108 protein-coding genes, 2 riboswitches and 1 other annotated feature are annotated in these 106,615 nt (G+C 42.9%); of the genes, 35 read left to right on the forward strand and 73 right to left on the reverse strand.

The features are described 5' to 3' along the window. Window positions 1-158: 158 nt before the first annotated feature. From J2Z20_RS13650 to J2Z20_RS13670, 5 genes are all read right to left on the reverse strand, one after another. The gene (locus tag J2Z20_RS13650) at window positions 159-737 is read right to left on the reverse strand and encodes a ferric reductase (RefSeq protein WP_209851281.1); all 579 of its coding nucleotides are present in this window, start codon (window positions 735-737) and stop codon (window positions 159-161) included. Beyond that, on the reverse strand, window positions 730-1,767 hold the full coding sequence (locus tag J2Z20_RS13655) for an FAD:protein FMN transferase (protein WP_209851284.1): 1,038 nt from the start codon (window positions 1,765-1,767) through the stop codon (window positions 730-732). The genes J2Z20_RS13650 and J2Z20_RS13655 overlap by 8 nt, the downstream gene beginning before the upstream one ends. Next, the gene (locus tag J2Z20_RS13660; RefSeq protein WP_209851287.1) at window positions 1,764-2,009 is read right to left on the reverse strand and encodes a hypothetical protein; all 246 of its coding nucleotides are present in this window, start codon (window positions 2,007-2,009) and stop codon (window positions 1,764-1,766) included. Before J2Z20_RS13660 ends, J2Z20_RS13655 begins: the two co-directional genes overlap by 4 nt. Window positions 2,010-2,249: 240 nt before the next feature. Beyond that, complete coding sequence (locus J2Z20_RS13665; protein ID WP_342454314.1) at window positions 2,250-3,233, reverse strand: MBL fold metallo-hydrolase; 984 nt, start codon at window positions 3,231-3,233, stop codon at window positions 2,250-2,252. Between the two features lie 15 nt (window positions 3,234-3,248). Beyond that, window positions 3,249-4,355 carry a Gfo/Idh/MocA family protein gene (locus J2Z20_RS13670; protein WP_209851289.1) on the reverse strand — a complete coding sequence of 369 codons (1,107 nt, stop codon included), beginning with the start codon at window positions 4,353-4,355 and terminating at the stop codon, window positions 3,249-3,251. Between the two features lie 159 nt (window positions 4,356-4,514). On the opposite strand from J2Z20_RS13670, the gene cysK reads away from it, so the two are divergent. Then, window positions 4,515-5,438, forward strand: coding sequence for a cysteine synthase A (cysK, locus tag J2Z20_RS13675; RefSeq protein WP_209851292.1), 924 nt, complete (start codon window positions 4,515-4,517; stop codon window positions 5,436-5,438). Window positions 5,439-5,590: 152 nt separating this feature from the next. On the opposite strand, the gene J2Z20_RS13680 is transcribed toward cysK, so the two are convergent. From J2Z20_RS13680 to J2Z20_RS13720, 10 genes are all read right to left on the reverse strand, one after another. Further along, the gene (locus J2Z20_RS13680; RefSeq protein WP_209851295.1) at window positions 5,591-5,698 is read right to left on the reverse strand and encodes a YjcZ family sporulation protein; all 108 of its coding nucleotides are present in this window, start codon (window positions 5,696-5,698) and stop codon (window positions 5,591-5,593) included. Window positions 5,699-5,918: 220 nt separating this feature from the next. Then, window positions 5,919-6,143: a helix-turn-helix domain-containing protein gene (locus tag J2Z20_RS13685; protein ID WP_209851298.1), complete on the reverse strand. Its 225-nt coding sequence runs from the start codon at window positions 6,141-6,143 to the stop codon at window positions 5,919-5,921. Window positions 6,144-6,480: 337 nt separating this feature from the next. Then, the gene (locus J2Z20_RS13690) at window positions 6,481-7,278 is read right to left on the reverse strand and encodes a YhcN/YlaJ family sporulation lipoprotein (protein WP_209851301.1); all 798 of its coding nucleotides are present in this window, start codon (window positions 7,276-7,278) and stop codon (window positions 6,481-6,483) included. A 116-nt stretch (window positions 7,279-7,394) separates the two neighbouring features. Further along, window positions 7,395-8,351, reverse strand: coding sequence for an NAD-dependent epimerase/dehydratase family protein (locus J2Z20_RS13695; RefSeq protein ID WP_209851304.1), 957 nt, complete (start codon window positions 8,349-8,351; stop codon window positions 7,395-7,397). Between the two features lie 17 nt (window positions 8,352-8,368). Beyond that, window positions 8,369-8,668 (reverse strand): UDP binding domain-containing protein, encoded by a 300-nt coding sequence (locus tag J2Z20_RS18260; protein WP_342454317.1) that lies wholly within the window; start codon window positions 8,666-8,668, stop codon window positions 8,369-8,371. A 34-nt stretch (window positions 8,669-8,702) separates the two neighbouring features. Next, window positions 8,703-9,032 (reverse strand): 3-hydroxyacyl-CoA dehydrogenase NAD-binding domain-containing protein, encoded by a 330-nt coding sequence (locus J2Z20_RS18265; protein WP_342454315.1) that lies wholly within the window; start codon window positions 9,030-9,032, stop codon window positions 8,703-8,705. Then, a complete protein-coding gene (locus tag J2Z20_RS13705; RefSeq protein ID WP_209851307.1) occupies window positions 9,029-10,024 on the reverse strand; it encodes a glucose-1-phosphate thymidylyltransferase in 996 nt (331 codons plus the stop codon). The genes J2Z20_RS18265 and J2Z20_RS13705 overlap by 4 nt, the downstream gene beginning before the upstream one ends. 157 nt (window positions 10,025-10,181) lie before the next feature. Continuing rightward, on the reverse strand, window positions 10,182-11,318 hold the full coding sequence (locus J2Z20_RS13710; RefSeq protein ID WP_209851310.1) for a glycosyltransferase family 4 protein: 1,137 nt from the start codon (window positions 11,316-11,318) through the stop codon (window positions 10,182-10,184). Window positions 11,319-11,367: 49 nt separating this feature from the next. Continuing rightward, window positions 11,368-13,065 (reverse strand): CotS family spore coat protein, encoded by a 1,698-nt coding sequence (locus J2Z20_RS13715; RefSeq protein ID WP_209851313.1) that lies wholly within the window; start codon window positions 13,063-13,065, stop codon window positions 11,368-11,370. Window positions 13,066-13,257: 192 nt separating this feature from the next. Next, a complete protein-coding gene (locus J2Z20_RS13720; RefSeq protein ID WP_209851316.1) occupies window positions 13,258-14,529 on the reverse strand; it encodes a glycosyltransferase in 1,272 nt (423 codons plus the stop codon). A 296-nt stretch (window positions 14,530-14,825) separates the two neighbouring features. Here J2Z20_RS13720 and J2Z20_RS13725 point away from each other — a divergent pair, with 296 nt between their 5' ends. Beyond that, window positions 14,826-15,683, forward strand: a complete 858-nt coding sequence (locus tag J2Z20_RS13725; RefSeq protein ID WP_209851319.1) for a phosphotransferase — start codon at window positions 14,826-14,828, stop codon at window positions 15,681-15,683. Window positions 15,684-15,708: 25 nt separating this feature from the next. Here J2Z20_RS13725 and J2Z20_RS13730 read toward each other — a convergent pair whose 3' ends face one another. The 5 genes from J2Z20_RS13730 to J2Z20_RS13750 all read right to left on the reverse strand — a co-directional run bounded on the left by J2Z20_RS13730 (window position 15,709) and on the right by J2Z20_RS13750 (window position 21,951). Beyond that, on the reverse strand, window positions 15,709-16,050 hold the full coding sequence (locus tag J2Z20_RS13730; protein ID WP_209851600.1) for a hypothetical protein: 342 nt from the start codon (window positions 16,048-16,050) through the stop codon (window positions 15,709-15,711). Window positions 16,051-16,196: 146 nt separating this feature from the next. After that, window positions 16,197-16,937 (reverse strand): glycosyltransferase family 2 protein, encoded by a 741-nt coding sequence (locus J2Z20_RS13735; protein ID WP_209851322.1) that lies wholly within the window; start codon window positions 16,935-16,937, stop codon window positions 16,197-16,199. After that, window positions 16,934-17,758 (reverse strand): glycosyltransferase family 2 protein, encoded by an 825-nt coding sequence (locus J2Z20_RS13740; RefSeq protein ID WP_209851325.1) that lies wholly within the window; start codon window positions 17,756-17,758, stop codon window positions 16,934-16,936. The genes J2Z20_RS13735 and J2Z20_RS13740 overlap by 4 nt, the downstream gene beginning before the upstream one ends. A gap of 5 nt (window positions 17,759-17,763) precedes the next feature. After that, complete coding sequence (locus tag J2Z20_RS13745; protein ID WP_245252367.1) at window positions 17,764-18,510, reverse strand: glycosyltransferase family 2 protein; 747 nt, start codon at window positions 18,508-18,510, stop codon at window positions 17,764-17,766. 30 nt (window positions 18,511-18,540) lie between these two features. Then, the gene (locus J2Z20_RS13750) at window positions 18,541-21,951 is read right to left on the reverse strand and encodes a WIAG-tail domain (protein WP_209851331.1); all 3,411 of its coding nucleotides are present in this window, start codon (window positions 21,949-21,951) and stop codon (window positions 18,541-18,543) included. A gap of 183 nt (window positions 21,952-22,134) precedes the next feature. Here J2Z20_RS13750 and J2Z20_RS13755 point away from each other — a divergent pair, with 183 nt between their 5' ends. After that, window positions 22,135-23,238, forward strand: a complete 1,104-nt coding sequence (locus tag J2Z20_RS13755) for a YheC/YheD family endospore coat-associated protein (protein WP_209851334.1) — start codon at window positions 22,135-22,137, stop codon at window positions 23,236-23,238. A gap of 88 nt (window positions 23,239-23,326) precedes the next feature. Then, entirely contained in the window at window positions 23,327-24,112 is a 786-nt protein-coding gene (asd, locus tag J2Z20_RS13760; RefSeq protein WP_209851337.1) for an archaetidylserine decarboxylase, read from the forward strand. 96 nt (window positions 24,113-24,208) lie between these two features. Here asd and J2Z20_RS18150 read toward each other — a convergent pair whose 3' ends face one another. The 3 genes from J2Z20_RS18150 to pdxR all read right to left on the reverse strand — a co-directional run bounded on the left by J2Z20_RS18150 (window position 24,209) and on the right by pdxR (window position 26,823). Then, entirely contained in the window at window positions 24,209-24,331 is a 123-nt protein-coding gene (locus J2Z20_RS18150) for a hypothetical protein (protein WP_280921766.1), read from the reverse strand. Window positions 24,332-24,374: 43 nt separating this feature from the next. Then, window positions 24,375-25,160, reverse strand: a complete 786-nt coding sequence (locus tag J2Z20_RS13765; protein WP_209851340.1) for a helix-turn-helix domain-containing protein — start codon at window positions 25,158-25,160, stop codon at window positions 24,375-24,377. Between the two features lie 196 nt (window positions 25,161-25,356). Next, window positions 25,357-26,823: a MocR-like pyridoxine biosynthesis transcription factor PdxR gene (gene pdxR / locus J2Z20_RS13770; protein WP_209851344.1), complete on the reverse strand. Its 1,467-nt coding sequence runs from the start codon at window positions 26,821-26,823 to the stop codon at window positions 25,357-25,359. A 151-nt stretch (window positions 26,824-26,974) separates the two neighbouring features. Here pdxR and J2Z20_RS13775 point away from each other — a divergent pair, with 151 nt between their 5' ends. From J2Z20_RS13775 to J2Z20_RS18045, 3 genes are all read left to right on the forward strand, one after another. Continuing rightward, entirely contained in the window at window positions 26,975-27,592 is a 618-nt protein-coding gene (locus J2Z20_RS13775) for a pyridoxamine 5'-phosphate oxidase family protein (RefSeq protein WP_209851347.1), read from the forward strand. A gap of 107 nt (window positions 27,593-27,699) precedes the next feature. After that, window positions 27,700-28,998, forward strand: a complete 1,299-nt coding sequence (locus J2Z20_RS13780) for an aminotransferase class I/II-fold pyridoxal phosphate-dependent enzyme (RefSeq protein ID WP_209851351.1) — start codon at window positions 27,700-27,702, stop codon at window positions 28,996-28,998. 151 nt (window positions 28,999-29,149) lie between these two features. Continuing rightward, on the forward strand, window positions 29,150-29,398 hold the full coding sequence (locus J2Z20_RS18045) for a hypothetical protein (protein WP_245252369.1): 249 nt from the start codon (window positions 29,150-29,152) through the stop codon (window positions 29,396-29,398). 38 nt (window positions 29,399-29,436) lie between these two features. Here the strand turns inward: J2Z20_RS18045 and J2Z20_RS13790 are convergent, their stop codons facing one another. The 5 genes from J2Z20_RS13790 to J2Z20_RS13810 form a co-directional block, all read right to left on the reverse strand. Further along, the gene (locus J2Z20_RS13790) at window positions 29,437-30,672 is read right to left on the reverse strand and encodes an ABC transporter permease (RefSeq protein ID WP_209851354.1); all 1,236 of its coding nucleotides are present in this window, start codon (window positions 30,670-30,672) and stop codon (window positions 29,437-29,439) included. Window position 30,673: 1 nt separating this feature from the next. Then, window positions 30,674-31,420: an ABC transporter ATP-binding protein gene (locus tag J2Z20_RS13795; protein WP_209851357.1), complete on the reverse strand. Its 747-nt coding sequence runs from the start codon at window positions 31,418-31,420 to the stop codon at window positions 30,674-30,676. Between the two features lie 20 nt (window positions 31,421-31,440). Next, complete coding sequence (locus J2Z20_RS13800) at window positions 31,441-32,736, reverse strand: DEAD/DEAH box helicase (RefSeq protein WP_209851360.1); 1,296 nt, start codon at window positions 32,734-32,736, stop codon at window positions 31,441-31,443. 128 nt (window positions 32,737-32,864) lie between these two features. Beyond that, a complete protein-coding gene (locus tag J2Z20_RS13805; protein ID WP_209851363.1) occupies window positions 32,865-33,638 on the reverse strand; it encodes an SDR family NAD(P)-dependent oxidoreductase in 774 nt (257 codons plus the stop codon). Between the two features lie 25 nt (window positions 33,639-33,663). Further along, window positions 33,664-34,122, reverse strand: coding sequence for a chemotaxis protein CheX (locus J2Z20_RS13810; RefSeq protein WP_209851366.1), 459 nt, complete (start codon window positions 34,120-34,122; stop codon window positions 33,664-33,666). A gap of 177 nt (window positions 34,123-34,299) precedes the next feature. Here J2Z20_RS13810 and J2Z20_RS13815 point away from each other — a divergent pair, with 177 nt between their 5' ends. Further along, complete coding sequence (locus J2Z20_RS13815) at window positions 34,300-35,298, forward strand: zinc dependent phospholipase C family protein (RefSeq protein ID WP_209851369.1); 999 nt, start codon at window positions 34,300-34,302, stop codon at window positions 35,296-35,298. A 40-nt stretch (window positions 35,299-35,338) separates the two neighbouring features. On the opposite strand, the gene J2Z20_RS13820 is transcribed toward J2Z20_RS13815, so the two are convergent. Beyond that, window positions 35,339-36,652: an MFS transporter gene (locus J2Z20_RS13820; protein WP_209851372.1), complete on the reverse strand. Its 1,314-nt coding sequence runs from the start codon at window positions 36,650-36,652 to the stop codon at window positions 35,339-35,341. Window positions 36,653-36,866: 214 nt separating this feature from the next. On the opposite strand from J2Z20_RS13820, the gene J2Z20_RS13825 reads away from it, so the two are divergent. Beyond that, a complete protein-coding gene (locus tag J2Z20_RS13825; protein ID WP_209851375.1) occupies window positions 36,867-37,769 on the forward strand; it encodes a LysR family transcriptional regulator in 903 nt (300 codons plus the stop codon). Window positions 37,770-37,806: 37 nt separating this feature from the next. After that, the gene (locus tag J2Z20_RS13830; protein WP_209851378.1) at window positions 37,807-38,616 is read left to right on the forward strand and encodes a histidinol-phosphatase; all 810 of its coding nucleotides are present in this window, start codon (window positions 37,807-37,809) and stop codon (window positions 38,614-38,616) included. 153 nt (window positions 38,617-38,769) lie between these two features. On the opposite strand, the gene J2Z20_RS13835 is transcribed toward J2Z20_RS13830, so the two are convergent. Then, window positions 38,770-39,672, reverse strand: a complete 903-nt coding sequence (locus tag J2Z20_RS13835; protein ID WP_209851381.1) for a metallophosphoesterase — start codon at window positions 39,670-39,672, stop codon at window positions 38,770-38,772. 66 nt (window positions 39,673-39,738) lie between these two features. Between J2Z20_RS13835 and J2Z20_RS13840 the strand changes: the two genes are divergently transcribed. Beyond that, window positions 39,739-41,106 (forward strand): aldehyde dehydrogenase, encoded by a 1,368-nt coding sequence (locus tag J2Z20_RS13840; RefSeq protein ID WP_209851384.1) that lies wholly within the window; start codon window positions 39,739-39,741, stop codon window positions 41,104-41,106. A 79-nt stretch (window positions 41,107-41,185) separates the two neighbouring features. Here the strand turns inward: J2Z20_RS13840 and J2Z20_RS13845 are convergent, their stop codons facing one another. The 4 genes from J2Z20_RS13845 to J2Z20_RS13860 form a co-directional block, all read right to left on the reverse strand. Beyond that, window positions 41,186-42,016, reverse strand: coding sequence for an AAC(3) family N-acetyltransferase (locus J2Z20_RS13845; protein ID WP_209851386.1), 831 nt, complete (start codon window positions 42,014-42,016; stop codon window positions 41,186-41,188). A gap of 130 nt (window positions 42,017-42,146) precedes the next feature. After that, window positions 42,147-42,911 carry a succinate dehydrogenase iron-sulfur subunit gene (gene sdhB / locus J2Z20_RS13850; protein WP_209851388.1) on the reverse strand — a complete coding sequence of 255 codons (765 nt, stop codon included), beginning with the start codon at window positions 42,909-42,911 and terminating at the stop codon, window positions 42,147-42,149. Between the two features lie 15 nt (window positions 42,912-42,926). Continuing rightward, the gene (gene sdhA, locus J2Z20_RS13855) at window positions 42,927-44,672 is read right to left on the reverse strand and encodes a succinate dehydrogenase flavoprotein subunit (protein WP_209851391.1); all 1,746 of its coding nucleotides are present in this window, start codon (window positions 44,670-44,672) and stop codon (window positions 42,927-42,929) included. 13 nt (window positions 44,673-44,685) lie between these two features. Then, window positions 44,686-45,354: a succinate dehydrogenase cytochrome b558 subunit gene (locus J2Z20_RS13860; protein ID WP_209851395.1), complete on the reverse strand. Its 669-nt coding sequence runs from the start codon at window positions 45,352-45,354 to the stop codon at window positions 44,686-44,688. Window positions 45,355-45,576: 222 nt separating this feature from the next. On the opposite strand from J2Z20_RS13860, the gene J2Z20_RS13865 reads away from it, so the two are divergent. Next, window positions 45,577-46,470, forward strand: a complete 894-nt coding sequence (locus J2Z20_RS13865) for a LysR family transcriptional regulator (protein ID WP_209851399.1) — start codon at window positions 45,577-45,579, stop codon at window positions 46,468-46,470. A gap of 55 nt (window positions 46,471-46,525) precedes the next feature. On the opposite strand, the gene J2Z20_RS13870 is transcribed toward J2Z20_RS13865, so the two are convergent. From J2Z20_RS13870 to J2Z20_RS13880, 3 genes are read right to left on the reverse strand one after another with little or no spacing between them, the layout of a single operon-like run. Further along, window positions 46,526-47,749: a cation:proton antiporter gene (locus J2Z20_RS13870; RefSeq protein WP_209851402.1), complete on the reverse strand. Its 1,224-nt coding sequence runs from the start codon at window positions 47,747-47,749 to the stop codon at window positions 46,526-46,528. A 24-nt stretch (window positions 47,750-47,773) separates the two neighbouring features. Beyond that, complete coding sequence (locus J2Z20_RS13875; RefSeq protein ID WP_209851405.1) at window positions 47,774-48,442, reverse strand: potassium channel family protein; 669 nt, start codon at window positions 48,440-48,442, stop codon at window positions 47,774-47,776. 17 nt (window positions 48,443-48,459) lie between these two features. Then, window positions 48,460-49,794, reverse strand: coding sequence for a TrkH family potassium uptake protein (locus J2Z20_RS13880; RefSeq protein ID WP_209851408.1), 1,335 nt, complete (start codon window positions 49,792-49,794; stop codon window positions 48,460-48,462). Window positions 49,795-49,864: 70 nt separating this feature from the next. Beyond that, a riboswitch (cyclic di-AMP (ydaO/yuaA leader) is annotated at window positions 49,865-50,012 on the reverse strand. Window positions 50,013-50,238: 226 nt separating this feature from the next. On the opposite strand from J2Z20_RS13880, the gene J2Z20_RS13885 reads away from it, so the two are divergent. Further along, entirely contained in the window at window positions 50,239-51,939 is a 1,701-nt protein-coding gene (locus J2Z20_RS13885; protein WP_209851421.1) for a type II CAAX endopeptidase family protein, read from the forward strand. On the opposite strand, the gene uvrC is transcribed toward J2Z20_RS13885, so the two are convergent. Together uvrC and trxA are read right to left on the reverse strand one after the other, a co-directional pair. Further along, window positions 51,908-53,752 carry an excinuclease ABC subunit UvrC gene (uvrC, locus tag J2Z20_RS13890; RefSeq protein WP_415640032.1) on the reverse strand — a complete coding sequence of 615 codons (1,845 nt, stop codon included), beginning with the start codon at window positions 53,750-53,752 and terminating at the stop codon, window positions 51,908-51,910. The genes J2Z20_RS13885 and uvrC overlap by 32 nt on opposite strands. 131 nt (window positions 53,753-53,883) lie before the next feature. After that, a complete protein-coding gene (gene trxA, locus J2Z20_RS13895; protein ID WP_209851424.1) occupies window positions 53,884-54,201 on the reverse strand; it encodes a thioredoxin in 318 nt (105 codons plus the stop codon). A gap of 214 nt (window positions 54,202-54,415) precedes the next feature. Between trxA and J2Z20_RS13900 the strand changes: the two genes are divergently transcribed. Continuing rightward, window positions 54,416-54,571 carry a YqzM family protein gene (locus tag J2Z20_RS13900; RefSeq protein ID WP_209851426.1) on the forward strand — a complete coding sequence of 52 codons (156 nt, stop codon included), beginning with the start codon at window positions 54,416-54,418 and terminating at the stop codon, window positions 54,569-54,571. Window positions 54,572-54,657: 86 nt separating this feature from the next. On the opposite strand, the gene dnaI is transcribed toward J2Z20_RS13900, so the two are convergent. The 4 genes from dnaI to J2Z20_RS13920 all read right to left on the reverse strand — a co-directional run bounded on the left by dnaI (window position 54,658) and on the right by J2Z20_RS13920 (window position 59,419). Next, window positions 54,658-55,611 carry a primosomal protein DnaI gene (gene dnaI / locus J2Z20_RS13905; RefSeq protein WP_209851428.1) on the reverse strand — a complete coding sequence of 318 codons (954 nt, stop codon included), beginning with the start codon at window positions 55,609-55,611 and terminating at the stop codon, window positions 54,658-54,660. An 18-nt stretch (window positions 55,612-55,629) separates the two neighbouring features. Beyond that, window positions 55,630-57,147, reverse strand: coding sequence for a replication initiation and membrane attachment family protein (locus J2Z20_RS13910; protein WP_209851431.1), 1,518 nt, complete (start codon window positions 57,145-57,147; stop codon window positions 55,630-55,632). 181 nt (window positions 57,148-57,328) lie between these two features. After that, entirely contained in the window at window positions 57,329-58,960 is a 1,632-nt protein-coding gene (locus J2Z20_RS13915) for an alpha/beta hydrolase family protein (protein ID WP_209851434.1), read from the reverse strand. Window positions 58,961-59,125: 165 nt separating this feature from the next. Beyond that, complete coding sequence (locus J2Z20_RS13920) at window positions 59,126-59,419, reverse strand: YuiB family protein (RefSeq protein ID WP_209851437.1); 294 nt, start codon at window positions 59,417-59,419, stop codon at window positions 59,126-59,128. 215 nt (window positions 59,420-59,634) lie between these two features. On the opposite strand from J2Z20_RS13920, the gene hemQ reads away from it, so the two are divergent. Continuing rightward, the gene (gene hemQ / locus J2Z20_RS13925; RefSeq protein WP_209851440.1) at window positions 59,635-60,384 is read left to right on the forward strand and encodes a hydrogen peroxide-dependent heme synthase; all 750 of its coding nucleotides are present in this window, start codon (window positions 59,635-59,637) and stop codon (window positions 60,382-60,384) included. Between the two features lie 68 nt (window positions 60,385-60,452). Here the strand turns inward: hemQ and J2Z20_RS13930 are convergent, their stop codons facing one another. Continuing rightward, entirely contained in the window at window positions 60,453-60,698 is a 246-nt protein-coding gene (locus J2Z20_RS13930) for a hypothetical protein (RefSeq protein ID WP_209851443.1), read from the reverse strand. A 1-nt stretch (window position 60,699) separates the two neighbouring features. Continuing rightward, window positions 60,700-61,893 (reverse strand): NAD(P)/FAD-dependent oxidoreductase, encoded by a 1,194-nt coding sequence (locus J2Z20_RS13935; RefSeq protein WP_209851445.1) that lies wholly within the window; start codon window positions 61,891-61,893, stop codon window positions 60,700-60,702. 261 nt (window positions 61,894-62,154) lie between these two features. On the opposite strand from J2Z20_RS13935, the gene J2Z20_RS13940 reads away from it, so the two are divergent. Continuing rightward, window positions 62,155-63,129, forward strand: a complete 975-nt coding sequence (locus tag J2Z20_RS13940) for an NAD(P)/FAD-dependent oxidoreductase (protein WP_209851584.1) — start codon at window positions 62,155-62,157, stop codon at window positions 63,127-63,129. A 376-nt stretch (window positions 63,130-63,505) separates the two neighbouring features. Here the strand turns inward: J2Z20_RS13940 and sda are convergent, their stop codons facing one another. Together sda and J2Z20_RS13950 are read right to left on the reverse strand one after the other, a co-directional pair. Beyond that, entirely contained in the window at window positions 63,506-63,649 is a 144-nt protein-coding gene (gene sda / locus J2Z20_RS13945; RefSeq protein WP_209851448.1) for a sporulation histidine kinase inhibitor Sda, read from the reverse strand. A 335-nt stretch (window positions 63,650-63,984) separates the two neighbouring features. Next, the gene (locus tag J2Z20_RS13950) at window positions 63,985-64,344 is read right to left on the reverse strand and encodes a HesB/IscA family protein (RefSeq protein ID WP_209851451.1); all 360 of its coding nucleotides are present in this window, start codon (window positions 64,342-64,344) and stop codon (window positions 63,985-63,987) included. A 299-nt stretch (window positions 64,345-64,643) separates the two neighbouring features. Between J2Z20_RS13950 and mqnE the strand changes: the two genes are divergently transcribed. Together mqnE and J2Z20_RS13960 are read left to right on the forward strand one after the other, a co-directional pair. Beyond that, window positions 64,644-65,750 (forward strand): aminofutalosine synthase MqnE, encoded by a 1,107-nt coding sequence (mqnE, locus tag J2Z20_RS13955; protein ID WP_209851454.1) that lies wholly within the window; start codon window positions 64,644-64,646, stop codon window positions 65,748-65,750. A 55-nt stretch (window positions 65,751-65,805) separates the two neighbouring features. After that, window positions 65,806-66,867, forward strand: coding sequence for an NAD(P)/FAD-dependent oxidoreductase (locus J2Z20_RS13960; RefSeq protein ID WP_209851457.1), 1,062 nt, complete (start codon window positions 65,806-65,808; stop codon window positions 66,865-66,867). On the opposite strand, the gene J2Z20_RS13965 is transcribed toward J2Z20_RS13960, so the two are convergent. After that, entirely contained in the window at window positions 66,864-67,118 is a 255-nt protein-coding gene (locus J2Z20_RS13965) for a YuzB family protein (RefSeq protein ID WP_209851459.1), read from the reverse strand. The two genes, J2Z20_RS13960 and J2Z20_RS13965, sit on opposite strands and share 4 nt — an antisense overlap. An 80-nt stretch (window positions 67,119-67,198) precedes the next feature. Here J2Z20_RS13965 and J2Z20_RS13970 point away from each other — a divergent pair, with 80 nt between their 5' ends. The 3 genes from J2Z20_RS13970 to J2Z20_RS13980 all read left to right on the forward strand — a co-directional run bounded on the left by J2Z20_RS13970 (window position 67,199) and on the right by J2Z20_RS13980 (window position 68,704). Continuing rightward, window positions 67,199-67,441 carry a NifU family protein gene (locus J2Z20_RS13970; protein ID WP_209851462.1) on the forward strand — a complete coding sequence of 81 codons (243 nt, stop codon included), beginning with the start codon at window positions 67,199-67,201 and terminating at the stop codon, window positions 67,439-67,441. Between the two features lie 239 nt (window positions 67,442-67,680). Next, a complete protein-coding gene (locus J2Z20_RS13975) occupies window positions 67,681-67,857 on the forward strand; it encodes a hypothetical protein (RefSeq protein ID WP_209851465.1) in 177 nt (58 codons plus the stop codon). 76 nt (window positions 67,858-67,933) lie between these two features. After that, a complete protein-coding gene (locus J2Z20_RS13980) occupies window positions 67,934-68,704 on the forward strand; it encodes an alpha/beta fold hydrolase (protein WP_209851467.1) in 771 nt (256 codons plus the stop codon). Window positions 68,705-68,760: 56 nt separating this feature from the next. Here J2Z20_RS13980 and J2Z20_RS13985 read toward each other — a convergent pair whose 3' ends face one another. From J2Z20_RS13985 to J2Z20_RS14015, 7 genes are all read right to left on the reverse strand, one after another. Continuing rightward, window positions 68,761-69,618 (reverse strand): MetQ/NlpA family ABC transporter substrate-binding protein, encoded by an 858-nt coding sequence (locus J2Z20_RS13985; RefSeq protein ID WP_209851470.1) that lies wholly within the window; start codon window positions 69,616-69,618, stop codon window positions 68,761-68,763. Between the two features lie 54 nt (window positions 69,619-69,672). Next, on the reverse strand, window positions 69,673-70,341 hold the full coding sequence (locus J2Z20_RS13990; protein ID WP_209851588.1) for a methionine ABC transporter permease: 669 nt from the start codon (window positions 70,339-70,341) through the stop codon (window positions 69,673-69,675). Between the two features lie 2 nt (window positions 70,342-70,343). Next, entirely contained in the window at window positions 70,344-71,360 is a 1,017-nt protein-coding gene (locus J2Z20_RS13995) for a methionine ABC transporter ATP-binding protein (RefSeq protein WP_209851472.1), read from the reverse strand. 87 nt (window positions 71,361-71,447) lie between these two features. Then, window positions 71,448-71,595, reverse strand: a riboswitch (SAM riboswitch). Between the two features lie 93 nt (window positions 71,596-71,688). Beyond that, on the reverse strand, window positions 71,689-72,393 hold the full coding sequence (locus tag J2Z20_RS14000; RefSeq protein ID WP_209851476.1) for a Cthe_2314 family HEPN domain-containing protein: 705 nt from the start codon (window positions 72,391-72,393) through the stop codon (window positions 71,689-71,691). A gap of 31 nt (window positions 72,394-72,424) precedes the next feature. Beyond that, on the reverse strand, window positions 72,425-74,194 hold the full coding sequence (locus tag J2Z20_RS14005) for a UbiD family decarboxylase (protein WP_209851479.1): 1,770 nt from the start codon (window positions 74,192-74,194) through the stop codon (window positions 72,425-72,427). A 109-nt stretch (window positions 74,195-74,303) separates the two neighbouring features. Beyond that, complete coding sequence (locus J2Z20_RS14010) at window positions 74,304-75,224, reverse strand: COX15/CtaA family protein (protein WP_209851482.1); 921 nt, start codon at window positions 75,222-75,224, stop codon at window positions 74,304-74,306. Between the two features lie 153 nt (window positions 75,225-75,377). Then, entirely contained in the window at window positions 75,378-75,719 is a 342-nt protein-coding gene (locus J2Z20_RS14015; protein ID WP_209851485.1) for a thioredoxin family protein, read from the reverse strand. 115 nt (window positions 75,720-75,834) lie between these two features. On the opposite strand from J2Z20_RS14015, the gene J2Z20_RS14020 reads away from it, so the two are divergent. Next, window positions 75,835-77,136, forward strand: coding sequence for a DUF2515 family protein (locus J2Z20_RS14020; RefSeq protein WP_209851488.1), 1,302 nt, complete (start codon window positions 75,835-75,837; stop codon window positions 77,134-77,136). Window positions 77,137-77,152: 16 nt separating this feature from the next. Here J2Z20_RS14020 and J2Z20_RS14025 read toward each other — a convergent pair whose 3' ends face one another. The 7 genes from J2Z20_RS14025 to J2Z20_RS14055 form a co-directional block, all read right to left on the reverse strand. After that, window positions 77,153-78,787, reverse strand: coding sequence for a putative polysaccharide biosynthesis protein (locus J2Z20_RS14025; protein WP_209851492.1), 1,635 nt, complete (start codon window positions 78,785-78,787; stop codon window positions 77,153-77,155). A gap of 21 nt (window positions 78,788-78,808) precedes the next feature. Continuing rightward, window positions 78,809-79,294: a DUF456 domain-containing protein gene (locus J2Z20_RS14030; RefSeq protein ID WP_209851591.1), complete on the reverse strand. Its 486-nt coding sequence runs from the start codon at window positions 79,292-79,294 to the stop codon at window positions 78,809-78,811. 26 nt (window positions 79,295-79,320) lie between these two features. Then, window positions 79,321-80,061, reverse strand: a complete 741-nt coding sequence (locus J2Z20_RS14035) for a Cof-type HAD-IIB family hydrolase (RefSeq protein ID WP_209851496.1) — start codon at window positions 80,059-80,061, stop codon at window positions 79,321-79,323. A 146-nt stretch (window positions 80,062-80,207) separates the two neighbouring features. Then, the gene (locus J2Z20_RS14040) at window positions 80,208-82,202 is read right to left on the reverse strand and encodes a peptidoglycan D,D-transpeptidase FtsI family protein (protein ID WP_209851499.1); all 1,995 of its coding nucleotides are present in this window, start codon (window positions 82,200-82,202) and stop codon (window positions 80,208-80,210) included. Between the two features lie 130 nt (window positions 82,203-82,332). Further along, window positions 82,333-84,429 (reverse strand): peptidoglycan D,D-transpeptidase FtsI family protein, encoded by a 2,097-nt coding sequence (locus J2Z20_RS14045; RefSeq protein WP_209851504.1) that lies wholly within the window; start codon window positions 84,427-84,429, stop codon window positions 82,333-82,335. 60 nt (window positions 84,430-84,489) lie between these two features. Then, entirely contained in the window at window positions 84,490-85,641 is a 1,152-nt protein-coding gene (locus tag J2Z20_RS14050; protein WP_209851507.1) for a transglutaminase domain-containing protein, read from the reverse strand. 38 nt (window positions 85,642-85,679) lie between these two features. Continuing rightward, window positions 85,680-86,111, reverse strand: a complete 432-nt coding sequence (locus J2Z20_RS14055; protein WP_209851510.1) for a hypothetical protein — start codon at window positions 86,109-86,111, stop codon at window positions 85,680-85,682. Between the two features lie 178 nt (window positions 86,112-86,289). On the opposite strand from J2Z20_RS14055, the gene J2Z20_RS14060 reads away from it, so the two are divergent. The 3 genes from J2Z20_RS14060 to J2Z20_RS14065 all read left to right on the forward strand — a co-directional run bounded on the left by J2Z20_RS14060 (window position 86,290) and on the right by J2Z20_RS14065 (window position 88,223). After that, entirely contained in the window at window positions 86,290-87,456 is a 1,167-nt protein-coding gene (locus tag J2Z20_RS14060; RefSeq protein ID WP_209851513.1) for an MFS transporter, read from the forward strand. A gap of 118 nt (window positions 87,457-87,574) precedes the next feature. Continuing rightward, window positions 87,575-87,709 carry a sporulation protein YjcZ gene (locus J2Z20_RS18050; RefSeq protein ID WP_245252374.1) on the forward strand — a complete coding sequence of 45 codons (135 nt, stop codon included), beginning with the start codon at window positions 87,575-87,577 and terminating at the stop codon, window positions 87,707-87,709. A gap of 151 nt (window positions 87,710-87,860) precedes the next feature. Further along, complete coding sequence (locus J2Z20_RS14065) at window positions 87,861-88,223, forward strand: DNA primase (RefSeq protein ID WP_209851516.1); 363 nt, start codon at window positions 87,861-87,863, stop codon at window positions 88,221-88,223. A gap of 51 nt (window positions 88,224-88,274) precedes the next feature. Here the strand turns inward: J2Z20_RS14065 and J2Z20_RS14070 are convergent, their stop codons facing one another. Both J2Z20_RS14070 and cyoE read right to left on the reverse strand, forming a co-directional pair. Beyond that, window positions 88,275-88,886 (reverse strand): SCO family protein, encoded by a 612-nt coding sequence (locus J2Z20_RS14070; RefSeq protein ID WP_209851519.1) that lies wholly within the window; start codon window positions 88,884-88,886, stop codon window positions 88,275-88,277. 39 nt (window positions 88,887-88,925) lie between these two features. Beyond that, complete coding sequence (gene cyoE / locus J2Z20_RS14075; protein WP_209851522.1) at window positions 88,926-89,864, reverse strand: heme o synthase; 939 nt, start codon at window positions 89,862-89,864, stop codon at window positions 88,926-88,928. 217 nt (window positions 89,865-90,081) lie between these two features. Here cyoE and J2Z20_RS14080 point away from each other — a divergent pair, with 217 nt between their 5' ends. Continuing rightward, window positions 90,082-91,071: a metal-dependent hydrolase gene (locus J2Z20_RS14080; protein WP_209851525.1), complete on the forward strand. Its 990-nt coding sequence runs from the start codon at window positions 90,082-90,084 to the stop codon at window positions 91,069-91,071. Window positions 91,072-91,142: 71 nt separating this feature from the next. On the opposite strand, the gene J2Z20_RS14085 is transcribed toward J2Z20_RS14080, so the two are convergent. Beyond that, on the reverse strand, window positions 91,143-91,367 hold the full coding sequence (locus tag J2Z20_RS14085) for an alpha/beta-type small acid-soluble spore protein (RefSeq protein WP_209851528.1): 225 nt from the start codon (window positions 91,365-91,367) through the stop codon (window positions 91,143-91,145). Window positions 91,368-91,476: 109 nt separating this feature from the next. On the opposite strand from J2Z20_RS14085, the gene J2Z20_RS14090 reads away from it, so the two are divergent. Continuing rightward, window positions 91,477-91,677, forward strand: coding sequence for a hypothetical protein (locus J2Z20_RS14090; protein WP_209851531.1), 201 nt, complete (start codon window positions 91,477-91,479; stop codon window positions 91,675-91,677). On the opposite strand, the gene trpS is transcribed toward J2Z20_RS14090, so the two are convergent. Then, entirely contained in the window at window positions 91,674-92,663 is a 990-nt protein-coding gene (trpS, locus tag J2Z20_RS14095) for a tryptophan--tRNA ligase (RefSeq protein WP_209851535.1), read from the reverse strand. The two genes, J2Z20_RS14090 and trpS, sit on opposite strands and share 4 nt — an antisense overlap. Window positions 92,664-92,750: 87 nt before the next feature. Beyond that, window positions 92,751-92,994 (reverse strand) — a binding site (T-box leader). 133 nt (window positions 92,995-93,127) lie between these two features. On the opposite strand from trpS, the gene J2Z20_RS14100 reads away from it, so the two are divergent. Next, a complete protein-coding gene (locus J2Z20_RS14100; protein WP_209851537.1) occupies window positions 93,128-94,099 on the forward strand; it encodes an aldose 1-epimerase in 972 nt (323 codons plus the stop codon). A 119-nt stretch (window positions 94,100-94,218) separates the two neighbouring features. Then, entirely contained in the window at window positions 94,219-94,446 is a 228-nt protein-coding gene (locus J2Z20_RS14105; RefSeq protein WP_209851539.1) for an alpha/beta-type small acid-soluble spore protein, read from the forward strand. 94 nt (window positions 94,447-94,540) lie between these two features. On the opposite strand, the gene J2Z20_RS14110 is transcribed toward J2Z20_RS14105, so the two are convergent. Together J2Z20_RS14110 and J2Z20_RS14115 are read right to left on the reverse strand one after the other, a co-directional pair. Further along, a complete protein-coding gene (locus J2Z20_RS14110; RefSeq protein WP_209851542.1) occupies window positions 94,541-94,948 on the reverse strand; it encodes an O-methyltransferase in 408 nt (135 codons plus the stop codon). A 232-nt stretch (window positions 94,949-95,180) separates the two neighbouring features. After that, a complete protein-coding gene (locus J2Z20_RS14115) occupies window positions 95,181-96,980 on the reverse strand; it encodes a M3 family oligoendopeptidase (RefSeq protein WP_209851545.1) in 1,800 nt (599 codons plus the stop codon). Between the two features lie 92 nt (window positions 96,981-97,072). On the opposite strand from J2Z20_RS14115, the gene J2Z20_RS14120 reads away from it, so the two are divergent. Together J2Z20_RS14120 and J2Z20_RS14125 are read left to right on the forward strand one after the other, a co-directional pair. Further along, entirely contained in the window at window positions 97,073-97,240 is a 168-nt protein-coding gene (locus tag J2Z20_RS14120) for a YycC family protein (RefSeq protein WP_209851548.1), read from the forward strand. Beyond that, window positions 97,240-97,470, forward strand: coding sequence for a hypothetical protein (locus tag J2Z20_RS14125; RefSeq protein WP_209851551.1), 231 nt, complete (start codon window positions 97,240-97,242; stop codon window positions 97,468-97,470). Before J2Z20_RS14120 ends, J2Z20_RS14125 begins: the two co-directional genes overlap by 1 nt. Window positions 97,471-97,542: 72 nt before the next feature. Here the strand turns inward: J2Z20_RS14125 and J2Z20_RS14130 are convergent, their stop codons facing one another. Beyond that, complete coding sequence (locus tag J2Z20_RS14130; RefSeq protein ID WP_209851554.1) at window positions 97,543-98,256, reverse strand: DUF2225 domain-containing protein; 714 nt, start codon at window positions 98,254-98,256, stop codon at window positions 97,543-97,545. A 49-nt stretch (window positions 98,257-98,305) separates the two neighbouring features. Beyond that, window positions 98,306-98,683: a globin domain-containing protein gene (locus J2Z20_RS14135; protein ID WP_209851557.1), complete on the reverse strand. Its 378-nt coding sequence runs from the start codon at window positions 98,681-98,683 to the stop codon at window positions 98,306-98,308. A 400-nt stretch (window positions 98,684-99,083) separates the two neighbouring features. On the opposite strand from J2Z20_RS14135, the gene ylbJ reads away from it, so the two are divergent. Together ylbJ and J2Z20_RS14145 are read left to right on the forward strand one after the other, a co-directional pair. After that, window positions 99,084-100,328: a sporulation integral membrane protein YlbJ gene (gene ylbJ, locus J2Z20_RS14140; RefSeq protein ID WP_209851560.1), complete on the forward strand. Its 1,245-nt coding sequence runs from the start codon at window positions 99,084-99,086 to the stop codon at window positions 100,326-100,328. Window positions 100,329-100,395: 67 nt separating this feature from the next. Further along, window positions 100,396-101,199 (forward strand): NAD kinase, encoded by an 804-nt coding sequence (locus tag J2Z20_RS14145; RefSeq protein ID WP_209851563.1) that lies wholly within the window; start codon window positions 100,396-100,398, stop codon window positions 101,197-101,199. A 26-nt stretch (window positions 101,200-101,225) separates the two neighbouring features. Here J2Z20_RS14145 and J2Z20_RS14150 read toward each other — a convergent pair whose 3' ends face one another. Both J2Z20_RS14150 and lipA read right to left on the reverse strand, forming a co-directional pair. Further along, window positions 101,226-101,549: a YutD family protein gene (locus J2Z20_RS14150; RefSeq protein ID WP_245252388.1), complete on the reverse strand. Its 324-nt coding sequence runs from the start codon at window positions 101,547-101,549 to the stop codon at window positions 101,226-101,228. A gap of 37 nt (window positions 101,550-101,586) precedes the next feature. Continuing rightward, on the reverse strand, window positions 101,587-102,486 hold the full coding sequence (lipA, locus tag J2Z20_RS14155) for a lipoyl synthase (RefSeq protein ID WP_209851569.1): 900 nt from the start codon (window positions 102,484-102,486) through the stop codon (window positions 101,587-101,589). Between the two features lie 202 nt (window positions 102,487-102,688). Between lipA and J2Z20_RS14160 the strand changes: the two genes are divergently transcribed. Continuing rightward, window positions 102,689-103,768 carry a M23 family metallopeptidase gene (locus J2Z20_RS14160; protein WP_245252376.1) on the forward strand — a complete coding sequence of 360 codons (1,080 nt, stop codon included), beginning with the start codon at window positions 102,689-102,691 and terminating at the stop codon, window positions 103,766-103,768. A 14-nt stretch (window positions 103,769-103,782) separates the two neighbouring features. Here the strand turns inward: J2Z20_RS14160 and yunB are convergent, their stop codons facing one another. Then, the gene (gene yunB, locus J2Z20_RS14165) at window positions 103,783-104,616 is read right to left on the reverse strand and encodes a sporulation protein YunB (protein WP_245252378.1); all 834 of its coding nucleotides are present in this window, start codon (window positions 104,614-104,616) and stop codon (window positions 103,783-103,785) included. Between the two features lie 178 nt (window positions 104,617-104,794). On the opposite strand from yunB, the gene J2Z20_RS14170 reads away from it, so the two are divergent. Further along, the gene (locus J2Z20_RS14170) at window positions 104,795-106,147 is read left to right on the forward strand and encodes an Ig-like domain-containing protein (protein WP_209851571.1); all 1,353 of its coding nucleotides are present in this window, start codon (window positions 104,795-104,797) and stop codon (window positions 106,145-106,147) included. Window positions 106,148-106,615: the final 468 nt, after the last annotated feature.

Below are 106,615 nucleotides of genomic sequence, written 5' to 3' on the forward strand. Positions count from 1 at the left end.
CATAATAACTTCTCCCGATTTACTTCATACATTTTAGTATAACGGGGTTTTGAGCTAGAAAAAACAAAAAACCCCGAATAGATCCACTTTTTTTTAAAGTGTCTACTATTGGGGGTTCAGTTCACTTCTTCCTTCCAGTACTTTTTTCTATAATGTTATTATACCTGTTGCCTTGCTCTTGCAGGTTGCATTTTCGACCTCGTATTCCCTCGGCTGATGAATCTAGCTAGTGTTATCAAGATCACTGCACTGCCTGTTCCTAAGTATATCATTTTAACGACACCTAACCTGGTATCCGAGCCAAGAAATATACCATGAATGATTGTCATTACGAATATAGGATATGAAAGCAAATGAATAACAAGCCAGATTTTTCTGCTAATGATGCCCCGCAGATCCGTTGTAAACAATACAATAAGCATGCCATAAAGTGAAAGTGTCCCGAGACCGCTTAAAATGGGATGATGGTGTGCGGCAAAAGGGATCATAATCTCTTTCCAATGAAATGGACTGTACAGATCAATAATCAGAATAAGTCCGTGAAGCATTCCTGCAATAAAACCGCTCCATGTCATTCGCATATGCCATTTATACATCGAACCTTTAGATTTCCCTTTGATAAAAGGCATTCCATAAAGGATGCCCAGTACAATTCCAAGAAACAAGAGGCAATAGCTCATTAACCCCAATCCTCGAATGATAATCCACGTAGGCAGATGCAGCAGTATTTCAGTCATCACTAATAACCTCCAATAAATCTCCGTCTCCCGTATGAATGACATCTGGACAAAATGACTTCCACCGTGAAGATAAAAGCCGATGTGAACCATAATAATGAATCGCCCCGCTCTCCGTAACCCATACCAGCTCGGATGTGGGATAATGACGTTTCACCCAATGCAGTCCTTCAGTCATCCCTAGGATACAAAAGGTTTTGGCAATCATTTCACATTCTGTCGTCTGCCTGCCGATTGCAGTACATTGAATAACCTCGCTGTTTGCAGGCATCATCGTTCGAGGATCAATAATATGATGAAGCTCCTCCCCTCGTACATTCGTCCATCTTCTTTTCATCGTGCTTGAAGTTGCAATCGCACCATTCTCCAATGCAAAATGACCAATATCTCGCGATGAATCAGCCGGATCACTGATACTAATGTTCCAATACTTACCGGGTTCTCCTCTAGAATTCCAAACTGCAATATCGCCGCCAGCATTAATACAGCCGCGCTCCACTCGATGCCGCAGCCAGTCTGCAATCCGCTGAACGGACCAACCTTTGACGATCCCGCCTAGATCGAGCCGTGTCTCCGGTTCCCTAGAAACGAAACGTGTTCGTGAATGCAATATATATCCTGTACTCACGGCATCATAGGTTCTCTCTTGATTATGCTGTGAGCGTAACTTTTTGCCTTGCAAGTTTTCAAAGGAAACATCATAACCGCTTTGTTCTAATGATTGTAATATTGCAGGATTAAATATTCCGCCGGTGATAACATAAAATCGCTGCGCTAATTCAAGCACTTCAGCCATCGCAGCTGAAACTTGCATCCAGCCAATCGTACCGTTTAGTTGACTTAACTCGCTGCTCGGCAGAAAGCGGCTAAACCGACGTTCATTGTTTTCAAACCAACGTCTAACAACGTGCTGAAGCGGTTTTCCATCATACAAATAGACATCCTTCCCAAACGTGAATTGAACCTCTACTTCCGTATTCATTGTTCGAAAACAATCTGTAACATGAGTCTCCGCCGTCTTGCTGTTCATGATGCACCTGTTCTCGTATGACTGCTGCTTCTCCCATGATGTCGTTCACTATCATATCCGTTCACATCACTGTCGTATCCGCTAGGATTATCGTTACTAAAAAACTCATCTATAACCTCATCATCTGCATTTGTCTGACTAGAACTCGGTGTATCTGCGTGGTTCCCTAACTTTTGCTCTACAGCAATCGCATACGAATCACTCATTTTGATCGATTGAAGCAATAGAGCAAAGGCAGCCACACTTCCAGTGCCAACTATCCATTTCCGCCATTTCGATGTCTTATTTATGGGTATCGCCTCCCTACAACACATCTTCATATATTGCAGCTATTGTATACGGCCTAAATTAAATTATTATGAAATGAAACTTAAGATCTACTGAAATCATGGAAAATATTTCATAACAAATAACCCCTTACATGAAATGGACCGAAAATATTCCATACCATATAAGGGGTTACGCGCTTATGCTATGATGCTTTAATTAGAGACAAATCGTATCAAATCACTTGCATCTCGTTCTTCTCGAATCCGTCCTTGACGTTCAAGCTCCGCAAGATGGGCAAGTGCTTCTGACATGGCAAAACGCATTTGGTGAGTCGACAAATTAGTACCAAATAAAGATGTGCATACTTCGAATCCTGTTTGCGGGCTTTGTTCGATTATCTTATAAATCGAATTTAACCGCTCCTGGTGATGAATCAGCAGAGACTCTATACGTTCGTGATAATGAGTGAATGGCCCCCGGTGACCCGGATACGCCTGCTCTACAGCATATTGATTCAGCTTGTGTAATCCTTCCATATACGACTTCAACGGCTGAGGATCACTGTTTGGAAGCAGACTTACATTCGGCGAAATTTGCGGAAGAACTGCATCCCCGCAAATGATTTCGCCGCTGTACTCATCATAGAACGATATATGACCTGGTGCGTGACCTGAAGTTGAAATCGGAATCCACGAACGATCTCCCATGACAAAAGGTACATCGGGTACAATATAGGAGACTTCAGGCTGCGGTGTGACCTGTGTGAAGAAGCTTTGCAAATGAACAGGAATTGGGGACAGCAAATCATCTGTCATTCCGTGCTGACGAAACAGCGAAACAATTTGCTCGCTCATCGTATTACCCTGCCCCCACATCAGCTTCGCTTCCTTGTGCGCCCGCTCAGACATAAAGACTGGAGCATTGGACATTTGCTGAAACCATCCTGACAGACCATAATGATCTGGATGATGGTGAGTCAGCACAATAGCCGCAATATCACTAGCGCTTAATCGCAAATGCTTCAGCGACTTCTCCCATTCTTCTTCCGCCCCATCAATATGCGGACCAGGATCGATGATTGTTACCCCATTACTTCCGCGTAATATATAACTATTAACCCAGCGCAGAGGGGGATGCATCGTTATTTTGATTTGGATTATCTTATCGTTCCAATTTGTTATTTCTGGAATACTCACCTATTCTTCCTCTTTCTATTCACCTAAATGGAAACTTTCTTCACGTTCTGGCATAGGAAGAGATCGGCTGCAAGTGCTCTTCATCACATAAGCAGCATCTGCGTTCGCCGCGTCATGCAATCCATGCATCGCTTCGAGCACATGATACGCGGTCTCCCCATTTGCTCGGTGATTACGATCCTTTTGAATCGCCCAAGCTAAATCCGCGACACCAATGCCGCGATTGTTATTCGTAAAGCCGCGAGTTAATGGAATGGACTTCCACTCCCATTCGCCAGCCTTGCGCAGCAGCACCTCACCGCCAAAATTGTTCGGATCAGGGACGCGGAGCGTTCCTTCACTTCCGTATATTTCAATGTTAGGCAGGTCCGATCCCGCTTTCGTATCAAAGCTAGTCACCAGCGTTCCAATAACACCGCTCTCGAATTGAAGCAATCCCGCAATATGTGTTGGTATCTCTACAGGAACTCGTGTACCCGCCTTAGGCTCGCTCGTAATGAGCCGTTCTGGATATGAAATTTTCGTCATCCCCGATACTTTACGAATAGGTCCGAGCAGTGTAACAAGAGCAGTTATATAATAAGGCCCCATGTCAAACATCGGTCCGCCGCCGACTTGGTAAAAGAAAGCTGGATCCGGATGCCATCCTTCAGGACCTCCAGACAGCATAAAGCCTGATGCTGCAATCGGTGTACCAATGACCCCTTCCTCAATTAAATTGAGGCATGTCTGTATACCGCCTCCCATAAAAGTCTCAGGTGCTCCAGCTACACGTAAGCCTTTAGCTTGTGCGAGCTGCAAGACTGCAAGACCGTCTTCACGAGTAACGGCAAGCGGCTTCTCCACATACACATGTTTACCAGCCTCTAGAGCTTTCAGACTGATCTCAGCATGCGCCTTCGGTATAGTTAAATTGATAACGATTTCAATTTCCGGATCTGCAAGCAGTTCCTCAACTGTATATGCTTTATCTACATTAAACTCTGCTGCTCTCGCCTGCGCTCTGCTCAAATCGATGTCAGCACACGCCGCAAGCTCAAGAACCGGATATGATTTAATATTTTGAAAATAAATTGCACTAATGTTACCGCAGCCAATGATTCCCACTTTCACTTTTCTCATCGTCACATGCCTCCTTGTATTCAATATGATTATTGTATTCGCCGATCACACCGTTTTTCCTTGAATATTTCCTTAATATTATATACCTTAGTAAATTTCAGTGAAGATTTGATATAATATAGGGTAAATCGTTGACATACTAGGAAGGAGCCATTAATAATGGGACGAGCTAAAGTTGTTCAAAATATAACCGAATTAATTGGCGATACACCAGCAGTAAGGCTTGGCAAATTAACAGGGGAACAAGATGCTGATGTATATGTAAAATTAGAATATTTTAATCCAAGCGGAAGCGTAAAGGACCGTGCAGCATTCAATCTTATTGAGCAAGCGGAAAAAGACGGGCTCTTAAAACCCGGTTCAACCATTATTGAGCCAACTAGCGGCAATACAGGCATCGGACTTGCCATGAATGCAGCAGCTAAAGGATATAAAGCGATTTTGGTTATGCCAGACAATATGACGAAAGAGCGAATTAATATATTAAAAGCATACGGCGCCGAAGTGGTACTCACACCCGCTGCGGAAAGAATGCCTGGGGCGATTAGAAAAGCGTTCGAACTGCATGAGCAAATTCCGAACAGCTTCATCCCTCAGCAGTTTGAGAACAAAGCAAATCCCGATATTCACCGTGTTACTACAGCGCTTGAAATTATTGATCAAATGGAAGGCAAGCTCGACGCTTTCGTCGCAACAGCAGGCACAGGCGGAACCATTACCGGTACTGGGGAAGTTCTGCGCGAGAAAATACCGGGAATTCAAATTTACGTGGCTGAGCCAAAAGGATCACCCGTTCTATCCGGCGGTCAGCCAGGCCCGCATAAACTAGTGGGTACAAGCCCTGGATTTATTCCGCCAATTCTAAATACAAATGTGTATGATGAAATTATTCAAGTGTCTGATGAAGATGCAATTATGACGACGCGGAAGTTGGCAAGCGAGGAAGGACTTTTACTTGGACCATCATCCGGCGCTTCTGTATGGGCAGCCCTCCAAGTGGCTCGTAAGCTCGGCAAAGGCAAACGAGTCCTTTGCATTGCACCTGATACTGGTGAACGTTATTTGAGTATGGGAATTTTCTAATAAAGCAATAAAAAAAGGCCTTGCACCGAAATCGGTGAAGGCCTTTTTGGAGTTTACCGCACATTCTTATCATCCGCTGTTAAAAAGCCCCCGCTAGCATGAGCGAGCAGGGATAAAGGGGGATAATGGGAGATTAGAAGTGTACTAGGATGTTACCACACGAAAGAACGTGTAATGATAACGAGCAAGATGAAAAGAACCAAGATTGCACCAGTAGATGTGAAAAAAGGATGATGATGATAATAACCTTTACCGTCCATTTAGTACCCTCCTTTTAAATCAAAGTACACAATAGAGTATGTTGAAGGTACATCAATTGCTTTAGGCAATAGACATGAAGTTTCAAAGCTTGAGAAAAGCCTGCAGATGGATAAGTGGTTAAAAGATAGATTGTCCCCCATAAAAAATCTCTTTAGCATGTTCTCTTTCAAGAAACAGTCTAAAGAGGCACGGATGGAGGAAAGTGGAGCGGAATATGGGTCAAATCTTTAACTCCCCAAGCTTAATTAGCTCGACAACCGCTTGTGAACGACCTTTGACGTTGAGTTTCTGCATAACATTCGAGATATGATTTCGGACCGTTTTCTCGCTGATAAACAACTGCCCAGCGATATCACGCGTTGTTTTATCTTGAACAAGCAATTCAAAGACTTCGCGTTCACGATGGGTCAATAAAAACTTGCTGTTCTGGTCGCTACCCTTCAATGTGTCACCCCTCCTTGCTCAGGTTTGTGTGGTATGACAAGGTTAAGGGATACAGTCAAATCATACTATGAAATGTGAACAGAAATGGTGCGATATAATGGGGAAAATGGGCATAAAAAGTTCCATTGACGATCATGCACTTAACCGTTTATGATAGGTTCATATATTTTACTGAGGATCATTATCAGAGTATATATTACACGTCGGCAGCGCCATTTTTGCTTGTTTCCCTGGAGTAAAAGCAGGCGGTTATATTGGAGATCATTTCTCTAATTGTCTAGATGGAACAAAAGAGCAAAGTCCTATAGAAATGACTTTGCTCTTTTGTTTCTGATTATTACCGACCCATGTCACGTGTTGGGGTACTTTTATTCATATTCGGACCAGGTGCATTCCGAGCATTTGTAGGGAAAATTCGCTCTATCATGATCCGGAATTGATTAATAAATCCAGAAATCGGTTTGCCGTGCTGTATGTCTGTTACATAGCTATTCACTCGATGGATGAAATCGGGATTTGCTGACACGTATACACTCTTGATCTGAGGCGCAAAATGTTGAATGGTTTTTGCAATTTTATCTTTTGTAGCTTCAGTTAAATCATCGTTTGCTACAGTATTTGTCCGATAAGATCCCGGTGTTCTGTTGTTCGCAGTCATTCCTCGCAGTACACCGTAGCTTCCCGTTCTGCTTGATCCGTACAAGCCTCGATCAACGTTACGGTCCATCGTAGGACCTTGTCCTATACTTCTTGTGTTATAGCGGTTCTTATTCGTATCTGGCCGCAGGGATACAGCCACATAAGCAGTATGATCCGATACAAATACATTGGCAGTTCGTACTTCTTTCAAAGCTGCAACTTTGTTGGACAAGCTTTGACTAAAGCGAAGATTTTTTAAATTGTTATCGTGACTGCGTATATTTAGTCTGTCTCCATCACGAATCGATCTTACCCCGTAATCGCGATCAGAATTATTCAAATAATTACCCATAGAATTCGGATAAATATTGTTCGCGGATTTTGGACGAACAGTATTTGTTCGCATATTTTTATTTGTTGTACAGCCTGAAATACCGACTGCGCCAATTAGCAGTGCCGCGGACAAGGACAAACTAATGATTATAGCTCCTCGCATGGATTCATCCTCCATCAACTTATAATGTATTTTATCAATCTGCTACGATGTTAGGATGTACTGCATTAATCAGAGCTATGCTAAAATGTTCTGGATATTAAAAAAGCCTTTACTATTTAGTTAAAGCTGTCGTTATACAATTGACGCAAGTCATTCATTTCCTTCGCTATTCCGCTGCGCAGATTTACGATAGGTTCATAATGCAGCAGCTTTTGTGCTTTGCTAATATCTGCCCAAGTATGTTTCGGCTCGCCTCTCGCAGGGCCTGCAAATTCGAAAGCGATTTTTCGTTCAAATAACTCCTCCAAAATATGCATAATATCAATAATTGAAGCCCGTTCTTTACCACCAATATTCATAGTTTCACCAATAACGTTTTCTGCATATAGTACATTAGCCGCAGCTTTGACACAATCATCGATATATGTGAAATCACGCGTCTGCTTCCCGTCTCCATATATAGGAATCGGTTTATGATGAAGTATATGATGTATAAAACGATGAAACGCCATATCTGGTCTTTGCCTTGGACCGTACACTGTGAAAAAACGCAAAATAATGATCGGTATTCCATCGTTCTCATAATATACTCTGCATAAATGTTCACCGGTTAATTTGCTGACTCCATATGGCGATAACGGAGCTGGTACAGCACTTTCAGACACTTGACCTGTCCTCTCACCGTATACGGATGATGTTGATGCATAAATGAATTTGTGCACCGAATGCTTCCTGCAGCCTTCAAGCATCTGCTGAGTCACTACAATATTATTCGTCACATAAGAAGAAAAGTCAGGTCCCCAGCTAGACCTTACGCCTGGTATTCCAGCAAGATGATACACAGCATCTACCTTCGGCAATATTTCGTCCCAGTTCACTTCGAGTAGATGTTGCTCTTTAAATTCAAAACGAGGATGATGTAATAGAGCCCGAAGATTCCTCTCTCTAATCCATTTAGGTGTTGTATTGACAAAGGCATCCATTCCAATTACCTCATTGTCTTCGTCCGATAAAAGTTTCTCACTAAGATGTGAACCTATAAACCCGGCTGCACCGGTTACCAGAATTCTCATTCATCTTGACTCCTTATTTACCGATTTCCAACTCCATAATAGTCATATCCCATAGAGATCATTTGTTTGGCATCCAGCATATTTCTACCGTCAAATATATAAGGCTTATTCATGAGTTCTTTCATATACAACCAATCAATCTTTTGGTATAACGGCCATTCTGTGCAAATGATAACAGCATCAACCTTTTGAACCGCTTGTTCGGGAGAGTGGCACTGCGTTAATCTTTGTGAAATCAGATAAGCCGGAACTTTGGCCAGCGGGTCGTGTACTCTTACCAAAGCTTGTTCATCCAGCAAACGATTAATAATATATATGGAAGATGCATCACGCGTTTGGTCTGTATCGGGTTTAAACGATAATCCGAATACAGCTTACCTCTTTCATATTTTGCAGATCTGCGCTTCCATCTAATCCTGAAGGAGTTTCTGTGCAAATAAAAATAATATCTGCTTCCTTAATCGCACTTTCTGAATCGGTAGTGAATTTTATATTTCCTTCCTGTAAATGCTTCACTAATATCGATTCCAAGCCAGGTTCATAGAAATAGAGAGTGCCTTCACCCAGCAAATCAATATTGTTACGATCAGCATCTAAACCAGTAACCTTATAGCCCATTTCAGCAAACACCAGCGCTGTTGTTGTTCCCACGTAACCCGTGCCAATCACTAAAATTTTCAATGTTCGATCACCTTCTTGCTGCTGCGAGGCAACCCTGCCATGACGGAATGATGACCCATAATACTGTTCTTGATCTGATAAGGAATATGCTTTAATCGAACGCTGTCCAAAATAATGCTATTCTCAATGTGACAGCCTTCTAACCATACATCAGAACCGATTGAGACGTAAGGACCAATGACGCAGTCTTTTATCTCACAATCTCTCTCAATAATCACTGGGGGAATAATTTGAGTGTTCTCGAATGTACAACCCGCCAGATAAATACGACGCCCCTTCATATTTCTCAGCATGCTTCGATTTGCTTCCAGCCATCGCTCGATAGTGCCGACGTCAACATTATGTTTGTCGGTATAGGTACTGGATACAGAATATTTATGATCTATGATCCATTGGAGGGCATCTGTTATTTCGTACTCTCCTCTTGCAGAAGGGGATATAGAGTCAATTGCTTTGAAAATGGTTGAGTCAAAAGCATACGATCCCAGAACAGCGAGGTTCGATTTCGGATTTATCGGCTTCTCCTCGATCCCGATGATCTTTCCATCTACTACTTCCGCAATTCCGTAGTCCTGAGGATTTTTAACGGAAGCGAGCATGACAGCTGCATTGCTCTCCTGTCGCTCAATACTACTTTTGAGGCCGGCAAGCGATTCTGTAATCAGGTTGTCCCCGAGCAAAAGTATAAATGGATCTGCACCAATAAAATCTTTTGCATGTCTAACGGCATCAGCGATGCCTTTCGGTTCGTTCTGATAAATATAAGTGATTCTTATCCCCCATTGTTTGTCGTAATCTAATTTTTCTTTAATCATTTTCTTTTGAGACTTATTGATCACGATTCCGATGTCTAGGATGTCAAGTTCAACTAATTTTTCGATGCAATAATACAAAATAGGTTTATTAGCGACGGGAAGGATCGTTTTGGGATAAGAGAGAGTTAGCGGGTGAAGTCTGCTACCTTTTCCAGCACATAGAATTAGTCCCTTCATACACGACTCTCCTTTACTTTTGTAAAACGATTGTAAATTAACGTATGTTTTAATTAATTATTAGGGTACGGCTAGTATAAGTGTTTAGTAAAATATGCTATTGTATCGTATTCATCACAAAAAAATGACCCCCATGATGATCATAGAGGCCCGAACATTATTTACGTTTCCACACCGCTAATATTTCACTGGCAACACGATTCCATCTGAAATGCTGTTCGGCAACGTGACGACCATTCTTCCCCATACGCTGCCCTAGTTCTCTGTCAGATAGAAGCTGGTTCAGTTTCTGTACATACTCGCCGGGCTCTTCTGGATTTTCAATAAGAAGACCGTTATTATTCATAACAATCTCTGAATTGCCGCCTCGGTTCGTTGTAATAAAAGGCAATCCGGCTGCCATCGCTTCGTAATGAACCCTGGCTAGCGGCTCTTGCCAGAGGGATGTACATGCGAAGATATCAGAAGCCCAGTACCAATGGTGAATTTGATCTGCAGGAACATATCCTGTCGTCAATACGGGGATTGGTGAACGTGCAGCGATCGCCCTTACGTAAGCGACATAATCGCTTACTCTGTTTTCGCTGTACCACGAACCTCCTACCACGACGAGCACAGCATCTGAGCGACGAAGCACTGACATCGCACGAATTAATACATGAGGGCCTTTCTTTGGAGAAAGCCGGCCAACGAACAGGATGACTTTTTTGGAATTGATATTATGATTGGACCTTAACTGTTCTCTGATTTGACGGGCATTATTGGATTGATAATATGGAACAAAGCGGTCTAAATCGACACCTGAATAGATGGTTCTTATTTTGGAAACCGCCTGAGGGAAATATTCACAAATAGTTCTGCCTATATAGTTGCTGATCGTAATAATGCGCTCCGTTTGCTCAACTGCAATCCTTCCTTCTTCATTGCTAATTTTAGAAGGCTGAAACATATCATTATGCATACTTAAAATGATGCGTGCATTAGGGGCTGCTTCACGTATTAGGCTCACCAGCCGTGGGCGATTAAAAATATGAATCACATCATAATGATTCTGTCTTACAAATTCGATAACCCCCCTGGCATACAATTCGAATATGCCCTCTGAATCAACACGAACATATCTGATCCCGTTTACGACCTCCTCACGAGGTAAGTCAACATCCGTTCTACCGAGTAATGTAATTTTGTGCTGTTTACTTAACAAACCTACTACTCCATTAATATAAGTTTGAATCGCTCCTCCGCGGATCGGTGGAACAGGCAGCTTTTCCGTACAAATCATTAACACATTCAATTTTCATTCCCCTTTCATGTTCAAGAGACGGTGAAGTTGTTGTTACTTCTTAAGCTAACTTTTTATTAGTTGTCTTTTTCGTTGGATTTGTCGTTTTCGTTCGATTTGTCGTTTTCACTGAAGATACTTTCTTCAAGGCTGATAGCTCTTTTGGAATCCATGGAGAAGTTTTTGGGGTACTGATGCTTTGCTTTTTCCTCGTCACTATTTTCTTCGTATTTGTTTTTGTTGTCTTCTTTATCGTTTGCTTTTCAACGACCTTACTCTTCGCAGCGTTTTTACTTATCACTTTCTTGCTCGTTATTTTCTTACTCGTTATTTTCTGACTGTCAACTTTCTTACTGACGACTTTGGTAGCAGCCACGTTCTTTACAAGTTTCTTTTTCGAACCACTTCTCTTAGAAGTTTGTTTCTTCCGTTTGGGCTTCAGATTGAATTGAATGACTTTTCTTTGAGCCCTTTGGACTGGAGCGATTTCAGGTGAAATGGATACTGCAAATTCAGGCACCCTTACTTCTGGTGTAATATCACGATCATAAGTTTCGCCTCTACTAGCGCCGAGCGGCGTGCCCTTAAATACATGTTCAGAAGGAATACGCGTAACCGCGTAGTTTTCAGGAGCCTTCGAGTAGTCACCTTGAGCGTATTTGGATTTATCTGCCGCAAGTTCGGCTAATGCAGCCCGCTTACTATCTTCGGTCGCCATCAATCTCTGAAGAAGAACTTCCAGTTCACTGTTCAAAGTCAACGTTGGCTCAAACACAACTTCTTTTACATGTTTATAAAATTCATTAGGTAACGACATATCGTTCAGCAGTACTTCAAATGTCTCCGCATCGATCGGATTGCCCTCATGATATGCCTCAATCATTCCTCTCATCCAAGTCACGTCCCAAACGCCCATATCATCCATTGTACTTGTAATGAGTTTGCGTAAATCACGAATCGGCAGGTCATAAGCGACGCCGTCCAGATCAATGACCCAAATGCCGCCTGGTCCCATTTGACCGTTGGACCATCCGTAATCTTGGTGAACAAGACCCCAGTATGGTTCTCCCATAGCAATCATTTTGTAATAAGAGGACGCTTCAAGACGCACTAACGCTTCACGAGCCTGTTTATCAAACATATCAACGACAGATAGTAATTGTTTGCTGGCAGGCATTTCTGAATAGGCATTTGCGATATCCCGAAACCATCCGATTTTCGTAATAATCTTCTCATAGTATTTGGGCCATTTGTACAGTCTGGAAGAATTCGCAGCGAGTTCTGGCGGAACATATCCTTTCGTATGTCGATGGAACTCTCCTAGTCCTTTGCAAAGCTGCATTGCACCTTCTAGATCTATTTTGGAAGCGGGCTGCAAAGTGATCCAGTCTGTTACGATCCAAAGTTTACCGCCGGCCTCAACATAAAGCTGCCCGTCTCTGGCTGGTATTAGCGAAGGAACTCTACCTCCTTGCCGAACAACATATTCTTGTGCCCCCACACTAAAAAGGCTTCGATATGGCGTGCGATGCAGCACTTTAAGGCTTCGAGGTCCCTTATTTGTGTCAATTCTCCAAATAGCTCCGCCTTTGTCTGGTTTTGCTGTAATGAGACTCATACCAGAAACCTTCATATCATAAAGTCCGACGACTTCCCAGGCCATGGCTTCCACCTCAGGCGGGACGTACTGCTCGAGATTTAGCACAGCTGATCCTGCAGCATTCAATTCGTCCCAAGGTTGAATAATATATTCCTGCATTGTATCCCCTCCGTGATTATCTGTACTAATAAACCACTAACAATTGAACCAGTATATTTACCACTACACTTACATTATTCTGACGTCCAACTATTGTAACGGACATTTATCTCTCTTTCCGAAATATCACAATGCCCAAAAATCATGGAAGAAAACTAAAAAAAAACACCTGCCTAGGTGTCTAAAATCGAGTCAATAAGTGTTAAAGCGATCCAGCATATCATTTTTCTCTAAAATCGGTTTATACACATCAATCAATTTCGTTGTCGTATTTACAATGTTGAATTTCATCTCTACATATCGCCTTCCGTTCCAGACGTAGTTGTTTGTTTGATCGCTGCTTAAGCTCATCACAAGTTTCAAATCTTTCATAATCGTTTCTTGTGAACTTATCTCAGCTTCTCCATGATCTCCAAACCAAGAATCCCATGTCCTATCGAAATGCTCTGGCTTCACTAAGCCAATAAAGCCTTTACTGCCGACCGAAATAAGCGGGCGCCGACAAGCTAATGCCTCCATACCTACCCGGCCGGTTCCAATAACGCAATTACTTATCGAATAGAAACTTCTCATATTAACAACTTCCCCAATAAAATGCACAAACGGCTTTTTTACATAACGTTGAATCCGGTCTATATCTGCTTCAACTTTATTCCTGTGAATGCCTCCGCCTACAATAAGCAGCCGTAAATCAGAAGACATAGCAAGTTCTGAACAAGCTTTAATAACGTCTTTGCATATGTCAGCCTTCTCCCATGCTAACCTGGCTGCATAAGTAACAACGAATGATTGATCTGATATGCCTAAGCTAGCACGAATATCATTTTGAAAGAACGAAGGATAAGCATCATATGCCATTAAATCTATCCCGTTAGGGATAACTGTCGACTCTATTCCGTTAAGAAGAAGCATTCTTTGTACTGCTGGACTTACACTTATGACACTCGAAATATTTTTTAACATATTTAAAAATTGATCTTCGTAATACATGCCATGCACCGTAAATACAAATGGAATGTCCATTTGCTCAGCAGCTACCTTCGCTATTCTCCCAGATGGTGTCTGATGTCCATGCACAATGTTAATTTTTTCAGATTGAATGATATGAATAAGTTTATTTACATGATCGATATATTGGTCCCAATTCGGTTCATAATTATCAAGTACAAAATCTATTTCATAAACCGAGCAACCGAGTCCTAGAAAAGGCTCAAGCAATTTTCCTCGTTTGGCGGCGACAACTACCTTTGCTCTTCTTTTCAAGAGTTCACGTGCCGTCGAAAGGACATGAGTCTCTGTCCCCCCTACATTGAACTGGTCAATGACCATTAATATTCGTAACTGCTCAGTGGAATCTCTATTGATGCTTAGACGCAGAAGATCCTTTTTCGGATTTTTTGTTTCTTTCTTGGAAAGTTTGCTTCTGCTTAGTTTATCCATCATCTTCCGCTTCTTGTTTAACAACAGAAACACTCTCCCTTGCCTCATGATCGAGATACACTACTAAAATATATGTGTGTACATTACACATTGATAGGTATATACGTGTAGTTTTATGGCAACTTACCCAATTTCCATCTTAGCCCTGAAACTTACCTATGCTACTCAGAATATATTGAAATAATTGAATGAGATTTCATCAGAAGAGAGGAGAGAAACTGACGGAGATGTTTACAGATGAGGAAATGCAAATACTTTGTGATGAATTTCAAATAGGCGAATTTATAAGTTCATGCGGAAAACTCGGAGGTTATTTCAATGTGAACCACAAAATCGAAACAAGCCGAGGGTTATATGTACTGAAAGCACTAAATTCATCAATTTCCGAGGAACATCTCCAATATACAAAGGGCGTTCTTTCCGTTCTTCAGGCCAAACAATTGCCAGTACTGGTTCCTATGATCAGCCAATCAACAGGAGACAATTTCTTCAAATTATACGGAAAAAGAGTACAAGTGACCCCATTCATTGAAGCACATTCATTCGAATGCAGGGTTAAACAAGTAAATTCAAGCGGCAAAATGCTGCGAAAATTCCATGATGCGCTAATGACAATGAAACCCGGTCCATCTCCGAATTATTCGTTTTATCCAGAAGACAATTTTTACGCCAAAGCTGTAGATCAAATGAAATCAATGCACATCTTATCACAGAGCCGCATATCGTCGATTGAGTCTTGGACTGAGCAACTCTTGAACGAATGGAATCGTTCAAGAGAACAACTGCCAACCACGATCGTTCATGCGGATTGGCATTTCTGGAATCAATACTATACTGAAGATGATAACGTCTGTCTTATTATGGATTTTGACTCCATACAACGCGGAATAAGAATACACGATGTTGCTTATGCGCTATGGGTCATTCATATACTGCTTGCTGAACATTCTTCAAGTTCTTTAGATGAAGCTTTTTTACAAGGATATGGGACATTAACCAAGGAGGAACAATATATGCTGCCCTGGGCCCTAGTAAGAATTAGTTTGTTCTTCTTATGTAATGCCGCATTTTCATCACAAGCAGAGCAAAAATTGCGGAAGCAATGGTACACACAAAAACCTTTTATCGAATGGATTTTATCAGATGGCAAGAAGAGCATCCTTCAAAAAACAAATTAAAAAGCCGCTTTTTGCGGCTTTTTTTTTATTGCGACTTATATGCTAATGACTGCCCATCCTCAAACCCCTTCGCGAATCCTGCATTAAATCCTTCATTATAAGCCGTATCGTATCCTTGGTGGAACGATGGTGAAGCTGTAGGAGCAGATGCAGGTGTTAATTCCACAGGCGGCATTGCAGGTTTCTGCGCTGCTTTACGACGGCGTGAACGCGTTTGCTTGTGTATTGTACGTTTACGCCCATCACTCACATTCAGATTGTAATGACCGCGACTTCTCAAATCCTTTCCTTTCTTTTTTTTCAATAAAGGTGTTGTACTCGAAACGAGCATTTCTCTTGAATTTTGTGTTAAAAAGGTTCTTCTCATTGTATTACCCTCCTGTTCTCCTAGAAAATGAACTTTCCAGCTGAATCAGCATCTGCCTACTACAACATATGCCCGACCTTGAAGGACAGTTCTAGGCCATCACCTAGTCTTTATAACATTTCTTTGTTTCTATGGGAGGGGGGGGCTTAACTTAACTTATGAGGGTCAATATACCATTTATCCATAAAAACGTGTTGATTTCGCACTTTAATCTCATCAATTCCGTTTGGAAAACAATGATGGAAAGTAGCTCCTCCTTCATGATGAACAAGAACATCGCCGCAAACTAATATTTTGTACCCATGTACTCTTGCACGGAGACAATAATCATCATCTTCATAATATCCGGGTGAAAATCGTTCATCGAACGATCCTACTTTATCCATCACTTCTCTTTTGAATAAAAAGCAAAATCCGTCAACCGAGTTCGTATATTTCCATTTGGATCGATTGGATCTATTATATTGGCCAGACAGACGATGAAATTGTGACATATAGCTGTATCGACGCCGTTTAACCTGCTGCTGCCTGCTGGCCACATTCGCTATGGGCCCTACAATTCCAACCTGTTCATCACTATGCAGCGCTTTGGTCAGATTCTTTAGCCATCCATCCGATACAATCACATCATTATGAAGCAGCAGCAGATCATCTCCGCTTGCAGCAGCGATCCCTTTATTACAAGCTGAAGCGAACCCAGTGTTGGTGGCCAGAGAGACAAAGATCATATTCTCCTGAAGACAATAGTCCAGCGTACCGTCGTTTGAGCCATTATCCACGATAACAATTTCATAAGGAACTTGCGTATATTTTCGAATTGACTCCACACATTCATTCAGTAGATGAAGCCCATTATGTGTTGGAATAATAATGCTTGTAAAGGTCATAGACTATTCCTCCACTTTGCAAGTTCAGCCCGAGAATAACGAGACAAATGCAGCCTTGTACCTGAATGATCCATCGCTGCTTTTATCGCTTCGATATGATCCCCAATAATGAGCCGGGCAACGTCGCTTTCTGGACCCGTATTTTCAGTTCTGACCCTATTGTTAGAAATAACATCAACAGTGTGAACTGCTCTAACAGTGAGTCCCTTAAGAATGGCTAAAGCGTGCGCTTTGGGAGGAACAAGTAAATGATTCACACCGATCGTATGAATAGCGCGGCGCGACAGAGCATGGGGAACGGCAGTTAATGAGTTGTACTGCAAATCATCTCTGCCTAGTACCCGATTTAAAAAGTATTTAAGACGGGTAACATCATCTTGCCGTGAAAAAGGAGGTACAAATGGCGATATATCATTTAATGCAATATCAACCCCTTGATTGGCTGCCTCAATGAACGGAATAAGATGAGCGGCCGAAATAACGATATCGCCATCGATGAAGAGCACAATATCTGAATTTGTCATTCTAGATCCAATGGCACGCCCAACATCATGTCCGATTCGTTCAGGATAATGAACAATCGCAGCACGCGATTGTTTCCTCGCCATTTGAAAACTATCATCTGTACATCCATTCATCACGATTATGATGTCTTGCAGCGGAAGCCTTTCAAGCTCTCCGAGCACACCGGCAATTGTCTTCTCCTCATTGCTGACTGAAACTACAGCCGAGACGGACTTAGTTAACGCAGGCAGCACAATCTGCTTCGCATGAGAAACGGATATGTTCTTTCTTCGCTTTACCGTCTTCGATCTACTCATCGTCCTCACCTCACCATGCTGCGTATGCGGCCTAAATCTTCGAAACCTCCGCGCTCACCGTATCGCTCAGTTATCCAGTAAATGGCTTCCAGATGATCTCCTACAACAATTTGTTCTAATGGATCTTCTCCCTTAATCTTCACTCTGCTCGGATTCATCCGTCCTACCTCGACAGCATACACCGCCTCAACTGTTAATCCTTGCCGCACCGCCATTGCATGAGCAAGCGGGGGTATGGATAGATGCTCTGCACCTACCGTTTCTACCGCTTTGCGGCTAAGTGCATGTGGGATTGCAGTCAATGATGCACCTTTCAAATCAGCGCGAGAAAGCACCAAATTCAGAATATGCTTAGAAAGGACAACACGATGTATCTGAGTACGATGTATAGGACCATCATATTTATTGAGCGCTACATCAACACCAGAAAGTACCGACCTTACAAAGGGTCTAAGATGAACGGCAGGAATGATCATATCTCCATCAATGAACAGTAATACATTTCCCTTAGCAGATTCCGTACCTACGCTGCGTCCGACATCATGACCAAGCGGCTCCGCTCCGTAAATAACTCTAGCGCCGAGCTTCTCAGCTAATGACTCCGTGCCGTCAACAGAGCCATTAGCGACAACAATGATTTCACTTTTAGGATGAACTTTACTTGCTTCGCGAATGACTTGTGTTATGGTTCGACGTTCATTCATAGCTGGAATAATAATCGAAACGATAGGACTAGGATCGTTTCTGTACATAGAAATCACCATTTTTCCATTTATTTCTATTCACGCAGGTCCAGCTGCGAACCAAGACATAATTCCATCGGAAAGTTCTGTTTCCCTAAGCTTAATAATTTGGATAACAGCGAATTTGTCGTTTTGCGATTTTAGAGCGGCATAAAAGGAAGGGTGATGGCACATCGCAACAATAACATAATGAACGCTGCCAAAAGGCTGTTCAAATGTGATGGTCACATCTGTACTGTCCTCATATTCAGAGAATACAAATGATGCCATTCCGAACTGTTGGAATGAAGTTTGGCCCGAGCTGCTCTGAACAGGTGCAAAAGTAAGATGCTCTACAGACACACTATTTTTCGCTAAGCTTCTCTCAGTAACCGCGCCATCCCCAAGTTTAGCTTCGGTGACCGCTCCATCTTGCAGAATGACAGAAGACACTGAACTCACTTGCAGATGCTCACTGCCTATCGATTGCTCGTTCAGATGGTGAGGAAGAATCATCCCTTCTCCAATATGTCTTGAATGGATTGACCCGCTCTTCAAATGAGATTCACCAATCGCCTCAGCTTGAATATGAGCACAATGAATGGCATCCTCTTGCAAATGTTCTTCAGATATAGACTGTGGTGCTAAGTGCCTGGAGCTAATAGCTGAAGAAGCAATATGCTCTTCCGTAACAGCGCCTTCTTGGATATGAAAAGTGGATACCGCTCCGTCCTGCAAATGTTCAGCGCCAACCGAGTAAGATTGCAGATGTCCTGAAGAAATGGCCTCAGCTTCAATGTGAGCTCCCTGTACAACTTCATTAGATAGATGAATTCTTTGCACGACACCCGCTTCTAAATGATGAGGTTGAATGGACTCAGAAGCGATATGCTCACTAAGAACACTTTCTTTTGTCAAATGATGAGATTTAATGGTGAGAGGTGCGATTTTGTTAGAATTGACCGCTCCATCTTGTAAATTACTATTACTTACAGATGAGGTTTGCAGATGTACATTCCCAATGATCTCTGCTTTAAGCTTATTGCCGTCTATGCTTCCATCGGGGAAAATTTCCGGTGATCGTACCTCTTGAGACAAGTGAGTAAGATTGACTATGCCTTTACGGAGATGATACCCATAGAGCGCTTCTCTCTCGATATGCTTGCCTGAAATACTTCCAAGAGCAATTTGCCCACTGCCTACAGACTTTGGAGCGAGTTTGTCGGTTGTGATTGCTTCATTCTGAATGGATCCAGTAGTCACAGCACCTAGTTCTATATGCAGTTCTCGAATAGATCGGTCCTGCAAGTGATCCGATTTGATCATGGCAGCGCCTATATGCTGCGATTGAACACTTTCTGCCGCTAATATTTCTGCATCAACGGCTCCTTTCTTGAGGTGTTCTTTTCCAATCGTTTCAGATGCCACTTTAGATGAGGTAACACTTCCCTCGGCCAATTTGGACGAAGTAACGGCCAAATCGTTCATTTTATCTGTAGACACACTTTCAGGCGACAACTTTAATGATGTAATGACATGGTCACTAAGGTGATGAGATAGAATAGCGCCAGTGCTTATATGATCTTCTCTTATAGCACCTGGTGCCAGCTGATGTGATGTGACCGATTTAGGCTGTAACACGGGCGTCCCGACACTCTCGGCCTGGAAATGGCGAGTCCCGATAGCGCCGTCTTTAATATGCATCGTGTCTACTGATTCTGACTGCAATGCACGGCTGTTAATGCTATTGTCTGCGAAATGAGTTTCTCTGATGGCTTGAGGGGATATGTGTGCGGATTGTATACCCTGAAATTCAATTTTATCTCCTGTTACCGCCCTAGTTGCCAGCTTATCACTGGTCACACTGCCTGCAGCCAGTTTATTCGTCGTGACGCTTTCGTTCCGAAGCTTAAGTTCAGTAACCGCTCCGCTAGCGATATGCTGTTCTCTCACTGCATCCACGTCTATTTTATCCGCAGTCACAGCGCCTTCTTGTAAATGCTCTTCAGCAATGCTGCCATCTGCCATGTGCTCTGATTTGATGGAATTCGGGTTAATATGCGTAGACAGAATTGAATATGGGGCAATTTGCGGACTTTGTACAGCTGCCTTGGCAATATGTCTTGTTTCGATCGCTTCGTTTGCAACCTTTTGCGGAAGAATGCTTTGATCGGAAATTTTAGAGGCAGTCACGGCTTGATCGACAATTTTCGTCGTACCGATCGATTGATCCGCCAGCTTTGTAGAGATAATACTTTGATCTGCAATATGACGGCTCTGTAAGACTCCCAGGCCAATATGCTCTTCTCCAATCGTTTCATGCTGTATATGCTTCCCGTTTACGGAATGAAGGCCAAGCTGAGCGGTATTAACAGCTCCGAGGGCTATATGCTTTGTCTTGATCACTTTTTCTGCTAACTGTTCGGATCCGATACTTTGTTTCGTAATTTCTCTTTGCCCGATGGATTCCGGGACGATATGACTCCCAGAAATAATTTGTTCTCTTAAATGCCTAGCTTCGACACTCCCATCTTGCAGCTTCGCCCCAGTAATTGACCCATCGCGTATTTTGGACGATGTTACCGAATAATCGCCTAATTTGGATGTATCAATAACCCCATTGCCGATATTGTGCGCTTGAACCGCGCCGCTGCGAATTTTCTCGGTCGTAACCGATTGATCTTGGAGCAAATCGCTCGAAATGATCCACTCGCTTAAATGCCTTGTTTCAATGGAGCCGTCAGCTATTTTGAATGCATCAATGGTTCGATCACTCAGTTTATCAGCAGTAATACTGCCGTCCTTAAGTTTGTCACCGCTGATGGAACGATCACGAATTTTCTGATTTGTAATACTGTTGTCAATTAAATGTTCTGTCCAAATGGAAGCAGGGGCTATTTTCGAAGATGTTACGGTGCCTTCTCCTAGGTGTATACTCCGCACAGCATAATCTTGCAGCGCTTCGCTTCCGATACTACCCTGTTTCATTTTCGTTGCATCAATTGCTCTTGGGGCTATTTTGTCTCCCGTAACTACTGCTTCTGCTAAGTCATCAGTATAAATGAAAGGGGAATTGCTCTGAGGCATTTTCTTATCCGAGATAAGAACATCAATATCAGTGACCTGTTCCGGCCCAACTTGCACAGAAATCTTCTCACTTTTAGATATTTCTAACGAAGGAATATTCGGTTCAGATTCTTTAGGTAAAATGATTGCTTCTTTTTCGTTTAATTGTTGAAAAGAGGTACTTTTCGTTAGATTTACGTCTAAAGGAAGAACCGTATCGGGTAAGAACATATCTTGGTATGACGGAGCACTTTTCGCTTGAGCTGCTGAGTTAATGGTTACTTCCAGAGAACCCTCTTTTGGCCGAACTCTTGTTTTCTCTAACAAACCAAGTTCATGTTTATCCGGATTATCAACAAAATATAGCGGTTTCTTTACTTTTAAATTTTTGCTTGATTTTTTCAAAACAGCCCTCTCCTTCCTGCTGTTATCGTCATAGACATCCTATGCAAAAAGTTAGGTCAATGCCACAGCAAGGCAAAAAAGAAAAGGCGATTGCCGAAGGAACATTCGTCCATCCAAATGATGCTAAACAAACATACAATAGTCAGAAAAAATGGTATAAACGAATAACGGGGAGGGACGGTCATGCAGCTGAACTATGTTGGAATTCTTTTAAATAGTGGCATGCACCGAGGAATACCTAGAAAGAGAACAGGACAAGAGTCTTTATCGAATTATGAAGCAGCGGCAGCAATGTACGGCTTTACCCCTTGTTTTCTTAAATTAGACGATATCCATGTTGGGACGGGATACAGCAAAGCTTATGTTCACGATCAAAGTCGTTATACAACCAGGGTCATCCCAACGCCATCTGTTATTCATAACCGCGCGCTGTATATAAATGAGGAATCACATCAGCACATTCAGAAGTTAGCAGAACAGGGAATCGTTATTTTCAATATGTATAACCGGTACGGCAAAGATCAAATCCATCATCTACTAAGGCTTAAACCCGAGTTTAGCAGACATTTGCCAGAAACAGATACAGCGACCTCTTCTCATATTCAGCAGATGATGGATCGATATGATGATCTCATTATAAAACCTTGCAACGGCAGTGTAGGATCCGGTATTATGCGGCTTCATTATTCAAAATCAAGCTGGAAACTAACATATCAAGACAAAATGAATAAAAATAGTTGGGCACAAGTTCAGCTGCGCAAAACGGAACTTCCTCTTCTTCTGCTGCGCAAAATATCTACTCATCCTTATCTCGTTCAGCAGCGCATCTCTTTATTAGAATACAACAAGAAACCGTTCGATCTGCGGGTTACTGTACAAAGAGGTATTGACGGAGCATGGAGTGTAACGGGGATGTTTGCGAAGGTGGCACCTGCTAATACGTTTGTAACCAATATTGCTCAAGGGGGAAGTGTGTTCTCTATACATCACATTCTTCAAGAAACTTTAGGGTCTAAATATTTGGCAGACTACCTCATTCATGAAACCGAGCAGTTAGTCTTACAAATCGCACAGTATCTTTCCGAATATCTTCCTAATATTGCTGATCTAGGTATCGATATTGGAATTTCACAATTCGCTGAAGTCTATTTCATCGAGTGCAACGGACGTGATCAACGATATGGGTTCCGCATAGCTCAAATGCACGAAACATGGAAGAACACGTACAGTGAGCCGATTGCGTATGCGCGTTATCTATTAGGGCAACACAATCCAATACAGTTATAGTTGATTTACACATCATTCTATGTCAATATTATCAGAAGCAGGGAGGGCGCTGCCCGTTCACCTATAGACATCTAAAGGGGCGTATGACATGGCAAAAAGAATGATGCGGCTCATGACCGAACTTTCTTCACGGAAATGGATATCTCAGTTAATGGGACGATTCTCACATTCCAATATAAGCCGCTATATCATTCCTGCATTCGCAAGGAGTTATAACATTATTCTAGAAGAAGCTGAAAAGCAGATTCATGAATATAAGACATTGAATGAATTTTTTTCTCGTCGCTTAAAAGCAGGCATGCGTATCATCGATGAAACGCCAAATGGACTCGTAAGTCCTGTTGACTCGGTCATTACTGCGATGGACAACATCCATTCTGGACTCATTCTTAATGTAAAGGGTCAGGATTACACGCTTGATGAGCTGCTTAATCATTCCCCTCATATAGAGAAGTATAAGAACGGGTTTGTATTCGTACTTTATTTAAGCCCAACGGACTATCACCGTATTCATGCACCCGTGACGGGCCGCAAAATAGAGAGTGACCATATTCGCGGCAAAGTGTACCCGGTCAATGACTTTGGGTTGACACATATGAAATCGGTATTAAGCCGAAACGAACGGCTTATTACGTACATTTCACATGAGCTTGGAGAGGTTGCTGTCGTTAAAGTTGGAGCGATGAATGTGAGCAGTATTCATTACTCTGATGATGATGCGAAGGAATGGAAACGCGGCGATGAATTAGCTTATTTTGAATTTGGATCGACGGTCGTCTTGTTAACGGAGAACGGAACGTTTACCCCGCGCGCAGATTTAGCAGTCGGCAAGGCCGTGAAAATGGGTGAGCTCTTAGGAACGTTTCATAAATAGATCATTTTATACCCAAAAAGCAGCGCTTAGACGATACTAAGACGCTGCTTTCATTTATTTTATGAATTATATAACAAGTATAAGTATGAACCGATATTAGAACCAATCATCCTTCAGCACAGCCGCAGCTTTCATTCGGCGCAAACGATTTCGAATCCGAAAGATGTTACATCCCGAAACAGAGCTTTCTCGGCTTCTAATTCGCCGTCTTCTAATCATGAACTCACCTCCTCTCTCGCCTTCATGCGCCGAAGCTTGAAGTTTAACGAAGCTCAGAAGGACTTCTTCCTGTGTACTGCTTGAACTGTCTGCTAAAAAAGAAAATATCGCGATAACCGAGCGCATCCGCCACTTCCGTTACATTCATACCCGCATGCACGAGAAGGTGCTGAGCTCGATCTATTCTTGCTTTAATAATGTAGGACTGAACCGAGGAACCGATTAACTCTTTAAATTTAATAGAAAAATATCGCGGCGACAGCCCTGCGCGAGCTGCTAAATCTTCAACCCGATGCGGCAGCCCAGGATGCTGCTGAACATAATTCGCAATTTCATTAATGACTTCAACAAGGTGATTGCTCACTTTCTTCTCAACCGGTTCCTCCTGATCTTCACGCAGCAAATAAATCATGAGCTGCTTTAAGATCAGCTTCGCTTCCTCTTCAGCCGCATATGTTTTGACAAGAAACAGTCTCACATAACGGGACAGCATATGCTCAAAATCTACCGTTTCTCTTAGTTTGCGGTAAGAAACCGGGACCTCAGTTACCGGTTCGTCTACATCAAAATGAATATACGTAAGTACAAGCGGCTTCTGCGGATTATGAGTGGCACTCGTATAGTCTCCCGGCTTAAATAAGAAACAGCTTCCTTTGCTGACTTCATAAGGCTTGTCATTAAGCACTACTGTACCTTCGCCGCTCCATACATAAAACAAATCGTAATTTTGCATCGGTTTCTCCCGTTTCTGCCATTTCCACCCTGGCTCACACACGATTTTTGCCAAAGCAGGTTTCAGCACAAAAGAGGCTGGCGATGCATGTAACATGGTTGAATCCCTCCTTGTTTCCTCCCTTAATTCAAGGGAAATATGACCCCTAAATCCTTGCGTTCTATGTTTATTTTAGGATATATTAAGTCGTTTTCGTTTCTTCCTGTGCTTCGCAGGCGGAAGAAACACGCTTTACGTCTGCGCGAGTATATCTACTTCCACTTCAATCAAGTATATGTTTTATAGTATACACTTAATTGGCCAGGTCTTGCACGTCTTGCCATGCTTGTCTTAGGAGGTGAACACCTTCTTTGATTTGATCTTCGCTCAGATGAGCGAAGTTGAAGCAGGCAGCAGGCGGGGCTGGCTTTGTGTGGTATAGGGATGCATCTCTCCATACAAGGCCACGCTGCTTTGCTGCTGCACGGAAGGCAGCGTACTCCTCTGCAGAACGACGCCACTTGGTGTATACGTGCAGGCCGGCGTCTGCGGGGAGCAAGGTAAATAAATCAGACGCATACTTTTTCATTAAGGTACAGAACAGATCATGTCTAGCTCCGTAGACTCGGCGCATTCGGCGGAGGTGACGTTCATATTCGCCGCGGCTCATAAAACGCGCCAGTGCCCGTTGTTCGAGAAGGGCTGGCGGCAGCGGATCGTACAATCCTTTTGCCAGGTAGACTGGACGAATGAGGCTTCGAGGGAGAACAGCGTATCCTATTCTGAGATCCGTAAACATCGTCTTCGAGAAGGTGCCGATATAAATGACTCGGTCCTCCTCATCAAGTGCCTTAAGTGGCTCGATGGGTCTTCCTCCCCAGCGAAATTCACTGTCGTAATCGTCTTCGATAATGACAGCATTTTTGCGTCTAGCCCACGCTAACAGCTCTCTTCTTCGCTGCAATGACAGCACTGCTCCGGTTGGGAACTGTCTGCTCGTTGTTACGAATAACACCTTCGCTTCCCAATCGGCAGGCATTATCCCTTGTTCATTCACTTGTGCAGGGATAGCCTTTGCACCAAAGGCATAAATAGCTCTGCGTATTCCGTGGTATCCTGGTTCTTCTACCACCGCTTGGTCTCCCGCACCAAGAAGCAACTGGCACAGCAGCGCAATCGCCTGCATGGACCCGCTGAATAATACGACTTGATCTGCCTCCGCATTAATACCGCGGCTGCGCCGCAAATGGCTGGCAATTGTTTCACGCAGCTTGTAGTCTCCTGCTGGATTGTGACCCTGTTGACCTTCTAAATGAATCTCTTTAGCGGCATACGACAAAGCACTTTTCCACTCTAAGTACGGGAAATGATCCATAGATGCACCGCTGGCAATAAAGCTGATCTTCGTACTTTCCTGCAGCCAGTCATCGGCAATGATGACATTCGAATCCGGTTTCATCATTCGTTCTCCCCAAGCCGATAAAGTCAGCTCTGCTGCTGTCTTGTTAGGAGAAGCGGAAGACGCATTCTCTGTTACAAAAGTACCTCTGCCTACTTCACTCCGAACGTATCCATCGGCCATTAACATTTCATACGTCTGACCTACGCTGCCCCGTGATAATCCGTACAGTTTGGCGAGTTCTCTTGAAGAAGGAAGCTTCGTACCTGCCCGTAAAGTTCCGTCATAAATGGCTATTCTGAATGCATGGTACAAAGCTAAATATTTATAATGATATGTTTCGAGACAAGTTTGAAATGGCAATGTGAAGTCGAGCGACAAAGCTGCCACCCCTTTCTACACTTATAACCAACAAAATTGGTATATGAAAATAAATGTAAATTGGTTCTTTTTTAATGTCAATTGATGAAATACACTTGGAGTAACCTTGAAGGACCGAATATCGGTATATGCTAGGGAGGGCGCTATCAAAATGCGTAGAAAAGAATTTGATATGTGGCAAGACGAAGAGATTGAACAGTTTTTAAATGAAATGAGCTTTGGCTATTTAGGAACAGTAGGAGCTGATGGATGGCCTAGAGTTACTCCGCTGAATTTCGCATACGCGAACGAAGTATTTTACTTTCACGGAAGCAAGGTTGGAGAGAAAATGAAGCATTTGCAGCACGAGTCTAAAGTCAGCTTCACAGTCGCTAAGGAGTATGCACTGATTCCATCTTATTTCAGCGACCCGGAAATGGCTTGTCCAGCGACTGCTTTTTTTAAAAGTGTGATGGTTAAAGGAACTGCCGAATTGATCGAAGATTTGCACGAGAAGTCGGAAGCCTTTACCGCATTTATGCAGAAGCTTCAACCTGAGGGCGGATACGATCCAATTACGCCAGACGATCCACGTTACATCCCAAGACTGCAAGGCGTTGCAATGATTAAAATTGTGCCGGAGGAAATGACAGCCAAGTTTAAATTTGGACAAAATTTGAAGGAAGGACCGTTTAACCAGGTTGTAGACGGACTTACAAAACGAAACCATACACGGGATGAAGAAACGGTTCAGCATATGCAAAAATATTGTCCATTTCACGCTGAGTAAAATGTCTTTTTCCGTGACGGTTCTATATCATGGTGGTATAATGTTAGGCAACAGAAATTACGGTGCCACTTTACACCAATATAGACTTGGAAGGATGAATTAAAACGATGAACCCACTGGCGGGACAGTTAAATGAAAGTATCAAAACTGGCAATGCACATGTGTACGACATGCTCTCTACACTTGGAAAAGAAATTTATTTCCCTAAAGAGGGAATTCTGAGCCAATCGGCCGAAGCTTCTGCTCATGCGAAAAAATTCAATGCGACGATCGGTATCGCTACTGAAGACGGTGCTCCGATGCATTTAGAAGTTATACAGCAATCGTTGTCCGCATTCAAACCCCAAGACCTATACCCATATGCTCCTCCTGCAGGAAAACCGGAACTTCGTAAAGCATGGCGCAGCAAAATGGTTAAGGAGAACCCTTCGTTAGAAAATAAAAAATTCAGTAACCCCATTGTAACCAATGCACTCACTCATGGACTAAGCATTGTCGCTGATCTGTTTGTCGATGAAGGAGATGTTGTTATATACCCGGACAAAAACTGGGAGAATTATGAACTTACTTTCGGTATTCGCCGTCATGCGGAAATTGTAAATTACCCATTATTCACTGAGGACATGAAGTTTAACAGCAGAGGACTCCGCGAAGCGCTTCTTGCACAGCGTCATAAGGGTAAAGCTGTCGTCATCCTGAACTTCCCGAACAATCCGACCGGGTATACACCTGGCGTTCAGGAAGGTCAAGAAATTGTCGCAGCCATTGAGGAAGCAGCAGAAGCAGGAATCAATGTCGTTGTTGTAACGGATGATGCCTATTTCGGTCTGTTCTTTGACGATTCTCTTCGTGAATCATTGTTCGGCAAACTTGTTGGTCTCCATCCTCGTATTCTGCCTATTAAAGTAGACGGAGCGACCAAGGAAGAGTACGTATGGGGATTTAGAGTCGGATTCATTACGTTTGCAGCAGAACAAGATGAAGTCATGAATGCTCTAGAGCAAAAGACGCTCGGCATTATCCGCGCTACCATTTCGAGCGGAGCCCATCCTTCACAAACGTTTGTGCTTCGTGCGCTGCAATCCCCTGAATTTGAAAGTCAGAAGGAAGAGAAATTCGCGATCATGAAAGGCCGCGCGAATAAAGTAAAATCACTTCTCGACAGTGGCAAATACGGCGATGTATGGGAATACTACCCGTTTAATTCAGGATATTTCATGTGTCTGAAGCTGAAAACCGTTGATGCTGAAACGCTTCGTCAGCACCTTATTCATAAATATGGTGTAGGTACGATTGCACTGGGTGAACACGATCTTCGCGTCGCCTTCTCTTGTATCGAGGAGGAATACTTGGAGGAGCTGTACGATCTCATTTACCAAGGTGTACTGGATATTCAGCAAGGTTAACTTCTCATAAATATTTCATTAGGATAACCCCCGGTCATTTCTCTGGGGGTTATTTTTCCCTCTATTTATACTTATGCCCAAGCATACCTGTGTTGTTGTACATACAATACGTTGTACGTACACACAAATACACAGAGAAAGGGGAATGAGCATGGGGGAAAATATTAACGTCAGTCCTTACGGAATTGCTCCTGCATACGGACATATGCCTGTAAATGTAAACGTACCTTTACATGGACATGTACACGGGCATGTTCCTGTTCATGTGAATGTACCTTTACATGGGCATGTTCACGGGCATGGATATGGACATGGATATGGTTTCGGAATGAATGCAGGCGCAATTCTTGTCCTCTTTATCCTGCTGGTCATCATTACCCGGTCTATGCATTTTTATTAATACAAATGAGGCCGGGGAGCTCTCGGCCTCATTTTAAATTAATATTGTTCTTCATCCTCTTTAAGCCATTTTCGAGCTAAAGATCGGTTATATAATGCGGTGACTAATATGCCTGCAATTCCTGTCCCAATCACAAGAGGTACTTGGCTCATTGGGTTCTCTCCCATTAAGGCTGCAGCAAATGGAAGCCAGAGGAGGCAAGACAGTACTAGCTGAATTTTGAATACGATGTTTAGAACAGCTTGCCGCTGTGATCCTGGAGGCAGCGGATATAAAGAAACCCACAGCGACTCTGCATGATACCTCCGAAGAGCAGAAACCTGTATACCTAGAACGAACACAAAGAACAGGTAAACAGCCGTTCCCAGCCAAGTTCCTTGCATCCACCAAATAATAAGTGCGCCCAAAATGGTTAAACGGATTAGAATGCCTAGAATGTCACTGCGTACTAAAGTTTTCGTCATCAAATAAGGAAATGCGGACGATTGCTTCCAAGGCAGCCGATTACCCGCAAAACCGAGTAAACGACGCGGATAGACACGCTGGGCCTGCGCAGGAACATCGACGAACCAGCTTAACATAAGCATAACTCGTCCAACCTGAGCTTTCTCTGCAGCAATCAATGTGTCCCATCCAACAACATATTTGTCAGGAATGCGCAAGGACAACATATAAGTGATCATCAAGAGCGAAGCAAATATCAGCGCTCTGCTAATGGGCTGCCAAAGCCATGTGGCTAATATGAGAATAATGACTCCCCATCTAAGAAGTCGAAATAGCCGCGCATCTCGCCGAAACACCATTTTCAGCTCCTGCCACGCACCGTAATTACTTACAATCTTTACTGCGAGCAGCAGCAACCAGAATAACAAGAACGGTCTCGGATCATCGCAACTTCGAACGTACAGCGGCCACAAAGTGAGAAAAAGAATAGAGAGTCCCGCAAATTTATAAATGACTCCGCTTCGAAAACTGCCGGCAAAATAGCTGGTCATCCGCGATTCTTGAGGAAGCAGAAAAATCACATCAGCAGCTTGCAAATAGGTGCGAAAACTGCCGTATATAGATAACGGAGTTAATACAATAAGCATAATTAGGTTAGTGGGTAAATGATCCGGGATGTGCCGTACGAAAGACGTATACCACGCGGAAAAAGCGATTAGCAAAAATAAAAATACGACAGCAACCCCGCTTTGGATCACATATCCCAAATACGGAACCACATCTCCCCAAAAGGCAGCTCGCCGCCGCTTTCGCAAATTAATTAAATCCATCTCATTCCCCGCCCTGCACTAGAATATAAAATAATTGTTCCAGTGTAGCATCAGGACGGCCTACCTGAGCCTGAATTTCCGCAAGTGTTCCTTGTGCAATAATTACGCCTTGATGCAGTACAATAAAACGGTCACAGTAATTCTCGATCGTCGACAATATATGTGAACTGAGCAAAATTGAAGAACCTTCTGACTTCATCTCCATCATGAAATCAAGCAGCGAACGGATCCCAAGCGGATCGAGTCCCAAAAAAGGTTCGTCTATGATATACAGCGGCGGCTTAGCTATGAAGGCACACATGATCATTACCTTTTGACGCATCCCTTTGGACAGATGCATGGACAGACTGTTTACTTTATCCGTCATATGAAATAACTTGAGCAGCCGCTCAGATCTCTTCTCAAACTGTTCACGATCTACACCATACGATCTCGCCGTAAACTCTAGATGTTCGCGGACCGTCAATTCCTCATAAAGAAGAGGTGACTCCGGAACAAAAGCTATTGATGAATGATAAGACTGAGACGCTTCGTTCCTCGATTGACCTTGGACTCGAATTTCACCTTGCTGCGGAGACATAAGCCCTAAAATATGCTTCATCGTTGTACTTTTACCAGCACCATTTAGTCCGATCAGTCCGACCATTTCACCCGGTTCTACATGAAAGTTAATATCGTGCAGTACGGGTCGTTTCGTACTGTATCCGCCGCTTAAGCGGTTAACTTCAAGTACGGGGATTTGACTCATCCGTGTCACCTCTTTTGTGGTTACGCTTTTGGCGGTTTGTTCTTAAGCCACTTCGGCGCTCCTTTATTTTTCCGATCCCTGTGTCTGTCATTTTTACGGTCTGCTGCAGGCTTTTGTGCTGCTGGTTTACGTACCTTGGAAGCTGAAGCAACTGCTCTAGAAGCTCGATCTTTGGAGCTGTCAGCAGCTATAACTTTACCGCCATACAGCTTACGTTCCTCAAATGAAACGCCAAGTTCTTTGCCGAATTTTTTCATAATAAATTGCTGACGTGGGGTAATAAGCGTAATCGCTGTTCCTTTACGGCCCATTCTGCCTGTTCTACCCGCTCTGTGTACATAATGTTCAGCGTCAATAGGCGGGTCGAAGTTAATCACAAAATCCAGTCCTTCAATATCTAACCCGCGAGCAGCTACGTCACTAGCAACAAGCAGTCTTATTTTGCCTTCACGGAACTGGCGCAGAACGAGGCTTCGCGTAATTTTATCAGCGTCGGCATAGATTGCCTTCGCATCAAGACCGACATAATTCATCTTTGCTTCCACTTCAGCGATATCGTTCGTATTATTCACAAATACAATCGCTTTACTGGAACCATACGTACGAATAATACGGCGCAGCATATCCATTTTGTCGCGCTCTTCTGAGATAAAATAGAAATGTTCTATCGTGCTGGATATGCGCTGTTCAGGTTCAATCCCGACTTCAACCGGATTTTTCATTTCTTGCTCTGCTAATTTACGAATTTCCGGATTGATGGTTGCTGATAAGAAAACGAGCTGGCGATCGCGCAAACTGCTTCGCAGTATGCTCTCTACATCCTTAGAACCGCCTAGTTCAAATACTTGGTCAACCTCATCAATGACAATTGTTTTGATATTAGGCATTTTCAGCTTGCGAATAGCGATAAACTCCTGAATTCGGCCCGGAGTTCCGACGATAAGCTGCGGATGCTGCTTCAGCTTCTCCAGTTGTCTCTTAATAGAAGCGCCGCCAATAAGACCGAGCACTTTGATTTGACGATCACTTCCGTACTTCTCGCCTTCACGTGCAATTTGCATGGCAAGTTCTTGCGTAGGCGCAAGAATAAGCGCTTGTGTTTGTTTTAAATTGGGATCTATTTTTTGCAATATTGGCAGCAAATAAGCGATTGTCTTGCCCGTCCCTGTCTGCGATTGCGCCAGCAGATCTCTTCCTTCAAGTACTGCTGGAATACTCTCCACTTGCACAGGAGTAGGGGTTTTAATTCCGTACTCAAGCAGCTTAGCCGATAAATCCTGCGCAATGCCGAGTCCTTCAAATGACGTTACGTTCATCTAATTCCATCCTTTATATTCATTCATTCTTTATTCATTATATGCGAAAGCCTCTCTCGCAACAAATAAAGAGGTTAATCTCCCAAGCATACAAAAACAGTCCTTCATCACCGAGAAAGACTGTTCGATCATTTCTTATTCAACATATTGTACGTAAGTCGATCCGCTAAGCGAGGAAATAACTGATACAACTTCAGTCCTATACCCGCGAGCCTTGGCAAGTCGACTTCTTCCTTTTGCTTCTCCATTACAGACACTATCGTCTTAGCCACTTTCTCAGGCTTCATCATGAACCATTTCACATTGCTGACGTATTGTCCTGAAGGATCGGCCACTTCAAAAAATGGAGTATCAATAGGTCCAGGATTGATTGTCGATACCTTAACTCCAGTGCCCCTTAGCTCTTGTCTTAGTGCATTACTGAAGCCAAGAACCGCATGCTTCGTAGCTGAATATGCCGATGATTTAGAAGTAGCAATTTTGCCAGCTGCTGAAGCGACGTTAACAATATGCCCGCTTCTTGCTTCAAGCATCTTCGGCAGCACAGCTTTTGTACAGCGTACAATCCCCATATAATTGACATCCATCATCGCTGCAAATTCCCTGGTATCCATGCGATCCGCGTATTCAAATACGCCGTATCCAGCATTATTAAGTAAAATATCAACACGTCCATATGTATCATATATGCGCTTAAAACCACTGTCTACTTGCTGCTGATCGGTGACATCCATCTGAATGAGCAAATGAGGATTCGTTAACCGTTCTCCTACCTTCTGCAGCTTATCCATACTTCTGGCGGCCAGTACAGGAATAGCACCCCGTTCAGAAAGCATCTGTGCCGTAATCGCGCCAATCCCGCTAGAAGCACCAGTAATGACGACAACTTTATTATTAAGCATACGTTCTGCCTTTCTCCAAAAGAATTTAGGAGACCATCACTTGAATATCAAACTCTCCAATACCATCCATCAGAAGTGGAATACAAAGAGCCTTTTGCGATACAAATGAAGCGTCATTTTGTGATTTTACTACTTTTGGAGGTGTAATATCAACAACAACCCCTTGGTTAGAAAGCAGCGTACTTGCATTTCCGCTAATCATATTTCCTAATTCTGAAATGGCACTCTGTCCCATCTCATCCATTTCCGTAATTGTAAATCCACCCATCATGATGGAAACCATACGCAAAGCAACTTGTTCATCAAGGCCAAAGACTACGTTCCCGCTGAACTGTCCTGTCATGCCGATCTGAATCCAAATATAGTCTTCAATCAATTTGATTTCACGGACTCCTAAACTGCCCGTCGATGGTGTAATTTGAATGACTTGTTGGATAACCGTCTTTGCAGATTCTATAAATGGATTGATTACTTCTGCTCTCATGTGCTGTCTTCCGCCCCTTTGACAATGGTTGTTATGTAATTATTTCTTTAGTCCCATTTTGAATCATGCTATATTATACCTTAATATTGAAAAAATTTCATCAAAAAGTTCCAAAATTCGGTACAATAGACATGATTCGCGGTTACTAATACGGATATGTCGAAAGGTGGGTTAAATGTGCCAAATATATGGGCTCATTTGCTTTTTGGGCAAGAAGTAATGGAGAAACAAGGATTGTCAGAGTGGATCCAAAAATCGGAAAACAGACGGCTGTTCTCTTTTGGCTGCCAAGGTCCTGACTTTTTATTCTATCATCGTTTCTTACCTTGGCTTAAAGGGCCCAAGCTTGAGGATCTTGGCAATGTGATGCACCGCGATGAATGTGGTCCTTTTCTAATGGGTCTTATGGAAGAGGCGGCCAAACATCCCAGCGGCAGCAAGGTTCAAATCTATGTACTAGGCTTTGCCCTTCACCACGTACTCGATCGTAACGTACATCCTTATATTTATTACCGCTCGGGGTTTCGCAAATGGGATCATCAGCGTTTTGAAGTGATGATGGATACTCTTATATTAAGAAGAAAAAGGGGGCTCGCAACGTGGAAGACTCCAGTCTGGAAGGAAATTGATTTTGGCGAATCACTGCCTGACGAGATTACTCGCATTCTCTACTCGCAGTCTAAAACATTTTATCCAGAAGCATTGCAGTCATTAACATCTGAAGATTTGAATTCCGCAGCACGAGATATGATTAAGGCCCAGAAGCTGTTTCATGATCCGACAGGTATCAAACGAATCCTGACTGCAGGTCAAATCAGCAAACTCGTTTATAAAAGAAAAGTCACGCTTGATGTGCTTAATGAAAGCCGTACGCCATGGTATGATCCAACAGGAACAGGTGACATGTATGACTCCTCTGTCTGGGATATGTGGGAAGATGCCTTAAAGGATGCCGAGACCATCATACAGGCCGCTAAAGCATATTGGTCGGAAGCTGATTTGAATCCGCTTAGCGAATCATCGGTCGCACTGAAATATGAGCTGGCGAACGCGATCGGTAACATTTCCTATGATTCAGCTAAACCGTGCGGAAGCAGTCTCACAATTAAAATCGCCGATCCTCTGATCCCAAACGGCTTAGCATATAATCATACACTTCCTCCCCTCTCACAATAACGCGATGTAACAGATGAGCGGCATGCCTTGCGCCATAAACCTACACAGAAGCAGTATTTGAAGGTGTGCCGCCTGTACCGTGAAATTCTGAAATATCAAACTTAGCCTCACGTACACCTTTTTCGATATTGACAAACCGAAGCAGAATAATTCCGACGACAAAGAACATAATGACCGACAAAATAGCAAGACGACTCGAGCCTGCAATCGCAGCTACGACCCCGAATACAGCGGGTCCCGCCGCAGATGACACCTTGCTCGATAAACTAAGAAATCCAAAAAATTCTGTCGTTCTAGCAGGCGGCACCATTTGACTGTAAATAGAGCGTGCCAGCGCCTGGCTTCCGCCCTGTACGATGCCAACCATAAAGGCAAGAATATAGAAGTGCAGTGCACTTTGCATAAAATAACCGAAAATGACGATTACAACATAGAACGTAAGCGAAAGATAGAGACCTTTTTTAGCACCAATGCGCTTTGCGATTTTGCCAAATAGATATGTAAAAGGGATGCCAACAAATTGTGTGATGAGAAGTGCGACGATTAAATGCGTCATTCCGATGCCAATCTCGGCTCCATAGATGGTGGCCATACTTATAATCGTGCTGATCCCGTCGTTAAAAAACAAAAAAGCGATCATGTACTTTAAAAGCTCGGGGTATTTTTTAAGATGGCGAATACTTTGACCTACACGGCTAAATCCATCTTTCGCATAAAAGGAAACACTCCGCTTCTCTCTTCGTGCAGGATCGGGGATATTACGGAAGATTGGGATAGAGAACAACATCCACCATACCGCAACCGTCAAAAATACAGCTTGCGTAGCCGCGGTTTCACTTGCAAAACCGATTTTATCCCATAGTTGTATCATCGCAATATTTATCGCCAGCAAGATGCCGCCGCCAATATAACCGTACATATATCCGTTTGCAGACAGAACGTCCCTTTCGTGCGGAGCAGCAATATCAGGCAGCATGGCATCGTAAAATGTATTTCCTCCTGAAAACCCGAGAGAAGCGACAATAAACAGCAATGATGCTGCAATATAATTGCCAGAACCTACGAGTGTCATAAATGCACAAGCAATAACTCCAATGATCGCACTCATTTTCAGAAATGCCGATTTTCGCTGTGATGAGTCTGCAATAGCACCCAAAAATGGCGATAATAACGCAACTAATATCATGGCTGCTGTCTGCGTAAAGGCCCAATAGCTGGTTGCCAAGTAGTCTGGCAGATTGGACGCTGCTACGTTCTGATAATAGACAGGAAGCACCGCCGCTAACATCGTTGTTGCGAACGCCGAGTTCGCCCAATCATACATCACCCAGCTCCTTGCTTGCTTCGCATTCATAAGAGTTCCTCCTATGCTTTCGGGTTCATTTATTTATTAATCTCTGTCACTATTCGCTTTAGGTATCTTTTTTCCTCCTTCTTAAGGAAATGGATAATATTACGATATTCACGAAACATTGCCCCAATTCAAGGAATAACCTATAATTTTAATATATATAAAGAGAGAACGGGAGATTGATGAGCTGCTGTAACACCTTTAAGGAGGGGATTCCATGAACATCAGTCAACTAGAAACACTTATGATGATCTCGAAGACAATGAGTTTTCGAAAAGCAGGAGAGCTGCTCAATTTAACTCAACCTGCCGTTTCCGCCCAAATTAAAAGTTTGGAAGACGAATTTAAAACGGTGCTCGTTGACCGAAACCAACCCGTCACCTTAACAGACCGCGGACAAGTATTTCTAGAACACGCTGAACGCATATTAGGGATTGTCGAGGAATTGAAACAGAAGCTGTCTGATTTGGAACAAATTCCGCAGGGACACATTGTACTCGGTACGACTACTTCGATAGCCATTCAAATATTACCACGGGTGCTTTCATATTTTCAGGATCAGTTTCCATTAATTAAAACGACAATTCAGTCGATGCCATCATCCCAAATTTATAATCAAGTTGAGAACGGACTTATCGATATAGGTATTGGATATTTAATTGAACGGAATCCTAACTTAAACACATCGGTTTTGTATTATGATACGTTCGAACTGGTCGTATCCCCTAAACATCCTTTAGCGGGTATGAAACATGCGACAGTAGAAGTACTGCGTGATACACCGCTCATTCTGCTTACTCCTGACACGGTAGGACGAAGATTCGTCGATCAAATTTGTAAAGACCATCAAATTGAGCCGCATGTCGTGATGGAGCTATCGAGCAGTGAAGAAGTGAAACGGATGGTTGAAATTAACTTAGCAGCAGCCATCATCTCAAAACAATCGATTACGAACGAGCTGCGCTTAGGGACGCTCAAATCGATACCGCTTACTGAGCTTGAAGTCAGTCATCCTGTAGGCGTTATTTATAAATCGAGCCGTTATGTCAATTCAGCGATGCGGCAATTTCTAAGCGATTTAAAGGGAATGCCTGAAACGCAATTTATTAGTACGGAATAATAGCAATCCAGCAGTTCCCGAAAGGAGACTTTACACCATGAAATTTGATCTTCACACACATCACTTTCGCTGCGGACACGCCGACGGCAATATCCGGGATTATATAGAAGCAGCGATTGCGGCTAACTTGCAAGTCATTGGCATAAGCGACCATACACCTTATTTTGGAAGCGAAGAAGAACAGCCATTTCCTCATATCGCGATGGGCAAAAGTGAAATTGCAAATTATGTAGCAGAAGTTCTTAAATTAAAAGCGGAGTATGAAGGCGTTATAGATGTGCTTCTCGGCATTGAATCAGATTATTTTCCTGCTCATGCGGAAGTTTACAGACAGGCGCTTGCTCCCTATCCTTTTGACTATATTATTGGTTCGGTTCATCACGTTAGAGACATAAGCATTTTCAATAAAAATCGGTGGAAGAAACTATCGCTGGAGGAGCAAATCGCTGATAAAAAAACGTACTACGAGATGATTCGCGATTCTGCGAAAAGCGGCATGTTTCAAATTATGGGACACATCGACGCTATGAAGGGCAATTACCCTGCTTTCTCGGATATTCCTGCTGCGAAAGCCATCGATGATACACTTCAAGTCATCGCTGACTGTGATGTCGCTATTGAAATTAACACTTCTGGAAAAACAAAGCTGAGCGGCGGTTGGTATCCATCCGATGATATTCTTGAACGGGCTTTGTTTTACGGTGTAAACGTCACTTTCGGCTCAGATGCGCATAAGCCTAGCCGTGTCGGAGACGAGTGGGAGGAAGTACGCACCCGCTTGAAAGAAATCGGATTTAATGAGTGGGTGTACTTCAAACAAAAACGCAAAGTAACAGTCCCCCTCTAATATTGGCAAAAAAAGAGGACCCGATCTCATCGGGTCCTTACATTTATATATCATCAAAAAGGGGGTCATGTAATAAGTGTACCCGCCCATTGTTAGAGTTACATAACAACTACATTTCATTTATGTAACAAATTACTAAACAAATCCATTTTTCTAATATGCATTTAATTGTATGATGGTAAGCTCAGGTTTGCATAGCAGTCTGATGGGCAGTCTTGTCGTCCCAATTCCTCGATTTACATATAGCTTCATACCGTTATTTCCAATGGAATATAGTCCTTGATCATATTTATGAGACCCTTGCGGTGTATGGAGCGCACCGATCCATGGAAGTCTGACTTGACCCCCATGACTATGACCAGACAACTGTACTTGAATTGAATACAGATCAGCCTCATCCGCGAAATCTGGCTCATGCATGAGCAATATTTTAAATCCGTCTTCTGGAATGCCTTCGCTTGCCAGGTCCATTCTTGGAACACGCAGAAGGCCGTCATTCAAACCAGCGATAAAGATTGAATCGCTATCTTTAACGATACGGTCATTTTCATTGATCAGCACCTTGAATCCAGCCTCCGACAGATTCATGCGTACCTCCTCACCGTTCTTATCATAATCATGATTGCCAAGCACCGCATACTTGCCGAATGGCGCCTGTAACCGGGACAATAAATCCATACAATCTATCATCTCGCTCGCTTCATGATCTACGATATCGCCTGTGAAGCAAATCAAATCAGGACGCGCCTTCTCAATTTGTAAGACAACTCTCTCAAGCTCCCTTCTTCCTGTTGCAAATCCTAAATGCACATCACTGAAATGTACAATCGTCATTCCGTGAAAGACCGCTGGCAGCTTCGGAAAGGTAAGTGTGAGCCTCGTGACCTCAAGAGCCTTAGTCTCCCATAATGAGCCGTATAATCCAATCGCTCCTGCAGCCAGGGCCGCAGCTCCTAGACTTCGCCTAATAAACTGACGCCTTGATATTTTTCGACTATTTCGGGTCTGTAACCACTCATTCCTGCTTGGAGTACCCCTTTCTGTATCTAGAGTCATTCCTGAACCTCCTTTGGTTCATGTATACTAGTCATATGAATAATAAACAATAAAGGATGAGGCTGTATGTCTATTTCCAAGCTTGTGCAAGAGCAGAAATTATATTTTCATAGCGGCGCTACTAGAACCATCGGCTTTCGATTGGAGCAGCTTGCCAAATTGCGTGATGCGATTATATCGAGAGAAGCCGAAATTATGAACAGTTTGCGGAAAGATTTGAACAAATCAGAAATGGAAGCCTATTCTACCGAGGTTGGATTTGTGCTTAGTGAAATCAAGCATGTCATGAGGCATCTCCGCAAATGGAGTAAGCCGCAAAGAGCGAAGACCGCCATCATCCATTTCGGAGCGAAAGGTAAAATCATTCCAGAGCCATACGGAGTCGCCCTCATCATATCTCCATGGAACTATCCGTTCCAGCTCGCCATAGCGCCGCTCATTGGTGCCATTGCTGCCGGAAACACGGCAATCTTGAAGCCTTCAGAGCTTACAAAGGCAGTCTCATCCTTGCTTTCTTCACTGCTCAGTGATATTTATCCATCTAACTATGTAGCCGTTGTAGAAGGCGGTGTTGAAGAAAGCCAAGAGCTGCTCAATCAGCCTGTGGACAAAATTTTCTTCACCGGAAGTGTGAATGTAGGAAAAATCGTCATGGAAGCAGCGTCCAAGCGGCTCGTTCCCGTTACACTTGAGCTTGGCGGCAAAAGTCCGTGCATCGTTCATAAGGACGCTTCCTTAGAGCTTGCCGCTAAACGGATTGTATTCGGCAAATATACGAACGCGGGTCAGACGTGCATTGCACCAGACTATCTTCTTGTTCACCGCAGCGTGAAAGATGAACTTCTTGCTCTTATGAAAAAGGTGATTCATGAGTTCTACGGATCAGAACCTGTAAAGAGTCCAAACTACGCTAAAATCGTCTCCCCTAAACATTACAGTAGGCTCATATCATTCTTACAAGAGGGGCATATTGTGATCGGCGGTCAGGTTGATCCATCCAGAAGCACAATTGAACCAACGGTCATCGACGATATCACATGGAATTCTGCCGTCATGCAGGAGGAAATTTTCGGACCTATTCTGCCCGTTATTGAATACGAAGACATTTCGGAAGTGATTCAAGCTGTAAACGCACGGCCAAAGCCGCTTGCTCTATACTTATTCAGTAATGAATCCGCTGTGCAGGAGCTGATTATGGAGTCTATTTCGTTCGGCGGGGGATGTATTAATGATACACTCATGCATATTGCTTCCCCGTATCTTCCGTTCGGCGGCGTAGGAGAAAGCGGAATGGGAAGTTATCATGGGGAAAGCAGTTTTAATACGTTTTCTCATATGAAAAGCGTGCTGAAACAGACGAACGCCTTCGACTTCAGCTTCCGCTATCCATCAGCGAAAAATGGACTTTCCATCATTCGTAAAGTGTTAAAATAATTCGTTAACTTAGGCTTCAGTGATCGTAATCGTTCGCTGAAGCTCTTTTGCTTTCTGTCCATCCCCAGTCAATTCACTTCTAATTTGATGAACTGGCACTCGTCTGCTCAAGTCTGCGGTATTTCTCTAACCAGTTCACAGCATAATCAACTAAATCGCGCTGTTTTGCTAGAAGACATGAAGCTCCTTCAACGTGACCTCTCACATATCGGCCGCTGCAATCTTTTTCAAAATCGGTCCCGATCTGGTCAAAATCATCCGAGTTAAAATTGATATCCTTGAACTGGACCCACTCTTTCCCTTCCCCAGACTTCACAGGAGCACCAGCAACGATTTCTTGCTTGCCTTCATATTGCGCTCTATATTCTGCAAGATGGAACGATGTATTGCTGTCATGACCCACTCCTAGCAGAAGCACCCATCCATCAGAATCGTAAATACGCGCCAGCGGCGATTGTTCCCCCAAACCGCAATCCAGTGAATGATGAGCCATCATTTGCTCAGCATCTTTCCCCCATGCGGCAAAGGATACGTGAGGATGCCTGCTTCGAATGACGCCTTTCTGTTTACGAAATGTTTCGGGAATAATCCCCATCCCGACTGTTATCGTAAACTGCGGATCGTAAGGAGGCATGTTGTCTTTGATAAGGTCCCACCACTTCGGATCCGCGGGAGGGTACATCCATGTCGCTGGATCTGTGAGCTGAGAAGATTGTGTCGGCATAATGAGTGTTCCTTCAGCTCCAAGTACCTGCTCTAAAGCCAAAATGACGGTCTCTGCGCCCCCAACAATCCATCCGCCTATACTTTTAAGCGAAGAGTGTACCAATAAAGTCATTCCTTCATGGATGCCAAACTTGCTAAACTGCTCTACAAGATCTTGCCCAGTAATCGGTTTATCAATAATCATAAGCTGTTTCCCCGCCCCCATGTATCTTTTAAACCGTATTAGAAATATGAAAATTATACCATATCAATTCATGAAATACGAAAAAGGCAAGCCTCTTTCGAAGCCTGCCTTTTTCATACTCATAAGTGAATTAAACAGTAAGCCAACGTTTGAACATATGTTTCGTCGTTTGTTTATTCATTTCAGCAATAGAAGTTGTAAGCGGAATGCCTTTTGGACAAGAGCGTACACAGTTTTGCGAGTTACCGCAACCCTCAATACCACCGTCTTCCATTAATGCTTCAAGACGCTCATCGGCATTGAGCGCGCCTGTCGGGTGAGCATTGAACAGACGAACTTGGGAAATGGCCGCTGGTCCAATGAAATCTGTTTTCTCATTTACGTTCGGGCAAGCTTCCAAACAAACACCGCAAGTCATACATTTGGACAGCTCATATGCCCATTGGCGTTTCTGCTCAGCCATACGTGGTCCAGGTCCTAGATCGTATGTTCCATCAATTGGAATCCATGCTTTAACGCGTTTCAAAGCGTTAAACATCCGGCTGCGATCAATGACTAGGTCACGTACAACCGGGAAAGTACGCATTGGTTCTACTCGAATCGGCTGTTCAAGCTTGTCAACGAGTGCTGCGCAGGCTTGGCGAGGTTTGCCGTTAATGACCATAGAGCAAGCGCCGCACACTTCTTCAAGACAGTTCGATTCCCAGCAGACAGGTGCTGTATGATCGCCTTTTGCATTGACTGGGTTACGCTGAATTTCCATCAGAGCACTGATTACATTCATTCCCGGACGATAAGGAATTTCAAATTCCTCAGTATAAGGCTTCGAGGTTGGCTCGTCCTGACGAGTAACCACTAATTTTATTTTTTTTACAGGGGCAGCAGTTTCAGCCATGTTCAATCTCCCTCCTTATTTTTCTTTCGAGTAGTCACGGATACGCGGCGGTATTAGAGATACATCGACGTCTTCATACGAAATTTGCGGACCGTCTGGCGTCCATGTCGCTTTGGTTGTTTTCAAGAATTCCTCGTCGTTACGGTCAGGGAATTCTGGTTTATAGTGAGCTCCGCGGCTTTCGTTACGCAGAAGTGCTCCAAGTGTCATCGCCTCAGCAAGCTCGAACATGTTCCACAATTGACGAGTGAACGATGCGCCTTGGTTGTTCCAACGAGATGTATCATTCATGTTGATATGATGGTAACGTTCTTTCAGCTCTTTGATTTTGGCGATCGTTGCTTCAAGTTTCTTATTGTGACGTACAACGGTCATGTTGTCCGTCATCCATTCGCCAAGCTCTTTGTGAAGAAGATATGCGTTTTCTGTACCTTCCATTTTGATAATGCTTTCGAATTTTTGTTCGTTTTGTTTCTTATAGCGATCGTATACCGTCGAAGAAACATCCTCAGCTGATTTTTTGAGTCCTTTAATGTATTCCACAGCTTTAGGACCAGCCACCATACCGCCATAAATAGCAGACAGCAAGGAGTTTGCCCCCAGACGGTTCGCCCCGTGGTATTGGTAATCACACTCTCCAGCCGCGAATAGTCCTGGGATGTTCGTCATTTGATTGTAGTCAACCCACAAACCGCCCATGGAATAGTGCACCGCAGGGAAAATTTTCATCGGAATTTTACGAGGGTCATCGCCTACGAATTTTTCATAGATTTCAATAATACCGCCAAGCTTAACATCTAGTTCCTTCGGATCTTTGTGTGAGAGATCTAGGTACACCATGTTCTCGCCGTTAATACCCAGCTTCTGCTCTACGCACACATTGAAAATTTCCCGAGTCGCAATGTCCCGCGGAACCAGGTTCCCATACGCAGGATATTTCTCCTCAAGGAAGTACCAAGGCTTACCGTCTTTGTATGTCCAGATCCGGCCGCCTTCACCGCGGGCAGATTCAGACATAAGACGAAGCTTATCATCTCCTGGAATAGCTGTTGGGTGAATTTGAATGAATTCACCGTTAGCATAATGGACGCCTTGTTGATATACAGCACTTGCTGCTGTACCTGTATTGATCACGGAGTTCGTTGTTTTACCGAAAATAATACCAGGACCGCCTGAAGCCAAAATAACTGCGTCAGAAATGAACGCATGCACTTCCATCGACTTCAAATCTTGAGCGACAATACCGCGGCATACACCTTCATCGTCTACAATAGCCTGGATAAATTCCCATCCCTCGCGCTTCGTTACAAGTCCTTCTGATTCCCAGCGGCGAACTTGTTCATCCAGCGCGTACAATAACTGCTGACCTGTTGTCGCTCCGGCAAAAGCGGTACGGTGATGCTTCGTTCCTCCGAAGCGGCGGAAATCAAGAAGACCTTCCGGAGTCCGGTTAAACATAACCCCCATCCGGTCCATCAAGTGAATAATGCCAGGTGCCGCTTCAGCCATTGCTTTAACAGGCGGCTGATTCGCGAGGAAATCCCCGCCGTATACTGTATCGTCAAAATGTTCCCAAGGAGAATCGCCTTCCCCTTTCGTGTTCACGGCACCGTTAATACCGCCTTGCGCACATACCGAGTGAGAACGTTTAACAGGAACAATCGAAAATAAATCTACATGAACGCCGGCTTCTGCAGCTTTAATGGTTGCCATCAAACCCGCAAGACCGCCGCCGACAATAATAATATTTTTCTTAGCCATCTTTAGACCCTCCTTAGCCAATGAATGGTTGAACAGATTGCATGAGTGAAGCTGCCGCTTGAAATTCTTCCCCGCGGAAAGCGACAAGTGAAAGGATGAACATAAGTGAGATGATTACAAACAGAGTCATACAAATGTAGGAAGATACCCGCTGAGCTCTAGGCCCAATCGTAATCCCCCAGCTCACTAGGAAAGACCACAATCCATTGCTGAAGTGGAACACTGCAGAAATGACACCGATTACATAAAGCGTAAACACAAATGGATTCGATACGATGCTGTTCATGTGTTGACCGAGCTCTTCATGTGTTACATTCCCTAAAGCAACTTGGAATCTAGTTTCATACACGTGCCAGATGACAAATATAAATGTAATGACCCCAGTAATACGTTGAAGCAGATATCTAACATTCCGTTCATACCCAAAACGTCCGACATTCGGTTTAGCCTGGTAAGCAATATACAAACCGTACACCCCATGATACAAGAGAGGCAGAAAGATGAAGAAAATTTCTAAAAACCATACTATCGGCATACTGTTGAGCAATGTGACATAACTGTCGAACTTCTCTTTACCGCCTTCATAAGCCGAAAAGTTGGTCAGCACATGCTCCACAATAAAGGCACCGAGCGGAATGACGCCTAGCAGTGAATGCAGTTTTCTGGAATAAAACCCTTTCATAAATCAGCGTTCCCCTTTCGTAAATAGCGCATTTTCATAATAGATAGTTCTCCAAACTATTCATACACAACGTTGACCTGGAAAATTGTCACAATTTATCGATAAGTTGTGAACAACTTGTGTCATCCTTCATGTTACTCCTTTTTTTCTTATAATGGAATTGCAATATAATTATTAAATGTTATAACCTAGACGTATAACGATGAAAGGAGTGGAGTGACTTTGCTTGAAGATCTGCACGTTTTTACAACGGTGGTTGAGCAATCCAGTCTAAATAAAGCATCCAAGCTGCTGAATCTATCACAGCCGGCATTGTCTCGTAAAGTCGCCAAATTAGAAGAAGAACTGGGCGTATCGCTGTTTCATCGCAAAGGAAAAAGGCTCGAGCTTACAAAAATCGGTCAGTTGACCTATACATTTGCACTCGAGCAGCAGCAGCATTATATTAAGTTTCTGCAAAATATTGCACAGTTCAGAAATGATGAGCAAAGTACAGTGACGTTAGGTGCTAGTTTAACGACGCTCCAAACGACCCTCCCATCTCTTGTGAATACGTTCATGGAAAAGCACCCGAATGCAGATCTGAAGCTAATTACCGGCAAAACACACGAAATTGTGTCCTATCTCCGTGACAATAAGGTAGATGTCGGCATCGTTGCTTCGTCCATTAGCGAATCCGGCCTCCATTGTATTCCGCTTTTTCACGATCACTTGGAGCTAGTACTTCCTAAGCATCATGTAATGACGAATTCAAATCATTTGGAAATGGACCAGTTAAACGGTCTTCCCATGATTACATTCTCCAAAGGAACCTGGTATCGTAAACTTATCGATGATTTATTCCTTCAATATGGAATCATGCCTGACGTTCGTATGGAGATCGATTCTTTCGAAGCCATTATCAGGCTTCTTCCGACATCTAAAGCAGCTGCACTGCTTCCAAAATCGTATTTACGCCCTCAATTGCTTGAAGACAATGGATTAACTGTTATACATATGAAAGAACTTGAACAAACGAGACGAACGACATGTCTTATTTATGCTGACAAGGCTGAATTAAGCAGGTCCGCTCGTAAGCTCATTTCCGAGACGATGACAGCTTTTCAAGTGGAATAGGTCTTAAAAACAAACAAAGAATCCTCCTGTGTTACTAAAAACACAGGAGGATTCGCTATTCTTCCAGTCCAAGTTTGCGTGCAGCTAGAGCAGTTGTACTGGCTTGTACGATAATCGTCAATACGATCGCCATAAAAGCAATCGCTGAAATCTCACGTGCATGGGCGATTCCCATGCCTGCAATCATTCCAGAGAGGGCTGCCGGAATAACGCCTGTCTCCCGAACCCAAGACATAAACAAAAGTTCACGCCAAGTCCATTTTGTCTTACGATCTGGAAGAGCACACAGCAGAACGGTAATAGGTCTTGCAATGAACATGAGCACAAGGACAGCAGCAAGACTCGGCCAGAAATACGTGCTAAGTACGCCAAAATTCACTTGGCTGCCGAGAAGCATAAAGATGAGCATCCTCATCATAACCGCCGAATTATCCGCAAATGAGCTGGTCTCATCCAGCTTGTCTTGCATCGATAGACCGAATTGATGCGCGTTGCCCCAAATTAAACCAGCAACAAAAGTAGCCATAAAGCCGCTTACACCGAGTATATCACCTACGAGATAGGAGCCGAGTGCAACCACAATCATTCCGATCGTCGTATATTCCCGCAATATTCCGTGTTTCTTATGAGCAACTAAATAGGTTAGGATGAGGGATACAACGATACCTACCAATATTCCGCCAATCGCCGTTTTCAGAAAATCCCACGACATCGCTCCGAAATCAAGTGTTCCCTTGCCGCTAGCCACAGCGAGTAAAGAAAACGTAACGATCGATCCAGTCGCATCGTTAAATGCGGATTCGCTCTCTACCGTCTCACGAACCCGCTGCTTAATCCTCACCTGCTTAAAGACAGGCATAATGGACGCGGGGTCCGTTGAAGCGATAACAGCCGCCGCTAGGAAAGAATAAATCCATTCCATCCCAAACAAGTAGTGTACTGCAACCCCAACAAGGGCCATCGTAATTAACACGCCTGGTACGCTTAGTAAAGTAAGAGTAATCCATACTTTACGGATTCCGCTAAAATGAATGTTTCTTCCCCCATCAAACAGAATCAGCGAAGAGCCTACCGTTAAAATAAGCTGATTCGTCAGTGAACTGCTCGTTTCACTAATAAGGTGAAGGCCTTGACCTAGAAGCATCCCTGCGGCAATAAACAAGACAACATCCGGCAGTTTAAGAAATGCCGCTAATTTCCCGGCAATCATCCCTACACTCAATATAAAGATCAGTAAAATTAATAAATGTTGAATGATATCTGTAGTTGAGCTTTCCATGAGTGTATTTGCACCTTCGTTTTTTTAATTTTTGTTGACAACCTCAGCTTCAAAGCCGTCAATTTTTTCATTTGCGCCAATGATAACCATGATATCGCCCTTCTGAAGGTGGTCAAGAGCTGTGGGTGCTACGATGACCCCATTCGGCTTATGGAGGGCGACGATACTGCAGCCAAAACGGGCGCGCGGATTAAGCTCTGCCAGTGTCTTACCATGCAACTGCTCAGGCACTGTCATTTCCACGATACTATAATCTTTAGACAGCTCGATATAGTCGAGTAAGTTTGGCGTTACAAGTTGATGAGCTACGCGGATTCCCATATCCCGCTCTGGGAAGATCACACGATCTACGCCTATCTTCTCCAGTGCGCGGCCATGGAGTGTCGTTATTGCCTTAGCAACAACCGTTTTTACTCCTAAATCTTTTAATAAAATCGCTGCTAAAATACTCATTTGAATGTCGTTTCCAATGGCGACAATCCCGCAATCAAAGTTGCGTATGCCGAGCGACCTCAGCACTTCTTCATCTGTGGCATCCGCCACAACGGCATGAGTAAGCAATTCACTCATATCGTTTACGACTTCCTCATCTCGGTCAATGCCTAGTACCTCGTAGCCTAGATCCATTAATTCCGTAGCTAGAGCGCCGCCAAATCGTCCAAGACCGATTACTGCAAACTGCTGTTTTTTCATCTCTCTGTTCAAACTCCTTATCCAATGATCATTTTACCCTCTGGATGACGGTACAATTCTTTACCTTTCTTAGGCCCCAGTGCATAAGCTAATGTGAGCGGACCAAGGCGGCCTGCAAACATCGTAAAACTAATCACTAGTTTCCCAACCAAAGTAAGGTGCGGTGTTAATCCCATCGTTAGACCAACGGTTCCAAACGCGGATGTTGTTTCAAATAAAATCATTAAGAAGCTGCCGCTCTCCGTTGTGGATAGAAACATGGATACGGCAACGACTAGAAATAATGCAAGCAGTGTAATCGTCAATGCTTTGAAAATTCGATCCTGTGCTAGACGATAACGGTAAATGACAATATCGTCTCTGCCGCGGATCATCGCGCCAACAGCACCAAGCATAATGGTAAAGGTTGTTGTCTTAATACCGCCGCCAGTTGATCCTGGAGATGCACCAATGAACATCAGTATGATAATGAAAAACTGTGTAGCCTGCCGCAAACCGCCAATGTCAAGCGTATTGGCTCCTGCAGTACGCGGGGTCACAGACTGAAAGAATGAGGCGAGTATTTTGCCTCCCCAGTTAAGGGAACCGAGTGTTCTTGGGTTCGTGAATTCGAAGACGAAGATGACTAGCGCACCGACGACGATCAGGGTCGCAGTCATCGTTAGGACCACTTTCGAATGCAAAGAAAGTTTACGATTTTTTCGGTAGTCTACGAGATCCGACAGCACAATAAATCCGATACCGCCTGAAACAATAAGGAACATAGCAACAAAGTTGACAACCGGATCGTATACATAGCCTGTTAAGCTGCGGAACCCTCCGAACAAATCAAATCCTGCATTATTAAACAGAGATACTGCATGGAAAACGCCGAAATAAGCGGCTTTGCCTATCGGAAAGTCAAAGGCCCAGCGAATCGTAAATATGAGCGCGGCGCAGCTTTCAATCAAGAGCGAAAACAGCAGCACTTTACGAATAAGCCGTACAATACCTTCCATCGAGTTTTGGTTCATGGCCTCTTGGAGAACGAGACGGTCACGCAGCGAAATTTTCCGTTTCAATACGAGGGAGAATAACGTCGCCATCGTCATAAATCCGAGTCCGCCAACTTGAATCAATAACATAATAACGACTTGCCCAAACGTTGTAAAAAATGTACCTGTGTCTTTGACGACAAGACCGGTCACACAAGTAGCCGATGTCGCTGTGAACAGCGCATCAATAAAGCTTAACGGCTCATCTGACGTGGTGGAGATGGGAAGCATCAGAAGAAATGAACCAATGAGAATAATCGCTGCAAATCCCAATACTAAAATTTGTGGGGGCGAGAGCCGAAGCCATTTCCAATTCATTCACATTTCACCTCATTAGTATTAACAAAAAAAAAGAAGCACTGGAAATCCAATGCCGCTTATCTGGGTTGGTTCCTGCTGCAAAGGCCTACGAGGTTAGCTGACGGATTCGGGCATGCACAGTTTGCCCTATTCGCTGTGCTCTAAGCATAGCGTAATTCACCCCAAAGGTTTGGTTCCCCCGTTTTCTAATTAAGGAAATTCGGCCATATATTCAATTGCATAGTGATTATAATACTTTATTACGTCACATCACAAAGCGATTTTTCATGAAAAAGGGATGAAATTAACGGAAAAGACGATAATCTATGATGTAGAGCTATTATTATCTGCATTTTACGAAAGTTTACCCCTGCTTTTCATCACTTATTTTCATAAAATTCTGTTTGTTCAATATGATGTATGGTACAACTATGTTATCAACACTTTTGAAGGAGGATTTAAATGAATCCCACTGGGCAACCGTTAACACTACGCATCAATCATAAAAGATTGGGGCTGCTTGCGGCCATCGGTCTCGTTATTTTTTTGTTCTTACAAGTATTCCCTAGTACAGCTTCCGATACATTAGAAATCCAGTCAACAAAAATCATTTCCAAAGAAAAAGCTGCTGAAGCTGCGAAAACGTTTATACAATCGCACTTTGACAACATAACTACACTAGGAAAACCTATTATCACCTATCAATCCAAGTCTGATTTATATGGTTATTTGTCCAAAGAGAACCTGCTCAAATCTTATAATAAGAAATTCGAAAAGAAAGTCCCTTATGATGTATACCGGGTTCGTTATACCGACGTAGATCAATCAGGCCATTACATCGATGTAGATGTTCATATGACAACCGGCAAAGTCGTGGGGTACACGATCGATTCCATGAAATCTGAGTATAGTATGAACCTTATTTTTAACGAAAAATCGGAGCAAAGGAAACAAAGCGTTCAGCGGAATCTAGAGGGCAATCTATCGTTATCAGACAAAGAGAGTCTCGCCGCACCTGTACTTAAGGAATGGGGCTACAGTAAACAGTCACTTACGCTAGTTACCAAAGACAATGAACCAGGTCTCGTATATACTGTACCCAATTCAAAAATTGGGAATTCCCAATTGGAGCTGAAATTTTCTTTCGTAGACGGTGAAATTCGGTCCTTTGAACCAACCTTTACGGTGCCAGCGTCTCATACTGCTTATGTGAAATCGGAGACGACCAAAGCGAAATGGATGACTTTCGCTGGATATGCCTTTTTAACTTTTGTACTCGGCATTCTGGCCATCGTATACAGCATCATCACAAGAGCGCATACGTCATTTAAACGCGGTATTTTTCTAACCATTTTATATTTTGTCATATCGATGGCTGGAACATATAACATGCTTCCTCTGCTCGAAGGAGAAGGATTAACGGACGGTTATCTTGTATTCGGCATTTTATTTCAAGCGGTGTTCACTTTATTCATGTGCGCTCTGCTCTATTTCTCACTTGTAGGCGGGAATGGCTTGTGGAAAAAAGAAGGGCTGAATCCGTGGCCCCGTGCCAAAGAACCAGGTTACGGCAAATATGTTCTGAATAGTATGATTGTCGGCTACGAATGGGCCTTCATTCTGCTAGGCGTACAGTCCATTATTTATATTATTCTGGAAAATACAATTCACACGTGGTCGACGACCGATACGTCTCAGTCGCCGTACAATATGCTCTATCCATGGTTATTCCCTACGATGGCGTGGCTGGCTGGTATTTCAGAAGAAGCAACCTATCGTCTGTTCGGCATTAAGATGATGAAGAAAATCGTGAAGAACACGTTCTTAGCCTGTTTAATCCCGACTATTATTTGGGCGTTCGGCCATACTCTATACCCAATTTATCCGGTCGTCTCACGTCCAATTGAATTAATCATTATAGGCTTACTGTTTAGTTTTATTTTCTTAAGATACGGATTTATTGCGGTTATGTTCGCGCATGTCATTTTCGATAGCATTTTGATGGGATACGGCTTAGTAACGGTAGGAGGAACGCTCAATATCTCTGTAGGCATCGCTTCCATCATCATACCTGCGATCGTTGCATATATCATTTATTTGTTTAACCCTGCAAAAAAAGAGAAGCCGTATGTTACGACTCCTCATCTTGAAGGGCAGCAATAATTTGAGTGGCGAGTTTCTCGCCGATCGAGAGAGGCCGGAAGTCTTCGACGCTGGCCTCTTTTATTTTTTTAATGGAACCGAAATGCTTCAGCAGCATTTTGCGGCGCTTCTCACCAACCCCAGGTATCGCATCGAGCTGCGAAGCGATCATTGATTTGCCGCGTTGTTCACGGTGGAACGTGATTGCAAAACGGTGAACCTCATCTTGAATCCGCTGAAGCAAATAAAATTCTTGACTGTCCCGAGGGAGCGACACAGGTTCCGGGGGATCCCCGACCATCAACTGCGCTGTCTTATGCTTCTCGTCTTTAACAAGACCGCATACTGGAATGAACAGACCCAGTTCATTCTCGAGCACGTCGACAGCGGCTGAAATTTGCCCTTTCCCGCCGTCTACAACAATGAGATCAGGCATCTCCAAATTTTCTTTCAGGACACGTTCATAACGACGCCGGATGACCTCACGCATCGTTTCATAATCGTCCGGTCCTTTGACCGTCCGAATTTTGTATTTACGATATTCCTTCTTGGCTGGCTTACCGTCAATGAATACAACCATCGCTGATACTGGATTTGTACCTTGAATATTCGAGTTATCGAATGCTTCAATCCGATGTGCGGACGAAATGCCGATAATTTTCCCTAAATTTTCAGCAGCGATAGATGTACGTTCTTCATTGCGCTCAATAAGCCGGAACTTCTCGTCTAACGCAACTTTGGCGTTATCGATAGCCATGCTGACCATCTGCTTCTTAAGTCCGCGCTGCGGCAAACGCACTTTTACGCCAAGCCACTCCTGCAGCAATTGAGGACCATCCTCATCTTCTTCCGAATCCGGAGCAGGCAGCAAAATTTCCTGCGGCAATGCAGGATTGTCGCTATAGTACTGTGTAACATAGGACATAAAATCACTGTATGGATCGCCGTAGAATGGAAATACCGATCTATGCCGTTCGATCATTTTACCTTGCCGCATATACAAAATTTGAACACACATCCAGCCTTTATCCACGGCAAAGCCGAACACGTCACGATTCTTCGCATCACTTGTCGTAATTTTTTGTTTTTCCATGATAGCGTCAATGCTGATGATTTGATCTCGCAGCTCTTTTGCCCGTTCAAAATTGAGCTCTTCAGCTGCAGCTTCCATTTTGCGCTGTAAGTCTTTCTTAATGTCCTCGTGTCCGCCGCTTAGAAAGCGGGTAATCTCATGCGTAATTTCTTCATAAGAAGATTGAGGTATTTCCTTGACGCAAGGAGCCATACACTGACCTATATGATAATACAGACATACCTCTTTCGGCATGACATTACATTTGCGAAGCGGATACATCCGGTCAAGCAACTTCTTCGTCTGCTGGGCAGCGTAAGCATTTGGATACGGTCCAAAATATTTCGCTTTATCCTTGAGGACACGCCGAGTCACCTCAAGCTTAGGGTGAGCCTCATTCGTAATTTTAATATATGGATACGTTTTGTCGTCCTTAAGCAGAACATTGTAACGCGGCATGTGCTGTTTAATTAGATTATTTTCGAGAATAAGAGCTTCCATATTGCTGCCGGTTACAATATATTCGAAATCACGGATTTCCGAGACGAGCATCTGCGTCTTCCCATTATGACTGCCGGTAAAATAAGAACGAACGCGATTTTTCAAAATTTTAGCTTTACCAACATAAATGATAGTGCCATCTTTGTTCTTCATTAAATAACAACCCGGAAGATCAGGCAGCAGAGCCAGCTTATTGCGGATGTTCTCCATTGCCTTTTCCTGTTCTTCCAGTTCTTTCATGAATTGCTCCACTTGCTTCATCCCTCCCGAGTAGAACATCATCAATGTAACTTATCATATTATAAGAAATTTTTACAGATCGTTTCAATTCCATATTATGTGTAAGCAAAAAAGCCCCCGGCCGTAAGACCGAAGGGCTTCTAATGGTACAATTATTGGTGTTTAGCAATAATGTTTTTCAAAGTTTCTTTGGAGTTCACTCCAACCACTTTATCCACGGGTTGACCATCTTTGAAGAAGATCAAAGTTGGGATACTCATTACACCGAAACGGGAAGCAGACTCTGGGTTGTCATCCACGTTTACTTTTGCAATTTTAACAGAGTCGCCAACTTCAGTTGCCAGGTCCTCTAGAATTGGAGCAAGCATTTTGCAAGGTCCGCACCATGGAGCCCAGAAGTCTACAACGACTGTTCCGCTTCCTTCTACTTCAGAAGTGAACGTTTGGTCAGTTACATTAACAATTGCCATATAAAATTCCTCCTTATATCATTGGACATTATTTCAATAATGAGACATCGGTTTCTCGACATCATCAGTATACCACCTTATTTAGAAAATGTGAAATCATTTGAATTACAGATTAACTTTTCTTTACAAAACATTTACCCTTTAGTTATACTGTTCTTAATTAGGACTGTCTATGCTTTATGGTAAGATAATCCAACATGAGGAGGCAATCACCATGGATGTTAACGTTCATCTTGCGGATCCACGGGAACACGTTAATGAAGAACCCCGTGACGACTTAGGTGATTTGATGACCGGCTTTTTTGGAATGGCTGGTTTTATGTTCCTTATCTTTTTAGTCATGGTTTTGGTGAAATTTTTCGCGGGCTAAGAGTGTATTCCCAAGAAAAAAGTCTGATCCTCCGCATGTTCATTCGGAAGCTCAGACTTTTTTTCTATATATTGAAGAACATAATATTAATGACGTCCTCGTTTGTTCTCTCCATTCACGACAATGACATCGACAAACGGAGAAATTCGATCCATCAGCCGTTGTCCTTTGTACACTTCTTCCCCATCCTTACTTGTGAAGCTGAGATGCTTCTCTAATCCCTCAAGCGAATAGTTCGATGTATAGAAAGTTGGCTTACGGTTCATTCGATAGTTCAGAATCGAACCTAATACATGGTCACGAACCCAAGGATTTAAATTTTCGGCTCCAATATCGTCAAAAATAAGTAAATCCGCCTGCTTCATCACTTCGATCGTTTCTTTGATTTTGGCGCCGTCCTGCAGCATCGATTTCAAATCCTCGACAAATTCAGGCATGTAGACGATCGCACCAGTGTATCCCGCTTTCGCAAGTTCATGCAGCAAGTAGCACATTAAAAATGTTTTGCCTGTTCCAAAGTGACCTGTCAAATACAGTCCGTGAATAGGCAGTCCGTTCTGCTTCACCTCATTAATATAACGGAACACTTGCTCCACAGCATGTGCGCGTTTAATGTCCTTCGCCATAATTTCCACTGCATCATAACCTTCAGCAAGTGCTCGCTCATCTACGTAGAAGCTGTGAATCCGTTTTTTAATATCTTGCTGCCGTTCTTTCGTAAGCTGCAGCGAACATGCCACTTCATGAGCATAGATTTGCGCTGTACCATTTACGTTCTCAACGGACAGCCTCGTATAGTGACCTTGAAAATCATTCGGGCAATGGTCAAGACCAGGACATGCCGCACAGTTGTGCTGTTCTTTAACATATTGATACACTCTGCTCATATTAACGGTAATACTTTCATCCTTAAGCTCTGGATGTTCATTCCGCAGCTTCTTCACGAGCGGATCGTTCAACAGCTCAGCTGCAAGCTGCTGGGACTTTTGCCTCAGCTGAGGGTTTTTCATTTGCTGCAAAATTTCTGCTAAAGATTCCATAAGCTCCTCCTTTCTTTCTTACTGCTTATCCTTTTTCTTGCTAGCTTGCATCTGCTCAGCCATCCGAATCAGTGCTGCAAATTCTTCTTCAGATACGGTCTCACCTTGCTCTGTACTTTGCACTATCGGTATTTCAGGTTTGGACTTTGCTGTCTTATTGTAACTACGGGTACGCGGCGAAGCTGAGGCATACGTGCCAGCAGCTTGTCTGCTTTTCACTTTGGATTGTTCCCTGATGTACTCTACAGCCTTCTCATACGTATTCACTTGCTTCAGCAGCATGTTCGAGGCAATCGCCTCCACGAAATTACGGTTAATGCGCTGTTCACTTCCTGAAGTTAAGAGAGACATTAAATAATGAATAAGTACGTTGATCACTTCACCCGGCAGCTTATAGCTGAGGTCTATTTTCTCGAATATGTCTAGAAAATTATCCGGGACAGAGCCTGGGAAAAAAGTTTGCAGCATACGCGTATAAGGCTCATTTCGAAGCATCATGTTATATTGATGAATATCGCATTTCGATTGAAACTGCTGCGGAACTTCCAAATAATATTCCATTTGTACGGCATGCTCGAGCGGAACGGCCGTTTCTGACTCTCTTTGCTGCATCAACTCCACTTTACCAGCCAGCACTTGGCGTTCTTCTTGGCGCTTCTTCCCTTGACGGAAGTGCAGACTCGCTTTATGCTGCAGCTCATCAAACATCAGATCTCCATCAGGCGTGAAAATACCGTCTTCATCGAGAAGTCTGCAAATATCTTGAAGACTTAAATTGTATTTACGAACCACATAGTTGACGATCCCCATCTGTTCATGGTTGTAACGAAGCTTTTCTACATATGCACGGTTAGCCGATTCACGGGGAAACCGTAAAATGATATCGGCATAATTGACTCCATCCTCATCATCTGCGAGCTTCAGCCCAGGCTGTCTAGATGTAGCAACCTCAGCTAAAGCTTGCTCTAATTCATAGTCAATGACATGCGTATTTAATTCAAAAATATCATAAAACGGATGTGATATATTTTCTTTATTCGTAGACAGGCCCGCCCATTCTTCCGGCTCTTTGCTCCATAGCTGCTCTCGCAAGGACAACACGGCAAATTTGCCGATTTTATCACGCAGCAGCAGTGTTAGATGTTGTGTCTTAAAAAATTCTGCTGGCGAAAGCGGCGGCTGTAATTCATATTCATAAATATAGTCATCGTTCTCTGGTATATAGACCCGGCTTGTCTGTAGCAGCCCGACAGCTTCCAGTTTGGATGCCTGCTCAATGACATACTTTCGTCCCTTCTCACTTGGTTCAAGACCAAGCGTAAGAAACAAACGACGCTGTTGTTCGATGCGCGAGTATCCTACCTGCTCCAGCGGAATATGCTGAAACAACAGTTGATAGAAGCTAATCGCAAACGCACCTACCATCGGCTGATAGATCATACTCAGCATTCTGCTGTCCAGAGCGCTCAAAGAAAAGTCTCTGTATACGCAGTAACGATGATTTTCGGTAAAATGCAACAAACTTTTCATGCGCATCGCTTGTGTTCCTCCAATAATTTGATCCATTTCGTCATCAAGGTTGTAGCACTATTCTATCATAAGAGAAACGAGGATTCGAAGTCTATTTTGTTGGAAGCTGATGATGTTCATTTGGATATGATGAGAAATATAGTAAAAAGGCCACTCCTTTCATAGGAATGGCCTTTTAGATCATCAACTATTTTTTCGAATGAATCCAGTCTGCCAAATCTAGAACAACTTGCTCTGGCACATTTGCAGAGAGTGCATATTCATTACCGGTAGAAGGCTTATCATACGGAACAAATAAATGAGTTAATGCAGGGTAAGATTTATATACGACATTACTCCGTCCCGCTAAATCTTGTTTCCAAACATCTAAATTAGATTTATCTACTTGAACGTCATTCTCACCTTGGGCGATGAACAGGGGTACTTGCTGTTTCTTAGCAATTTCCGGACCGCTGTAATTTCTAAAATCGTACCACCAATAAGCATTTCCAAGCGGAAACTGCTGTGGAAGGTTGTCTTTTGAATATTGTGGATCTTTAATTATTTTATAGTACTGAATGACCTGCTCAATTTGCGCTATAGCGGACTCAGGCACTCCTGCAGCTCTATAACGCTCAATGGCTCCTTCATACTGCTTAATGACTAAATCTTCTAAAGAACCGCTCGGCGCAGCCATCAGCATCGCTCCAGCGATACTTTTATCCGTATCGGCTTCAAGGATTCGAGGAATGAGCATTCCTCCCTGACTATGACCGAGTACATAAATTTGGGAAGTATCAATTTTCTCTTCTGCTTTCAATGCTTGAACGGCATAGATTGCATCGTCAATTGTTTCTTCCTTCACCGTAAACTTCGGAAAATCGGATCTAATCGGATATTCTCGCGTTCGCTTGTCATAACGCAGCACGGCAATCCCTTTGTTCGCCAGTCCTCCAGCGAGATCTCGGAACATCTTACTGCCGCCGATCGACTCATCGCGGTCATTTGGACCTGATCCATGAACAAGAACAACGACAGGAAATTTGCCTTCTCCTTTAGGCAATGTAAGTACTCCTGGTAATTGAAAAGGGCTCTGTCCGATGACAACCTCTTTCTCTATGTATTGATCAGGGTGATCGTAGGAAGGGGCTTTATAATTACTTGATACATCAGTCACTAATCCTATGTCATCGAGTAACCCCTGCTTATCAAACCTAAGCTCTAATGCAAAAACGGCTCCTTGAGGCGTCTTGTAAACTAATCTCTCATTACGATGAACGAGCGATTGATTAGAATCTGCCTTGAGTAGCGTCCAACTAGTCCCAAATAACGAGCCAATCTTAATCGGCATTAGGGAAAGCTGTTCTATCGGAAGCTTAACCTTTAAAGAGCTATTTAATAATTGCTCGGCATTCTCGAATTTCCCTTGTTTCATTCGTGCCATAAAGTACAGTGCCTTTGTTCTCGTATCAGCATGCTCTATGTTGATTCCATCTGTGCTGTTCCAATCTACATCCACTGCGAGCGCTTTATTGAAACTTGCTAGTGATACTAGAGTCACAAGCTCCTTATTCTGTACCGGAGCAGATGATAGATTAAACGCTCCTCCGTTTAATGTCGATTGCGATTGATTAAGCTGCACTCTCCACTCCTTATCGCCAAGTGATACACGAATCGCTTTATCGCTTGGCAGCCACTGTACATCAGCACCTAAGGCTTCTGCGCTGCTTCGGAGCGGCACCAATACTTCCTTCGTATCCTCCGCAGAAATAGATGCAGGCAAAATAAGAGCCGATAACACACTTGCTGCGAGCATCGCATTCACAAATCTGTTCTTCATCCCAAACATTCCTCCCCCGTAAAATGAATCGAATTCATACATTTAAAAGTATAAAGTTTAAATTTTACAAAAACAAGAAATATAAGGAAATCAATAAACAAATAAAAAAACTCCCCTTCTGGGGAGCTTTATGAAAATCCTTATGACTCTGAAAATGAACAAGCATTAGAACATTTTATAACCTTTCTGCCGTAACGTCTGGATCGTCCATCCGCTGAGAACAGCCCCAGCAAGTCCTGAGATTGCTGTCAAATAATCAACAAGCCGGAAGGATGCAATATGAGTCCAAAATGAGGTCTCATGATCCCATAATGAATAGACGACGATCGGCAAAATGACGATGATAAATAAATATGCCGGAAACCACGTAGTTTTCATTAACATATTTAATATGAAGCCAATACCGAACATCATAACAAAGAATAGTATCATTAAAATGATGACGACGATAAAGCCCATGATTGCTTATTCACCTCACGAATTTAAGTATAAAGCGCACAGAATATGTATGGACTAGTAGTAAGTGTACTAGAAAAATAGTGACGAAGCAATGAACATTCGTGAAGAGATTGTGAATCCATTTGCCCTAATAAAGGAAATTGGGATACAATGAAATAGGCAATATGGCCATGATTAAATATTAAATTCATTATATATATTTTAGGAGTGATGACATGAACGAGGCTACACTAACACTAGAGGGTTGGTATGCGCTCCACGATTTTCGCTCAATCAATTGGGCTGCATGGAAAGCTGCAGATGATGAGGAACGTGCAGTAGCTTTGGATGAGCTGAACGCATTTCTGAAAGAGTGGAGCGACGTTGAAGCAGAGAAGCAAGGAAGCACAGCCGTATACAGCATTGTGGGACAAAAAGCAGATTTCGTGCTTATGCACCTGCGCGAAACATTAGATGAACTTAATGCGATTGAGAATGCTTTTAACAAAACAACGTTTGCCCAATATACAACAAAAGCTTACTCTTATGTGAGTGTCGTTGAACTGAGCAACTATTTAGCCTCTTCAGACGGCGGCGATCCAATGCAAAATCCGCATGTCATTGCCCGTCTAAAACCAATATTGCCAAAAGCATCTTACATTTGCTTCTATCCAATGAACAAAAAACGTGATCTATCCGATAACTGGTATATGCTAACCATGGATGAACGCCGGGATATGATGCGCAGTCATGGATTGATTGGCCGCAACTACGCTGGTAAAGTAAAACAAATTATTACCGGCTCCATTGGTTTTGACGATTGGGAGTGGGGCGTTACACTGTTTGCCGATGATGCGCTTCAGTTCAAAAAACTGATCTACGAAATGCGCTTTGATGAAGTCAGTGCACGCTTTGCTGAATTCGGATCGTTCTTTGTCGGCAATTTGCTCTCTCCTGAGAAGTTTGAAGAAATGCTTAAATTATAAGAAAACCTTCTAACGTCGTGTTCATAAAAGGTGCCCCTGATCATCATCAGGAGCACCTTTGTTCATTTTTATTGATCGTGATCTTGGTCTAAAGATTCAAGATATTCGGCTGTTGCACGGTCCCGGGCACGACTCTTTTCTTTCAACCTCTCAATAGCCGGAAGAATAAGAATGTCGATCTCTTTCTGTACCGTATATGCTAAATCATACTGCTGCTGATCTTCTAAATACGAACCCACTTCCATAAGCGCGTTATATCGATCCAGTTCATCACGAGTAAGAAGTCCCCGAACTTGAACACTACAGTGTCGCATTTTACAAAAATCTTCCTTTCCTCAGAACGAGTGGAATACCGCCAATAATAAATTGGTATCTCATATCAACTACCTTTTTCAGCTGAGCTGCAATCCAGCCTTTGTACTTCTTCCCGCCTACGGAGGCTATGGCCTCTCCTTTACCAAGCGAAGCAACTGTTCCTTTATGACTGAACACGAATTTCTTCATCTCTTGGCCCCGAATGGAAGCAACTACATTTTTCGCACATAACACACCTTGCTGCATCGCAATTTGCGCTGTTGGCGGATAAGGTCTTCCTTCCGGATTAAAGACGAGCGAGTTATCCCCAATAATGAAAATATGATCATATCCTGGGGCACGCAAATATTCATCCACTTTCACACGTCCACGCATCGTTTCAAACCCTGCAGCTTCGATCAGTCGGTTGCCTCTAATACCGCCTGTCCAGACGACCGTTGCCGCCTCAATCTCTTCACCTGTTGCCAGAACAACACCATTTGGTGTCGCTTCCCTAATGGCAACGCCAATCTTGAACGTAACACCTTTCTTTGAAAGCACGTCCATCGCATATTCCACAAGTTCTGGATCAAATCCCGGCAATGCGCTTGGCGCAGCCTCTACATTATAAATATGAACTAAATTCGGATCTACGTCATATTCTTTGCAAAGCGCTGGAATGCGGTCAGCGAGTTCTGCTACAAATTCGATACCGCTAAAGCCTGCACCGCCAACGACGAAATTCAGACGGTCTGAACGGCTTTGGTCTGTCTTATAGAGCGCAAATTGATATTCAATATGTTGGCGAATCATCCGAACCGAATTAATGCTGCGAATGGTCATCGCATATTCAGCAAGTCCTGGAATGCCGAATGTTTCAGGTTCTCCGCCTAAAGCGATAATAAGATAATCAAAAGATAACGTTCCATCTTCTAAAATGACTTTTTTATCTCTCACACGAATTTCTTTAACCGTCGATTTTACTAAATCAATTTTAAATTCATCAATCAGTTTGGATATGTTCACTCTTGAATGTTTGATAGAGTCGGTGCCTGCTGCAGGCATATGTAAATGGGTTGTAAAATAATGATAATCATGTCGATTGACAAGCGTTACATCCGCTTCATTGTAGTTTAATTCTTTTTGCAGACGCTGCGCGGCTAATATTCCCCCATATCCAGCACCAAGAATAACGATTTTAGGTATACTGCTCATTCTGATTTCTTTCCCCTTCCAGTAAGTAAATCTGATCTCTATCTTGTTCATCGTTCCTGATATGAAAATATTACTATCATTTTAAACGTTAATATATGCATTATCAAAAAAAATTAATATTTTTTTAAATGTAAGCCTGTACAAAAAAGGTATTCTTTGCAATAAGTGAAAAGTGCAGTTTATAATAGGTACGTAGTTGATAATTTATCTCATTTAGTTGGAGGTGCTTTACCAGTGTCATCGACAAATACAAGCGGTGAAATGACAGATCTGCTCATTATTGGGGGCGGTCCTGCAGGTATGTTTGCCGCTTTTTACGGCGGAATGCGTCAAGCATCCGTTACATTAGTTGAAAGTATGCCTCAGCTTGGAGGGCAGCTGGCAGCTTTATATCCTGAAAAATACATTTACGACGTAGCTGGTTTTCCAAAAGTGACTGCACAAGATCTCGTCAATAACTTAAAACAGCAAATGTCGTTATTTGAGTCTAATATTAGACTTGAAGAAAGAGTTATTTCCGTTGAAAAGAAAGAAGAACGTCACTTTGTCGTTAAAACGGACAAAAATGAATACCATGCGAAAGCCGTTATCATTACTGCAGGGGTAGGCGCTTTTGAACCTCGCCGATTAGAACTTCCTGAAGCGGCGCGCTTTGAGAAAACGAACCTTCACTATTTCGTCAGCGACCTTAACCAATTTGCCGGCAAAAAAGTGCTCATTAGCGGCGGCGGAGACTCTGCTGTTGACTGGGCTCTTATGCTTGAGCCGATCGCTGAGCAAGTTACGCTTATTCACCGCCGTGATAAGTTCCGTGCGCATGAACATAGCGTTGAAAATTTGATGAATTCAAAAGTCAAAGTGATAACTCCTACTGAAATTACAAAACTGCATGGCGAAGACCGCATTACAAAGGTAACACTCGCACATGTGAAAACAAAAGAAGAGCAGGAAATTGAAGTAGACGATGTAATCGTTAACTTTGGTTTTATCTCTTCGCTCGGTCCAATTGCCGAATGGGGCATTGAAATCGACAACAATTCCATCGTAGTCGATTCCCGTATGGAGACAAGCATTCCAGGAATATTCGCTGCCGGAGATATTACGACATACCCAGGTAAGCTGAAGCTGATTGCTGTCGGATTTGGCGAAGCGCCAACGGCTGTCAATAATGCAAAAGTTTACATTGATCCAGAAGCCCGCCTTTCTCCAGGACATAGCAGCAACATGAAATTGTAATAAACAATCGTTTATTTAGAACAAAAAAGGGTATCTTAACCTTGACGGGCAGTTCATTACCGTTCAAGGAGGGATACCCTTGTCTTATATTTGTCCTTTATGCAACGGCTTATTACCGTTAACTTGTCCATGCCCTAACTGCCAACAAATGACCTTAGATCAGGGAAAGCTTGAGGATTATGCCGGGCCTTATAGTCCATATGGTTCCATCGATCAGTACCGTTCATCTGACGGGTGGCGAGATGAATCAGGATGCCAGCACGTCATACATTGTCCCTATTGCGAACAAAGCTATATATATCACGTCAACACTTGGCAAATGCCCAGTACCGTATAGTTAAGTTTTGTACATCTTGCCCCAACAATACAAAGTTGATTAGTTCAGCAAAGCGTTGCTTTCGACTGCTAGACTTCTTTTATGAATTTCAGCTAAAAGCAATGCAATAAACTCTCGATCTAGTTTTAACTGGACAGCCATTTGATACGAATCGAGCAGCATTTCATCTGTCAGCATTGCCATCGTTAACACATCCTTTCCTATATTTTCTAGGAACAATCATAACAGACGAAAACTATCAGAACAAGCGTTCTTGTTATCCACATTGAGTTGTGGAAATCCTGTGAATAGATTGTTGGTAACTGTCGAAAACGCTGTTATTATGCAGTGGATAATGTGGATAAAAGTTATACACAGGTTAGATCTATCGAAAAGTATAAAAAAATTCTATCAAAATATTTTTGATAGAATTGAAGTTTTATATATTCGTTGCAAAAAAACCTCCTGATACAGTGGGCTCTAATCATCCACGGGAACAGAAGGTTTTATTTATTAAAAGGATACCTTATTGTTTGAAATTAGCATTGTTCAGGATTTGGTTGTCCCGCATCTTCACGTGTACGGAAGCTTGAACCGCAGCCGCAAGTTGCTATTGCATTCGGGTTATGGATCGTAAAGCCACCGCTCATTCCAGACTCTTTAAAATCTACTTCGAGACCATCCAAATATTTCACACTTTCTTTATCGACAACGACTTTAAGCCCTTGGATATCCATATAAACGTCATCTGCTGATTCTTCGTCATCAAATCCCATTGCATAAGAAAATCCGCTGCATCCGCCAGGTCTAACTCCGAGACGTAAAAACATATTCGGAACTTCTTCCTGAGCGAGCATATCTTTTATTTTATCAGCTGCTGTTTCGGTAATTGTTATCATCATCCAACCTCCTTTTGCTTACTTATTTATAGTATACTCCACAAAAAGCGATGTCTCAAGTCATACAATTGCTGGCAATGGATAACTTATGATCTCCATATTGCCCCATTGTTAGCAGAGGTTTATAATAGGTACGGAACATTGAACTAAAGAGTCGGAATTTTGAAAAGATACCGGCTTGATTTTATGACATTCATTGTAACTTTTTTCACATGATACAGATCACTAAGTGATACACTTTTTCATAACATCATTTCAAATTGTAAGATGCTCAAAAGAAATCATTAGGAGGAATCAGGATGTCCACAATCGTAAGTCCGCAAATGGACAAAAGAATGGCGGAAATAGCAGACAAAGTGCATAATGGTGAACGTCTGACTTTAGAAGACGGAGTTTATTTATATGAAAGCGATGACCTTCTTACAATCGGTCAGCTTGCAAATGAAGTGAATATGCGCAAAAACGGCAAAAAGGTATATTTCATTGAAAATATGAGCCTTTACTTTACAAATGTATGTGAATCTTATTGTGCATTTTGTAATTTCCGTAAAGATCCCGGTGAGGAAGGCGCTTATACTTTGTCCGGTGCGGAAATGATTGAGTATGTAGAAAAACATATTCATCCTGAAATCCGCGAGTTCCATATTGTTGGCGGTCACAATAACAACGTCCCATTCCAATATTATGTAGACTCCATTAAAGCGCTCCATGAACGTTTTCCAGAGGTGACACTGAAAGCTTATACAGCTGCTGAAATTGAATTTTTCACAAGAATCAGCGGTCTGAGCATTGAAGAAGTATTGCAACAATTGCGCGCAGCTGGTCTTAAGACATTAACTGGCGGCGGAGCCGAAATTTTGTCCGATCAATACCGCAAAAAAATGAAAGTCGATAAAGCAAACGTTGATCAATACTTAGAAGTTCATCGGACCGCACATAAGCTTGGCATGAAGACTCACACGACAATGCTGTACGGGGCTATCGAAACACATGAGGACCGTATTCGTCATATGCTGCAAATTCGTGAGCTGCAAGATGAAACAGGCGGTTTCATGGTATTCATTCCACTATCCATGCAGCCTAAGAGCAAAAATGCAAGCATCATGCGCCGCAACTCTGCCTATGAAGATTTGAAGACGATCGCGATCAGTCGCTTGATGCTCGATAATATCGATCATATAAAAGCATACTTCATCAACATTGGACCTCAGTTAACGCAAGTTGCACTTAGCTTCGGAGCTTCCGATGTTCACGGCACCATCCTTAAAGAACAAATCAGCCATGCTGCTGGGGCATTAACGCCAGAAGGACTCACTCGCAAGGAACTGATTTGGCTTATAAAAGGTGCTGGACGGATTCCAGTAGAACGTGATACTTTTTATAATGAAATTAAAGTATATGAGTAATTGAATCTCAGCTACACTACTTCAAGCCGGAACAGAGAAAGGAAGAACGATTGAAATGCAGAAATTCGTCATTCTTGGCGGGGGCTATGGAGGGCTTGCTCTCATCGACACTCTTTTTAAAGGTGATATTCCTCTAGACACCACCGTCATACTGGTTGACCGTATGCCTTTTCAAGGATTGAAAACGGAGTACTATGCACTTGCGGCAGGAACTGCTTCTGATCACGAGTTAAGAGTTCCTTTTCCTTCCTATCCAGGATTGCAAATTAAATATGGCGATGTCACTTCTATTGATCCAGACAATCGACTTATTTATTTTCATGAAGATGATCCTTTAGAGTATGATCAACTGGCAATCGCACTTGGTTGCACAGACTGTTATCATAATATTCCTGGCGCAGATGCATACACAGCCAGTATCCAATCTTTTTCCAGCACGCGAAGAACTTATCAACTTTTAAATGATGTTAAACCCTATGGACATGTAAACATTGTCGGCGGCGGTTTGAGCGGTATTGAAGTTGCTGCAGAGCTGCGTGAGAGCCGCCCCGACCTCAATATTAATATTCTTGACCGCGGTCCGCATTTATTATCCTCATTTCCAAATAACATGAGTCAATATGTAGAAGATTGGTTCCGGGAGCATGATGTAAATACGCTCTCCAATATTTCTGTTTCTCGAGTGGAACAAGGGGCCGTTTATAACCGAGACGAAGAAATCATTTCAGACGTGACGGTATGGACTGCAGGCATTGAACCGGTGAAAGTGGTTAAAGACTTGAATGTTCCTAAAGACAATAAGGGCCGAATTGTCATCAATGAATACCACCAAATTCCTGAACACCCAGAAGTGTATGTTATTGGCGACTGTGCTAGCTTACCTTATGCCCCAAGTGCGCAAATCGCAGGGCTCCAAGGCAAACAAATCGGACATATCGTACAAGCTTTATGGAAAAATGAAACCCCACGCCTTTATCCGCTCAAAACTAGAGGAACGCTAGGTTCTCTAGGCAAGAAAGCTGGATTCGGGCTAATGGGGAAAAGATCCGTCGTTGGTTTCGTACCTCGCTTACTCAAAAGCGGAGTGCTCTGGAAATCGAAACGCCACTTCGGTTAATCGAAATCAATGGCATCCCATGCTTCAATTTCTTTAATTTTATCTAGAATTAGTTCATATAATTGATCAGCGGTTTCCGCTTCGATAATTTCGCCATTCACCATGGCATATGGAAACATATAGCATAGAGTGCAGTTGCCTAGACATCCGTACTCTAAAACATCATAATCGGGATTTTGCTCTAATTTCTCCATCACTTCATCTGTACCATGATGCATATTGTTCGTACAAAATTCGATAATCGGTCTCATGTATAGTCACCTGCTTTGTTTAACCATTTTATTTTTGCAATGCTTTGTAATATAATATACCTAAGAAGGGAGTTGAAAATATGAGCAACGCACAAACGACAATGTATGATGAAGTCGCAGAAGTGCTTGATAAACTTCGCCCGTTCCTGCAACGCGATGGCGGTGACGTGGAACTCGTCGATGTTGAAGACGGCATCGTTAAATTAAGATTGATGGGTGCATGCGGCAGCTGCCCAAGCTCCACAATTACCCTGAAAGCAGGGATCGAACGCGCACTTTTTGAAGAAGTGGAAGGCGTCGAAGAAGTTGTACAAGTATTTTAATCATATAGCATTTCAAGAGAGTCTTGAGCTTATTATGGAGCTTAAGACTCTTTTTTGTTCATAGATTCTGAAACTTACCCAATAACAGTTCTCCTATAACTTAAGTATAAGAAAAAGTGAAGTTAATGTCTAATCCAAATAGGTGTACGTTTCTGGAAATAAAACATTGAATGAAGAGATCGTGCTTCGAGCACAATAATGGTCGTTCGGAATTATTCATAATAAGGTGGTGAGACTGTATGCAACGGGTAATGTCTATACTTGGTAGGATGAACAATCGAAGAACTATTCTGTCGTTGTTAGCTCTAGGAGTTGGCGCCACTGCCCTTGGATGGACGCGTCGCCGAATGAGCGGTAACGCTCGTCGTCAAATGTTACAGCAACCATTTCGTAGAATGATCCGAGCTTGGAAATAATCATTTTCTAGAATAAACAGCCGAATGCGCCACATCTCGGCTGTTTATTTGTACTTCTCTGAAGGATGTGCCTCAGATGCCATATATGAATATAAACGGTAATAATATGTATTATACGGACAATGGAGAAGGAATTTCTATCATCTTCGTTCATCCTCCCGTATTAACAAGCTTAAATTTTAAATATCAGATGGAAGGTTTATCTCCTTACTTTCGTATCATCGCTTTTGATATTCGAGGGCATGGAAAGAGTGAGCCTTCGAACATGAACATCACCTATCCTTTAATTGTAGAAGATATTAAGCAGCTGATGATTTCGCTCAATATTGAAAAAGCTTATTTGTGCGGATATTCCACAGGGGGCTCAGTCGTACTCGAATTTCTGTTAACCCACCCGGAACTGGCATTAGGCGGTATAGTCATTGGCGGGATGTCCGAAGTAAGTGACAAAACGTTAAAAAGCAGAATATCGTACGGCCGAATGTTTGCCAAAATAGGAGCAATTCGGGCAATTGCACTATCCACTGCTTGGACACAAGCAGATAGACCGCGTTTATTTTGGCAGTTATTCCATGACGCTAAGAAAGCCAATGCTAACAATGCGGAGCAGTATTACGAATATAGTTTGCAATATAACTGTACAGCTCAATTAGGAAACATAGAACAGCCTGTACTTCTCATTCACGGAGGAAAAGACAAACTCTTTAAGCCATACGCCGAGCTGTTAAGTCAACGATTGCCGAATAATGAGCTCGTAACTATCAAAGGTGCTGATCACCGTATTCCTACGAAACAAGCCGATCAATTGAATAGATTAATTAGACAGTTCATACATCGCTTAAAATAAAACAAATCCCGCTAACACAATTTCGTGCAGCGGGATTAGATATAAATATTTCAGATTTAGAATGCTGGAATGACAGATCCTTTGTAGGTATCATTGATGAATTTTTTAACATCTTCACTTGTAAGAGCAGCTGCCAATTTCTTAATGGCATCCGAATCTTTGTTATCTTCACGAGCGACCAAGAGGTTCGTGTAAGGAGAATCTTTACCTTCAATGAAGAGCGCATCTTTCGTTGGAACCAATTTCGCTTCTAGCGCATAGTTCGTGTTGATGAGAGCCAAATCCACTTCATCCAATTGACGAGCAAGCATTGCTGCATCAAGCTCGATGAATTTCAAGTTTTTAGGATTTTCTGTAATATCTTTAAGTGTTGCTTCAATACCTGCATTTGGTTTAAGTTTGATCAAACCATTAGCTTGAAGCAATAGAAGAGCACGTCCGCCGTTCGTTGCATCGTTAGGAATTGCTACTGTTGCACCGTTTGGAATTTCATCAACTTTTTTGTATTTCTTAGAATAAGCACCGAAAGGTTCTACGTGAACACCAACAACTGGAACAAGGTTCATACCGCGTTGTTTATTTTGATCATCAAGATAAGGTTTATGTTGGAAATAGTTCGCATCCAATTGTTTTTCATACAATTGTGTGTTCGGTTGAACATAATCCGTAAATACTTTAATTTCAAGATCGATTCCTTCTGCTGCTAATTTAGGTTTAATGAATTCCAAGATTTTAGCATGCGGTTCAGCTGAAGCACCGACAACCAATTTTGTTTTTTGTGCAGGTTCAGTTGCAGTTGTTGTATTCGTACTTGTACTTGCTCCTTCGTTCTTATCAGCAGCTTTATCAGCTCCACAAGCTGCTAGTACGAGAACTAGCGTTAAACTTAGTACAGATAATAACCATTTTTTCATTTCTGTTTCCTCCCCAATGTTTAATAAGCTCGAAATTTATATTTAAATAATTTCTTACTTCCGCGTAAAATGAAGCACTAATTTATCTCCAGCCATTTGCAGCAGTTGCACTAAGATCACCATAATAATAACTGCTAAAATCATAACTTCTGATTCATAGCGATAATACCCGTAGTTAATGGCTAGTGAGCCAAGTCCGCCGCCGCCAACCATACCTGACATTGCTGTATAAGATACTAAAGCAACAGCTGTCATCGTCATCGATGCGAGCAGCCCAGGAAAAGCTTCGCGCAGCAGCACTTTACTAATAATTTGCGGTAAGGATGCTCCCATCGCTTGAGCCGCCTCAATAACACCGCGATCCACTTCACGAAGCGTTGTTTCGACAAGCCGTGCGAAGAACGGAGCTGCTGAGATCACAAGCGGCGGGATCGTTCCTAGTACCCCTAACGAAGTCCCAACAATAAGCCGCGTGAACGGAATAATAGCGACCAGCAAAATGACAAACGGTACCGAGCGTAGAATGTTGACGACAATAGATATGATCCGGTAAAAGGCCTTAACCAACCACGAGCTGGATTTTGCCGACAAATAAAGGATGATCCCGATCGGTAACCCGATAATAAATGTGAAGAGTGCTGAGAAGCCAAGCATTTTGAGTGTGTCGATCGTAGCTGTGACAATTTCGTCCAAGTTCACTTGCGAGAAATCAAGTCCCATGATGGTCATTCGATCACCTCCACATCAAGACCTTGCCCAGTCAGTACTTTAATCGTTTGATCGATCGCCTTTTTATCCCCTTCGAAACGAACAATGAGCTGCCCATATGGAACATCTTTAATCGTTGAAATCGTACCTTGCAATATTGCAAAATTCACCCCTGTATCTTTAGACGTTTGTGATAAAATCGACTCATAAGTCATCTCACCCACAAACGTAATCTTCGCCGCTCTTGACGAATCCAAATGCGGGGCTTCGATGGCGATTTGCAGTGCCTCGTTGTTAGCTTCATCCCTCAGAATGAATTCCCGCGTAACGTAATGCTGCGGCTTTAAGAACACCTCGGTAACTGGACCCTGTTCAACGATTCCTCCTTCATGAATGACTGCGACCCGATCACAAATGCTCTGAATGACATGCATTTCATGTGTAATGAGAACAATTGTGATATTAAATTTCTTATTGATATCAAGAAGCAGTTTCAAAATCGAATTCGTCGTTTGCGGGTCAAGCGCACTCGTTGCCTCATCACAAAGGAGTACGTCAGGATCGCTGGCAAGCGCGCGTGCAATACCTACCCGTTGTTTCTGTCCGCCAGACAGCTGAGCAGGATACTTATCCTTGTGCTCCTCTAAACCAACCAATGAGAGCAGCTCATTCACTTTCCGATCGATTTGCTCTTTAGATGTTTTCGTTAAACGTAACGGAAAAGCGACATTATCATAAACCGTTGCTGAAGATAGCAGATTGAAGTGCTGAAAAATCATTCCGATTTTACGGCGCTGTTCCTGTAATTGCTTCTTGCTTAGCCCGGTTAGTTCAACTCCATTTACCCACACTTCGCCGGATGTTGGCCGCTCGAGCAAGTTAATACAGCGGATCAACGTACTTTTGCCGGCTCCTGAATGACCAATCACACCAAAAATTTCACCTTTTTGGATGGAAAGATTTAAATCAGAAAGCGCAGTAGTCACTTTTCTGCCTTTTCCATACGACTTGGTCAATTGCTTTAGCTGAATCAACCACTGTTCCCCCTTCTAAAGAATATAAAATAAAAAGCCCTTTTTGCAGAATCAAAAAGGGCTCTCTTTACGTAAAGTCATTGCCTTTTCTCATCTGCCAAAACCGCCTTTTTACAGCGATTTTGAAGGAATTAGCACCATGGCATCCCAATTTGAAGTTACCGCTCGTAACTTACAAATTAGAATCGGTTGCTGGGTTTCATCGGGCCTGTCCCTCCACCTCTCTTGATAAGAAAATATGAAGTTTTTAATTTTCAATTAACATGACCAAGTATATATTCACAGGCAACCAAATGTCAAAGGAAAATTTTATAATGATCATAAAAAATTATTTTTTCCACTGGCGATTCACATAGCTAAATGCAGCATAAAGCGAGCGGCATACCATATCAAGTCCTTCTCTCAGTTCAAATAAATGCTGATCCAAATGTTCAAGCTTCACTTTTTCATGAAGAGCTTGATGCCGCTGCCACAAATCATCCTGCATCTCTGCGTTCATATAATGAATCTCTGTGTTCCGCCGCTTGCGAAGTTGACCTACAGAATGCTTGTAATGCTCTTTAATCTCCGTCAAATCCAAGGCAAGAACACTATGCTTCTGTATTTCTCGCAGCTGGCGAAGCACTGTAAAATACGAAAAATGCTCCTTCACCTTCGAGGTTTGCAAATCGAACAACTCATTCAGCACTGTCCCCAATTTATCGAGAATGGAGAATACACGGATAAATCCATTTTTATAAAAATAGACGTAACGCGCGTAGTCATTTTTCTCGCCCCCCGACATATCGCTCGGATAGCCTGCCGTTACTTTTTCGCGGAAGAAAGCAGCAGCAAACAAGCTTTCCTCCAGCTCATTAAGAGAGGAGATTAGGCCGCCTGTCCATATTTCGATTTTGCGAAAATCATGACTTGGGTCTTGAGCACGTTCAATTTCTTGCCGCATAAGCTGTGCCATTTCATCCATGATGTTCACCGCGTTCGCAAAAATGCCCTCGTTTTGCCGAGGAGGCTCACCTAATAAACTTCGCAGCACCGATCTCATCCTCTCTATTCAGAGCTTTGAATTATATGCTAAAATAGCTTTTCCACCGATCATCGACAAGCTTCACTATATCTTCACGAGGAATGACTTCATCTGGATAACCTGGCTTCATGCGCGCATCGATAACTAGCGGCAAATCATAAGCAAGCCCGTTTTGGACAACGTCGGCATGTGCATAGATATCATCCGCTGGATTGAACCGTGTAAAGACAGTCCACAGGAACGATGTTTGCGTAGCAACGACTTGCTCAGCGTCATCCACGAGTATAACGAGCGGCCATGCTGTTGTGCGTTCACGAAGTCTTTGCAGCAACCGCTTAGGAAGCTCCGGCTCCTGTTCATAAGAAGCCCCCGAGACGACAAGGCATCCATCGTGATATGGAGAAATCTGTTCAATCTCCGCAATATCGCCCTCTTCATACGATTTAGGCAAATCGCGAATAGGCTCCCCAACACCCAGCATAATCGCCTTACTTCCATGGTTTAATTTTTTCCCTGTATAGTCTAAAGTATCATGCGATGTATTGTTAAATATAAATAAGTCCGTACGCGGATTAAACCGTCTAAGTACTGTTTCAAGCAATTGTTTGAAATTTTCCAGGTCAATTGATACATTCGTCAGCATGAGAAATTTCGTTAGTGACAGCTGCCCTTCGCCTAAAATGCGGAAGCCCGATACAAGAGCTTCCCTAGAATAACTTTCTCGTACAATCGCAGAAGCAAGCGCATGGAAGCCGCTTTCGGCATATGTCCACAGTGACTTCACCTTCGGCATGACCATTGGAAAAGCTGGAGAGAGAAGTCTTTGCAAAAACTCGCCTAAGTAATAATCTTCTTGCCGAGGCTTACCGACAATAGTAGCTGGATAAATGGCGTCTTTACGATGCCACATCTTCTGCACATGAAATACCGGGAAGTCATGCTGAAGCGAATAATATCCAAAATGATCTCCAAAAGGTCCTTCTGGACGACGTTCATACGGATTCACCATGCCCGTAATGGCAAATTCCGCTTCTGCCGGGAAACGATGCACGCCTGAAGGGCTTTGGACCATTGGAAGCTTCTCACCCATAATAAGCGAAGTTAAAAGCAGCTCAGAAAGTCCTTCTGGGACGGGAGCAATGGCAGAAGCAATGAGTGCCGGAGGACCGCCAAGAAAAATCGATACAGGCAGTGATTTACCTTGCTGCTCAGCTTGAAAATAGTGAAAACCTCCGCCTTTTTGAATTTGCCAGTGAATACCTGTCGTCTGATCATCATACAGCTGGATTCTATACATCCCGATGTTATGATCCTTAGCATCATTTGGATTTTCCGTATATACAAGCGGGAGGGTAAGGAATGGTCCACCATCATCTTGCCAGCTCGTCACTTTTGGAAGAGGGGCAAGAGGTGAATTCGTTCTGGACACTTGAAGGATTGGAGCCTCACTCGTAGGAACATTTTTAAGTCCTACTTTAAAAATCTCTTTAATGAGTCCCCGTTCGCCCCAAATCGCTTTAGGTGTTGGAGGCAGAAGCGTTTTCGCCGCTCCCACTAATCGTTTCATAAGCTGCTCCGGTCTTGGCCCGAATGCTAAATCGACCCTGCGGCTTGTACCGAAAAGGTTAGTAGCTACAGGAAAAGGCGTTCCTTTCACGTTCGTAAAGAGCAGCGCAGGTCCTCCTTCTTCGATCACGCGGCGATGAATCTCTGCCAGCTCTAAATAAGGATCTACGGGCACATCAATGATCGCTAGATCATTTTCTTTACGAAGCACTTCAATCCACTGTCTTAAATTTTGATAACTCACTCACATTCCTCCCGTATCACGTGAAAAATTGTACTTTCTTATTAGAAAACAAAGCCCTCGAATTCATTCGCGGACTTTGTTTCTGTATGTGAATCGTCTTTGCAAATCGTCATTTTTTGTTAAGTTGCCATGCCCGAACACTCAAATAACTTAATACAGAGAACAGCAAGGAAATGATCAAATTATGTGCAAGGGCAGCAAAAATATAGCGTTCTGGATCATAAAGGGTGAAAATAATAGCCGCCCCGCTTAAAATTTGCAACAAGCATAGGACGACAGCAGCGATACTAAGAACTTGCAATTCGCGATTGCCATGATTGTTGTGGTACATAAAATGCGCAAGGATCGCAACACCAATAAATAAAATCATCGCTGCAACCCGGTGAATGAACGCTATGGCAACACTGCCAGTTAACTCAGGAACAATTCGTCCATTACATAACGGCCAGCCGGCGCAAGCGCCTGCAGAGTACGTATGACTCACATAGGCTCCAATGTAAACGACGATGTATGAGTAGATCAATACTAACCATGTAAAATTGCGCAAACCTTTAGATATTCGAGGTAAATGAGCATCTTGATTCACTTGAGCTTTTTCTTTGTTACGTGCACCAAACACAAGCATGACTGAACTTGCAAAAGCGATGAGCGAAAAGCCAAAGTGGAATGCCAAGACTAGTGCTGACTGCGGTTTAATAACTGCAAGAGCACCCATAAAAGCTTGTACAATAACGAAAAACAAAGCTAAAAACGAAAAGATTTGCAAATCACGACGATCTTTACTATATCGCCAAAAAGCTAGAAAAGTGACAAGTACAGCTATTCCAGCAAAACCGCTAACAGCGCGGTGCGAATATTCAATTAAGGAAGCTACGGTGTGAGCTGGTACAAATTGTCCGTGACATAACGGCCATTCTCTGCCGCAACCAAGTCCGGAGTCCGTCTTCGTTACCAGATTCCCGCCTAGTGTCACGAAAAATATTACTAGACAAGTAACGTAGCTCAACCATTTCAATTGTTTGTTTGTCAAAATTCCTCACCTGCTACGTTGTTAATTTATCGCCTTTGAAGCCACATTCAATTATAACCGATATGACGATATATTCGCCAACTTGTTTGTGACAAAATCTGAAATAAAAACACCGCTGCCTTAAAGCAGCGGTGCATCGCCTCTTGCTTCTTCTTATTTGTGAATAGCGTTATATACTTCAACAGCCCGATCAAGAAATTGTTCAATTTCTTCTCTAGATTTACGAAGTTTATTAACGAAACGAACGAGTTCTCTGCCATCGGTATAAGCTACAAAGCTTGGAATACCGAGAATATTCTGCTCACTGCTTACCTCTTCAAGTTGATCTACGTCAATCTCAATAAACTCGATTTGATTGTATTTTTGCTCAACGTCAGGCATAAATGGTTCAATATATTTGCAGTCCCCGCACCAATCTGCCTTAAATACGGCTACAACTAACTTCGGAGATTGAATACTTTCTGTAAAATCCGCTTTGGATGTAATTTGTCTCATTTGGTTTCATTCCTTTCTACTCGTCATAATATTAGTCAATCACTATCAAGAGTGAATGTCAACTTTTATGGCTATACTGTAGGCAAAAGTCTGTAAATGAAAGGAGGGGAGCTCTATGAATATCATTCGGCTTTTTCGTTATCTTCCAAATATCATTGCTGAAATGATTAGAGGGAAGAGAGCGAGCTGGTACGCATCCTCACGCCTGCGGCAAAACAAACGAAACCTAGAATGGAAAGAGGCTTGTGTTCACACCATCGAGAAGCAAATTGAACGAATGATAGGCGAAGGAACTCGCTATAACAAAATGAATCCTAAGCAATCCTCCTCATCTGCCGAACAAACACTTAACGACGAAGAACTCATCATCGTAAATGAGATACATAGACAGACAAGCATCCATAATGCAAGCAATATTACTCGAACAAATGCCTACTTGGAATGCTATATGGCTTATCCCGAGCTTCACTGGGCTTTTCTAGCTCATATGGTATCGAGAAATGCAGGCTGGAATATGACCGATTTACAAGGCGGTCTGCTCCATTCGCTCATGAAAGAACAATATAGACAAAATATGTATCGCTTTTTAGAACGATGCAATGCTTTAATATTTCAAGATGCTTATCCGCAGCTTCTGCTCTATATGAAAAGCAAGGAACTCGGCAAAAGCCTCTTTCATCTGCTTCCTTCATTTCATATATCGCGCTTTATGCGTCCATTTTGGGAACGCTTTTGGCTCGATCGCTCGAGCCCGCTCCTATCAACAGCACTTATAATTAACGAACAAAATTATATTGAGAGAAGAGTCGTCCGGCATCCCTTCTTCATTCAGAATGTATTTCATCAAATGGACTTTAAAGTTCATGAGTGGGTCCAGTTAAACCAGGTTATTTTCCCAATCAGTCTCTCCGCTTCAAGTGATAATTCAAAGAATACAAACTTCCTTCCAGAGACCAGCTTAACTGGACTCGTACTCGAACATTTCGCCAATGTCGATGAACGGATTGAATTCGGCAAGACGCTGTACGCGATGTTATTTGGTTACCAGGATGTGCTGGACGGAGCTGTATCGTTTGCTGCCTCAACACCCCATCGCGGCTCTAGAGCCGATTATTGGCCAGGTCTATTTACAACCGAACGCAAAGAAGCTCTGACTACTCCTAATGAGTTATCAGAGCTTCTTAAGCAGGAATGGCTTCCTTCCGGTCAAAAAATATATAGTCCAATTCTGCAAAAGGTATGGTCAGATATCCCTTATGAAGCCATTTCTCGCTTTGATTGGCTGCAGGATAGCAAAGTACTAAGACATTTAGGCAGGCCAAAACGTCCATTTCTCTTTGAAATGTCTCATGAGCACCGTCTCGCCATCGAGAAAATTGCGCTCGCCCACGATACAATCGCACAAATAACGAGCTGACCAGCCTTGAGTTATATTAACCAACGGATCGAGAACGCTGCAATTTCATAAGCGGGCGAAGTACCTTCTGCAGTACCTTAGGATAGCTTGACAGCTCATTTTCACGAACAACGCGGAATAGAATGAGCAATACCGGATAAAGAGCGAGTACAACCATCCCGACTAAACAGCAGGCGATGAAGAAGGCAAGTCTTGCCGGCATCATATCTACTAGCTGTATTCCCGCTTCATTCAGTCCAAAACCTGCCGCTCCCAGCAAAATAACGGTAATTACAAAACCTGCCCACCGTCCCCCAAGAATAGAGAATGGAACAATGGTCTTAAGAGCGCGAACATTAAGAATCGTAATGACAAGGAAACATAACCCTGTCGAAACAATGATTCCGTATATTCCGTATACGCCAAGCCATTTGGCGAGCGCATAGCTGGAAATCAGCTTCACAGCAATTCCAGCGAGCACGTGCTTCATCGTCAAATTGGTTTTGCCTACACCAATTAAGATCGAGTTCGAAGTCATCATTGTAATTTGAAAAATCGTCCCGAACGTAAGGACGCCAATAATTTCACTGCCGCCCAAGCTGCTGAATATAAGACCGTTCAAAGAATAGGCTGCAGCACACAAAATAATGACAATCGGCATTCCTGTCAAAATTGAAATTCGCATCGCGAGCGTAATTTGATTACGCAAATGCTCCTCATCTTTACGGGCAAAAGCAGCCGAAATAATAGGGATGAGTGATGTACTCAAAGCAATGGCAAGAATCGGCGGTATCCCTGCAATACTCTGCGCTCTAGCGCCAAGAATACCAAGCGCTTCGGTCGCCTGTGCTTCACCCATCGCTCCTAATAGAAGCGGCTTCACTATGGAAGAATCAATCATGTTCACGGCTGGAACGGCTAGAGATGACAACACGATCGGAATCGATATTTTGAAAATATCCACATAAATTTGCCGCATCGGAATTAACGCACCGCTCGTCCCATCTCGGAGTAGAGCCGCCTTATCATCTTGACGCAATTTGACCGAATAGTAAATCATGACGGCAAAAGCCCCGATGCTGCCTAGCACACCGCCAAAAGACGCCCCTGCCGCTATCCACTTATCGTTATAACCTGAATACAAAAGCACATACCCTAGAGCAATCCCTGTGCCTACCCGAAGAAATTGCTCCACAATTTGCGAAATGCCGCCAGCCGTCATCATATTTCGGCCTTGAAAATAGCCGCGCATCATCGCAATCGTTGGAAACAATAAGAGGGCAGGCGCTAAAGCGCGAAGGGAGAGCGCTGCCTCAGGTTGTTTAGATATATTTGCTGCATAGAATGGCGCTAGAACGTATAGCACAATCGTTATAATCACACCCATTACAGCTGAGAAGATGAGCGCCGCATGGTAGACTCTTTCTGCTTCCGCCCGCTTACCCAGCGCATATCGCTCGGACACCATTTTACTGAGTGTACTCGGTATGCCCGCGGTTGCGATCGTAAGCAGCGCCAAATATACATTATTCGCAATTGAAAACGAGGCATCGCCAACATCATTAAGCATATGCTCCAGCGGAATTCTCTGCACCAGACCAAGGACGCGCGCCACGAGCGCCGCAGCGGCTAAAATAAGCGTCCCTCTAATAAACGATTCTTTCTTTGACAAAACGTTCCCCTCTTTCTCTGCTTAAAACCATGCTACCCAAATGATAAACAGTACAATCATGACGATTTGCAGAATGACTTTCATGACAATGCTGCTGAACAAACCGACCACTGAACCAAAGCCTACTTTGAGCGATTTCTCAAGTGACGAACCGTTAAGAAGCTCCCCAATTACCGCACCAATGAAGGGACCAAGCACAAGTCCAAATGCCGGAATGACGAATGGTCCGACAATGACACCTATCGTACTAAGTATTGTGGAAGCTCGAGAACCGCCAAATTTTTTAACGCCCCATGCATTGACGATATAATCCGCTGCAAAGAGCACGACCACAATAAGCGTCTGAATGATCCAGAACCAGACTCCAAACGGCTCGAAAGAGAAAAACCAGCCGTACACGAAAAACGCGAAATAGATCGCCAAAGCACCGGGAAGTACCGGATATACAGCACCGGCAAGCCCGACTGCAAACAGCGCAATGATCAGTATCCAGCCAATGATCGCCATCGTCATTTAAGGATTCACTCCTTGATTTATAAAATATAATCGCGAATCACTTCCACAATCCCGTCCTCATTGTTAGATGCGACTACAACGTCAGCAGACTCTTTCACGACCTGCTGAGCATTTCCCATAGCTACACCTAATCCGACAGCTTGAATTGCGGCTAGGTCATTCGTGCTGTCCCCAACAGCTACCGCTTCAGACATATCAATATCTAGCAGCTTGCACACTTCCTGAATTCCGCTCGCTTTCGATACGCCTTGCGGATTAATTTCTAAATTATATGGAGAAGAGTTCGTAATCTCAAGGCCTTTCATATTTTGAAGCTGCATGAGAATATCATGACGGACTTCGTCATCTTCAGTATGATAGCCAAATTTCAGCCATTCCTCTTGTTCGATATCTTTGGCCCAAGAATCTTTATTGTAAAGTCCAGAAACAGAATATGCCCAGAACCATGTATTTTTCTCTACGGCAATTTGATACAGCTGTTTAATAAGCTCCACATCCATCAATACCCGGCGGTGTAATTCGTGAGGAGCACGCCACACTTCACTGCCGTTAACGGTTATCATAGGTGTGGACAAACCTAATTGCTTCGCATAAGGCACCGCATTCACAAAAGCTCTGCCTGTAGACAAGCAGACGTGCACACCTGCATCCGCCGCTTTTTTAATCCATTTCTCTGTTTCAGGTGATATTTCTTGTTCATCTGTTAGAAGCGTTCCGTCCATATCAAGGGCTAACAATTTATATTTTAATGAGTTCATCTATATCCTCCTGATGCCATAGTCAATTCACGTTGTACATGCATTGCTATTTTAGCATAATCAACCTTTTTCAACAAAGCTAGCCCTTAAACGTCAAAATCCCTCCGAAGGCTTCAGAGAGATTGATGTTTGCTTATATTTCATGTTTATTCCTTTGGCTTACCGCTTAGTCCATACACTTCGTCATAAGCGTCAAATATTTTGCGAGCTACTGGAGCCGCGCTGTACGCACCAAACCCGCCTTCAGGAATAACGACTGCTACAGCCAGCACGGGGTTGTCGGCAGGTGCGTAAGCGATGAATACACCGTTATCGACGATTGTATGACCTACGACTTGCTGTGAAGTACCCGTTTTCCGAACATAATCATACGGAAATCCTTCAAAGCCCTGAACGCTGCTCTTCATTCCACGTTTCACTTCTTCCCAGTAGGCCTTGTCAAATTTGACCTCATTCAGCACTTCGGGTTTAAATGTTTTTACAATATTACCTTGGTTATCTGTAATTTTACTGACAAGCTGCGGCTTTATTCTTTTCCCATTATTCGCGATGGTTGCGACATATTGTGCAAGCTGCAGAGTCGTATATTTTCCCTGCTGTCCGAAAGAGCCATACACAAGTGCCGCCTGTGCGCTTCCGCTTTCCTTTCTCACGTATTCCCGGAATCCTAAATACTCATAAGGCAGACCGACTTCTGTTGAAACGCCGAGTCCAAAGGACTTCATATATTTATCCCATACATCAATGCCTTGACTGCCGTATTTGGTGTACAATTTCTTACCGACCATATCAACCATAAAGACGTTGGAAGACTTTTCGATCGCCCTTGCAGGATCCATTGTTCCATAGACATGATTGCTGGAATTGCGCACTGACGTTTCATGGCCTTCTTTACCGAAATAAGCAATCCCGCGATCTTGATAAGTAGAAGAAGTCGTGAAAAAGCCTTCATTAAGTCCAATTAATACACTGAGCGGCTTAATCGTCGAACCCATCAACACAACAGATTCGGGATGCTGACCCTCTTGACCGGAAGGGAACGAACGAATCGTTCCATTTAAATAAATATTTTTGATCGCTTCGTAATCTTCTGCAGAAATACTTCCCGCGCGCCATATATTCGGATCATAATCCGGCATGCTCGCCATGGCCATAATATTTCCTGTCTTTACTTCCATAGCAACCGCAAAACCGGTCGTCGCATTTTTGTGATATTCGCCTGATATTTTCGTGTTTTGCAAATAGTGGAGTTGATCTAGAATGGCTTGTTCTGCCCTGAGCTGTATTCCTTTATGAATCGTCATCCATAAATCGTGCCCTTTTTCAGGAGGCGTCACTTCGGCTAGCCCATCGGCCATATTTTTAGGATTTACGGGAATCGTTTTAAAGCCGTTCCGTCCTCGAAGGTCATCTTGATACATGAACTCGAGCCCATCAAACCCTACGTCCTCCATTTCAGAATATTGAAGACTCGGATCATCTAGGCTGTTAACAGCGAGAGCTTTATATTTATCGAGACTCATCGTACCTTTGAACTTTCGAATATAACCGACTGTCTGCACAGCAACTCCAGCAGGATCGTAATGTCTTACGTTATCCTCCACAACTTCAATGCCAGGATAGTCGTCTTTGCGCTCCATGAAATGGGCGATTTCCTTTTCTGTTAAGTCCATCTTGATACGCCGCGGGACATACCCTGAATATTTTCTATAATCAACATCCATCGCTTTGATGACATCAGAGACGGTAAGGTGCTCTCCATTCGGATCGCCGTACGTATTGAACACCTTTACTAAACCTTCGGCGATCTTGAGCGCTTCTTCGTAGTTGCCAGATTGCTGGCTATAATCCTTGAGCAACGTAATATAAAGAGACTGCGCCGGAGTAGAGTACGCAATTTTCTGCCCAGATGCATCATAAATGGTCCCGCGCATAGGCGGAAGCGGCACTTCTTTCACGGAGATACTGGTCTCTTGCTCTGTTAAAGTTGGACTTTCAACAAATTGAAGTATCGCTAGACGAATAATAATGAGGCAGAAGATAGTAAACGCGCTGAAGAAAAATACATTCAGCCGAACGGCAAATTGGCGATTTCGTTTCGATTCAGCTTCCCTCTCTTTGTTTGGCAATAGGTTTTTCATATACGACCTGCTTTCCAAATCATGATAATATACCTAATATTACCACAAATGGATATCCGAACGAGAGGACATTATTCAAGAAAAAAGAGCCATGCTCCTCATCAGGAACATGACTCTTATTGTCCGTATTTTAGTGACCAGCAGTTTTCCGTACACCTGCCTGCGATGCCGCAATTGCAGCCGTGCTATTTGACGAAGCATTGTTAGTCTGCTGTTTAATTTTAGGCGTGCCTGTAAGTCCAACGTATTCATCATACGCATCGAAAATTTTCCGAGCAATTGGCGCTGCACTGTTCGCACCGAAGCCGCCTTCTGGAACGACAACTGCAACCGCCAGCACTGGATTTTTCCGTGGGGCAAATGCGATTAATACCCCGTTCTCTACGAGCTTACCGCCAACGAGCTGCTGAGAAGTACCTGTCTTACGAGCAAAATCATAAGGGAACCCTTCAAAGCCTTGAACACTACTGTTCATCCCTGTAGTAATTTCATCCCAGTAGCTCTTATCAAATTTAACCGTATTAAGTACTGTACGGCCAAATGATTCGACAACGTTGCCTTGAGGATCGGTCACTTTGCTCACTAGATTCGGTTTTAAGCGTGCACCTCTGTTCGCGAGCGTGTTCACATATTGTGCAAGCTGGAGTGTCGTATATTTCCCCTGCTGACCGAATGCAGCAAATGCAAGCGCAGACTGTGCACTTCCCGACTTAGCTTCATGCAGATACTCTTTCAAACCCGTTGCTTCACCAGGAAGTCCGCTTTGTGTGGACACACCTAAGCCAAACTGCTCCATATATTTATCCCATACTTCAATGCCTTTGCTGCCGTATTTGTTATACAATCTCTTGCCGACCATGTCGACCATAAAGGCATTCGAGGAATGTTCAATGGCCGCTGCCGGGTCGATAGGTCCATATGCATGGTGATGAGAGTTATTAACCTTTGTTTCATGACCTGCCTTACCAAACTGGGCAAAGCCACGATCATAATAAGTCGTTGTCGTTGTAAATAATCCTTCATTCAGTCCGATGAGAACACTGAGCGGTTTCATCGTTGAACCGAGTAACACTGTGGAAGACGGATGTTTGTAACTTTCCTCTTTAGAGCCGTAAGATTGGTAAACTTCACGAATCGTCCCATTCGGGTAGAAAGGTGCAATTTCTTTGAGCTGCTCACTAGACATCGGTCCTTGAGCCCAAATGTTAGAGTCATAGTCAGGCATGCTGGCCATCGCGACGATATTCCCCGTCTTCACTTCCATCGCTACGGCAAAGCCTGTCTTGGCGTTTGGAGCCCTCACTACCGGATTGCTTGTCGTCTGTAAATATTTAAGCTGATCCATGATCGCTTTTTGAGTCGCCAATTGAACGTTTTTATTAATCGTGAGCCATACGTCGTCGCCTTTTTGTGGAGGCGTAATTTTCATAGGACCGCTAATTTGGTTCTTAGAATTGACCGGAAAAGTCTTTAATCCCTTTATACCGCGAAGCTGATCTTGAAACATGTACTCAATACCGTCGTACCCGACATCTTCATTACCTAAATATTGCTTTTGCGGGTCCGTCTCATTAACCTTCGATTTGTAGAAATCGAGTCCATACTTCGGATCAATTACGGAATTAAACTTCTTCAGATATCCGACAGTCTGTACAGCAACTCGGTCTGTATCGTAATGACGAATACTCTCTTCAACGATATCAAATCCAGGCATATCATCCTTGTGCTCTAAAAAATATGCAATTTCTCTATCCGTCAATCCTGATTTGATCCGTCTCGGTGTATAACCATAGTTTTTACGATAATGGATATCCATCGCATCGATGATTTGTTGTTGAGTCATCGCTTCCTTTGGATCACCGTAAGTTTTGAAAATCTGTTCTAATTTTTTCGAAATCTTTTGCACTTCCGGTTCATTCTCAGGCTTGCTGTAATCTTTGTCCAATGTAAAATATAACGATTGCGTTGAAGTTGAGTATGCGATCTTTTGACCCGAAGCGTCATAAATCGTACCGCGAATCGGCGGAATGGCTACACTTTTCGTTGCTATACTCGCTTCCTGCTCTTTAAGAGTAGGCCCTTCCACGAATTGCAATATAGCTAATCGAACAATTAAAACAGTGAACACTATAAACGTACTAAAGAAGAAAATATTAAGGCGCACCGCAAACTGACGCTTATAAATATTTTCTTGTTTTTGCGGATCATCCATCATGGATTGACTCATAAAGAAGCATTTCCTTTCTTGCTGTCAATTGCTAAATTTAATAGTTACGGTAAATATTCGTTAAATCGAACGATCAGGAATGTGCGTCTCGCCAAAACGCGGCGGATCGAACCAATTACCGCTGCTCGCCCAAGTTGTATCTACTGGTATCCATTTATGTTCCTCGCTAATGTACACTTCGTTCCACGCATGCGGACCATAACCGCCTTGACCATCATATCCAAGTCCTGTTACCACTTTAACTTTAAGACCTTGTGATCTAGCCATTACGGCATAGAGACGTGCATAGTCGATACATACCCCGAGTCTCGTGTTGAAAGTCTGCTCAGGATCTTGCTCATGCCAAATTCTTTTTTCTTCATAATCACGAGCCTTGTCATAATCATAATGAATGCGTGAACCGACCCAGTTATACAATAGACGGGCTTTCTCACGGTCAGTATGCGCACCCTTCACAATGGCTGCAGCAGCCTCATTAATGTTATTAGGAATTCCATAATCTATCACTTCATATTTCCGCTGCAGTATCTCATTCATTTCTTTCTCTACTGAACGAGTAAACACGGGAAGCCGTTCTTTAATAAATGACCCGGACAACGGCTCAAATATCGTCTTAGCTCCCTGCTTATACACCGGAGAAGCTTCAACATAATGACTAAACGACGTCTGTGGATAGAGTGAGACAAAAATAAATAGAACAGCCAGCACGACAAAACAGCGAGCGATCCCGATCACCCCGCCAATGCAAGCCCCCACTAAGCGGCTAATGAGTGAGGCAGGTCTATGACTAGGCGCCGCCATTCTAGCAGCAAAGTGTCCAAAAAATAAAGAATATATGGTGAGAAGGAGCGTTCGAATAAGCCCATAGCTGAGCATAAACAGAACAGCAGATCTCATAAGCGAGAAATCTTTGATTGTCGTAATTAAAGTATAGTAAATTTGCTTCCACAATTTCAATTCACGGTTAGGCAGAGCACTCACTAGCGGGTCAAGCCATCTTACGACTTGCGGAGATAACCATATCGTTAAAGGAATCGCGAGTCCAATACCTATAATAGCGAGAACGGCATCGCTCACCAAACTAAACAACCGATTTGCTGAGCTTGACGCCCCTCTCAATAATCCTTGCAAGAGCGAAATGATCCAAATCGCAAATAGTAGAATCGTTATACCATTCGTGTCTCTTAGACTATCAATCCAAGTTGTAATCATGATGCCCTCCTCTCTATGATGCAAAAAAGTGTGAGTAATTAAGGGGTGGCTTCTTTTATAAATGCATCAATTGTATCATTCATTTTCCATTCTCCTAAGGAAACGCCTCTATAGGTAACACGTACTTTATTTTCTCCCGTTTTACCTGTCATTTCAAGATTGGTGCTCTTGATCGTAAAAGTGCCGTCTGGATTTTGTGTAAATTTGGCTTCTTTCGCTTCATCCTTCATCGCGTTAAGCGCCTGTGTCTTCACTGTGTCTATTGCTTCATCTTTCACTGTACTCACCACGTTATTAAGCTGATCCAGTGATATTCCGCTGTACACGATTAGGCCAATAACAATGACAGCCACAAGGGCCCATTTCACCACTGTCTTAATGAAGCCTAGAATCATGAAGAGAACAACTAGCGCAATAATAATAACCAACCAATTTTTCTCTAAAAATTGCAGCCAGACTTGTGTATCCATATTGACATCAACACTCCTGTTCACGATTGATTCTTTTTAATCACATTATTTAATTATACATCATTGCCTGATGCAGTGTCAGCTTAACCCTCCTAGCAGAAAAAAACAGCATATGTCTGTCCACAACAACGTACAAGTATATCATAGTCTCTCTTTTTTGCTGAAGGAGGTTACTCTTATGAAGACAGCTTTCTGGCTCTATCTTTTTTTATTTATCGCTTTTTTCGATCTGCATGCACAGTCTCCGGTTCTTACACCATTTGCATTATCTCTTGGAGCCGCACCAACATTTATTGGATGGATGATGGGATTATATGCTTTAACGCACTTACCGGGCAACCTTATTGCAGGTTATGGGGTGGACCGTCACGGAAGTCGTCGTTACATTATGACCAGTCTAATATTGGCTGGAATCGTGCTTCTTCTGCAAGCCCATGCAACAGAACCTTGGCATTTGCTCGTTCTCCGCTCAATAAGCGGTTTCGTGATTGCTTTCTTATCTCCGGCCTGTATGTCTCTCTTAGCTTCGCTGTCTGATGATTCTGTTAAACAAGGCAAATATATGGCGGGTCACGGCGTCGTGCATACGCTGGCTTCCGTCCTCTCTCCCGCTGCCGGAGCTTTTCTAGTTGCAAAAATAGGCTTCGGTCAAACGTTCCAAGCACTTGGCATCGGCCTGATTGGCGCGGCTGTTGTCGCATATTTTACGGTTCGTGAGAGAGGTAAAGTTTCAATAAAACCAGCCGATCATCTTGCACCAAAACCTTTCTCTCCTGATGCTTTCCAACATCAAGGTTCTATGCAACCGATATCATGGCGTTACTTTCTTCTGCCCTTTGCCATTGCCTGCTCACAAGGGATTTTGTTCTTTGAATTACCGCTGCGCGTGCACGACCAATCGAACATATTAAGCATCGGTTTCTTATTTTCAATCTTGAGTTTAGGTGCACTTGTCACGTTAAGCATGCTGTTTCTTCAGCAGTATGACCCTACCAAGCGAGTTGCAGGAGGCGTACTGCTTATAGCACTCTGCTTTTTCATTCTCTCTGCTCCATGGCACATCCCCATCGAGGTACCGTTATTCATTATGGGGATGGCTAAAGGGATCGTATTCCCTGCCATGGCCTCTTTGTTTATTACACTGAGTGGCGGCAAGTCGCTAGGGCTTGTCTTTTCGCTGCAATCTATTGCAATGTCGTTAGGATCATTTGCAGGTCCCATTATCTCAGGTCATGTGCGGATGGAAATATCCCCGTATTTCATTGCGTTTATCATTCTCATGTCGATCCTGGTGGTTGTACCTATATCCCGTAATATTTTGAATGTGAAGCCAGTAAGTCGATAATGAAGCATTTATATCCAATATTTTGAGGACTTTAGGCAAACACACTGCGCACTCTCGCCCTATCCTCATAATATAGCATTGTGTTAAATGACCACAGGCGGAAGTGGGTGATGAAAATATGGATCATGGTGTTCATGGTTACCCGCATGGTTATGGTTATGGGTATGGACATGGATTTTGGACAACAACAGGGACAATTCTCGTATTATTTATTTTGCTCATAATCATCCTTCGTACTTCATTCATTTTCTAGTGTCTGCCTCATATACGCGGCCTGATTTGTCAGGTCGTTTTTATTTTTTGCATGAAGAGTGAACAACAGTTTACAATAGAATTACATTTGAGTTGCTGCATTTCCCGGGGAATTTTTTTTGCAAAACGGCTTAGCAGAAGGTGGGTCAAATATGGCAATTTACGTCATCGTTGAAGGTAAAAATGATCGCAGTAAGCTCCGCAGGCTGCTAGCGCCTGAAATCTCAATATTGTGTACGTTTGGAACGCTTAACTCCAATAAATTGGAAGCACTTCGGAAACAGATTAAAGACGGAGAAGTGTATTTGTTCATGGACAATGACGCTTCGGGCAGACGAATTCGCGGGGTGCTTCGCGATGTTTTCCCCGACGCTTCCCATATTTATACTCGCCGCGGATATGCGGGGGTAGAAGGCACCCCTGATGAGTATATTATCGCACAGCTTGAAAAAGCCGGACTAGAAGAGTACATCATTTATCCCGAACCGCAATTGTTTAATTCACCCATCCTATAAAACGAAAAAAGTTCCTTCTAAGCGCATCAAACGCTAGAAGGAACTTCATATTTATTTTCGCGCAAGGTCAATAACATCTTGAGCAATAACCTTCGCATTAACTTCCTCTGTGTTGCTGACACTATATAACTTACGTAAATTATTGTCGCGGTCAACCAAAGCGATGAAATTCGCATGCGTAAAGTTGTTTTTGTTATCGCCAACAATTAATATTTTAAAACTGTTTTTAGCAAAATCTTTCGTCTGCTGGGCATCACCGCGAAGGAAATACCAGCCGGAAAGGTCTGCATTAAATTTACCCGCCCATTGTTTTATTTTCTCACGTGTATCGGTCTGAGGGTCAAATGTGATCGATACGATGGAAGCATCTTTGCCAAATATGCCATTCTCCTTCAACAAATCTTGAACCTCTGAGAGCATAAACGTAGTTGGGGGACATACATCAGGACAACTTGTAAAGTAAAAATAAAACAATCTTACTTTACCGCTCGTATCCGAGAGCGACACCTTTTTCCCATCGACATTTTCCATGGTGAAATCTTGCACCTTATTGATAACTGGGAACTTAGGTTTGACTGTATTCTCAATAATTAAGTATCCAGCAAGAATGACACAAATAAGCAGAAGAATCCAAGTCCACTTATACTTTTTAAGTAACTGCATGTACGTTCCCCTTCTCCCTATGATATGGTTCTAATTCGTTTATTTATGAACCGTGTCAAATATCATAACAAGCAAGCTGACGGTTAAGTAATTGATGGAGAACATGAATGCTTTCTTGGCCCACGCATCATTGTCTTTAACTGTGAATCCACGCAAAGAAATAAATAGCCAGATGACAGACAGAAGCGAAGCCACAATCATGTATACAATCCCTGTATATCCGTAAACATACATTAGAATTGGAACAGGTATTAGTAGAGCTATATAAGGAATCATTTGAATTTTAGTCCGCCCAATGCCTTTTACAACAGGCAGAAGCGGAAAGCCAGCGGCACGATATTCCTCCATACGGCGTATGCCAAGCGCCCAGAAATGAGGCGGCTGCCATAGGAACAGCATCGCGAACAGAAGCCATGTTCCCATATCTACTTGTCCAGAAGCAGAAACGTAACCAATGACCGGCGGCATTGCACCTGAAATTGCGCCGATTGACGTGCTCCAAGTAGATGAACGTTTTAACCAAAGCGTGTACACTACAACATAAACAAACATACCAACTGCTCCAAAAATACCCGCTTCCATTCCACAAATACCGAATAAAACAGCGAAACCAGCTAAACCGAGCACAACAGCGTACCATAACACGACTCTTGGAGAAAGACTGCCGGTAGCAGATGGTCTATTTTTGGTGCGATCCATTTTCGTATCCAAATCACGGTCAAAAAAGTTATTGAACACACAAGAAGATGCCATAATCAGCACCGTTCCTAGGAGCGTCCAAATTAACTTCAAATATTGAATGTCCCACTGGGATGCCAACCAAAAACCAGCAAACGTGGCTATTAAATTCGATCTTAGAATCCCAGGTTTCGTTACGGCAATGAAATCTCTCCATGCACCTGACTTACTGGGAGGAGAAGGTCGTACAGACAACGCTGCGGAATCCGAAGGAGCCTGGTAACTTAAAGGTTTTCCCACGCGTAAATAATCCTCCTTAATATCTGTCTCATGAAGGAACAAAACCTCCACACTAATTTCAACATTATAAACTTTAACATATTAAACGTCTCTAGTCTTTGACAATTACTGCGAAATCGATTGCTAATTTTGACAATTTGTTGACACTTTAATGATTATAAATAAGTGGGTTCCCGACAATAATAAACAACACACCTAAGAAAAGGAGAATTATTGTATGGATACTGCAACTCACCTAGTTATGGGTTTTGGCCTTGCAGGCTTAGCCTACGTGGATCCTGCAGTTGCAGCGGATTCCACACTTGCAGCGGCTGTAATGACCGGCACAGTTGCGGGATCTCAGGCTCCTGATTTCGATGCTCTTCTGCGCTTAAAAAGCAACGCATTATATATTCGTAACCATCGGGGCATATCTCACTCCATCCCATTTTTGCTCATATGGCCTGCGCTCATCACGTTAATCATTCATTTCCTATTTCCTCATGTATTAATACTGCATGTTTTTTTATGGACATTGCTTGCGGTTGCGATTCATATATTTATTGATTTGTTTAATACGTATGGAACTCAAGCGGCTCGGCCATTTTCGGAGAAATGGATTTCGTGGAACATCATTCATATTTTCGATCCATTTATTTTCACTACACATGTAATTGCGATTGGGCTATGGTTTTTTCATATTGTCCCGCCTGCACCTTTGTTTATATGCCTGTATATAATACTCGCTATGTATTACGCCTGGAGAACGATTGTCCATTTCCAAAAAACGAAAGAAGTGAAGGAAAAAGATACTCATTATATGGAAGGCGATCGCTACTTTTTAATTCCTACTGTCTCATTAAGGTACTGGCATGTCGTCAAAAGAAGATCAGACGGAAGTTATGACATTGGATCGTACAATAAGAGAGGGTTAAAATGGAAAAAACACGTCGTATCCTCCAAACATCCGGCAGTAGAATTATCTAAGCGCCATAAAGATATTCAGTCATTCCTATACTTTACTTCCTTCGCGGTTGCGGAAGTGGAGCAAGTTGAACGGGGCACGATGATCTCTTGGGCCGATGTTCGTTACTGGCACCGAAAACAATTTCCTTTTGTCGCCGTTCTCATCCTCGATAAAAATAACAAACCAATTGATACGTATGTCGGATGGCTAAGCGAAAAGAGAATGGAAAAAAAGCTGCATTTAGGACAAACGGATGCTTAATGAGTATAATAAACTTAAAAGTAAAAGCCCAGAGCAACAAGCCCTGGGCTTTTATTAAAGCATTGATTTCACTATTGCATGCGTCCCGTTCCACCCATAGATTGCTCGGCCATTTGCACTAATTTTTTCGTAATGTAACCTCCGAGCGACCCTGTTTCACGGGAAGTCATATTGCCATAGTATCCATCCTGCGGGATCGTAATACCAAGCGCTTGAGCTGCTTCAGTCTTCATTTGTTGAAGCGCTCCGGTAGCTTGAGGCACAACCAAATTGTTTGAACGATTTCTTCGAGCCATCATCTAGTCTCCCTTCATCTGTTGCTATTTTTCAGATGCAAGCTTAGTATGACTCTTCTAAAGAATCTTATTCTCTCTTGTTACTACTAATCATATGGAGGTTTTTCCCATGAGCAAAGGACTGTCGCTATGGTTCGCAACATCCTCGATTCTTTTATTAATGGTTACTGCTATTTCCATAAGCTACTCGGTATGGCTTCCGATATTGCTTGGAACGATATCTATTCTTAATATTGGCTTAGGATTTATCGTTAAAGCCAAACAAAGAAGCCATTATGAAGCACTGAGTAAACATGATGAGTCGAATTAACGTTTTTTAAGTACAAAACCCATTCGTTCTTTTACATCAGACAGTACTTTTGCAGCAGTGGCTTCTGCTCGCTCAGCACCTTGGCGTAAAATGTTATGAATTTCACCTGACTGACGAATCTCATAATACCGCTGCTGAATCGGCTCTAGTGTTGCTACAACGACTTCTGCCAGTTCTTTTTTGAAAGTGCCGTACATTTGTCCTTCGTACTTTTTCTCAATATCAGCAAGAGAAAGGCCGGAGCACTGGCTGTAAATACTCATCAAATTGCTAATTTCCGGTTTATTTGCCGGATCGTATTTAACCTCGCGTCCTGAATCCGTCGTAGCTCGGCTTATTTTTTTGCGAATAACATCTGGTGCGTCCAGCATAGCAATAAAGCTGCCTGGATTCGGGTTACTCTTACTCATTTTTTTTGAAGCGTCATCAAGAGACATAATGCGCGCGCCCACTTCAGAAATATAAGGCTCTGGAATGGTGAAATACTCGCCAAAACGATGGTTGAAGCGGCGTGCCAAATCACGAGTTAATTCAAGGTGCTGCTTCTGGTCTTCACCAACAGGAACTAGATCAGCATTATAGACGAGAATGTCTGCTGCCATCAATGATGGATAGACAAACAGGCCAGCCCCGACATTTTCTTTACCTGATGATTTATCTTTAAACTGCGTCATCCGTTCAAGCTCGCCCATGCCTGTAAGTGTTGTTAAAATCCATCCTAGCTCAGCGTGCTGCGGAACATGCGATTGTAGATATACATTTGCTTTAGCTGGGTCAATCCCAGCTGCAATATACAATGTTGCCACTGCCTCCGATTGCTCTCGAAGAGCCGCAGGATCTTGCGGAACGGTTATCGCGTGCAAATCAACGACCATGAAATTACACTGATGGCTATCTTGCAGCTCAACAAAATTTTTAATAGCGCCGATGTAATTTCCAAGTGTCAACTGCCCGCTTGGCTGAATGCCTGACAGTACTGTTTTCATTTCTATTCCTCCATTTGCATTATTATTTCATTGTCATCTTCGGGTTCATTATCATCTCCGGAACAAAACAAAAAAGGCCCCACATCCGCAAGGGACGTGAGACCGTGGTGCCACCCTTATTTGCCACATTTACGCCTTTTGAGCGTAAAATGACCTTTCCATTCCGTAACGGGGAACAGCCGGCCGGCATATTTAGAAATAAGATGATTATTTCTGTTGCGCTCGGCACTCGAGGGTCCATTCAGCAAATCGGCCCCACCGGTTTACATCCACCACCGGCTTTCTGAAGGTAGCACCGTTCTTGCCTACTTGTCCCTGTCATCGTATTATGATTATCTGATAAACTATATGCATCATCATAATCATCTTTTTGGTGAATTGTCAAATCTGTTTTTTGTCTTTACGAAAATCTGTTATGATATGTCTTAGTAAAATTTGATTACAGTGAAAAGAGGAGTATCGATATGAAACAAGTGACAAAAGGGCAATGGAATGGATACGACACTTACATCTTACATAGCCGAGATCTTGAAGTCACACTGCTGCCTCGTCTAGGCAACAATGTAATTGGCATCTGGGATTCTATAGAACAACGTGAAGTGCTGCGCCGTCCTGACGAAGCGGATTTAGATTTTTACATGGTAAAACCTTATCACTTCGGTATTCCAATGCTTATACCGCCTGGACGCATTCGCCGTGGACATTTTGAGTACAACGGAGTCGACTACCAGTTCGATCAAAATACGGCGCATGATAATCATATTCATGGACTGCACCGTGCCCAATCGTGGCGCGTTACTGATATTGAAGAAGAGGAAGAAAGCTGCTCCATCACAACCGAGTTTGTTACGTCAGATGATCCAAATTGGATGCGTCAGTATCCGATTCCGCTGAAGCTGGAAATGACATTAAAGCTTCAAGGATCTGAGCTCGAACAAAGCTTTAAAATTACAAACCTTGGTGAGCATGCTGCACCATTTGGATTAGGCCTTCATACATGGTTTCTCCTTGATGGAGAGCCTGACAAATGGACGCTGACACTTCCTGTATCCAATTTATATAAGCAGGATGAAGAGCAAATTCCAACTGGCGATATTGAGCCATTAGGTCAATTCGAAGTGTTAAATAAAGGAATGAATTTGAAAGGAACCAATATGGACACTTTGTTCAGAATTGGTGACAAACCGGCTGAAGCATTGCTCGTAAGAGATGATGGATATGGACTGCGTTATTCAGTAGACCCTGAATATTTCAAACATTGGGTGTTATTCACAAAGGGGGAAGCAGACCAGTTTCTATGCATCGAACCTTATACTTGGCTTCCAGATGCCCCAAATTCAAAACTTTCTCCAGATTTTACTGGTTTGATTGATCTGAAGCCGCAGCAATCGATCGTGCTTAAAACGAAGCTAGTAATGATTCATCCAAAGCAATGAAGATTCATAATCTACCATTACAGTGTAATAATTACCACTGATTTCTGCTTGGCCTGACCGCATATTTTATCACTTCCGAACCATACTAATCATCACAAAGACCAAAGGAGGTGACGAATATGGCAGGTCAAGGTAGAAACCGTTCTAACAATTTGGTTGTTCCTCAAGCAACTGCTGCTCTTCAACAATTGAAGACTGAAGCAGCACAATCACTCGGTATTCAAATCCCTCAAGACGGTTACCAAGGAAATATGACTTCCCGTGAGAATGGCTCTCTGGGTGGATATATTACTAAACGTCTTGTACAAATCGCAGAACAACAAATGTCAGGTCGTTCAAGTCAGTAATGTTTATTTTCTCCTACTTACAACAAATATAAGAAGACGGTTTACATCTGTAAGCCGTCTTCTTCTTGTTTGAATGATGTTATAAGACCGAAAACTACAATGAATCTGTATTCATTTCATGATATGTATTTCGTGGATAACGGATCATGAGATTAGCCATATTATAGTTGGATTCAAAGATAGCATCTACAATAATCATTCCTTGCCTAATTGTAAAATCATAACTGACTTCACCATGTGTCCAGTGCCGCTTAAATTTCAGCGATTCTAAAGCCATATGACGAAAAGAACTTAAATGCCTTTCCGTTAGACCTTGTTCAGGACCAGTTAACTTGCCATTTCTTCCGGCTATTGGACTATGACGAATGCCAAATTTACCAATAACATTATTACGAATTTGCAAAATCAATGTGCCAGATGATATACCTGCGAGCTCATCTTCTAACTCCTTAAACACAATATCGAGCTGTCTGGCAAGTGATAGCTGGTCCAATTTCACCATTTAACCCCCTTCTTTAGAATCATTTTAATTCATTTGCATTGGACTCATTATATGATAACCAATTATATCCATCAACAATATTCAACAAAAATAGGTAAAATTGACTATAAATTATTAATAATTACCAATTTTTGATTCATTATTCGTCATTATTTTTGTTATTCTGACATTGTTTTTAATGCCAAAAAAAGAATGCTGCACTGAAATGCTGCATTCTCTTTCGTTTATTGACTTAAACCAAATGATCCGTCATCTTTAAAAATTGCTCTACATCATCTAAACATAATTGGATAGCGCTTTGCCAGAAATCAGGTCCAGTCAAATCAACCCCTAAATGCTTCTGAGCTAGATCTTCAACTGTCATACGACCTGTATCCCGGAGAAGAGCATCATATTTATCGGCAAATGCCGGCCCTTCTTCCAGCGCTCTCGCATAAATACCCGTGCTGAACAAATATCCGAACGTATACGGGAAGTTATAGAATGGCACATCGGTAATATAAAAATGCAGCTTAGAAGCCCAGAAATGCGGATGATAAGATGCAAGCTTATCACAGAATGCTTCTTTTTGCGCTTCTTCCATTAATTCACTTAATTCCTCTGCACTCAATAACCCATTTTTCCGTTTCTCATAAAATCTAGTTTCAAATAAAAAACGCGCATGAATGTTCATAAACATCGAAATGCTGTTTCCAATTTTGTTCTCTAGAAGAGCAAGCTTCTCTTGTTTGTCTGCCTCCCCTTTTACTAAAGAATCTGCAACAATCATCTCGGCAAAAGTAGAAGCTGTCTCTGCTACATTCATGGCGTAATCTTGGTTAAAATGAGGCAAATCATCCATCACAAATTGATGATATCCATGACCTAGTTCATGAGCAAGTGTAGATACATTGGAGGCCGTTCCGCCGTAAGTCATAAAAATGCGCGTTTGTTTGCTGACTGGCAGTGAAGCACAGAAACCTCCAGGGCGTTTGCCTGGACGGTCTTCGACTTCAATCCAGTTGTTCTCAAACGCATGCACAGCGAAATCAGCTAGTTTAGGGCTAAATTTGCGGAACTGTTCAACAATTTCTTCTGCCGCATCATCATAATTTATTTTACCAGTTGACTCGCCAATGGGAGCATCTACATCAGCCCAGCTTAACTTCTCTACACCAAGAAGCTTCGCTTTACGCTCCAAGAAGGCGGCGAATACAGGCTTATTGTCGGTAATTACTTTCCACATGCTGTCAAGCGTTTGACGAGTCATACGATTGATGGCAAGCGGTTCTTTCAATGTGTCTTCCCAGCCGCGATTCTCATACAGTTTATTTCGGAAGCCAGCAATACGGTTAAGCGTATCTGCGCAATAATCAGCCGCATCAGTCCAAGCTTTCTCCCAGAGTGAGAACATTTTCTCCCGAACATTTCGATCGGGATCCACCAATTTATTAGATGCTTGCCCAGCGGATAAGAGCACCGACTCTCCGTTCTCCTCAAATGGAATGCGGACCTGACTAACAATCGTATCATAGAACTCACTCCATCCATGATAGCCGTCTACTGCTAAATCTAGAGCCAAGCTTTCAAGCTCCGGAGACATTTTCTCACGCGCAATCTCCCTGCTCTCGTTCAGCGAGAAAGAAATTGGAGCAATTTCGCTGCGCTTCATCCATGAAGACCATACTTCCTCGTTTGTGTCACGAAGAATGTTTTGGAACCTGGCAGATACACTGTTCAGCTTCGCTACGAATGTTGCAATTTTGCCAGACAACTGGATTGCTTTCTTATCTTTCTGGTCTTGAGAAGTTAAGCAAGAGACAAAAGAGGAAGCCTCAGTTAGCCGCTGACCGCAGCTCTGAAACAATTCAATCACAGCATCCCACCGATGCGTCTCATCGAGTGTCTGAGGGGCTTTTGCATTTGTAACCTGTTTTTGCAATTCATTAATATCTTGTTCAAGATCTCCTAGAAATGAGGCAAAGCTTGCAGAGGATGATCCTCCGTTAAAAATGGATTCCAAATCCCAAGTGAGCTGAAGCGGATGTTTCATGGCAGATCACCTTTCTTGTAATTTATATTTGAAGTATCCTTAGAGAATGTGTATAACTATACTATAACTTTCATTCATGGAGGGATACTCATATGAGACCTTTACAAATATCACCGGAGACGGCTGTCAAATTATCTGAGAAACTGGGAGTTCCTTTGGAACACTTGATGCATATGCCTCAGCATATATTAATGAAAAAGCTCGCAGAATTAGCCAAAGAAGAAACGAGTAATTCATCGCAAAGTGAGTCTAAAGAATAATGATTCCTTTTGAGAGATCGTGGCCATATGACGTAATCGCTGGCGATGTGTATGTACAGAAATGTCCTTTCTGCGAGCAGGAAAATGTACTGCTTCCGATGAAGCCTCACGAGCTGCAAAGCGTGCGCGAGGGTAAGAAGAAGCTGCTCGTGTTTCCTTGTTGTCATAACAAAGTGACCGTTCTTAACAGCGATTCCGACTATATACTTACAGATCAAGTTCTTCGGTAATATATAAATATGTTAAATAAAGAGCATAAAGGAATATCCATTCCTTTATGCTTTATTTATGTATAAGAACCGTTAGCTTGATTTACTTTCGTTACGCATTTCCTCAGGCAATTCAAGCTTCTTCTCCGTCATCAGTTCTCGCAGAACAGCCCATTGCTCTCTAGAAGCCCGGATCATCGCCGTATCTACGATTTTATGATCATGAATAACACGCGAAAACCATTTTGCCGCTTCATGTAAAGATCCAGTCCGTAAGTTCAGTTCGCCAATGAGATATAATAGGCGGGCATCATTCTTCCCAACAACTTCGGTCTCATACACTCTCACATATGCTTCTAATGAGAAACGCATAAATCTCTGTTCCTGCTCTTTATTACCTTTATAACGATACATCCACGCTATATGCTGAAGCAGACTCGCGATAATTCGCTCCTTTTCTTCAATTGCTTGAGCACATAATAGAGCTAACTTATAAGTTTCCAGTGCGGCATTCCAATCACGCTGTCCGCTGTAATCTTTAGGGGTCCAGCGATCACCAACTTCGCTTCTAAATTTTCTTTTCTGTACCTCTGTCAGTTTACTTGAAGAGTGCTCAGTTGAGGCGAAACCACATGCAGGACATACACGAACGACATAATAATCAGGATTTTCTTCCTTGTAATAACCGCAAAAATCAGAATCCGTCCGAATTGCTTTTTTAAAGCTTGGACGAACGCGAGAGGATTGAAATACATTCTCGCATTGCCAGCAAGTCACATGAATTGAGTATAAAGGTTCCAGCGTCACAGGTTTATCTCCTCCCTTTTGTCTGATCACTGCAGTTCTGTTCTAATAATTAAGAAGGGGTGTTTACAAAATGATAGGCAGGGCCTGATAAACGTTCCAGCACAAAAGTACGAAGCGGCTCCTCAATTCCAACCTCAGTAAGCGCCCCGGCCATACAAGACAACCATGCATCGGCTCTCTCCCTCGTAATCGGAAACGGAAGATGCCGAGCACGCATCATCGGATGACCGTACTCATCTGAATATAGAGAAGGACCTCCAAAAAATTGTGTTAAAAACTTATATTGTCTATCCATGACCGGATCAATGTTCTCGGGGAACAATGGTCCAATTAAAGGATTTTGCTTCACTCTTGGATAAAATGCTTCAACGACCCTGCGAAGTACAGGTGCGCCTCCAATCATTTCGTAGAGCGTCTCATTCGCCATATCTTATCACCAACTTTTTTCATTTCCCAAAATATAGGTTTGTACTATTATATCATATCAAAAAATGGTGCTAAACGTTTGTTTAGCACCATTGGGCCTAAGTTAGTAGCTTCGCCAATCCTCTTCACCGGGATGGACGAGAGAGGCGCGAATTACATATACAAAAGCGCATACGAGAATACCGGCGACAATACTCATTTTCATCACTCCACCCTTATCATGTTCAAACAGCGACAAAAAATGTATGTTGTTACACTTAGTTTATCATACCTTTCAAAAAAATAAAGAACTTTATGTAATCGCTTACTTATATTTTTGGTTGTACTTTGTACTGTTTGTCCAGGCAAATGCATAACAGTATTTTATAATGCTTCGTTTATCTGCCAGGAGGCGTGTTACAATGGTTCAACATCGCTTTGGTGTTCCTCTCATGGTTGGGTCCATGTTATTGATATGCATCTTCATGTTTGTTTATCCCCAAGCTTCCCTTAATGCAGCACTGCGAGGTTTATCGATATGGTGGGATGTTTTATTCCCCTCTTTATTCCCTTTTTTTGTAATATCTGAGGTACTTCTAGGCTTTGGTATCGTCCATTTTATCGGTACATTGCTTGACCCCCTTATGAAGCCTTTGTTCCGCATTCCAGGAAGCGGAGGCTTCGTCGCGGCTATGGGCTATGCCTCAGGATATCCAGTTGGAGCAAAGCTGACTGCAAAGTTGTGGGAACAGAAGTTAGTTAACCGAGAAGAGGCGGAACGGCTTGTTGCCTTTACAACTTCCTCAGATCCGATCTTTCTCATAGGTGCAGTCTCGGTCGGATTTTTTCACAATCCTAAAGTAGCCTCTATACTTGCACTAGCCCATTACGGCGGTGGACTTATGGTAGGTCTCATTATGCGTTTCCACGGCTCAAAAAGTTCAAAGCCCCAATCAAAGGCCGATCGAATCCATGGAAAAGGACGCTTAAGAATAGCATTTTATCAGATGCATCAAGCACGTATTCAAGATGGCAGAGGACTCGGTCAACTCTTAAGTCAAGCTATAAATTCATCCTTGCAGCTTATTATTGTCGTAGGGGGTTTAGTCGTATTCTTCTCTGTTATTCTGGAAGTTCTTACACAAGCTAGACTCATGTCGTTATTATACAGCCTTATTCACGGTATGCTTCAAATGGCAGGGCTTCCTTCCGCCTTGTCTGAACCTATTGTAGGGGGGCTGTTTGAAGTTACACTGGGTGCGCGATTTGCTGGAGAGGCTGGAAGCAGCATCCCGCTTCAGTATAAAGTAGCTGCAGCTGCATTTATTTTGTCATGGGGAGGATTGTCCGTTCATGCTCAAATTACGAGTATTCTAAATCATACCAACCTTCGTTACTTACCGTTTATGGTGGCACGTTTTATACATGCGATCATTAGCGCGATATTAACGTTCTTGTTGTGGGATGCTGTAATGGGAAAGGATTATAATACTGTTTTCTCTGCTCCTGCTTGGAAGACGTATCCATTAACCGGATGGAGTATGAATATGTTCTCGCTTAATTATCGCATACTGATCTATATACTTTTCATGTTGCTTTTCATTTCCTTCATAATCCACTGCTTCAGAAGGATAAGACTCTTCATAAAATCGGCAAATCGGAAATGAAACGTTGTTTTCTGACTCATAATTGGATAGAATCGGTATATACCGTCTAACAAAGGAGATCTTCATATTGAGATATTATGTTCTAGATCGTGGAGATCAGTTATCAGTTGAATTGAGCGAGCAATTTCATAAGCTTGCAGCAGGACGCGGCTTTCAATTGGATGCAGAATCACCGGAAATCGTCATTTCTATAGGCGGTGATGGTACGATGCTGCACGCTTTCCATACCTTTATTGATCGTATCCCTAATATTGCATTCGTAGGAGTACATACTGGCCATCTCGGTTTTTATGCGGACTGGAAAGCTGATGAAATTCCTGAACTAATTGAATTAATGAGTGGAGCTAAAAGCGCTGATCAACTAAAACCACGAATTGCGAAATATCCGCTTATTGAAATCGAAATATACAAAAAATCTGGACAAACGACTTGCATTGCCCTGAATGAACTTACGATTAAAGGCGTGGATGGAACCATTGTCGCACAAATAGACATCAATGATGAACTGTTTGAAATGTTCCGAGGAGACGGGATTTGTATTTCTACACCTTCAGGCAGTACTGCCTATAACAAAAGTATTGGCGGTGCGTTAGTGCATCCATCCATTGAGGCGTTGCAGCTAGCGGAAATCGCTTCGATAAACAATCGTGTCTTCCGCACGCTGGGATCATCGCTTCTTCTTCCAAAGCACCATCATTGTGATATTTATTCACGTAAAGAACAACGGCTGCTTCTTACCATTGATCACCTCAACATCCCTGTTGATGATCTCATTTCGATTCAGTGCAAAGTTGCAGAACAGAAAATAAGTTTTGTCCGTTACCGTCCTTATCCATTTTGGAATCGAGTGCGTGAAGCTTTCTTAGGGTAGGGATAATAAAAAAGCGGTCCTGATGATCAGGAACCGCTTTTTACGTTAGGTGCGCTCTCACTATCGTTAACAGGTTCTTTGACAGAATCCTTTGTTTTTTCTAACACAAAATAAGCACAGCCAAAATTACAATATTCGTTAATATAGTCCACCAGGCTGGAGATCGTTGTATCTTTGGTAGCTTTAGGGTGGTTGTCCTTGAAAAATCCTTTAAGACGCAGTTGGCTATATCCCCAATCACCAATGATATAATCGTAGCGATCGAGAACTTCACTATATCGCTCCTTGAACGCTTCTAGATTCCAACCATTCTTATGATTCTGGACAAGTTCATAGGTTTTGCCACTCATTTGAATCAAGGACACTTCTCCTGCCTTTCATATAGTATTATTGCGAAACCGCTTGCTCCTCTTTATGACGAGTTGCTGATTTCACTTGTTCGTGAGCATGATAAGAACTGCGTACCAAAGGTCCAGATTCAACGTGGCTGAAGCCGCGTTTCAAGCCTTCCTCTTTCAGTTTCGCAAATTCATCAGGATGGTAGTATTTCTCCACATTTAAATGTTTAGGAGAAGGCTGTAAATATTGACCGAGCGTTAGTATATCACAGTCTACCGCACGGAGATCATCCATCGCTTGTAAAATTTCATCCCATTCCTCGCCTACACCAAGCATAATGCTTGATTTCGTAGGGATATCTGGTTGTAGTTCTTTAGCTCTCTTCAATAGCTCAAGGGAACGGCGATATTTCGCTTTAGCACGAACCCGATCAGAAAGTCTTTCAACGGTTTCAATATTATGATTTAAAATATCTGGTTTTGCATCCATTACAATTTTGAGTGAGTCCAAATCACCTTGAAAATCAGGAATGAGAACTTCTACGCTGCAAAATGGAAGCCGTTTGCGAATGGCATGAATCGTTCCGGCAAAAATGGAAGCGCCGCCATCTTTGAGATCATCACGCGCAACACTAGTGACAACACAGTGGCGTAGATTCATATTCTCAGCAGCTTCGGCTACACGTTCCGGCTCTTGCAGATCCAGTTCAGTTGGCATACCTGTATTCACCGCACAGAAACGACATGCACGAGTACAAATATCACCCAGAATCATAAAGGTAGCAGTGCGGTTCGCCCAGCATTCATATATGTTCGGACAGCGCGCTTCTTCACATACCGTATGTAATGTTTTTGAGCGCATCATGTCTTTAATCTCTTTGAAATTATCTCCGGTAGTCAGCTTAATGCGAATCCAATCTGGTTTAGCTAATTTCTCCTCTTTTGCCAATGTGTTGACCTTCTTTCTCTCATATTAAGCCGCTGCTCACTCATATTATACCATGAAATTGATGGATATACTTGTCCTTAACGAAGAAAGATGAATGAAAAAGAACTGAAAATGGATAAAAGATCATAAATTGATTCAACCTAATGCTGTGTCTAATCTATATTACACAAACCACATCCGACAACAAGAGGAGGCTCTGAAGTTGATATCCATTTCTCAGTTCAGCTTACTCTGCTTGCGCTGTGCTGCATATGGCCTGATAGCTTCCATTATATGGCTGAATACGAGCGCCTATGCGAAAGCAGAAGAGAAGGCTAGTGTATCTAAGACCTCTCCGCCTAAACAAGTTGAGAATATATACGATTCCCGCAAAATACTCTACGATAAAATGAGTGTGCTCACCAATATTCCATGGTATCGGCTCGCTGCCATAGATCAATATGAACGAACGATGACGAAGGCACATCCTAAAGATCGCAAACATCCTGAAAGGTTGACCGGAATTTTCATGAGTGAACCTGCTTGGACAGGCTGGCTGAACCCTGACCCTAAAGATGTAAATCCGAAATCGATTGAAATTTTCGCAGGATATGGACGGGACGGCTCTGGAGATGGAATTGCGGACGCGAACAATGACGTGGATGTGCTGTATAGTATGGCTAGCCATTTACTAAAATACGGATATGCAGATGATGATTTCTACATTGCACTTTGGGACTACTATCAGAACAGTCGCGCGGTTCAGCGCATACAACAATTTGCAAAAATTTATCAAACATTTGATCGATTAGATTTGTTCGAGCATGCATTTCCTTTGCCTATCGGAAATAGTTACGCTTATCATGACACATGGGGCAGCGCCCGAGGCTGGGGCGGGAACCGCATTCATGAAGGCACAGACTTATTTGCCTACTATGGATTGCCTGTTAGAAGTACCTGTTACGGTATTATTGAAGTGAAAGGGTGGAATCCATTTGGCGGGTGGCGAATTGGAATTCGAGACCTTGAAAATCGGTACCACTACTATGCGCATTTATCCGGGTATAACAAAAGTATAAATATAGGCGATGTGGTCACTCCAGGACAAACGATTGGCTGGGTCGGCAGCTCTGGCTATGGAAAACCGGGTACTCAGGGGAAATTCCCGCCGCATCTTCATTACGGCATTTATCGAGACAGAGGTCTCGTCGAATGGTCATTTGACCCATACCCGCTGCTAAGACAATGGGAGATCGAAGAACGCAAACGTCTTAAAAAAGGAAAAACGGTACCTTCATCATGAAGGTACCGTTTGTTCTATTTGGCTTCTCCGCCTTCGACTGGATGTACATCCGACGCTGTTGGTTGCTCCTCGCTTGCAGCTCCTTCGCCTGACTTATTCTGAGATTGCCCCTCGCTTGGCGGTGTATTCATCGGAACGGAAATATTAGGGGCATTATTGCCATTTTCGCCAATGGGATTCCCTTTATTATCATAGTAATACATCGGCACATCCCCAACGACCAGCAAATAAGAAATCGGAATTTCCGTTTCCACTTTCTCAGCTTCAATATCAAATGGGATGACAACGGATACTTCAGTCGTAATGTGAATGTACACTTCAACCAGAATCATATTAATTCCTGCATCTTGCTGACGAGTGCTAAGTTCTACTTTTACAGCACCTTGGGGTTCAATCCTTACTGGAATCTTCGGACCAAATGATGCTAAAACAGGGCTTCCGAGCGCCATCCCTAACGGAATGTTCTCCTTCAGCATGTGAATATTTTGCAAAGTGGATTGTACAACCTGAATCGTATCTGAAGTTATTTTCATGTGCTCAGCATAGTTCAGCATAAATCCAGATACTTTCCCGCTTTCTTCCGTTTTCCATTCAATTAACTTATCAAAACGTTGCCCTTCCGTCACCTGAGTCGTAATTGCCTTATTAATCGCCTCCGTAGCAATTTGCTGCACTCGAACCTTCGCTAAATGCATTGTAGGCGGTACCATGTTTCTCTCGATATAACTAAAAAGCTGAAGTGTGCAAATCAACATAATTAACATAATGATCAGCAATATTGTCCGCCTTTTATTTCGGGGCTTACTCTTCTGGCTATGCCACCTTCGCCTTCTTCGCATTTGCCACATTCACACATTCCTCCTGGCAGCCGTCCCATTTCTTTTATATGGTTATGCAGCCAAGTTGCAAAAAAGAAGAGCAGGTCCCGAGGTTTGGGGTGCTGCTTTATTTTTTAGAAAAAAATGCCGATATCATTAATAGCTTACCGATATCATTAACTTACTAGTGCAGAAGGAGACTTTTATGATGAAACATCGTTACTTTAAATGGTTGCTTTCCTTTACTCTTCTTTTTGGTGTATCGTCAGGAATTGTTAATGGAGAAGGGACAAACAGCGATCAAACTCAATCGGCAGCTAATATTACATTAGACAAAACCGAGCTTATGCTGAAGGTAGGCGATCCTGACATCTCTCTCACCGTGACGGTCACTTCGGCAAATGTCAATGACGATAAAACGATAACTTGGTCAAGCAGTAATTCAAGCGTTGCTACTGTAAATGCTAACGGAACAGTTCATGCAGTTGCTTCTGGGAAAGCGACCATTACCGCTAAACTAACCAATGGCAAGACTGCCAAGGCAATCGTTACTGTTCCTTTTCCCGTAATGGGCGTACAGCTGAATCAAACGGAACTAACCTTAAATATTGGCACTACTGCAAAGCTCGTTCCTACGGTCACACCCGCTAACGCTACGATCAAGAACGTCATTTGGTCGAGCAGCAACGAGGCAATCGCTACTGTCAGCACTGAAGGTGTTATTACTCCCGTATCTGTAGGCACCGCTGTGATAACAGTTACGACAGCTGCCGGCTCCAAGACAGCGACTGCTGTCATTCACGTCGTACAACCAGTTACCGGTATTACGATGAATAAAACCGCTGTGATCTTAAAAGCAGGAGAGCCCGATATCACTCTCATAGCGACGATTGCGCCAGCTAATGCCACTGTCAAAAACGTTACTTGGTCCACCAGCAACTCCAAAATCGCTACAGTCAATGAGAATGGGGTCGTTCATGCTGTCGCTTCCGGCAAAGCTACCATTACCGCTAAATCTGCCAATGGTAAGATTGCCAAGACCTTCGTTACCGTTCCATTCCGGGTTGCTGGTGTTCAGCTGAACAAAACAGATTTAACGATCCAAATGGGCTCAGATGTGAAGCTCATTCCTACCATCGCTCCAACGAAGGCCACGATCAAAAACATCACCTGGACGAGCAGTAATGAGGCAATCGCTAAAGTTAGTGATAAAGGCGTCATTACACCTGTAGCCCCCGGTACCGTTACGATAACAGTTACTACTGAAGATGGCGCTAAGACAGATTCCGCATCGATTCATATCGTACAGCCCGTCACGGGTATTACATTAAATAAATCGACGCTAAGTATGAAGATAGGAGGGCCAAACGTAATAGTAACAGCTACGATTGCTCCAACGAACGCTACTGCCAAAAATGTAACCTGGTCCACCAGCAACTCCAAAGTGGCTACTGTAGACGCTAACGGTACCGTTCATGCTGTTGCCAGCGGCAAAGCGACGATTACTGCAAAATCAACAAGCGGCAAGAGTGCGAAGGTCATAGTTACCGTTACGAAATAAAAAGGAAGTACACACTTGTTGTTTCTGTGGCAAGCCACAGCTGTGCAAGGGGAAAAGAAAAATGGGCTTAGAAATCGAGTTAAAAATCGAGAAAGGCTTGAAATAACCTTTATAAGGAAGAGAAAAAGACTGGAGCTTGATCGGTATATTATCCGACCAACTTCCAGTCTTTGATCTATTTGCGGACAGTAATTTTTATGCCTGAATACTTATTTAGGGGCGTGGACAGGAATTATTGTTTGGTTAAAAAAACTGTAGAAACATAATAATTACTGTCCTCACCCCCAACACCACCACTCCCCTACTCCCACTTGCGCTCTCCCCTGATTTCAAGATAATAATTGTTGTCCTCCCATGTGAGGTTTAGCGGGTGTAAAACTGGAAGAAAACTGGTTCAATTGTGAACGAAAACGAATAATAATTAGTGTCCGAAAAGGAAGGGAAAGAGATGGAGTAAAGATTGGAGAA

It is taken from the genome of Paenibacillus sediminis, assembly GCF_017873765.1.
Taxonomy (GTDB): domain Bacteria; phylum Bacillota; class Bacilli; order Paenibacillales; family Paenibacillaceae; genus Paenibacillus_AG; species Paenibacillus_AG sediminis.

Excerpts from the sequence above, each read along its gene's own strand:
- J2Z20_RS13650 (WP_209851281.1), bottom strand. The coding sequence starts at position 737 with ATGACTGAAATACTGCTGCATCTGCCTACGTGGATTATCATTCGAGGA.
- J2Z20_RS13655 (WP_209851284.1), bottom strand. The coding sequence starts at position 1,767 with ATGAACAGCAAGACGGCGGAGACTCATGTTACAGATTGTTTTCGAACA.
- J2Z20_RS13670 (WP_209851289.1), bottom strand. The coding sequence starts at position 4,355 with ATGAGAAAAGTGAAAGTGGGAATCATTGGCTGCGGTAACATTAGTGCA.
- cysK (WP_209851292.1), top strand. The coding sequence starts at position 4,515 with ATGGGACGAGCTAAAGTTGTTCAAAATATAACCGAATTAATTGGCGAT.
- J2Z20_RS13680 (WP_209851295.1), bottom strand. The coding sequence starts at position 5,698 with ATGGACGGTAAAGGTTATTATCATCATCATCCTTTTTTCACATCTACT.
- J2Z20_RS13690 (WP_209851301.1), bottom strand. The coding sequence starts at position 7,278 with ATGCGAGGAGCTATAATCATTAGTTTGTCCTTGTCCGCGGCACTGCTA.
- J2Z20_RS13695 (WP_209851304.1), bottom strand. The coding sequence starts at position 8,351 with ATGAGAATTCTGGTAACCGGTGCAGCCGGGTTTATAGGTTCACATCTT.
- J2Z20_RS13705 (WP_209851307.1), bottom strand. The coding sequence starts at position 10,024 with ATGAAGGGACTAATTCTATGTGCTGGAAAAGGTAGCAGACTTCACCCG.
- J2Z20_RS13715 (WP_209851313.1), bottom strand. The coding sequence starts at position 13,065 with ATGCAGGAATATATTATTCAACCTTGGGACGAATTGAATGCTGCAGGA.
- J2Z20_RS13730 (WP_209851600.1), bottom strand. The coding sequence starts at position 16,050 with ATGAGAAGAACCTTTTTAACACAAAATTCAAGAGAAATGCTCGTTTCG.
- J2Z20_RS13735 (WP_209851322.1), bottom strand. The coding sequence starts at position 16,937 with ATGACCTTTACAAGCATTATTATTCCAACACATAATGGGCTTCATCTA.
- J2Z20_RS13740 (WP_209851325.1), bottom strand. The coding sequence starts at position 17,758 with ATGAGTAGATCGAAGACGGTAAAGCGAAGAAAGAACATATCCGTTTCT.
- J2Z20_RS13745 (WP_245252367.1), bottom strand. The coding sequence starts at position 18,510 with ATGTACAGAAACGATCCTAGTCCTATCGTTTCGATTATTATTCCAGCT.
- J2Z20_RS13755 (WP_209851334.1), top strand. The coding sequence starts at position 22,135 with ATGCAGCTGAACTATGTTGGAATTCTTTTAAATAGTGGCATGCACCGA.
- asd (WP_209851337.1), top strand. The coding sequence starts at position 23,327 with ATGGCAAAAAGAATGATGCGGCTCATGACCGAACTTTCTTCACGGAAA.
- J2Z20_RS18150 (WP_280921766.1), bottom strand. The coding sequence starts at position 24,331 with ATGATTAGAAGACGGCGAATTAGAAGCCGAGAAAGCTCTGTTTCGGGA.
- J2Z20_RS13765 (WP_209851340.1), bottom strand. The coding sequence starts at position 25,160 with ATGTTACATGCATCGCCAGCCTCTTTTGTGCTGAAACCTGCTTTGGCA.
- J2Z20_RS13775 (WP_209851347.1), top strand. The coding sequence starts at position 26,975 with ATGCGTAGAAAAGAATTTGATATGTGGCAAGACGAAGAGATTGAACAG.
- J2Z20_RS13780 (WP_209851351.1), top strand. The coding sequence starts at position 27,700 with ATGAACCCACTGGCGGGACAGTTAAATGAAAGTATCAAAACTGGCAAT.
- J2Z20_RS18045 (WP_245252369.1), top strand. The coding sequence starts at position 29,150 with ATGGGGGAAAATATTAACGTCAGTCCTTACGGAATTGCTCCTGCATAC.
- J2Z20_RS13790 (WP_209851354.1), bottom strand. The coding sequence starts at position 30,672 with ATGGATTTAATTAATTTGCGAAAGCGGCGGCGAGCTGCCTTTTGGGGA.
- J2Z20_RS13795 (WP_209851357.1), bottom strand. The coding sequence starts at position 31,420 with ATGAGTCAAATCCCCGTACTTGAAGTTAACCGCTTAAGCGGCGGATAC.
- J2Z20_RS13800 (WP_209851360.1), bottom strand. The coding sequence starts at position 32,736 with ATGAACGTAACGTCATTTGAAGGACTCGGCATTGCGCAGGATTTATCG.
- J2Z20_RS13805 (WP_209851363.1), bottom strand. The coding sequence starts at position 33,638 with ATGCTTAATAATAAAGTTGTCGTCATTACTGGTGCTTCTAGCGGGATT.
- J2Z20_RS13810 (WP_209851366.1), bottom strand. The coding sequence starts at position 34,122 with ATGAGAGCAGAAGTAATCAATCCATTTATAGAATCTGCAAAGACGGTT.
- J2Z20_RS13820 (WP_209851372.1), bottom strand. The coding sequence starts at position 36,652 with ATGAATGCGAAGCAAGCAAGGAGCTGGGTGATGTATGATTGGGCGAAC.
- J2Z20_RS13825 (WP_209851375.1), top strand. The coding sequence starts at position 36,867 with ATGAACATCAGTCAACTAGAAACACTTATGATGATCTCGAAGACAATG.
- J2Z20_RS13830 (WP_209851378.1), top strand. The coding sequence starts at position 37,807 with ATGAAATTTGATCTTCACACACATCACTTTCGCTGCGGACACGCCGAC.
- J2Z20_RS13835 (WP_209851381.1), bottom strand. The coding sequence starts at position 39,672 with ATGACTCTAGATACAGAAAGGGGTACTCCAAGCAGGAATGAGTGGTTA.
- J2Z20_RS13840 (WP_209851384.1), top strand. The coding sequence starts at position 39,739 with ATGTCTATTTCCAAGCTTGTGCAAGAGCAGAAATTATATTTTCATAGC.
- J2Z20_RS13845 (WP_209851386.1), bottom strand. The coding sequence starts at position 42,016 with ATGATTATTGATAAACCGATTACTGGGCAAGATCTTGTAGAGCAGTTT.
- sdhB (WP_209851388.1), bottom strand. The coding sequence starts at position 42,911 with ATGGCTGAAACTGCTGCCCCTGTAAAAAAAATAAAATTAGTGGTTACT.
- sdhA (WP_209851391.1), bottom strand. The coding sequence starts at position 44,672 with ATGGCTAAGAAAAATATTATTATTGTCGGCGGCGGTCTTGCGGGTTTG.
- J2Z20_RS13860 (WP_209851395.1), bottom strand. The coding sequence starts at position 45,354 with ATGAAAGGGTTTTATTCCAGAAAACTGCATTCACTGCTAGGCGTCATT.
- J2Z20_RS13870 (WP_209851402.1), bottom strand. The coding sequence starts at position 47,749 with ATGGAAAGCTCAACTACAGATATCATTCAACATTTATTAATTTTACTG.
- J2Z20_RS13875 (WP_209851405.1), bottom strand. The coding sequence starts at position 48,442 with ATGAAAAAACAGCAGTTTGCAGTAATCGGTCTTGGACGATTTGGCGGC.
- J2Z20_RS13880 (WP_209851408.1), bottom strand. The coding sequence starts at position 49,794 with ATGAATTGGAAATGGCTTCGGCTCTCGCCCCCACAAATTTTAGTATTG.
- J2Z20_RS13885 (WP_209851421.1), top strand. The coding sequence starts at position 50,239 with ATGAATCCCACTGGGCAACCGTTAACACTACGCATCAATCATAAAAGA.
- uvrC (WP_415640032.1), bottom strand. The coding sequence starts at position 53,752 with ATGAAGCAAGTGGAGCAATTCATGAAAGAACTGGAAGAACAGGAAAAG.
- trxA (WP_209851424.1), bottom strand. The coding sequence starts at position 54,201 with ATGGCAATTGTTAATGTAACTGACCAAACGTTCACTTCTGAAGTAGAA.
- J2Z20_RS13900 (WP_209851426.1), top strand. The coding sequence starts at position 54,416 with ATGGATGTTAACGTTCATCTTGCGGATCCACGGGAACACGTTAATGAA.
- dnaI (WP_209851428.1), bottom strand. The coding sequence starts at position 55,611 with ATGGAATCTTTAGCAGAAATTTTGCAGCAAATGAAAAACCCTCAGCTG.
- J2Z20_RS13910 (WP_209851431.1), bottom strand. The coding sequence starts at position 57,147 with ATGCGCATGAAAAGTTTGTTGCATTTTACCGAAAATCATCGTTACTGC.
- J2Z20_RS13915 (WP_209851434.1), bottom strand. The coding sequence starts at position 58,960 with ATGAAGAACAGATTTGTGAATGCGATGCTCGCAGCAAGTGTGTTATCG.
- J2Z20_RS13920 (WP_209851437.1), bottom strand. The coding sequence starts at position 59,419 with ATGGGCTTTATCGTCGTCATCATTTTAATGATACTATTCTTTGTTATG.
- hemQ (WP_209851440.1), top strand. The coding sequence starts at position 59,635 with ATGAACGAGGCTACACTAACACTAGAGGGTTGGTATGCGCTCCACGAT.
- J2Z20_RS13930 (WP_209851443.1), bottom strand. The coding sequence starts at position 60,698 with ATGCGACACTGTAGTGTTCAAGTTCGGGGACTTCTTACTCGTGATGAA.
- J2Z20_RS13935 (WP_209851445.1), bottom strand. The coding sequence starts at position 61,893 with ATGAGCAGTATACCTAAAATCGTTATTCTTGGTGCTGGATATGGGGGA.
- J2Z20_RS13940 (WP_209851584.1), top strand. The coding sequence starts at position 62,155 with ATGACAGATCTGCTCATTATTGGGGGCGGTCCTGCAGGTATGTTTGCC.
- sda (WP_209851448.1), bottom strand. The coding sequence starts at position 63,649 with ATGGCAATGCTGACAGATGAAATGCTGCTCGATTCGTATCAAATGGCT.
- J2Z20_RS13950 (WP_209851451.1), bottom strand. The coding sequence starts at position 64,344 with ATGATAACAATTACCGAAACAGCAGCTGATAAAATAAAAGATATGCTC.
- mqnE (WP_209851454.1), top strand. The coding sequence starts at position 64,644 with ATGTCCACAATCGTAAGTCCGCAAATGGACAAAAGAATGGCGGAAATA.
- J2Z20_RS13960 (WP_209851457.1), top strand. The coding sequence starts at position 65,806 with ATGCAGAAATTCGTCATTCTTGGCGGGGGCTATGGAGGGCTTGCTCTC.
- J2Z20_RS13965 (WP_209851459.1), bottom strand. The coding sequence starts at position 67,118 with ATGAGACCGATTATCGAATTTTGTACGAACAATATGCATCATGGTACA.
- J2Z20_RS13970 (WP_209851462.1), top strand. The coding sequence starts at position 67,199 with ATGAGCAACGCACAAACGACAATGTATGATGAAGTCGCAGAAGTGCTT.
- J2Z20_RS13975 (WP_209851465.1), top strand. The coding sequence starts at position 67,681 with ATGCAACGGGTAATGTCTATACTTGGTAGGATGAACAATCGAAGAACT.
- J2Z20_RS13980 (WP_209851467.1), top strand. The coding sequence starts at position 67,934 with ATGCCATATATGAATATAAACGGTAATAATATGTATTATACGGACAAT.
- J2Z20_RS13985 (WP_209851470.1), bottom strand. The coding sequence starts at position 69,618 with ATGAAAAAATGGTTATTATCTGTACTAAGTTTAACGCTAGTTCTCGTA.
- J2Z20_RS14015 (WP_209851485.1), bottom strand. The coding sequence starts at position 75,719 with ATGAGACAAATTACATCCAAAGCGGATTTTACAGAAAGTATTCAATCT.
- J2Z20_RS14020 (WP_209851488.1), top strand. The coding sequence starts at position 75,835 with ATGAATATCATTCGGCTTTTTCGTTATCTTCCAAATATCATTGCTGAA.
- J2Z20_RS14030 (WP_209851591.1), bottom strand. The coding sequence starts at position 79,294 with ATGGCGATCATTGGCTGGATACTGATCATTGCGCTGTTTGCAGTCGGG.
- J2Z20_RS14035 (WP_209851496.1), bottom strand. The coding sequence starts at position 80,061 with ATGAACTCATTAAAATATAAATTGTTAGCCCTTGATATGGACGGAACG.
- J2Z20_RS14040 (WP_209851499.1), bottom strand. The coding sequence starts at position 82,202 with ATGAAAAACCTATTGCCAAACAAAGAGAGGGAAGCTGAATCGAAACGA.
- J2Z20_RS14045 (WP_209851504.1), bottom strand. The coding sequence starts at position 84,429 with ATGAGTCAATCCATGATGGATGATCCGCAAAAACAAGAAAATATTTAT.
- J2Z20_RS14050 (WP_209851507.1), bottom strand. The coding sequence starts at position 85,641 with ATGATTACAACTTGGATTGATAGTCTAAGAGACACGAATGGTATAACG.
- J2Z20_RS14055 (WP_209851510.1), bottom strand. The coding sequence starts at position 86,111 with ATGGATACACAAGTCTGGCTGCAATTTTTAGAGAAAAATTGGTTGGTT.
- J2Z20_RS14060 (WP_209851513.1), top strand. The coding sequence starts at position 86,290 with ATGAAGACAGCTTTCTGGCTCTATCTTTTTTTATTTATCGCTTTTTTC.
- J2Z20_RS18050 (WP_245252374.1), top strand. The coding sequence starts at position 87,575 with ATGGATCATGGTGTTCATGGTTACCCGCATGGTTATGGTTATGGGTAT.
- J2Z20_RS14065 (WP_209851516.1), top strand. The coding sequence starts at position 87,861 with ATGGCAATTTACGTCATCGTTGAAGGTAAAAATGATCGCAGTAAGCTC.
- J2Z20_RS14070 (WP_209851519.1), bottom strand. The coding sequence starts at position 88,886 with ATGCAGTTACTTAAAAAGTATAAGTGGACTTGGATTCTTCTGCTTATT.
- J2Z20_RS14080 (WP_209851525.1), top strand. The coding sequence starts at position 90,082 with ATGGATACTGCAACTCACCTAGTTATGGGTTTTGGCCTTGCAGGCTTA.
- J2Z20_RS14085 (WP_209851528.1), bottom strand. The coding sequence starts at position 91,367 with ATGGCTCGAAGAAATCGTTCAAACAATTTGGTTGTGCCTCAAGCTACC.
- J2Z20_RS14090 (WP_209851531.1), top strand. The coding sequence starts at position 91,477 with ATGAGCAAAGGACTGTCGCTATGGTTCGCAACATCCTCGATTCTTTTA.
- trpS (WP_209851535.1), bottom strand. The coding sequence starts at position 92,663 with ATGAAAACAGTACTGTCAGGCATTCAGCCAAGCGGGCAGTTGACACTT.
- J2Z20_RS14100 (WP_209851537.1), top strand. The coding sequence starts at position 93,128 with ATGAAACAAGTGACAAAAGGGCAATGGAATGGATACGACACTTACATC.
- J2Z20_RS14105 (WP_209851539.1), top strand. The coding sequence starts at position 94,219 with ATGGCAGGTCAAGGTAGAAACCGTTCTAACAATTTGGTTGTTCCTCAA.
- J2Z20_RS14110 (WP_209851542.1), bottom strand. The coding sequence starts at position 94,948 with ATGGTGAAATTGGACCAGCTATCACTTGCCAGACAGCTCGATATTGTG.
- J2Z20_RS14115 (WP_209851545.1), bottom strand. The coding sequence starts at position 96,980 with ATGAAACATCCGCTTCAGCTCACTTGGGATTTGGAATCCATTTTTAAC.
- J2Z20_RS14120 (WP_209851548.1), top strand. The coding sequence starts at position 97,073 with ATGAGACCTTTACAAATATCACCGGAGACGGCTGTCAAATTATCTGAG.
- J2Z20_RS14125 (WP_209851551.1), top strand. The coding sequence starts at position 97,240 with ATGATTCCTTTTGAGAGATCGTGGCCATATGACGTAATCGCTGGCGAT.
- J2Z20_RS14135 (WP_209851557.1), bottom strand. The coding sequence starts at position 98,683 with ATGGCGAATGAGACGCTCTACGAAATGATTGGAGGCGCACCTGTACTT.
- ylbJ (WP_209851560.1), top strand. The coding sequence starts at position 99,084 with ATGGTTCAACATCGCTTTGGTGTTCCTCTCATGGTTGGGTCCATGTTA.
- J2Z20_RS14150 (WP_245252388.1), bottom strand. The coding sequence starts at position 101,549 with ATGAGTGGCAAAACCTATGAACTTGTCCAGAATCATAAGAATGGTTGG.
- yunB (WP_245252378.1), bottom strand. The coding sequence starts at position 104,616 with ATGTGGCAAATGCGAAGAAGGCGAAGGTGGCATAGCCAGAAGAGTAAG.
- J2Z20_RS14170 (WP_209851571.1), top strand. The coding sequence starts at position 104,795 with ATGAAACATCGTTACTTTAAATGGTTGCTTTCCTTTACTCTTCTTTTT.